86 protein-coding genes, 1 pseudogene and 2 CRISPR repeat arrays (2 of these 89 cut by a window edge) are annotated in these 115,343 nt (G+C 60.3%); of the genes and pseudogenes, 41 read left to right on the forward strand and 46 right to left on the reverse strand.

Annotated elements, in window-relative coordinates:
• Nucleotides 1-203 carry the end of a hypothetical protein gene (locus tag J3R75_RS01570; protein WP_307259515.1) on the forward strand. It extends 1,738 nt beyond the left edge of the window, so only the last 203 of its 1,941 coding nucleotides appear in the window; the start codon falls outside the window, past its left edge; its stop codon occupies nt 201-203.
• 586 nt (nt 204-789) lie between these two features.
• Here the strand turns inward: J3R75_RS01570 and J3R75_RS01575 are convergent.
• Genes J3R75_RS01575 through J3R75_RS01585 form a run of 3 tightly spaced genes read right to left on the reverse strand, consistent with a single transcriptional unit; the run spans nt 790 to nt 2,714 of the window.
• Nucleotides 790-1,473 carry a hypothetical protein gene (locus tag J3R75_RS01575; RefSeq protein ID WP_307259517.1) on the reverse strand — a complete coding sequence of 228 codons (684 nt, stop codon included), beginning with the start codon at nt 1,471-1,473 and terminating at the stop codon, nt 790-792.
• 21 nt (nt 1,474-1,494) lie between these two features.
• Nucleotides 1,495-2,124 (reverse strand): hypothetical protein, encoded by a 630-nt coding sequence (locus J3R75_RS01580; protein ID WP_307259518.1) that lies wholly within the window; start codon nt 2,122-2,124, stop codon nt 1,495-1,497.
• A 41-nt stretch (nt 2,125-2,165) separates the two neighbouring features.
• Complete coding sequence (locus J3R75_RS01585) at nt 2,166-2,714, reverse strand: RNA polymerase sigma factor (RefSeq protein WP_307259520.1); 549 nt, start codon at nt 2,712-2,714, stop codon at nt 2,166-2,168.
• Between the two features lie 124 nt (nt 2,715-2,838).
• Between J3R75_RS01585 and J3R75_RS01590 the strand changes: the two genes are divergently transcribed.
• The 8 genes and pseudogenes from J3R75_RS01590 (at nt 2,839) to J3R75_RS01620 (ending at nt 13,509) form a co-directional block, all read left to right on the forward strand.
• Nucleotides 2,839-4,668, forward strand: a complete 1,830-nt coding sequence (locus tag J3R75_RS01590) for a transglutaminase-like domain-containing protein (protein ID WP_307259522.1) — start codon at nt 2,839-2,841, stop codon at nt 4,666-4,668.
• 386 nt (nt 4,669-5,054) lie between these two features.
• A complete protein-coding gene (locus tag J3R75_RS01595) occupies nt 5,055-6,053 on the forward strand; it encodes an ROK family protein (RefSeq protein ID WP_307259524.1) in 999 nt (332 codons plus the stop codon).
• A 105-nt stretch (nt 6,054-6,158) separates the two neighbouring features.
• Nucleotides 6,159-8,249: a DUF6785 family protein gene (locus J3R75_RS01600; RefSeq protein ID WP_307259526.1), complete on the forward strand. Its 2,091-nt coding sequence runs from the start codon at nt 6,159-6,161 to the stop codon at nt 8,247-8,249.
• 617 nt (nt 8,250-8,866) lie between these two features.
• Complete coding sequence (locus J3R75_RS01605) at nt 8,867-9,580, forward strand: prepilin-type N-terminal cleavage/methylation domain-containing protein (RefSeq protein ID WP_307259528.1); 714 nt, start codon at nt 8,867-8,869, stop codon at nt 9,578-9,580.
• Between the two features lie 238 nt (nt 9,581-9,818).
• Nucleotides 9,819-10,277, forward strand: a pseudogene (locus tag J3R75_RS19795) (RpiB/LacA/LacB family sugar-phosphate isomerase); the annotation flags it as partial.
• Nucleotides 10,278-10,313: 36 nt separating this feature from the next.
• Nucleotides 10,314-11,561, forward strand: coding sequence for a serine hydroxymethyltransferase (gene glyA / locus J3R75_RS01610; protein ID WP_370882382.1), 1,248 nt, complete (start codon nt 10,314-10,316; stop codon nt 11,559-11,561).
• A 308-nt stretch (nt 11,562-11,869) separates the two neighbouring features.
• A complete protein-coding gene (locus J3R75_RS01615) occupies nt 11,870-12,925 on the forward strand; it encodes an alpha-L-fucosidase (RefSeq protein WP_307259532.1) in 1,056 nt (351 codons plus the stop codon).
• Between the two features lie 191 nt (nt 12,926-13,116).
• On the forward strand, nt 13,117-13,509 hold the full coding sequence (locus J3R75_RS01620) for a GxxExxY protein (RefSeq protein ID WP_307259533.1): 393 nt from the start codon (nt 13,117-13,119) through the stop codon (nt 13,507-13,509).
• An 882-nt stretch (nt 13,510-14,391) separates the two neighbouring features.
• Here J3R75_RS01620 and J3R75_RS01625 read toward each other — a convergent pair.
• Complete coding sequence (locus J3R75_RS01625; RefSeq protein ID WP_307259535.1) at nt 14,392-14,937, reverse strand: GNAT family N-acetyltransferase; 546 nt, start codon at nt 14,935-14,937, stop codon at nt 14,392-14,394.
• A 154-nt stretch (nt 14,938-15,091) separates the two neighbouring features.
• Between J3R75_RS01625 and J3R75_RS01630 the strand changes: the two genes are divergently transcribed.
• The gene (locus J3R75_RS01630; RefSeq protein WP_307259537.1) at nt 15,092-17,185 is read left to right on the forward strand and encodes an ADP-ribosylglycohydrolase family protein; all 2,094 of its coding nucleotides are present in this window, start codon (nt 15,092-15,094) and stop codon (nt 17,183-17,185) included.
• An 18-nt stretch (nt 17,186-17,203) separates the two neighbouring features.
• On the opposite strand, the gene J3R75_RS01635 is transcribed toward J3R75_RS01630, so the two are convergent.
• The 7 genes from J3R75_RS01635 to J3R75_RS01665 all read right to left on the reverse strand — a co-directional run bounded on the left by J3R75_RS01635 (nt 17,204) and on the right by J3R75_RS01665 (nt 23,846).
• Nucleotides 17,204-18,049 (reverse strand): GNAT family N-acetyltransferase, encoded by an 846-nt coding sequence (locus J3R75_RS01635; RefSeq protein ID WP_307259539.1) that lies wholly within the window; start codon nt 18,047-18,049, stop codon nt 17,204-17,206.
• An 86-nt stretch (nt 18,050-18,135) separates the two neighbouring features.
• Entirely contained in the window at nt 18,136-19,080 is a 945-nt protein-coding gene (gene miaA / locus J3R75_RS01640) for a tRNA (adenosine(37)-N6)-dimethylallyltransferase MiaA (RefSeq protein ID WP_307259541.1), read from the reverse strand.
• A 65-nt stretch (nt 19,081-19,145) separates the two neighbouring features.
• A complete protein-coding gene (lspA, locus tag J3R75_RS01645; protein ID WP_307259543.1) occupies nt 19,146-19,694 on the reverse strand; it encodes a signal peptidase II in 549 nt (182 codons plus the stop codon).
• Entirely contained in the window at nt 19,691-20,128 is a 438-nt protein-coding gene (locus J3R75_RS01650) for a TraR/DksA family transcriptional regulator (RefSeq protein ID WP_307259545.1), read from the reverse strand. The genes lspA and J3R75_RS01650 overlap by 4 nt, the downstream gene beginning before the upstream one ends.
• A gap of 41 nt (nt 20,129-20,169) precedes the next feature.
• Complete coding sequence (locus J3R75_RS01655) at nt 20,170-20,772, reverse strand: hypothetical protein (RefSeq protein ID WP_307259547.1); 603 nt, start codon at nt 20,770-20,772, stop codon at nt 20,170-20,172.
• Nucleotides 20,773-20,785: 13 nt separating this feature from the next.
• Nucleotides 20,786-22,258, reverse strand: coding sequence for a UxaA family hydrolase (locus J3R75_RS01660; protein ID WP_307259549.1), 1,473 nt, complete (start codon nt 22,256-22,258; stop codon nt 20,786-20,788).
• Between the two features lie 97 nt (nt 22,259-22,355).
• On the reverse strand, nt 22,356-23,846 hold the full coding sequence (locus J3R75_RS01665; protein ID WP_307259550.1) for a tagaturonate reductase: 1,491 nt from the start codon (nt 23,844-23,846) through the stop codon (nt 22,356-22,358).
• A gap of 726 nt (nt 23,847-24,572) precedes the next feature.
• Here J3R75_RS01665 and J3R75_RS01670 point away from each other — a divergent pair.
• Genes J3R75_RS01670 through J3R75_RS01680 form a run of 3 tightly spaced genes read left to right on the forward strand, consistent with a single transcriptional unit; the run spans nt 24,573 to nt 30,829 of the window.
• Nucleotides 24,573-25,880, forward strand: coding sequence for an MFS transporter (locus J3R75_RS01670; protein WP_307259552.1), 1,308 nt, complete (start codon nt 24,573-24,575; stop codon nt 25,878-25,880).
• Nucleotides 25,881-25,894: 14 nt separating this feature from the next.
• Nucleotides 25,895-27,103 carry an MFS transporter gene (locus J3R75_RS01675; RefSeq protein WP_307259554.1) on the forward strand — a complete coding sequence of 403 codons (1,209 nt, stop codon included), beginning with the start codon at nt 25,895-25,897 and terminating at the stop codon, nt 27,101-27,103.
• A gap of 57 nt (nt 27,104-27,160) precedes the next feature.
• Nucleotides 27,161-30,829, forward strand: coding sequence for a hypothetical protein (locus J3R75_RS01680; RefSeq protein ID WP_307259556.1), 3,669 nt, complete (start codon nt 27,161-27,163; stop codon nt 30,827-30,829).
• A gap of 910 nt (nt 30,830-31,739) precedes the next feature.
• Here J3R75_RS01680 and J3R75_RS01685 read toward each other — a convergent pair.
• Both J3R75_RS01685 and J3R75_RS01690 read right to left on the reverse strand, forming a co-directional pair.
• On the reverse strand, nt 31,740-33,098 hold the full coding sequence (locus tag J3R75_RS01685; RefSeq protein WP_307259069.1) for a transposase: 1,359 nt from the start codon (nt 33,096-33,098) through the stop codon (nt 31,740-31,742).
• Nucleotides 33,099-33,100: 2 nt separating this feature from the next.
• Nucleotides 33,101-33,448, reverse strand: a complete 348-nt coding sequence (locus tag J3R75_RS01690; protein WP_307259070.1) for an HTH domain-containing protein — start codon at nt 33,446-33,448, stop codon at nt 33,101-33,103.
• Nucleotides 33,449-34,858: 1,410 nt separating this feature from the next.
• Here J3R75_RS01690 and J3R75_RS01695 point away from each other — a divergent pair.
• The 4 genes from J3R75_RS01695 to istB (J3R75_RS01710) all read left to right on the forward strand — a co-directional run bounded on the left by J3R75_RS01695 (nt 34,859) and on the right by istB (J3R75_RS01710) (nt 37,995).
• On the forward strand, nt 34,859-35,344 hold the full coding sequence (locus J3R75_RS01695; RefSeq protein ID WP_307259558.1) for a hypothetical protein: 486 nt from the start codon (nt 34,859-34,861) through the stop codon (nt 35,342-35,344).
• Nucleotides 35,345-35,451: 107 nt separating this feature from the next.
• On the forward strand, nt 35,452-35,775 hold the full coding sequence (locus tag J3R75_RS01700) for a hypothetical protein (protein WP_307259560.1): 324 nt from the start codon (nt 35,452-35,454) through the stop codon (nt 35,773-35,775).
• Nucleotides 35,772-37,265 carry an IS21 family transposase gene (gene istA, locus J3R75_RS01705; protein WP_307259562.1) on the forward strand — a complete coding sequence of 498 codons (1,494 nt, stop codon included), beginning with the start codon at nt 35,772-35,774 and terminating at the stop codon, nt 37,263-37,265. Before J3R75_RS01700 ends, istA (J3R75_RS01705) begins: the two co-directional genes overlap by 4 nt.
• A complete protein-coding gene (istB, locus tag J3R75_RS01710) occupies nt 37,258-37,995 on the forward strand; it encodes an IS21-like element helper ATPase IstB (RefSeq protein WP_307259564.1) in 738 nt (245 codons plus the stop codon). The genes istA (J3R75_RS01705) and istB (J3R75_RS01710) overlap by 8 nt, the downstream gene beginning before the upstream one ends.
• A gap of 345 nt (nt 37,996-38,340) precedes the next feature.
• Nucleotides 38,341-41,234: direct repeats of the CRISPR family, unit length 28 nt; unit sequence GAAACACCCCCACATGCGTGGGGAAGAC.
• A 336-nt stretch (nt 41,235-41,570) separates the two neighbouring features.
• Here the strand turns inward: istB (J3R75_RS01710) and istB (J3R75_RS01715) are convergent.
• The 14 genes from istB (J3R75_RS01715) to J3R75_RS01780 all read right to left on the reverse strand — a co-directional run bounded on the left by istB (J3R75_RS01715) (nt 41,571) and on the right by J3R75_RS01780 (nt 57,122).
• Nucleotides 41,571-42,308, reverse strand: a complete 738-nt coding sequence (istB, locus tag J3R75_RS01715; RefSeq protein WP_307259564.1) for an IS21-like element helper ATPase IstB — start codon at nt 42,306-42,308, stop codon at nt 41,571-41,573.
• Nucleotides 42,301-43,794, reverse strand: a complete 1,494-nt coding sequence (istA, locus tag J3R75_RS01720) for an IS21 family transposase (protein WP_307259566.1) — start codon at nt 43,792-43,794, stop codon at nt 42,301-42,303. Before istA (J3R75_RS01720) ends, istB (J3R75_RS01715) begins: the two co-directional genes overlap by 8 nt.
• A complete protein-coding gene (locus J3R75_RS01725; protein WP_307259560.1) occupies nt 43,791-44,114 on the reverse strand; it encodes a hypothetical protein in 324 nt (107 codons plus the stop codon). Before J3R75_RS01725 ends, istA (J3R75_RS01720) begins: the two co-directional genes overlap by 4 nt.
• A gap of 107 nt (nt 44,115-44,221) precedes the next feature.
• A complete protein-coding gene (locus J3R75_RS01730; RefSeq protein ID WP_307259558.1) occupies nt 44,222-44,707 on the reverse strand; it encodes a hypothetical protein in 486 nt (161 codons plus the stop codon).
• Nucleotides 44,708-45,089: 382 nt separating this feature from the next.
• Nucleotides 45,090-47,313: direct repeats of the CRISPR family, unit length 28 nt; unit sequence GAAACACCCCCACATGCGTGGGGAAGAC.
• 41 nt (nt 47,314-47,354) lie between these two features.
• Entirely contained in the window at nt 47,355-47,675 is a 321-nt protein-coding gene (gene cas2e, locus J3R75_RS01735) for a type I-E CRISPR-associated endoribonuclease Cas2e (protein ID WP_307259567.1), read from the reverse strand.
• Nucleotides 47,672-48,529 (reverse strand): type I-E CRISPR-associated endonuclease Cas1e, encoded by an 858-nt coding sequence (cas1e, locus tag J3R75_RS01740; protein ID WP_370882383.1) that lies wholly within the window; start codon nt 48,527-48,529, stop codon nt 47,672-47,674. Before cas1e ends, cas2e begins: the two co-directional genes overlap by 4 nt.
• Nucleotides 48,516-49,229 carry a type I-E CRISPR-associated protein Cas5/CasD gene (gene cas5e, locus J3R75_RS01745; RefSeq protein WP_307259570.1) on the reverse strand — a complete coding sequence of 238 codons (714 nt, stop codon included), beginning with the start codon at nt 49,227-49,229 and terminating at the stop codon, nt 48,516-48,518. Before cas5e ends, cas1e begins: the two co-directional genes overlap by 14 nt.
• Before the next feature lie 14 nt (nt 49,230-49,243).
• Nucleotides 49,244-50,311, reverse strand: coding sequence for a type I-E CRISPR-associated protein Cas7/Cse4/CasC (cas7e, locus tag J3R75_RS01750; RefSeq protein WP_307259572.1), 1,068 nt, complete (start codon nt 50,309-50,311; stop codon nt 49,244-49,246).
• 38 nt (nt 50,312-50,349) lie between these two features.
• Nucleotides 50,350-50,940 (reverse strand): type I-E CRISPR-associated protein Cas6/Cse3/CasE, encoded by a 591-nt coding sequence (gene cas6e / locus J3R75_RS01755; protein ID WP_307259574.1) that lies wholly within the window; start codon nt 50,938-50,940, stop codon nt 50,350-50,352.
• Between the two features lie 4 nt (nt 50,941-50,944).
• Nucleotides 50,945-51,448, reverse strand: coding sequence for a type I-E CRISPR-associated protein Cse2/CasB (gene casB / locus J3R75_RS01760; RefSeq protein ID WP_307259576.1), 504 nt, complete (start codon nt 51,446-51,448; stop codon nt 50,945-50,947).
• 2 nt (nt 51,449-51,450) lie between these two features.
• On the reverse strand, nt 51,451-52,932 hold the full coding sequence (gene casA, locus J3R75_RS01765) for a type I-E CRISPR-associated protein Cse1/CasA (RefSeq protein WP_307259578.1): 1,482 nt from the start codon (nt 52,930-52,932) through the stop codon (nt 51,451-51,453).
• A complete protein-coding gene (gene cas3, locus J3R75_RS01770) occupies nt 52,929-55,514 on the reverse strand; it encodes a CRISPR-associated helicase Cas3' (RefSeq protein WP_307259580.1) in 2,586 nt (861 codons plus the stop codon). The genes casA and cas3 overlap by 4 nt, the downstream gene beginning before the upstream one ends.
• Before the next feature lie 75 nt (nt 55,515-55,589).
• Nucleotides 55,590-56,630 carry a helix-turn-helix transcriptional regulator gene (locus tag J3R75_RS01775; RefSeq protein ID WP_307259581.1) on the reverse strand — a complete coding sequence of 347 codons (1,041 nt, stop codon included), beginning with the start codon at nt 56,628-56,630 and terminating at the stop codon, nt 55,590-55,592.
• Between the two features lie 270 nt (nt 56,631-56,900).
• The gene (locus tag J3R75_RS01780; protein ID WP_307259584.1) at nt 56,901-57,122 is read right to left on the reverse strand and encodes a hypothetical protein; all 222 of its coding nucleotides are present in this window, start codon (nt 57,120-57,122) and stop codon (nt 56,901-56,903) included.
• A gap of 236 nt (nt 57,123-57,358) precedes the next feature.
• Between J3R75_RS01780 and J3R75_RS01785 the strand changes: the two genes are divergently transcribed.
• Nucleotides 57,359-57,484 carry a hypothetical protein gene (locus J3R75_RS01785; protein WP_307259586.1) on the forward strand — a complete coding sequence of 42 codons (126 nt, stop codon included), beginning with the start codon at nt 57,359-57,361 and terminating at the stop codon, nt 57,482-57,484.
• A 375-nt stretch (nt 57,485-57,859) separates the two neighbouring features.
• On the opposite strand, the gene J3R75_RS01790 is transcribed toward J3R75_RS01785, so the two are convergent.
• From J3R75_RS01790 to J3R75_RS01800, 3 genes are all read right to left on the reverse strand, one after another.
• Complete coding sequence (locus tag J3R75_RS01790; protein ID WP_307259588.1) at nt 57,860-59,614, reverse strand: alpha/beta hydrolase family protein; 1,755 nt, start codon at nt 59,612-59,614, stop codon at nt 57,860-57,862.
• A gap of 57 nt (nt 59,615-59,671) precedes the next feature.
• Complete coding sequence (locus J3R75_RS01795) at nt 59,672-60,973, reverse strand: cellulase-like family protein (protein ID WP_307259589.1); 1,302 nt, start codon at nt 60,971-60,973, stop codon at nt 59,672-59,674.
• 267 nt (nt 60,974-61,240) lie between these two features.
• Nucleotides 61,241-61,417 (reverse strand): hypothetical protein, encoded by a 177-nt coding sequence (locus tag J3R75_RS01800; RefSeq protein WP_307259591.1) that lies wholly within the window; start codon nt 61,415-61,417, stop codon nt 61,241-61,243.
• A gap of 439 nt (nt 61,418-61,856) precedes the next feature.
• Between J3R75_RS01800 and J3R75_RS01805 the strand changes: the two genes are divergently transcribed.
• The 7 genes from J3R75_RS01805 to J3R75_RS01835 all read left to right on the forward strand — a co-directional run bounded on the left by J3R75_RS01805 (nt 61,857) and on the right by J3R75_RS01835 (nt 67,711).
• The gene (locus tag J3R75_RS01805) at nt 61,857-62,912 is read left to right on the forward strand and encodes a D-alanine--D-alanine ligase family protein (RefSeq protein ID WP_307259593.1); all 1,056 of its coding nucleotides are present in this window, start codon (nt 61,857-61,859) and stop codon (nt 62,910-62,912) included.
• A 115-nt stretch (nt 62,913-63,027) separates the two neighbouring features.
• Nucleotides 63,028-64,161: a KamA family radical SAM protein gene (locus J3R75_RS01810; RefSeq protein ID WP_307259595.1), complete on the forward strand. Its 1,134-nt coding sequence runs from the start codon at nt 63,028-63,030 to the stop codon at nt 64,159-64,161.
• Nucleotides 64,162-64,372: 211 nt separating this feature from the next.
• Nucleotides 64,373-64,669 carry a hypothetical protein gene (locus J3R75_RS01815; protein WP_307259597.1) on the forward strand — a complete coding sequence of 99 codons (297 nt, stop codon included), beginning with the start codon at nt 64,373-64,375 and terminating at the stop codon, nt 64,667-64,669.
• 96 nt (nt 64,670-64,765) lie between these two features.
• Entirely contained in the window at nt 64,766-64,945 is a 180-nt protein-coding gene (locus tag J3R75_RS01820; RefSeq protein WP_307259598.1) for a hypothetical protein, read from the forward strand.
• 96 nt (nt 64,946-65,041) lie between these two features.
• Nucleotides 65,042-65,218 carry a hypothetical protein gene (locus J3R75_RS01825; protein ID WP_307259599.1) on the forward strand — a complete coding sequence of 59 codons (177 nt, stop codon included), beginning with the start codon at nt 65,042-65,044 and terminating at the stop codon, nt 65,216-65,218.
• Between the two features lie 558 nt (nt 65,219-65,776).
• Nucleotides 65,777-66,589 carry a sugar phosphate isomerase/epimerase family protein gene (locus J3R75_RS01830; RefSeq protein ID WP_307259600.1) on the forward strand — a complete coding sequence of 271 codons (813 nt, stop codon included), beginning with the start codon at nt 65,777-65,779 and terminating at the stop codon, nt 66,587-66,589.
• A 132-nt stretch (nt 66,590-66,721) separates the two neighbouring features.
• Nucleotides 66,722-67,711, forward strand: coding sequence for a DNA/RNA non-specific endonuclease (locus J3R75_RS01835; protein WP_307259601.1), 990 nt, complete (start codon nt 66,722-66,724; stop codon nt 67,709-67,711).
• A gap of 27 nt (nt 67,712-67,738) precedes the next feature.
• Here the strand turns inward: J3R75_RS01835 and J3R75_RS01840 are convergent, their stop codons facing one another.
• From J3R75_RS01840 to J3R75_RS01870, 7 genes are all read right to left on the reverse strand, one after another.
• On the reverse strand, nt 67,739-68,998 hold the full coding sequence (locus J3R75_RS01840; RefSeq protein ID WP_307259602.1) for an FAD-dependent oxidoreductase: 1,260 nt from the start codon (nt 68,996-68,998) through the stop codon (nt 67,739-67,741).
• A gap of 62 nt (nt 68,999-69,060) precedes the next feature.
• Nucleotides 69,061-70,962 (reverse strand): MlaA family lipoprotein, encoded by a 1,902-nt coding sequence (locus J3R75_RS01845; RefSeq protein ID WP_307259603.1) that lies wholly within the window; start codon nt 70,960-70,962, stop codon nt 69,061-69,063.
• Nucleotides 70,963-71,074: 112 nt separating this feature from the next.
• Nucleotides 71,075-71,773, reverse strand: coding sequence for a DNA/RNA nuclease SfsA (gene sfsA, locus J3R75_RS01850; RefSeq protein ID WP_307259604.1), 699 nt, complete (start codon nt 71,771-71,773; stop codon nt 71,075-71,077).
• On the reverse strand, nt 71,773-73,311 hold the full coding sequence (locus tag J3R75_RS01855; RefSeq protein ID WP_307259605.1) for an NfeD family protein: 1,539 nt from the start codon (nt 73,309-73,311) through the stop codon (nt 71,773-71,775). Before J3R75_RS01855 ends, sfsA begins: the two co-directional genes overlap by 1 nt.
• Nucleotides 73,312-73,316: 5 nt before the next feature.
• Nucleotides 73,317-74,606: a nickel-dependent lactate racemase gene (gene larA / locus J3R75_RS01860; RefSeq protein WP_307259606.1), complete on the reverse strand. Its 1,290-nt coding sequence runs from the start codon at nt 74,604-74,606 to the stop codon at nt 73,317-73,319.
• Between the two features lie 90 nt (nt 74,607-74,696).
• Entirely contained in the window at nt 74,697-75,932 is a 1,236-nt protein-coding gene (locus J3R75_RS01865; RefSeq protein ID WP_307259607.1) for a bifunctional folylpolyglutamate synthase/dihydrofolate synthase, read from the reverse strand.
• A gap of 159 nt (nt 75,933-76,091) precedes the next feature.
• Nucleotides 76,092-76,409, reverse strand: a complete 318-nt coding sequence (locus J3R75_RS01870; protein ID WP_307259608.1) for a phasin family protein — start codon at nt 76,407-76,409, stop codon at nt 76,092-76,094.
• 437 nt (nt 76,410-76,846) lie between these two features.
• Here J3R75_RS01870 and J3R75_RS01875 point away from each other — a divergent pair, with 437 nt between their 5' ends.
• Entirely contained in the window at nt 76,847-77,986 is a 1,140-nt protein-coding gene (locus J3R75_RS01875) for an ATP-binding protein (RefSeq protein ID WP_307259609.1), read from the forward strand.
• On the opposite strand, the gene J3R75_RS01880 is transcribed toward J3R75_RS01875, so the two are convergent.
• Nucleotides 77,949-78,212, reverse strand: coding sequence for a hypothetical protein (locus tag J3R75_RS01880; RefSeq protein ID WP_307259610.1), 264 nt, complete (start codon nt 78,210-78,212; stop codon nt 77,949-77,951). The genes J3R75_RS01875 and J3R75_RS01880 overlap by 38 nt on opposite strands.
• Nucleotides 78,213-79,154: 942 nt before the next feature.
• Between J3R75_RS01880 and J3R75_RS01885 the strand changes: the two genes are divergently transcribed.
• The 4 genes from J3R75_RS01885 (at nt 79,155) to J3R75_RS01900 (ending at nt 86,796) form a co-directional block, all read left to right on the forward strand.
• A complete protein-coding gene (locus J3R75_RS01885) occupies nt 79,155-80,186 on the forward strand; it encodes a Gfo/Idh/MocA family protein (RefSeq protein ID WP_307259611.1) in 1,032 nt (343 codons plus the stop codon).
• Nucleotides 80,187-80,270: 84 nt separating this feature from the next.
• Entirely contained in the window at nt 80,271-80,963 is a 693-nt protein-coding gene (locus tag J3R75_RS01890; protein ID WP_307259612.1) for a hypothetical protein, read from the forward strand.
• Nucleotides 80,964-81,005: 42 nt separating this feature from the next.
• On the forward strand, nt 81,006-83,021 hold the full coding sequence (locus tag J3R75_RS01895; protein WP_307259613.1) for a sugar-binding protein: 2,016 nt from the start codon (nt 81,006-81,008) through the stop codon (nt 83,019-83,021).
• A gap of 121 nt (nt 83,022-83,142) precedes the next feature.
• Nucleotides 83,143-86,796: a glycosyl hydrolase gene (locus J3R75_RS01900; RefSeq protein ID WP_307259614.1), complete on the forward strand. Its 3,654-nt coding sequence runs from the start codon at nt 83,143-83,145 to the stop codon at nt 86,794-86,796.
• A gap of 36 nt (nt 86,797-86,832) precedes the next feature.
• Here J3R75_RS01900 and J3R75_RS01905 read toward each other — a convergent pair whose 3' ends face one another.
• On the reverse strand, nt 86,833-87,477 hold the full coding sequence (locus tag J3R75_RS01905) for a flavodoxin family protein (RefSeq protein WP_307259615.1): 645 nt from the start codon (nt 87,475-87,477) through the stop codon (nt 86,833-86,835).
• A 1,178-nt stretch (nt 87,478-88,655) separates the two neighbouring features.
• Here J3R75_RS01905 and J3R75_RS01910 point away from each other — a divergent pair.
• The 3 genes from J3R75_RS01910 to J3R75_RS01920 all read left to right on the forward strand — a co-directional run bounded on the left by J3R75_RS01910 (nt 88,656) and on the right by J3R75_RS01920 (nt 93,556).
• On the forward strand, nt 88,656-89,756 hold the full coding sequence (locus J3R75_RS01910; RefSeq protein ID WP_307259616.1) for a GntR family transcriptional regulator: 1,101 nt from the start codon (nt 88,656-88,658) through the stop codon (nt 89,754-89,756).
• Between the two features lie 108 nt (nt 89,757-89,864).
• The gene (locus tag J3R75_RS01915; protein WP_307259617.1) at nt 89,865-90,587 is read left to right on the forward strand and encodes a DUF1559 family PulG-like putative transporter; all 723 of its coding nucleotides are present in this window, start codon (nt 89,865-89,867) and stop codon (nt 90,585-90,587) included.
• A gap of 65 nt (nt 90,588-90,652) precedes the next feature.
• On the forward strand, nt 90,653-93,556 hold the full coding sequence (locus J3R75_RS01920) for a glycoside hydrolase domain-containing protein (protein WP_307259618.1): 2,904 nt from the start codon (nt 90,653-90,655) through the stop codon (nt 93,554-93,556).
• A 201-nt stretch (nt 93,557-93,757) separates the two neighbouring features.
• On the opposite strand, the gene J3R75_RS01925 is transcribed toward J3R75_RS01920, so the two are convergent.
• Nucleotides 93,758-95,026 (reverse strand): FAD-dependent oxidoreductase, encoded by a 1,269-nt coding sequence (locus tag J3R75_RS01925; RefSeq protein WP_307259619.1) that lies wholly within the window; start codon nt 95,024-95,026, stop codon nt 93,758-93,760.
• Between the two features lie 446 nt (nt 95,027-95,472).
• The gene (locus J3R75_RS01930; RefSeq protein WP_307259621.1) at nt 95,473-97,572 is read right to left on the reverse strand and encodes a glycoside hydrolase family 36 protein; all 2,100 of its coding nucleotides are present in this window, start codon (nt 97,570-97,572) and stop codon (nt 95,473-95,475) included.
• 831 nt (nt 97,573-98,403) lie between these two features.
• Between J3R75_RS01930 and J3R75_RS01935 the strand changes: the two genes are divergently transcribed.
• The 6 genes from J3R75_RS01935 to thyX all read left to right on the forward strand — a co-directional run bounded on the left by J3R75_RS01935 (nt 98,404) and on the right by thyX (nt 106,164).
• The gene (locus tag J3R75_RS01935; RefSeq protein WP_307259622.1) at nt 98,404-99,324 is read left to right on the forward strand and encodes a ComEC/Rec2 family competence protein; all 921 of its coding nucleotides are present in this window, start codon (nt 98,404-98,406) and stop codon (nt 99,322-99,324) included.
• A gap of 239 nt (nt 99,325-99,563) precedes the next feature.
• Entirely contained in the window at nt 99,564-100,562 is a 999-nt protein-coding gene (locus J3R75_RS01940) for a uroporphyrinogen decarboxylase family protein (protein ID WP_307259623.1), read from the forward strand.
• 702 nt (nt 100,563-101,264) lie between these two features.
• Complete coding sequence (locus J3R75_RS01945; RefSeq protein WP_307259624.1) at nt 101,265-103,622, forward strand: glycosyl hydrolase; 2,358 nt, start codon at nt 101,265-101,267, stop codon at nt 103,620-103,622.
• A gap of 222 nt (nt 103,623-103,844) precedes the next feature.
• Nucleotides 103,845-105,092, forward strand: a complete 1,248-nt coding sequence (locus J3R75_RS01950) for a beta-ketoacyl-[acyl-carrier-protein] synthase family protein (protein ID WP_307259625.1) — start codon at nt 103,845-103,847, stop codon at nt 105,090-105,092.
• Between the two features lie 62 nt (nt 105,093-105,154).
• Complete coding sequence (locus J3R75_RS01955) at nt 105,155-105,400, forward strand: acyl carrier protein (RefSeq protein WP_307259626.1); 246 nt, start codon at nt 105,155-105,157, stop codon at nt 105,398-105,400.
• 77 nt (nt 105,401-105,477) lie between these two features.
• Entirely contained in the window at nt 105,478-106,164 is a 687-nt protein-coding gene (gene thyX, locus J3R75_RS01960) for an FAD-dependent thymidylate synthase (RefSeq protein ID WP_307259627.1), read from the forward strand.
• 105 nt (nt 106,165-106,269) lie between these two features.
• Here the strand turns inward: thyX and J3R75_RS01965 are convergent, their stop codons facing one another.
• From J3R75_RS01965 to J3R75_RS01980, 3 genes are all read right to left on the reverse strand, one after another.
• Nucleotides 106,270-106,908: a DUF1559 family PulG-like putative transporter gene (locus J3R75_RS01965; RefSeq protein WP_370882357.1), complete on the reverse strand. Its 639-nt coding sequence runs from the start codon at nt 106,906-106,908 to the stop codon at nt 106,270-106,272.
• A 16-nt stretch (nt 106,909-106,924) separates the two neighbouring features.
• Nucleotides 106,925-109,069 carry a DUF6259 domain-containing protein gene (locus J3R75_RS01975; RefSeq protein WP_307259628.1) on the reverse strand — a complete coding sequence of 715 codons (2,145 nt, stop codon included), beginning with the start codon at nt 109,067-109,069 and terminating at the stop codon, nt 106,925-106,927.
• Between the two features lie 275 nt (nt 109,070-109,344).
• Nucleotides 109,345-109,560 (reverse strand): hypothetical protein, encoded by a 216-nt coding sequence (locus J3R75_RS01980; RefSeq protein ID WP_307259629.1) that lies wholly within the window; start codon nt 109,558-109,560, stop codon nt 109,345-109,347.
• On the opposite strand from J3R75_RS01980, the gene J3R75_RS01985 reads away from it, so the two are divergent.
• Nucleotides 109,559-112,015, forward strand: coding sequence for a CehA/McbA family metallohydrolase (locus tag J3R75_RS01985; protein WP_307259630.1), 2,457 nt, complete (start codon nt 109,559-109,561; stop codon nt 112,013-112,015). The genes J3R75_RS01980 and J3R75_RS01985 overlap by 2 nt on opposite strands.
• Here J3R75_RS01985 and J3R75_RS01990 read toward each other — a convergent pair.
• Together J3R75_RS01990 and J3R75_RS01995 are read right to left on the reverse strand one after the other, a co-directional pair.
• Nucleotides 111,990-113,462 carry a hypothetical protein gene (locus tag J3R75_RS01990; RefSeq protein ID WP_307259631.1) on the reverse strand — a complete coding sequence of 491 codons (1,473 nt, stop codon included), beginning with the start codon at nt 113,460-113,462 and terminating at the stop codon, nt 111,990-111,992. The two genes, J3R75_RS01985 and J3R75_RS01990, sit on opposite strands and share 26 nt — an antisense overlap.
• A complete protein-coding gene (locus J3R75_RS01995; RefSeq protein WP_307259632.1) occupies nt 113,462-114,370 on the reverse strand; it encodes a helix-turn-helix domain-containing protein in 909 nt (302 codons plus the stop codon). Before J3R75_RS01995 ends, J3R75_RS01990 begins: the two co-directional genes overlap by 1 nt.
• A gap of 156 nt (nt 114,371-114,526) precedes the next feature.
• Here J3R75_RS01995 and J3R75_RS02000 point away from each other — a divergent pair, with 156 nt between their 5' ends.
• Nucleotides 114,527-115,343 carry the 5' portion of an endo-1,4-beta-xylanase gene (locus J3R75_RS02000; RefSeq protein ID WP_307259633.1) on the forward strand. It continues 458 nt past the right edge of the window, so only the first 817 of its 1,275 coding nucleotides appear in the window; the start codon lies at nt 114,527-114,529; its stop codon lies beyond the right edge, outside the window.

Genomic DNA, 115,343 nt, shown 5'->3' on the forward strand with positions numbered 1-115,343 from the left:
CTCTCCTTGACCAGCAAGCCAAACTGAAGTGGACCCCAAGTCAAGGACAAAAACGAACGAATTATCAGTGGGCTCATGGATTCACGCAGGCATTTGGCTGCGAAGCCGCAGGCCGCATCTCCGCAGGAGAGCGGCTGAGCAGCCCTAAATTGAAGTCCGCCCCGCAGGGGGCGGAAGTGTGCCATTCGTCCGGCGTCTGGTAGCCGAGGGCCTCGTGCAGGCGGCGTTGGTTGTAAAAGTCTCCTATGAAACCCGCTGCCGCAAAGGTCGGCGGAAATCATGGTCCAATTGCTGGGCGGCGGTTGGCCGTGGGTTTCCTGCAAATTGTCCCCGGTGTTTTCCTCACCGGGGTGGTTACTGACCGATTACTATTCGGCGCAATCTGCGGACAAAAACAAAGGGCGGGCACACCGGCCCGCCCCTACATCGAGGTCATCCGAAAACTATATTTGCCTGCCGTAAGCGTGCTTTCCGTCTTTCTTTAGCCATAAAATAGCCATGACTTCTGCGAAAACAGCGTGAAAAGCCCGGTCCGACCCCTCAGCTGCTGACGCTCAGCGCCTTGCGGCAAACGCGAAGCGATTGCCGCAAGGCGCTGAGCCGAAAAGGGATAGGTGGGGGAGCGCGAGGGGGAGGAAAGGGCCAATGGGCCGCAGACCTGCACCGCAGGTGCAGGGATAGTCTGATAGCCGCGCAGCGGCGGCCCGAGCGAAGCGAAGGGTATTTTCCTCCCCCTCGCAAAACCCAACTATGCTTTTCGGACAGGCTCTACATCGCGTGGTATAAAAGCTATTCACCCGGTGGCGGCGGCGGCGGCGGCGGCGCATCATCGCGACCCTGCGGCGGCGGCGGCGGGGCATCGTCACTGGGCGGGCCGGGCATACGGCCGCTGCCGCTGAGGAAATACTCCAGGCGCTGGGCCAGAATCTCGCTTTCCTTGGCTTCCATGGCGGTCAGGCGTTCCTGCAGGGCCTCCAGGCGCTTCTTGGAGTCCGCCAGCATGACATCAAAGCTCTCTTTGACAGCCGCTTCCAGCTCGACTTTCAGCTTGGCCTTCTCCTCGTCAGTGGCGGCTTCGCGGTACTGCTTACCCAGATCGCGGCATTTCTGCTCCAAGGCGCCGAGCTTGCTGTTGCGCATAGGCCCTTGCGGCAGCATCTTGCCAATTTCCTTATAGTAGGCCATACGGTCGCTTTTGCCCAGCGCTTCCAACCGCTCGTATTCCTTCGGGTCATCCTTCTTCAGCTTTTCCATCAGTTCGCGGATGTCCGCGCCGCGTCCCCAGCGTTCGCCGGGGCGGCGCCAATGCCGTCCTTCGCGCCCATCGCCAGGGCCGTCCTTCTCGACGTCCTGCATTGCCCCCGGCGCCTCTGGCGGCGGTGGCGGCTCTTGCGCTGCCAGCTCGGCCGTCGTCAGCCAGCATGCGGCGCTCATTGCGACTGCCAGCAGCCAGGTCCTGGTTATCGTGTACATAGTGACCTCCGTTTCTTTGCCTTACATATCACCTAACAACTCGAATTCCAATGCCATCAGCTTCTCCCGAAAGTCCTCCAGACGGCGCTCCGTCATCCCCGGATCAAGCTGGGACGATGACGTTGCCGGCGCCTCCAACGACTCCCTGACACCCGCAATCAGCTGCGCAATGCCTTCTTCGAGATCATCCATTTCCACGTCCGTCATGGCCACGCCAAGCAGCCACAGATCGTCGTCACTCGCCACCGGCAACGCTTCACCAGCAGCCGCAGCCACGACCGGCACCGCGAAGGTCTGTTCGCCGCCGGCGGCGATTGTCATGCCGCCTGGCGTCGGCGTTTCCGGCGGCAGGCGCAACCACATGCCCAGCAGCACCAACGCCGCAACGGCCAGGGGTGCCAGCACACCGCCGCCAACGCGCAACAGCCGCCGCCAACGCCGCTGACCCGCCATGCGCTCATGCACCGCCGCCAATACCCGCTGGTCAAGCGCCGTGCTCGGGTGCACCGCATCCGCTGCCTCACCCAGGGCTAAGGCCTGCATCCGCGCAAAGCGCTCGCAGGCCGCACACTGGCCAAGGTGCTCGCGCGCTGCCGCGCTCAGTTCGCCGGTATTGCCGATCACTTCTACTTCCACATCATCGCATTTCATCGTGCACCTCCTCGGCTGTTTGTCGCCGTTGCATCTAAATATCACAAATACTCCGCCAGCATCCCGCGCAGGTTCTTGATCGCGTAGTGCATTCGCCCCAACACGGTATTCAGGTTGGTCTGTTGCATCTCGGCTATTTCCTTGAAACTCACGCCGCGTTTCCGCAGCATCAGCACCTCGCGCTGTTCCGCCGACAGACGTTCCGTCGCCGCCGCCAGCGCTTCGTCAAAGGCCTCGCGATCCATCTCGGCATGCACCGGGGCGGCTTCCGAGGCCAATGTCTCCGGCAACTCGGTCATCGGCGCCCGGGAACGGCTGCGATAGTAGTCCATCACCAAATTGTGCGCAATGCGACACAGCCAGGCCAGCAATTTCTGCTGATCCGTGTAACGCGACCAGTTGCTTACCGCCTTCACCCACACCTGCTGAAATATGTCATCAACCTGCGATGACTCCGTCGGCATCAGCTTGTGAATGTACGAATACAGGGGCAGGCGATAGCGCTGGTACAACACCGCAAAGGCGTCCTCGTCGCCCGCACGGCTCTTCGTTACCAAGTCCATGTCATTTAGTTCGGCCAATTTGCCCATCAGTGCGCACCTCTGGCAATAAAACGACCAATCGCTGCTTATATTGCAAACAAACGCCCGGAATTGCCGTCAAACATCACAATGATTACCCCCAAGACCGCCACCACCAAACAACGGTGACAACATGATGCCATTGACCTGCACAAAACCGGCCACCCCCAGACATGTCCGACCGCGCCACCCGTGGCCGGCCACGCTGCTGCTGGCCCTGTTTGTCGCCACCGGCGCCGGCAGCGGCCACGCCAACGACACCCTTGCCATCAAACTCAGCTCGCCGCCAAAAAGCAACGAGTTGCGCGCCGCCCGCTGCCAGGTCATCAGCGCCGGCGCCTGGGCAGACGGCACTGTCGCCCACGGCGAACAACTCGCCAAACTCATGAAACGCAACAACGGCCGCCTCCCGACCAGAAATCTCGCGCCGCTCCACGGCCTCTGCGACAACATCATCCTCTTCCAGCTCCTGCAAAGCGCCATGGCCAATACCGCCGCGCCACTATCGGAGTCTTTCGTCACCTGGCTCTTCGGTGACGACCACCGCAGCACGGCCTTCCTCGAACAAGTCGACCCGCAACACGATAATCTGCCCAGAGTCATCGCCATTCTCGCCGAACTCCACCGGCTGGAAACACGCGACCCAGATGCCTTCTTCCCCCTCATGCTGGCCATCAGCGTAGTCTGGGACAGCCCACGGCCGCCTCTCCACGCCCAAATCGCCAGCCCGTCACTGCTCAGCCCCGAAGCAGTCATCGGCAATCTCTACACCTTCTTCCGCGATACCTACGCGTCGCCGCGCACAGCCATGCCACTGCGCAACCTCACCGTCAGCGCCCTCACCTACGTCGTCGATACGCCCGTGCCCATTTCCGAGCTCGCTTGGCTCCAGGAAAACGTCCGCCCACGGCGCTGGGACGACATCTTCGCGGCCATCCGCTACGACGACGCCCGCGCCCAGCTCGGTCAGTACTCGTGGAACAACGGCCCCTACAGCGTCGCCGCCATCCAGCAACGCGGCGGCATCTGTGTCGATCAGGCGTACTTCACCACCCTGGCCGCCCGCGCCCACGGCGTGCCCGCCATCTTCTTCGCCGGCAGCGGCAACAGCGGCGGCCACGCCTGGCTCGCGATCATGGAGCGCAATGGCAACTGGGAAATGGACATCGGCAGATTCCGCACCGGTGGCTTCACCACTGGCCATGCCACCGACCCGCAAACCGGCAGCAGCATCAGCGACCACATGCTCGCGTACACCTGCAGCCGCACTTTGCAAGCCAACCGCAGCAGCAAGGCCGATGAACTCACCCGCAGCGCCGTCGTCCTCGACAGCGCCCACTACCGCCAGGCCGCCATCGTCGCCGCCGAAATGGCGACCCAGACCCTGCCAACCCACCTCGCCGCCTGGAACCTCCGCGAACAATGGGCAGAACCCAACAGCAAGGAACGACTCGCCGTCCTCGACCAATGCGCCAGCGCCCTCAGGCAATACCCCGATGTCGTCGCCAGCGTCCGCATCCGCCAGGCCGCCATCCTCCGCGCCCAAAACCAACACCAACAAGCCGATCGACTCCTCAAAACCCTCCCCGCCAAAGTCGGCCGCCGCGACGACCTCGCCCGTGCCGTCGGCATCGACCAAGTCGATGCCGCACTGGCCCAAAACAAGCCCGAGGAAGCCCGCAAAATCCTCGAAAAACTCCTCACCCAACAGAAAAACCAGGGCGCAAAAACCTTCGGCCTCGTCGAAACCTACCTCAATCTCACCCGCGATACCGACCAAACCAACGAAGCCGTGCGCTTCCTCAAACGATACCTCCCCAGCCTGCAACGACACTCCGACCAAAACATCGACCGCGACCCACGTTTCACCAATATCTTCGATCAGTTCCTCTACCAGGCATATATCAACAACGGCGATGATAAACAGGCCGAACGTCTCCTCAAACGCGCCCAACGCAAATAATGCCGCCGGGACGGCGGCGCTCCCCGAAGTCCCCGACGTCGGCCAAGCAGCCCCCGAAGTCCCCGACGTCCGCCAAGCAGCCCCCGAAGTCCCCGACGTCCGCCAAGCAGCCCCCAGCATCCAATGCGTCAATCCCCACAAGTCCCCAGCGTCCCCATGGTCCAATCCATGGGACCATGCCTCATGAGTCGTGAGTCCTCGCCCCTGCGCTGCCGCCGCCAATCAGTCCCACCGGTCCCGGGCGTCCCCACAGTACCAGGTCCCCTCGCTCTTTTCACCTCCTGACGGTTGCGGGAAAGCCATCGGCTAGTACATTATCCGGCATTCGTTCCCATACACTAACAAAAGCCTCTCTTTTCCCTGAACCAACCAAGCAAGGAAGTACCATGAGCAGCGATAACACCAACGTCCTCGGCATTGATATCGGCGGAACCAAAATTGCCGTCTGCATCACTGACGCAAAAGGCAATATCCTGGCCAGCGACCGCATCGCCAGCGGTGCTGCCGCACCCTACGAAGAAGCCCTGCCACAGGTCGTCTACCTCGCCCAGGCGCTGATCAAAAAGGCCGGTCTCAAGCACGACGACATCAGCGGCTGCGGCATCTGCGCCCCCGGCCCCCTCGACATGGCCGGCGGCCGCATCATGAAGTCCCCCAATATGTCGTGGGACGCCGTGCCCATCCGCGACGACCTCGTCGCCGGCCTCAGCATGCCCGTCTTCATGGACAACGACGCCAACGCCGGTGTCCTCGCCGAGTGGTTTTTCGGCTGCGCCAAAGGCAAAACCGATGTCATCTACCTCACCATGAGCACCGGCGTCGGCGGCGGCATTGTCGCCGGCGGCAAACTCCTCGCCGGCACCACCGGCATTGCCGGCGAGCTCGGTCATATCGTCCTCGACCCCAACGGCCCCCTCTGCGGCTGCGGCCAACTCGGCTGCCTCGAAGCGTTCTGCGGCGGCCGCAGCGTCGCCCTGCAGTTGCAGGACAAACTCCGCTTCCGCCCCGACCACGCCATGTACCGCCTGCCCGATGTCCAGGGCAAGCTCGAAAACCTCAACTTCCAGGCGGTCCGCGAAGGCGCCAAACTCGGCATTCCGCTCGCCGTCGAAATGTGGAACGAAATCTGCCTGCGCCTCGCCCAGGGCATCGGCATCTGCATGGTCACCTTCAACCCGCAGATGATCGTCCTCGGCACCGCCGCCTTCTACGCCGGCGACTTCATGCTCCAGCCCGTCCTCGCCCAACTCCCGCGCTTCGCGTGGAAGGAATTCCGTGACAGCTGCGAGGTCTGCATCACCGGCCTCGGCCCCAAAGTCGGCGAGCTGGCTGGCGCCTCGGTCGCCCTCAACGGTCTCTACGAAGCCGGCAAAATCACTCTGTGAGCCGCTGCTCCGCCAACACCTGATCGCCCGGGGAGCGGATGACATCGTCCGCTCCCCGTATGTTTCCGCAACGTCCTCGCCTGCTCAACCGGGGGAATGCCACTCATGACCAAGCGCGCCATGCTGTTAGGCTTGCTCGCCGTGCTCTTCATCTGCGGCACCGGCTATATCAATGACCGGGTTCTCAACCTCGAAAGCATCAGCAACGGCCACCAGCTGCCCATTCTCGTCATCGGCATTCTCATGCTGGTCGTCCTCGCCATCAATCCCCTGCTGGGACGGCGACGCCTGCGCAGCGCCGAACTCGCCCTGATCGTCACCCTCAGCGCCTGCTCCTGCGGCATCCCCGGCCGCGCCCTCATGGAGCAGTTCGCCCAGATCGTCGTCATGCCCTACCACTGGGAACGCATCACCCCGGGCTGGCAAAGCAAAAATATGCTCGAGTACTTCCCCGCCGGCTCCCTCGTCGATCCCGAGCCGCAGGACGAAGTCGTCAACCGCTTCGTCACCGGCTCCGACAAGGCGGTCCGGCCCGCCGAGTCCTTCCACGAGTGGCTCGGCATCAAGCTCAGGCAAGTGCCCTGGCAACAATGGCGGCCACCGCTGTTCACCTGGCTGCCGCTCATCTTCCTGACCACCATCGCCATGGCCTGCATGGGCCTCGTCGTCCACCGGCAATGGGCCGACCACGAGCATCTCCAATACCCCATCGCCGATTTCACCAACGCCATCCTCGCCCAAGACGAGGGCAAGATCTACAACCAGCTCTTCCTCAACAAGCGCTTCTGGCTCGGCTTCGCCATCGTCTTGGCCATCCGCGTCAACAACGGCCTCTACCAGTGGTTCCCCGAAGAGATGATCCCCGTGAAAATGACCCACTCGCTCTGGCCCTTCGCCGCCAAATGGCCCGCACTACACCGCAACCCCTGGGCCTACGGCCTCATGCGCATCGAATTCTTCCCCCTAGTCACCGCCTTCGCTTTCTTCCTCAGCTCGGAAATATCCTTCACCCTCGGTGTCTCGCAAATCCTCTGGGCCTGCTTCTGCATACCCGTCGTCGGCCTCGGCATCAGCATGAACACCGACTACGAAATCGGCGGTTGGCAAGGCTGGCACCGCGCCGGCAGCTACACCGCCTTCACCATCATGCTGCTCTACTCCGGCCGGCACTACTACCTCGGCGTCCTCAAAGAAGCGCTCTTCCTCAGCAAACTCACGCTGCGACGGCATGCCGCTGCCGTCTCCAGCGCGGGCCGCAGCGCCCCCGGCGCTGCCACCGCCATGCGCATCCTCATGATCAGCTGCCTGGGACTTTTCCTCCTCACCGTCCGCCTCGGCCTGACCTGGCCCATCGCCATCGGCGTCATCGCGCTCATGCTCATGATCTTCCTCGTCGTCGCGCGCATCAGCGCCGAAACCGGCATGTTCTTCATCCAGCCCGGCTGGCAGCCCTTCGGCGCCCTCATGGCCCTCTTCGGCGGCTTCGCCATCGGGCCGACAGCAATCGTCATCTCCTCGCTCTTCTGCGCGGTGCTCTGTGTCGACCAATGCCAGGCGCTGCTGCCCTACTTCATCAACGGCCTCAAACTGGGCGATCGGACCCGCATCAGCCCCGTCGCCATGACCCGCGCCGTCCTGGGCACCTACCTCATCGGCATCATCGTCGCCGTCTTCACGGTCATCATTGTCTCCTACGACTTCGGCACCCCTGTCCAATACCACTGGTCCTACCAACGTCTGCCGACCCTGCCCTTCCGCGCCGCCGAACCGGTTCTCCTCCAGCTCAAGGCCACCGGCACCCTCGAGGCATCCGAAGCCCTGACCGGCTGGCAGCGCCTCCTCGCCATCCAGCCCAGTTCGACCTTCCTCTGGGCCGCCGGCATGGGCTTCATCGGCGTCCTCCTCTTCAGCATCCTCCGCCTGCGCCTGCGCTGGTGGCCCCTGCATCCATGCATGTTCCTCATCTGGGCGACCTACCCCATCACCGTCATGTCGCACGCCATCCTCTTCGGCTGGCTCATCAAAAAACTCTGCGTGCGCTTCGGCGGCAACCGCCTCGTCCTCCAACTCAAACCGCTGGCCGTCGGCGTCATCGCCGCTGACATCGTCGGTGCCCTCATCTTCATGATCGCCGGCGCCATATTCTTCTTCGTCACCGGCGATCAGCCCAAATCATACCGCTACTTCCCACGCTGACCCCATCCGCAAATAACAGCACCCAGCCCCGCCGGCAAGCGCCCTCTCGCCGGCTTTTTTGTAATCGATCAGTGACCACCCCGGCGGGGAATACACCGGGGACAATTTGCAGGAAACCCACGGCCAACCGCCGCCCAACCATCCGACCTTGATTTCCGCCGACCTTTGCGGCAGCGGGTTTCATAGGAGCGATTGATAATGGCCGGTCTCAGAGGACGACTGGGACCATGGGGACGACTTGGCGACGGCGCGCACTGGGGCGAGGACTCACGGACTCATGAGGCATGGTCCCATGGATTGGACCGTAGGGACTTTCTGGACCATGGGGAAGGACGCCCTGGACACCGGGGACCGGTTGTGGACTACTTGGACGCCGGGAACTGAATGGCGGTGTCCATAGCGTCCATGGTGTCCATAAAAACGCCCACAGGGTCCCGCCAGTCAAGAGGCGGCACTGGCAACCGGCTATTCTCAATGACTGACCGATCACGTTTTTTTTTTTGCCCGACAGCTGCTGCCCCTTGTTGCTATACTGACAAGGTGGTATAATGACTCGTGCCTATCGTTTGCGACCATGTGATATAACCCCACCACACGTCTGCGAAGGGATCTTAGTCATGAAACGTTGCTTCACCCTCATCGAACTGCTCGTTGTGATTGCGATCATCGCCATCCTGGCCGCCATGCTCCTCCCGGCACTCTCCAAAGCCCGCGAGAAATCCCGCGCCATCGCCTGTGTCAACAACCTAAAGCAAATCGGCGTGCAGTGCGCCCTCTACGCCAGCGACAATGACGACAACATTCCCGTCAAATTCACTTACGGCCAAAACGTCAACCACTGGGGCGTCTGCCTCATGTACGGCCTTACCGGCAAAACGACGCTGGACAAAACCTTCTTCTGCCCCAGCGCCATGCCACCAACCCTAAGCACCACCAATTCTTACGGCCAGCGCTATAACACCACCCTCTTCGGCAGCGCCTGGGAAAGCACCCAGGGTAACCCCAGTATAACCAGTTCCGTCACCGTCGGCGGCTCCGCTCAGACCGCGGCTTGCCTCAGCCAGATCAAGGCCACCCAGCCCAGCAGCTACCCGCATGTCTTCGACTCGATCTTCTTCACTAGCCTGGCCGCACCCAACGGTGGCGCATCCGCCTACTGCGTCTACTCCGGCAACCGCGGCATCGTCTTCCGCCATAACGGCGCCACCAACTCACTATTCCTTGACGGCCACGTCCTCAGTGCCACCATCGGCACTTTCAAAGCCGCAATGGGCCCCGGTGCCGATTTCACCAATATCCTGGTCAAACCCGATGCGTCAGGATACCTCTAAGCGACGCCCCATAAAGCCCCGCCGTTAGCGGCCGTGTCAGCAACCACCAACGCCCGCCAGGCCAACCCGCAAAGAGCCCGGCGAGCGTTGTTTTTTGCCCTTGAGGGGTTACATTTACTGCTTCATTTTTGCCACCGTTTTTGACTAGCACGGCGGCATTTTATCCCCGCAGCCCAGGCCACCCACTCGCGGCTTGGACTGGCTTGTGACGACATGGAGCGAAAGGGCGTGTGTGACCATGAGTGCATTTTCTGACTGGCAGGGCAAAGCGAACGACATCATCATCGGCGTAGCCTCGGATCACGGCGGCCTGCCCAAAAAACAACTCCTGCTTCCCGCCCTGCAGAAAAAAGGCATCAAGGTCGTCGACCTCGGCCCCTGCACCCTCGATCCCGAAGACGACTACACCGACTTCGCCGTCAAAACCGTCCAGGCCCTGCGCCAGCAATCCATCACCTGCGGCATCCTCATCTGCCGCAGCGGCGTCGGCATGTCCATTGCCGCCAACCGCTTCCACGGCATCCGCGCCGCACTCTGCGACACGCCCAAAAAGGCCCAGCTTAGCCGCAGCCACAACGCCTCCAATATCCTCGTCACCGGCGGCGACAATATGAGCGACACCGACTTCATGGCCACCGTCGACGCCTGGCTGGCAACGCCATTCTCCTACGAGGAACGCCACATCCGCCGCCTGCGTAAGGCCGAAACCCTCACTTACGATCCCAACGCCGCGCTGAGCGCCGTCGATCCCGAAATCGCCGCTATCATGGCCCGCGAGCAAGATCGCCAAAACCGCAGCCTCGAGCTCATCGCCTCCGAAAACTTCGCCAGCGCCGCCGTCCGCGCCGCCGCCGGCTCCGTCATGACCAACAAATACGCCGAGGGCTACCCCGGCAAACGCTACTACAATGGCTGCGTCCATGTCGATGAAGCCGAAAGCCTCGCCATTGCCCGCGCCTGCAAACTGTTCGGCGCCGAGGCCGCCAACGTCCAAGCCCACTCCGGCAGCCAGGCCAACATGGGCGCGTACTTCGCAGTCCTCAACCCCGGCGATACGGTCCTGGCCATGCGCCTCGACCACGGCGGCCACCTCACCCACGGCCACGGCGTCAATTTCAGCGGCAGGACCTACAATTTCGTCGGCTACGGCGTCTCTCCTGAAACCGAAATGCTCGACTACGACGAGATCGCCCGCCTCGCCTATGAAAACAAGCCCCGCCTCATTCTCGCTGGTGCCAGCGCCTACCCCCGCACCATCGACTTCGCGCGGCTCCGCGCCATCGCCGATGAAGTCGGCGCGCTGCTCATGGTCGACATGGCCCACATCGCCGGTCTCGTCGCCGCCGGCATCCACCCCAGCCCAGTGCCCTACTGCGATATCGTCACTTCGACCACCCACAAGACTCTCCGCGGCCCCCGCGGCGGCCTGATCCTCGCCAAAGCCGACTTGATGAAAAAGATCAACTCGCAGATCTTCCCCGGCATCCAGGGCGGCCCGCTGATGCACATCATCGCCGCCAAGGCCGTGTGCTTCCACGAAGCCCTGCAGCCGTCTTTCGCCGCCTATCAGCGCCAGCTGGTCAAAAACGCCGCCTGTCTCGCCAGCGAGCTCCAGAACCGCGGCTTCCGCATCGTCTCCGGCGGCACCGACAACCACCTCATGCTCGTCGATCTGCGCCCCAAAGGCGTCACCGGCAAAGCCAGCGCCACCGCTCTCGACAAGGCCGACATCACCGTCAACATGAATCTCATTCCCTTCGACCCCGAGAAGCCCTTCATCACCAGCGGCGTCCGCATCGGCACCCCCGCCGTCACCACCCGCGGCATGAAAGAACCCGAAATGCGCGATATCGCCCGCCTTATCGCAAAAGTCATCGACAATATCAACGACGAGGCCATCTACGGCGCCGTCCGCGAAGAAGTCGCACTTCTCACCGCCCGCTTCCCAATGCCCGAATTCGTCTCCGAATGGGATGACTGACAGCAACGCGCACGATCAACACAGGAATAATCTGCGCTAATCTGCGCTAATCTGCGGATAATAAAATCTTCATCCGACGTCCAGTCTTGCCGCTCACCGGCAAGACCAGTCGCCAAAAATCTGCGGATATAACAATCTGCGCTAATCTGCGGAATCTGCGGATAATAAAATCTTCATCCGGCGTCCAGTCTTACCGCCCACCGGCAAGACCGGTCGCCAAAAATCTGCGGTTTTAACAATCTGCGTTAATCTGCGGAATCTGCGGATAGAATAACTCCTGCATCAGCGGAAAGAAAAGGTAGTCAACGATGGGATCAGTGCCCCACCCGACCATGTTCCAAAATGACGACGGCGTCTACGATGCGACGCCGACCTACCTCTTCGACCACGCCGAACTCTACCGCAGCAACGCCCGCGAGGCCGGTTTGACCTGGTTCCGCGAAGCCCGCTACGGCCTCGGGGTCACCTACGGCCTGCATGCCCTCCTCGGCCGCGGCGAGAATGTCCAGCTCACCGACGACATCAGCGCCAGCGACTACCGCCGCCTCGCTGACCGCTTCACCGCCAGCCGTTTTGAGGCCAATGAAATCGTCGAATTCGCCATTGCCAGCGGCATGCGCTACGTGTCCTTCACCGCCCGCAGCAGCGACGGCTTCTGCCTCTTCAACTCGCAGCTCAGCGACTTCACCAGCGCCAAGGCCGCCGCCGGCCGCGACCTCGTCGGCGAAATGGCGTCCATCTGCGAATACCACGGCATCGGTCTCTGTCTCCAGTACTCCCACGGCCAGGCCTGGCATCACCCCAACGCACCCGGCTCCAAAGCCGACAAGGCCGCCATGGACCTCGATGCGTACCTGGAATATATGTCCGGCCAAATGCACGAGCTGCTCACCCAATACGGCCCTATCGCCGCCATCCGCCTCGACGGCATCGCCGCGCCACTGGCCGGCAACAGCCAGGACTACCGCTGCCAGGAGCTCTATGATCTCATCCACCACCTGCAGCCACAGACGCTCGTCTCCTACCAGCATGGACTCGTCGGCAGCGAAGACTTCTTCAGCGCCAATCACCAACTCCCTACCGAAAACGCCACCGACTGCGGCTTCTTCTTCACCCACAGCGACCGCCCCCAGGAACTGCACACCAGCCTCACCCCGGAATCATGGGGATTCCACGCCGAACAGGCCGGTAAACACCTCCGCGATAAACAAATCTGGGCCATGCTCGAACAAACCGCCCAACACCAGACAAATCTCCTCCTGAACACCGCCCTCATGCCCGACGGCTCCCTGGACCTGGAAGACATCGACGCACTGCTACCCGTCAGCCAACGCATCGAAGAACACGGCTTCCCACAAGCATAAGCTCTGTCTATCCGCAGATCCCGCAGATTTTTTCTATCCACAGATTTCGCAGATTAACACAGATTTTTTTTAGATATTGTTTTTGTTTGCAGTTAACAGCTTGCATTATTTGCAATCTAATGCAATATTATTGCAAACAATAACAAAGTGGAGTGTGCGCAATCTGTGTTGATGCTGGAAGTGATTTGCCCATGATGCTGCCGGGGGAAAACGTACCGCAAAGAGACGAACAGACCTATGCCATTATCGGCGCGGCTATGGCAGTCCATGCAGAATTGGGCAACGGTTTTCTGGAGGCTGTCTATCAAGAAGCATTGGAACTGGAATTTCAGTTACGCGGCATTCCGTATGAACGAGAGAAAACGTTACCTATACACTATCATGGTCAGCCGCTAAAGACTTTCTACAAAGTAGATTACGTCTGCTTTGGTGAGGTCATTGTTGAGCTGAAAGCGCTTGATGGCCTTACCTGCAAAGAAAACGCTCAGGTCATCAACTATCTCAAGGCATCCGGCATGCGCCGAGCACTGCTTTTGAACTTTGGCAGTAAGAGCCTTCAACACCAACGGCTCGTCTACAACTAGCGCTAACATGACTTCAATGCCAGAAAAGCTTTTTCCCTCCATGCTATCCCGAAATCTGCACTATCCTGTCTTGATTGCACGCAAGACAACCGCAAACTGCAATACTAGCCATACAGATCTAAAAAAAATCTGTGTTAATCTGCGTAATCTGTGGATAGAAAAAATCTGTGTTAATCTGCGTAATCTGTGGATAGAAAAATCTGCATTAATCTGCGTCATCTGCGGATAAAAACCTGTCTTGATTGCACGCAAGACAACCGCAAACTGCAAAACTAGCCATACAGATCTAAAAAAAATCTGTGTTAATCTGCGTAATCTGTGGATAGAAAAAATCTGTGTTAATCTGCGTAATCTGTGGATAGAAAAAATCTGCATTAATCTGTGTCATCTGCGGATAAAAACCTGTCTTGATTGCACGCATGACAACCGCAAACTGCAAAACTAGCCATACATATCTAAAAAAATAATCTGTGTTAATCTGCGTAATCTGTGGATAGAAAAAATCTGTGTTAACCTGCGTAATCTGTGGATGGAAAAAATCTGCATTAATCTGCGTCATCTGCGGATAAAAACCTGTCTTGATTGCACGCAAGACAACCGCAAACTGCAAAACTAGCCATACAGATCTAAAAAAAAATCTGTGTTAATCTGCGTAATCTGTGGATAGAAAAAATCTGTGTTAATCTGCGTAATCTGTGGATAGAAAAAATCTGCATTAATCTGCGTCATCTGCGGATAAAAACCTGTCTTGATTGCACGCAAGACAACCGCAAACTGCAAAACTAGCCATACATATCTAAAAAAATAATCTGTGTTAATCTGCGTAATCTGTGGATAGAAAAAATCTGTGTTAACCTGCGTCATCTGCGGATAAAAAAAGCTTTATCCCCCGTGCAGGTGCAAGTATTCGTCTCGGGTCATGGAATAGCACCAGTCGTCGTGCACGACGCCGTTCGCCAGCTGGCTACAGCGCCGCAGCACGCCCTCGAAGCTGAAGCCGCATTTTTCGATGACTCGCCGCGAGGCGACGTTGTCCTCGTAGTGGTAGCAGGCCAGCTGTGCAAACTGTAGGTCCACGAACGCGTAATGCAGCACCCGCAATGCCGCCTCGGTCATCAGACCGCGATGCCAGTAGTGTTTTGACAAGGAGTAGCCCAGCGCCCGCGCGTTGGCCACGGACCGTTTTTTGTCCTCTCCCAAGCCGATGGATCCGATCACCCGCTGATTTTCTCTGAGCACGATCGCCCACTGGTAGTCGCTGGGCATCAGCCCGTAGACGATCACGTTCAGGCTCTCTTCACGATTCGCATGCGGCAGCCACCCCGCATGCGGCCCGACATCCGGCAGGCGCGCGTACTCATAGAGGTCATCCACATCCCCGCGCGCCCAACGCCGCAATAGCAAACGTTCTGTACCCAATGTTTTCATCGACCGGATGAATGTCCTCGACGCCATGATATAGTTACCCCAAACGAGCTTCTGCAGCCTCAAATACCAGCCCGTTACTATACGGCGTCACCTGCAGATACCAACAGCCGCGCGCCGTCAATCAGCCACTTTTGCAGTGAGGAATAACCATCGCATGCAGCACATCCCCAATTACGAACAACAGGTCTATGCGGCAGTCCTCGGCAAAGTCATCGGCGTCTACCTGGGACGTCCTTTCGAAGGATGGTCAAAAGCGAAAATCGAGGCGACCTGGGGGCGTATCGACCGCTACGTCAACGAAGACCGACAGGTACCGCTGGTCGTCGCCGACGACGACATCTCCGGCACCTTCACCTTCATCCGCGCCCTGGAAGACTCCGGGCGCTACGAGCAGACGCCACCCGCTTTCTTTGGCGACACCTGGCTGAATTACCTGCTCGAAGGCCGCACCATCCTCTGGTGGGGCGGCATGGGCGTCTCCACCGAACATACCGCTTTCCTCCGCCTCAAACAGGGCATCCCCGCGCCATCGAGTGGCGCCATCAGCACCAACGGCCAGGTCGTCGCCGAACAGATCGGCGCGCAAATCTTCATTGACGCCTTCGGCATGGTCGCGCCCGGCCAGCCCGTACTGGCAGCCAAACTGGCCCGCCACGCCGCCGCCGTCTCGCACGACGGCGAGGCCCTCAACGCCGCCGTCGTCGTCGCCAGCATGATCGCCGCCGCCTTCGTGGAAAAAGACATGGCGAAGCTGCTCGACATCGGCGTCGCGCAGATCCCCGCCGCCTCGCTCATCGCCCAAGTCCACCGCGATGTCCGCCAGTGGTGCCGCGAAGACGGCCACTGGCGCCAGACTTTCGAACGGATTGGCGAGAAGTACGGCTATCACCGCTATGGCGGCAACTGCCACGTCGTCCCCAACCACGCCGTCATGATCATGGCTTGGGCATACGCCGGCAATGATTTCCACGAAGCGCAGGCCATCGTCAATACCGCCGGCTGGGACACCGACTGCAACGCCGGCAATGTCGGCGCCCTCATGGGACTCGTGGTCGGCCTTGAGCGCATCGGCGAAAAATATGACTTCATCAGCCCCATGGGCGGCCGCATCATCTTGCCCACGGCCGAGGGCACCCGCGCCGCCACCGACTGCCTCAGCGAAGCCACCGCCATCGCCCGCATCGGCCGGCAGGTCATGCACTGGCCGCAACTGCCCGCACCCAAAGGCGGCGCCTGGCTGCACTTTTCGCAGCCTCTCGCCCAGCAGGGCTTCCTCAGCGATGAACAGAGCCAAGACAGCCGCGGCGCACTCCTGCTCAGCAATCCCGACGGCGAGGCCCTCCACGCCCACTATAGCGTCAATCCCGGCCGCGTCGCCCGCATGGCCCTGCCCGTCTATCCCGGCGCAACCGACAGCGCCTACCAGACCGTCGGCGTCAGCAAACTCTACAGCGGCATGACTGTCCACGCCGACATGGACTGCTCAACAGCGAGCCACGCCCACATGCGGCTCTTCATCGCCATCGCCACCGCTGATCCACATACGCCACCGCGCGTCATCTACGGACCGTCACAGCCCTGCGACGGCACGCCCCGATCCCTCGCCATCACCATCCCCGACACCGCCCTCATGCCCGTCACCCAGCTCGGCATCGACATCCGCTGCCAGAGCCCTGCGACCGGCAGCGTCCGCTGCCTCGCCGTCCGCCTCGGTGGCACGGCGAGCCTATACACCGACACCCTGCCGGTCGTCAATCGCCTCAACGTCCCCGGCTGGATTGTCGATGCCGATGTCATCCGCGGCGCCTTTTCCGACGACCAGGAGCCCGTCCAGCACTTCGGTAAAAATACCGGCCGTGGCCTGGCCATCACTGGCAATCGCTTCTGGCGCGATCAGTCCATCCAGGCCCGGGTCAAAGTCCACTTGGCCGACGAAGGCGGCTTGGTGGCCCGCTACCAGGGCCTGAATCGCTACCTCGCCCTCGTCCGTCGCCAAGACCGCCTCGCCATCTGCAAACGTTTCTACGGCGACAGCATCCTGGCTGATATGCCCTGCGACTGGCCACTTGATCAGGTCCGCGAGCTCCGCCTCCACTGCGTCGACAACGCCATCACGGCCTACCTCGACGGCCAGCCCGTCCTGCACGCCATCGACAACGATCTCCGCGACGGCGCCACCGGCCTCCTCTTCAGCAATGGTCTGGTCGGCTTCCGCGACATCCGCATCGAAAGCACCGTGCGGGCATGAGTGACCCCTCCCGCGCCCTCAGGCGAATTCACCGCCAAAGGCGCCGAAGTAATTGGCGGCGGGCTGCGAACAAGGCTCCCCGAAGTCCATCACGTACATGGTCACCGTCGCCTTGAAACCACTGTCCACCAGAAAGGCCGTGAATTCCTTCTGAGTTTCATAGGCCATCACCTGCACTGGCCGGCCGGCATGCTCCTCGGCGGCCGAACGCCGCAAGAGCGCACAGGCATCCGCAAAAGACGCGGCATTGATGGCTACATGTCGGGCATTCGCACCCACCCGCCCCAGACTGAAGCCCGCCAGTCGCCCACCACGGCACAGCTTGAAGGCCAGCGCGGGCTGCGCCCGATACAGGAAGTCCACCACCCCCGACCGGCTGAAGCCGAAAGCAGCCGCGTCGCAGGCCGCCGCCGCCGGGATGTCCTCGGCCGTCATCGCCTCGGCGCCCTCGCGCGGCCAGTCGCGCACCACGTCCGGCGCGACAAAGTACTTGGCCATGGTGAATGCCTGCCGGTAGCCAATTTTCTCATAGACCTTGCTGCCGGCCTCCGTCGCGTACAGCCGCCAGGTCGCCACGTCCGGCCGCGCGGCCATCACCGCTTTGAGCAATGCCGTCGCCAGGCCGTGTCCGCGCATTTCCGGCAGCACAAAAACCATATTGACAAAGCCCATGCGGCCCCCGCCATACACTTGCGCCGCCGCCGAACCAATCGTCTCAGCGCCCTTCATGGCATAGAGCGTAATGGCCTCCGGCGCTTCCACCAGCTGCCGGCACTCTTCAAGGGTCTGATTCCAACCCGCCTGACGCGCGAAATCACACATCGGCTGCGGATCCCGCGAAGCCCTGATCTCAATTCCGTCCATGTTTGCGCCCTTTCTTCATGTCTACGCCAAAACAAATACCGCGCCACACCCCGCGCCAAGGCGTGGCGCAGAGCAACAGCGCTCTCTCACCGCAGCGCAGCGGCCAGACCGCGCAGCGCGGCCAGAATCTTGTCGGCAGCGCCGTCGGCATCGTTGATTGCCAGCAATTGCGCGCCGGGATGCTGATGCCGGAACCAGGTCAGCTGCCGCCGCGCGTACTGTATCGTCCGATTGGCCAGCAGCTCGGGCAGAACGCCCACACCGCCCGGAATCTTCCCGGCCAAGCAGTCGATGATCTCGCGATAGCCCAGCGCCTGCCGAGCCGTCGGCGTCTCCATCAGCCCCGCCGCAGCCAGGCGTGACGCCTCCTCCACCCACCCACGCTCCAGCATCAACACCGTGCGCCGGCGAATTCGCTCCTTGAGCATGGCAAAATCGGGTATCACACACAGTTGCCGGAAATTCGCCCCCGGGGCGTTGTGTTTTTTCTGCAACTCCCAGGGCAGACGTCCCGTCAATGCCAGTACTTCGCAGGCGCGAACCAGCCGCCGGGGATTGCGATAGACTTCTTCGTGAATCGCCGCTGGCGATGCCGCCGCGGCCTCAATCTGCGCGAGCAGCTCCTCGCGGCCGCCGGGCTGCTCACAGCGCGCGGTGAGCTCGGCAAAGAGCTCCGGCGAAGCCGGCAGCAGTTCAAAACCGTAGATGAGTGCCCGTGCGTACAGGCCAGTGCCACCGACCATCACCGCGCGGTTGCCCCGGCCATGAATCGCCGCCAGGGCGTCTTGCGCACGGGTCACAAAGCGATTGGCGTCGTAAGGTTCATTGATGTCCAGGCAGTCCACCAGATGATAGGCAAAACGCCGGCGGGACGCCGCATCGGGCTTGGCGGTGCCAATGTCCAGTCCCCGGTAGATCTGCATGGAATCGCAGGAGATGATCTCGGCCGACAGCTCAGCGGCCAGCCGCTCCGCTGCCTCGCTCTTCCAAGCACAAGTCGGGCCCAGTAGAACCACACATGGACATGCCATCTTCACACCGTTCACGGCGCCATTCTCCAGCCGAGTTCCGCAACTGCTCCTGCCAGCCGCGCGATTCACGCCTTGCCAGCACGGCCTTCGCCAGGCGCCGGCAGAAAAAAACTGGCCAGTAACACCAGCACCACCCCCACCGATATGGCGCTATCAGCAACGTTGAAGGCCGGCCAATGCCAGCCACCAAACTCAAAATCAAGAAAATCCACCACGGAGCCGCGAAACAACCGGTCAATCATATTACCGACAATGCCGCCGTGGATACCCCCAAGCACCAACGCCATAAAAGGCTGGTCGCCACTCAGACGCCGAAAAAAAACGACCATCAGCACCGCCGCCAGGACCGATAACAGCCCCAGTACCCACGTGTGCTCAGCCATGATCCCCCAAGCCGCCCCAGTATTGCGCACATGCACCAAATTGAAAAAGCCGGCTATCACCGGCTTCTGCCAACCTATCGGGTACTGGCTCACCACAATAATTTTGCTTAACTGATCAAGCACCACCAGCAACAACGACAGCAAACCCGGCAAGCGCCAAAAACTCGTAAAGTTCACTCGCGCCAAGCCACGTTTGTCTGTCGCTCCGGCCATGCCAACCGTCGTCTTCACAAGCGACTGCGGTCCAAGTAACGAGACCGCTCCGGATCAGAGGGCATGCCACCGTTGGCTTCGCGAGCTCCTTTGCAGTCAATGCACAACCGCGCATAGGGCTTGGCTTCCAGACGTGGCTTGCCAATGAGCTTCCCGCAGTCAAAGCACACGCCGTAAACGCCCTTCTCCAGATTTATCAGGGCTTCGTCAATCATCTGCAACTTCTCCGCGTCATCGGACATGATGGACAGGCCCGTCTCGCGAATAAAGTCGTCACTGCCTATGTCCGCAGCCTCTTCACCAGCCTGGCGACTCGTGGTCAGCGACGACGAGGCACTGCGGATACGCTGATAAATCTGCTGACGCTCTTGCTTGAGTCGGTTGCGAAACAACTCAATCTCTTCAAGCGTGTAGACCGGTTTCTCTGCAGTCTGTGTCTTCTTCTTCGCCATAAGCAGTATCTCCTGGCTGGACAGAGGCCTTAACTACTTCATCAGGGCAGATTCTGGAAAATAAGTGCAATTAAAGTAACCTGCACTTGTCTGCTTGCAAGAACATTCTTAAGCACGACGTGATTTATTTCGTCATCAGCCGACCACGGATGCTGACCGATCACCGGGGACGCTTGGAACCGCAGGGACTGGTTGGCAATGGCCACTCTCGATTGCTGTCGATTGCTCTCGATTGCTGTCGATTGCTGTCGATTGCTGTCGATTGCTCTCGATTGCTGTCGATTGCTGTCGATTGCTGTCGATTGCTCTCGATTGCTGTTGATTGCCAATATGTTGTAATCGGTCGGCCATGGATAACCTTTGTCCCAAAACGTTTCCGTCTGGCGAACCGCAAACCGCAATCCCGGTGGCATACAAGCGCTGAAAGCGCGAAACATACCAGCCCAGGGCAAGCCGCGCTGAAAGCGCGCGCCGCCCTGGGTACGACGGCGACTATGTTCGTGTTCCTCGGCCTCTTTGGCTCCAGTCGGCGAAGCTGACTGAAGCCAAAGAGGCAATGGAACGATGTGTCTTCCCTTTGCTGTACCTAAGCGTCCCCGGCGGTGTTTTTTTAGGCCGCCCCTGTCATCTTGCGCCATCACCATGACGACGATATGCTCACAGCGTCACGCCGTCCTTGAAGAGCGCAATTTCTTCGTAGCCTTCCTGCTCGTTGCGCGCGGGGGCGCCGGATGCCACCGCCAGCACCTGGGCGAAAAACTCGTCGTCAAGCGCGGCGCTGTCGGCGCCGGCTTCGACCAGCCGCCCGGCGTCAAAATCAATCCACCGCGGCTTGCGCTGAGCGAGAGCGCTGTTTGAGGCGATTTTGATGGTCGGCACCACGCCGCCAAAGGGCGTGCCGCGACCGGTAGTAAACAGCACCAGCTGGGCGCCAGCGGCAGTCAGCAGCGTCGTAGCCACCATGTCATTGCCCGGTCCCGTCAGCAGATTCAGGCCCTTTGCCTGCAGGGGCTCGCCAATATCCAGAACGCCACTGACCAATCCACAGCCGCCTTTCTGCGTGCAGCCCAGGGATTTGTCTTCCAGGGTAGATATGCCCCCGTCCTTGTTGCCCGGCGAGGGGTTTTCATAAATGACCTGACCATAGCGCGCAAAATAGCGTTTGAAGTCGTTGATCATGCCCACGCACTGGTCGAATATCTTCCGGCTGCGGCAGCGCCGCATCAGCAGGGTTTCGGCGCCGAACATCTCGGGCACTTCGCTGAGCAGCGTGCTGCCGCCTTGGCCCAGCAGGCGGTCGGAGAAACGCCCCACCAGCGCATTGGCGGTAATCCCGCTGAGCCCGTCCGAGCCGCCGCACTTCAAGCCCACAATCAGCTCGGAACTCGGCAGTTCTTCACGCTGATCCGTGGCCGCGACTGCCGCCAGCCGCACAAGTTCGGCGAAACCCGCCGCCACTTCGTCGCCATAGTCCTGCGCCAGCAGAAAGCGCACGCGGCGCTCGTCCACCGGCCCAAGCAGTTCCCGGAACGACGCCAACGTGTTGTTCTCGCAGCCAAGGCCGACCACCAGCACCGCGCCGGCGTTGCCGTGCCGCGCGAGAGCCGCCAGCACCGAACGCGTCATCTCGTGGTCGCGGCCCATCTGCGAACAGCCGTAGGGATGCGTCAAAGCCAAAAATCGGTCGATGCTGCCATGCACAAGCTCGCGGTTGCCCATCGCCGCCAGGCGCTCGGCCAGCTTGTTCACACAACCGACCGTCGGTATGATGAAAATATGATTGCGGATGCCCACCGCGCCATTCTCGCGCCGGAAGCCCATGAAATGCGCTGCGGGAACCGCGGCCTGGTCCGCCGCTGGCGGGCCGTCGTACTGATAGCTCAGCAGACTGTCCAGCCCCGTGCGTACGTTATGCGTATGCACCCGCTCACCGGTACGTATCGCGCGCGTCGCCATGCCAATGGGCATGCCATACTTGATGACCGCAGCCCCGGCGGCAATGTCCCGTAGGGCGATCTTGTGCCCGCGAGGGACGTCCTCCAGCAATGATACGGGCTCGCTCTCGCCACAACGCAAATCAGTCAGCGCGACGGCGACATTGTCCAGAGCATTGATCACGATATAGCGCATGGCTCAACCTTCTCTTTCACAACCATCAAGACGGCGCCCGTTACGGGCCGCAATTATGCACCGGCAACGCGTTCCGGCGTCAACCTCGGGTGCGCAGTCATGGCTTGCAGGCTCTCAGCGCCGCCCGACAACCGTCACGGTGTATGGCCGCCAGCGCCGCAGTCACAGCCGCGGCCAGGCCCGATACGCGGTTCAGATCGCCGCCCCAGAAGTCCTGCCGCCCCAGCACTGCGCGCACATAATGAGCGTCGTCACCACCGGCACGCAATTTCGCCGTTTCACCCGCAAAAAAGGCCAGGATTTCCGGCGAATCCGCAATCGGATAGTCCCGGTCGTCAACCCGGCCAACGCCCTCACCGCCGGCACCGACGCTTTCTACCTCGTAAAAGCGCAACAGCGCCGCCAGCGAAAAAATCAGGCGCGACGGCAGCGCCCCGCGCAACTTCCGATAGTCCAGAAGACTGGGCAGCACCCGCACTTTCCACTTGGACACCGAATTGAGCGCGATCGACAACAGACGGTGCCGCGCGTAGGGATTCTGAAAACGCTCCATAACCGACTGAGCAAAAAAACGCTTCTCGTCGTCTGGCAAATCCACGGTGTGGAACACTTCGTCGAAAATCACTCCGTGCACGAAGGGCCCGAAATCGGCGTCGTTCATCATCTCGTCGACCAGAGTCAGTCCGCTCAGGCTGGCCGCCAGCACCGAGCTGGTATGCGCGCCATTGAGAAAACGGACTTTGCGCGTGCGGTAGGGCGTCTGATCGTCCGTGATCACCACCTGCAGACCGCATTTGGCCAGCGGCAATTCCCGTGCCAGCGCCTGCGGGCCTTCCAGAACCAGAAAATGGAAAAGCTCGCCGCAGTCCAGGAGCGCATCGCGATAGCCCAGTTCCGCCTCCAGCTTTGCTGCGTCTTCACGGGGATAGCCCGCGACAATGCGGTCCACCAGCGTATTCACAAAGACGTTCGCCTCGCTCAGCCAGGTCGCAAAACCGGGTGGCAGTCCCCAGTCCTTGGCATAACGCAGCATGCAGTCCCGCAGGGTCGTCCCATTTTTGTCAATCAGCTCGCAGGGTATTATCACCAGCGCCCGGTCATGCACGCCGCCAAAAGTCTGATAACGCTCGTAAAGCAAACTCGTCAGTTTTGCCGGAAAGGTCCGTTGGCATTGCCCCGGCGTGTAAGCCTCAGCCTTGTATTCGATGCCCGCTTCAGTCGTGTTGGAAAACACAAAACGCAGGTCACGCCCGCGAAAACAATCCACCACGTCGTCCCAGCGCGTATAGGGATTAAGGCAGTCCTTCACGCAGTCGATGATCTCGCGCTTCTCCACCGGCTGGCCATTCTCCAGCCCGCGCAATATCAGCGTATAGCGCCCGCCCTGCTCATTCAACGCCTCGCCCATGCCCGTCGGCAAGGGCTGCACGATACGCACCATGCCATTGAATTTGCCCTGCTTGTTCATCTGCTGGATCATCCAGTCGATGAAAGCACGCAAAAAATTGCCCTCGCCAAATTGCACCGCGCGAACCGGCAACGTGCAGTCGCGATCACGCCCGAGTCTCGGCAATGTCGTCTGGTCCATGTGCTCATTCCTTTGCTGCTGTCCAAATTAGCGCCATATCCACTGGCAACACCGGCATAACCCCGAAAACACCTGCGCCAACACCGGGCTACACCATCAGCGCCAAAAACTATACGATACCACCACAGCGCGGTTTTGGGCACCGCGATGCCAGCAGAATCCCACACCACTACGCCGAAACCAGGAATCCCGCCGTCCCGGCGGCATTCATCCTGGGAGCCTTACCATAAATCGTAATCGGTCAGCCATTGATAATTGAGCCATAGAGCAACAGGCGGCCCAAGGCGCGCCCCTGTCACAACCGTGGTGCGGGCTTGTAGCCCGCGCCGTCGCCAGATGTCAGCAGGCGGAGCCTGGCGCGCGCCAGGCATCCCAGGCCGCGAAGCGGCAGAAGCGCTGAAAGCGCGAAGCATACCAGCCCAGGGCAAGCGACGCCAAAGGCGGAGCGTCGCCCTGGGTAAAGCGCCAGTATTGTTCGTGTTCCTCGGCCTCTTTGGCCCCAGTCGGCGAAGCTGACTGGGGCCAAAGAGGCAATGGAACTCACTTGCTTACCTGGGGTTGACGTCGGCGGCATGTCGTACATCCATTCTCAATCACTGACCGATTACCATAAATCTCCCCCGCTTCCCCGTCGTGGGTTGCCAGCCTGCCGCCCGGCATTACATTGACTTTTTCGCTTTGCGTCCGGCAGACAGGCAACGACGGCACAAGGAATTTGGTGCATACATGGTAGAAGACGGTGCAAGCTACTGGCGGCGGAATCTACTGATCGTCTGGATCTCGCAGTTCCTGTCGCTGATGGGCTTTTCCTTCTCCCTGCCCTTCAGCCCGTTTTTTATCCGCGACGCCCTCGGGGTTTCTGCCGATTCGCAGGTAAAAATGTACGCGGCGCTAGCCACGGCCAGTTCCGCACTGGCGCTGGCGGTGATGTCGCCACTTTGGGGCATTTTGGCCGACCGCTATGGTCGCAAGCCGATGTTGCTACGCGCCAATTTTGCCGGTGCGATCATTGTCGCTCTCATGGGCATGTCCCCGAACATCACAGCCTTCATCGCCCTGCGCATGCTGCAGGGCCTCTTCACCGGCACCATGAGCGCCGCCATGACCCTCATGGCCTGCTGCGCACCACGCAACCGCCAGGGACTGACCCTCGGCGCCCTCAGCGCCGCCGTCTATTCAGGCGACATGACCGGGCAGTTCATCGGCGGCCTGCTCGTTGAATGGTACGGCTTCCGCCAGGCATTCCTCTACTCCGGCATGGCCATCGGCATGTCCGGCCTCCTCGTCCTCCTCCTCGTACGCGAAGACTTCCAACGGCCAGCGCCAGTCATCAAAACCGCCGAAACCGCCCGCAACTGGCATTTCAAACTCGGCATCGTCCTGTCCTGCTTGCCATTGTACATCCTGCTCATGATGTCCGCCTTCGCCCGCAGCGTGGACGGCTCGCAGTTCGCCCTCTTCGTCGAATTCCTCAATGGCGGCGTCAACGAAGCCGGGGCCGCCCGCTGGACCGGCCGCGCCGCCGCCGCCGGCTGCATCGGCGCCATGCTGTCAGGACTGCTCATCGGCCGCCTGCTCGACTACTTCCGACCATCGCGGGTCGCGCGCACCGCCGCTCTCGGCGCCATGCTGGCCATGGCCCTCATCGCGATCGTGCCCGTACACATGCTGGGCATGGAACGCGTCGCGCTGGACATCGGCGCCTTCGGCCTGTACTTTCATGACCAGGCCGCGCCGGCCGTACTGGCACTCGTTCCGCTGCGCTTCATGATGATTTTCTTCTCGGCAGGCCTTGAGCCCGTCATGAATGTCTGGCTCTCTAAAATCACCCCAGCCAGCCAAAAGGGCATCGTCTTCGGCTTCGCGGTGACCTGGCGCTCCATCGGCTGGATCTTCGGCCCCCTCGCCGGTGGAACCATATCCATGCTCTGGGGCGTCGAAGCCATCTATGTCGTCGGCCCATTCTTCTTCCTGGCGCTGGTGCCGATGATCGGCTGGGTGCTGCGGAAAATACGCAGCCGACTGGAATCGTGAAAAGGCTCTCCGGAATGCAAGTCTGGCAGATCAATCTCATTATCCTCTGGGTCACCCAATTCTGCGCCTCGGCGGGCTTCGCCCTGAGCATGCCCTTCGCGCCCTACTACATCCAAACCCTCGGCGTCACCGACCTCGATGCCGTCAAACTCTGGGCGACGCTGGCCGCCGCCGGCGCGCCCCTGAGCATGGCCATCATGGCGCCCATCTGGGGCCTGCTCTCCGACCGCTTCGGCCGCAAGCCCATGCTCCTGCGCGCGACCTGCGGCGCCAGCATCATCATCGGCAGCATGGCCTTCTCCCCCAATGTCCTCATCTTCGTCCTGCTGCGCATCATCCAGGGCATGTTCTCCGGCGTGGCCTCCGCCGCCGTCACCCTCGTCGCCTGCAATACGCCGGAAAAACGCCAGGGCTTCGCCCTCGGCTGCCTCAGCTCGTCCCTATTCTCCGGAAACATGTTCGGACTCTTCATCGGCGGCTTCCTCGCCGAAATGATCGGCTACCAGAACACTTTCCTGCTCTCAGGCGCGCTCCTGATGGTATCGAGCATCCTCGTCCTCTTCGGCGTTCAAGAAAAATTCACCCCCGCCGCCAAGCCCGCCTCCCGCGTCAGCTGGCGGGAAAAATGGGCCGCGCTCGGCCCGGGCACGCCGCTGCTGCTGCTGGTCATCTGGATGAGCGTCGGCCGCCGCATGGACGGCGCGATCCTGCCCATTTTCGTCCAGGAGCTGCATGGCCAACTCGACGGCGCGGCCATCTGGTCGGGCCTCATCAGCGGCGCCGGCAGCGTCGGCGCGGTCCTTGTTGGTCTCTGCGGCAGTGTCATCATGGACCGCTACCGCCCCGTGGTCCTGGCCCGCTGGATCGCCACCGGCGCCGCCCTGGGCATGATCGGCGCCGGCCTGGTGCAGTCCCTCGAATTCTTGCTGCCACTGCGCTTCGCCTACATGTTCTTCGCCGCCGGCTTCGACCCCGTCCTCAACACCTGGCTGTCAAAAATCACCCCGACCAACCGCAAGGGCGCGATCTTCGGCCTGGCGCAGATGGCCAAGTCCTGCGGCATGACCATCGGCCCGGGCATCGGCGGCATCATCGCCCGCGTGATCGCTACCCGCGCCGTGTTCTGGGTGTCAGCAGTCATCTTCCTGCTCTTCATCCCCCTCATGCTCAGGTGCGATCGCGTCATGACGGCAAAAAGCCGCGACGCGGAAGCCGCCGAATAGGCCCAGTTCCACATCGTCCGGCAAGTTCCAACACTGGCTCCAGTACAGGAGGTCCTCATGAAATGCGCATGCCTGGCCCTGTTGCTCATCACCGGCGCGACCATCGCCGCCGACCTGCCCTTCGCGCCCTACCAAGCCGAACACCTGCCAACAGCCGAACTGACCCCGATCCACCGCGGCTTCCGACTGTCCTTCAATAACCAGGAGGGCAAAGACAACTATGCCATCGCCATCGCCAGCACCGGCGGTATGATCGTGCCCGCCCAGCACAAGCTCGTCATGAAACTCCGCGGCCACGCCAAAAACAAAAACACCAGCGTCGCCGTGCACATTCTTACCGCCCAGGACGGCAGCGACAAACTCGTCACCCACTACTCTAAATCCGTCTCCGGCGATGGTACCGACGACCGCACCCTCATCCTCGGCCTCGATAGCGATTTCCACCTCGCCGATGCCCAATGGGACCTCCGCCAAATCAAAATACACCTCAACGGCCGCGAAAACCCCAACGGCTTCTCTGCCCTGGACGTCCGCGATCTGCGCATCGCCGCGCCCGACGAACTCGGCGTCACCGGCGATTTCGTCGTCATTCCCACCCCCGAGCAAATCCCGCCACGCAACCGCCCAGCGCCAGCACCAGCCGCCCTGCCCTCGCCCGGCCTGCCAAAACCCGTGACGGTTTTCTTCGATCTGGACAACGAGGACGTCGACGCCTTCATCACCCTCAAGCAGTCCGGCGTACAACCACCAGAGCGCAATCATCACGACGGCTTCCGCGGCTATCTGCTCAAAGGCGCTGAAGGTCTCGTCGAACTCGTCGCGAAACCCGACCTAGCCGAGGTCGTCGTCTATTCTCGCGCCGCTGCCGCGCCCGACGTCGCCCACGTCCACCACGGCAAAAAACTGCTCGTCTATGGCCAGGTCGCCGACGCCGATGTCCTCGCCAAGCTGCCCTTGAGCTGGCAGCGCCGCGATGGCGACGACTACGTCGAACGCTTGCCGCTGCTAGCCACCCCCGCCGGCCAGGAGCTCCTTGCCGACGCCACGCTCTCCCCCAGCGCCTTCGCCCGTTATTTCGACCTCACGCCAGCCAGCGACGCCCGCCGCCTCATTGATTTCGCCGATCAGTCGCCCTGCGTGCTGCGCTCCGCAGACACCATGTACGTCGCCGCCGGCATCGGCACCGGCATCATCCCCGATGGCCAGTTCTACGACCGCTTTCTCCTCCAGGCCATTCTCTACTTGGCGCGCGGCAAGGACGCCCTCGCCCTGCTCGAAAATCGCTCACAGGCCCTCCGCGACCAGCAACAACGCTCCGCGCGCGCCCTGGTCAGCCGCGTGGCCACCGCCGCCGGCATCCCCGCCAACCAGCACGACGCCTACCGCGTCGGCATGTCCAAAGACAACTTCGGCCGCTTTGGCTACAGCGTTGGCGAGGGCCTCACTGTCGCCAATATCAGCAGCAACACCATGGTCAGCAATGGCCGCCAGAACTATCTGCTGACCGTCCCCGAACAGGAAGGCCAACGCGCCCTCGCCGTGACCGCCATCGACTGGGTCGGCAAGACCTACCGCATCACCTGCGGCAGTCTGTCCTACGATCTGCAATTCTCACTGCTCACGCCATACATCCGCTACGGCTTCGCTTCAAACCAACAGGCGTTGATGCTGCCCGAAAACCTCGCCACACACGCCGTGGTCATCACCGCCAAGGGCGCCCGCCACTGCCATATCGCCCAGCAGGACGTCCTCTACGACCGCCAACGCGACGGCGACCTCGCCCAGCCCTGGCTGCTCCTCTTCCGCAATGGCGACTGCCGGCCCCTCCATGTGGTCTTCAGCCACCAGCCGCAAGCCATCACGGCCACTGTCCGCGATGGCGCCATCGAAGACATCCGCTTCCACGGCACCCCCGACCAGCCCCTCGGCGATATCCTCTGCGGCTGGCCATGGGGCGCCAAAGACGTCAATGCCGCACCATGGGTCGACACACTGCCCACGGACACCCTCACGCGCCTTGATCTCTTCACCCCCATCGCCGTCAACTACCCCACTGGCTGCGATGAAATCTTCCGCATCGACCCGCAAAGCCAACGCGTGCACATCGTGCAAATGACCCGCTTCCACCCCATCGCCACGGCCTGGAATTCCGCCCCCCGCGACCTCGCGGTCATGCCGCCACTCATGGCCTTCGCCGCGGAGGAAAATCTGCTCGTGCACCCGGAATCGCCCCTGCAAGACCTGGACCTGCCCAGCAAATACGGCCCCGGCAAAGCCGTCATGGATAGCGCCGTCCTGCGCTACGCCATCGACCTGCCCGTTGCGCGCGACATCATCCTCCCCGATATCGACACCGCCGATCCCTGGCGCGAACAGTTCAACGCACTCTTCGCCGGCGGCGTGCGCTGGTCCTGGGGCGGCGGCGCCCCGGCGAACAATGTCTCACCCGCCCTCCCCGGCGGCGGCCGCGGCGGCGACAACATCAGCCCCTTCACCTGGCAGTTCGGTCTCACCACCTCCCTGCAGGGCTACCACCTGCTCACCCAGGAAAACCGCGCCAAGCTGCGCCAGCGCGTGCAGCGCCGTTTCATTGAACCCCTGGACCTCTTTCAGTACAAAAACCACGCGCGCCATCGCCGCGAGCCTTTCTCCGGCTTGGAATACCCGGTGACCTTCCGCAGCACCTACGCCCTCGGCGTCAACTACGCCGACGGCTTCGGCACCAGCTACCAGTACGGCGATGTCAACGAAGCCTGCTCCATCATCACCTGGCTCGGCGAACAACTCGCCGACCGCTGCGGTCTCCGCCCGCTGGTCGAAACCAACTGGGCGTACTTCAAGTACGTCATGCGCCACCAGATGGTCATCGACGACTGGGCATACCACGCCGGTTCATGCCGCGAAGACGGCGCCGGCGCCTGGATCGACATGCTCAATGGCGAATACGCCGGCATGCTCAGCTACGCGCGACTCGCCGCCATCGCCGGCGACCAACCCGCACACGAACACGCGCTCTACCGCGCCGCCAAAAAAGCCGTGCCGACCATCGCCCGCCTGCGCTTCCACCGCTACCTCGGCGAGCCCGTGCCCTTCGGCGACCCCAAGCGCAGCCTTGCCGTCGTCACCGGCTTCAATGAATTCGCCGGCGCCCAATCCTACCGCCTGCCCCTCCGCCTCAATAGCAATATCATCTGGGCCATGGACCTCTTCGATTTCTCCCAGGGCGCGCCCGGCTCACTCTACCGCCTCTACGACCGCTACGCCAAACCCGAACTGCTCGCCTACATGCGCGCCTACACCATCCCGGCCTTCACCAGCCCCGACGGTTTCCAGGCCGGCTTCCGCTACCTCCAGCCCCTCGCCTGGTTCCAAGCCGACAACGACCAGCTCAACCAGTGGACCGACGAGCTCTTCTCCCGCCTCAGCGATCAGTCCGCCAAAGACTGGCCGGGCATTACCGTGCCCTACCCCGTCGGGCTGGTCATGGCGCGCAAATACCACGCGCCCGTACTCGAACAATGCCAGTGTCTACAGCTCACAGAAGCCACCTACGATGTCCAGCTACGCCAACTTAAGCTCAGCATCCAGGCCGACGCCCAGTCCCGCGCCATCATCCCCACGCCCAAAACCCTCAGCGTCAATGGCCGCAGCCACACCGTGCCCGTCACCGACACCATGCCGCTGCCACTCCAACCAGGCCCAAACACCATCCAGGCGCAGTACTGATATGGGGCCAGGACCTCACACGACATCCTAACAGCCACACACAAACGTGCCCGATTACATCGCCGGCCCCTCCCCCGGCCGTCCTGCGCGGTCCTCTCCCGGCCGTCCTGCGCGCTCCTCTCCCGGCCGTGGAGTGGGCGTCTCGCCCACTCCGACAAGACGGCTCATTAAACCGTCCCGATCATCCACGCCGACCGCACCCGCCCCGTCTCCCGGCCGTGGAGTGGGCGTCGCGCCCACTCCGGCGAGACGGCTCATTAAACCGTCCCGATCATCCACGCCGACCGCACCCGCCCCGTCTCCCGGCAGTGGAGTGGGCGTCTCGCCCACTCCGACAAGACGGCTCATTAAACCGTCCCGATCATCCACGCCGACCGCACCCGGCCCGTCTCCCGGCCGTGGAGTGGGCGTCTCGCCCGACAGTGGTGCGGGCGTCCCGCCCGCACCGTCGCATGGGATCAGGACCTCACACGACCTCCAAACAGCCACACGTAAACGTGCCCGATTACATCGCCGGCCCCTCTCCCAGCCGTCCTGCGCGCTCCTCTCCCGGCCGTCCTGCGCGCCCCTCCCCCGGCAGTCCTGCGCGCTCCTCTCCCGGCCGTCCTGCGCGCCCGTCTCCCGGCCGTGGTGCGGGCGTCCCGCCCGCACCGTCGCATGGGATCAGGACCTCACCCGACCTCCAAACAGCCACACGTAAACGTGCCCGATTACATCGCCGGCCCCTCTCCCAGCCGTCCTGCGCGCTCCTCTCCCGGCCGTCCTGCGCGCTCCTCTCCCGGCCGTCCTGCGCGCTCCTCTCCCGGCCGTCCTGCGCGCCCCTCCCCCGGCCGTCCTGCGCGCTCCTCTCCCGACAGTGGTGCGGGCGTCCCGCCCGCACCCTGGACTTTGGACAATCTTGCACGGACTCCTACGCAACGTCCGGTGCTGATTTTTTTCCCTCCGCCAGCTCGCTTTGCATTAAACGCACCAGATCGCGCAGGGATGGACGGGTGACCGGGTCGTTTCGCCACCGTTCTCGCGTTGGGAATGCCTCGTTTCGCTTGTCATCGTAGAGTCGTATGCTTGCCAGAAGCAAAGCGGCATAGCAAGCCGAGATGAAAGCGGGCACTTTAGCTACTGAATCTTTGTTCCACACCTGGGCTTTGCCAATGCCAAGTATTGCTTTCTGGTCTCGAAAGCTGACTTCGATCTCCCAGCGAAGCAAGTAAGCCCTTATAGCCTGTTCGATCGTGATCTTGTTTATGGCACCGGTTACGACCAGGAAGGCAGGCTGCCGATAGAGAGTGCGCCCATTCTTGGTCAGACGATAGGGAAAAGGCTTAATGACTATGAGATTACAGGGCTGATCGTGGGTCGCACCCGGCCACCTGACGTTTTGGACGCACTTGTAATGCACGGCAAGTTTACGTCCGTGCTTGAATACCTCCATGGTCCGCGTTTCGTAGTTGTCGCTGGCAAGAATATCCTTGGGTGAAGGCAGACGTTGGCCGTACTTGCGATTGCCTTTGCGTTGTTCGGGGCAAAGAGGCTCGACAAAGACCGTGTCCTTCCTCGCTCGCGCGACGATCACGGTGTTGTGAGGAGGATCAGTCAGGAAACAGCTGTTGGCAAAACTGCCGTCGGCGCTTTGGATAAGGACACGGTCGTAACCGCCAGGTATTGCGTCGATTGCCCCACGAAGGGAAAAAAGCTGCTGGCGACCGCGCACACTCATGTTGTGCTTTTTCTTCTCTTCCTTCAGTATCTGTTCCTCCTCCGGACTTGTCACTTTTCCAGCCTTGACCGGTGGTGCGTGTCTGAACGCCACGGGTACGGCTCGACTGGAGTTGGGATCAGAGCCGTGGCACATGATGGTCGTTTCCAGATAGCGCTGGCCAATGACCAGATTGACATGAAACGGGGGGCTGATAGGGTCCCGGGCGTAAGCAGTACCGGGGATTTTTTTGCCGGTCTTGCGCACGAGCGTATCGTCGATGGCGGAAATGATGGGGTCGTAGACTGGGCAGAGACTGACGGCCTCCTGGATAATGGGCCCGAATATGCCTTCACAGTCCCATTTACTCCGGGAGAAAAGTTTATAGAACGCGCTCCAGTGGAACACCATATCTAGAAAGTTAATGGCGCTGGTTATGGTTTTTGGATGACTGGCGCCCAAAAGGCCGATGCCTATCGTGACAAATCGCTTTCGTGACCGAACATCCTTGATGCCCACGCTCAGAGTCGCCAAAAAAGCACGCAACCACACAAGCAGCGATTTGTTTTCCATGGCTAATCGTCCTCCTCTTGGTCCAGCAGTGCAAATTCGTTGCGTCCTGTACGCCGGAACGTGTGTCCGTCGAGAACCTTCTTGGTCATCGCCGACACGATGGACTCGCGACGCAGCTTCACGCCATGGCGCTTCTGCACGCGGTCAAGGATCTCATTGATGTGAAGAGGCTCCCCCGCTTCTCGGAGTATATCGCTAACTAGTAACATGTTAGATCTTTTTCCGGCTGCCTTTCGGTTCGCTTCCAGGCGACCGTCCAAACCTTTGGCCGAGCGCAATGCCTTTAGTCCGGATTCAAGCATTGTTTCCAAGACATTACAGAGATCATTGCTGCTGATTTCTTTTGCCATACCCGTAGCCCTTCTTTGTTGTGACCAGACACGCCAGCATTCAAGCTACGGGTAGCATAATACGGAGTAGGTAGAATGCAAATTAATTTTTAGATTTATTTTTAAACAAAAAAAATTGTCCAAAGTCCAGGGTGCGGGCGTCCCGCCCGCACCGTCGCATGGGATCAGGACCTCACACGACCTCCAAACAGCCACACGTAAACGTGCCCGATTACATCGCCGGCCCCTCTCCCAGCCGTCCTGCGCGCTCCTCTCCCAGCCGTCCTGCGCGCTCCTCTCCCGGCCGTCCTGCGCGCCCCTCCCCCGGCCGTCCTGCGCGCCCGTCTCCCGGCCGTGGTGCGGGCGTCCCGCCCGCACCGTCGCATGGGATCAGGACCTCACCCGACCTCCAAACAGCCACACGTAAACGTGCCCGATTACATCGCCGGCCCCTCTCCCAGCCGTCCTGCGCGCTCCTCTCCCGACAGTGGTGCGGGCGTCCCGCCCGCACCGTCGCATGGGATCAGGACCTCACACGACCTCCAAACAGCCACACGTAAACGTGCCCGATTACATCGCCGGCCCCTCTCCCAGCCGTCCTGCGCGCTCCTCTCCCAGCCGTCCTGCGCGCTCCTCTCCCGGCCGTCCTGCGCGCCCCTCTCCCAGCCGTCCTGCGCGCTCCTCTCCCGGCCGTGGTGCGGGCGTCCCGCCCGCACCGTCGCATGGGATCAGGACCTCACACGACCTCCAAACAGCCACACGTAAACGTGCCCGCTAATGTCGCGCGCCCATCTCCCGTCTTGTCGCGCGCCCGTCTCCCGTCCTGTCGCGCGCCCGTCTCCCGACCGTCTCCCGACGTGGAGTGGGCGTCTCGCCCACTCCGGCAAGACGGTTCATTTCCCCGTCCTCGCCGTCCCCGCCGACCGTACTCGGCCCGTCTCCCGTCCTGTCGCGCGCCCGTCTCCCGACCGTCTCCCGACGTGGAGTGGGCGTCTCGCCCACTCCGGCAAGACGGTTCATTTCCCCGTCCTCGCCGTCCCCGCCGACCGTACCCGGTGTCACCTGCCACATAAAGTGGCCGTAGCGCTGCCACTGGCAATGGCCGCGGCTTGACAAGCCGTTGGCCACTTTACCTGGCAGGGGGGATTTTCTCTTCGCGTACGCCGTTGTTTTCTTCCCGGCTGGTTTGGTTTTTCTTGCGACTTCCGAGAGCGCAACGTCTTCTTCTCTGGGTCTTCTTCCCAACCCTATTCAAGGCGATTTTTCTTTTGGCCGTGGGCTGGGAACAAAAAAGGTGTTTTTGACGCGGTACATTTTGGTAACTTACCCCCAAAACAACCGCAGCCAAAAACACCAAATATGTGCAATACTATACCCCTTCGTTGCGCCAATCCCCGCTGTCCGCAGATTGTTTTTTATCGGCCGGCCACTTTGTCCAAGTGTTACTGCGATCACGCCGACTGCCAGCGTCTGCGTGCGGCGGAACGTCAGCGACGTCACTACCGCGAGGTAGCCACGACGCCGTCCCGGCGTCCCGAGCACGAGGCGATGTTGGCCCGCAAGAAGGCGGAGCGCCTGCGTCGCAAGTATTGCGGCGCGGTGGTCGAAGCGTTGCCAAGCTCGCCTGCCACACGGCTGCGCGCCAAAGCCCCCGTTCGCGCATCCAGGCATGACGCGCGGGAAAGCTCCCTGAGCGTCATCATGCTTCTGGTCTTCATTCTGCAGACGCTGATTGGCTTGCTGGCCATGTTGTTTCAGACCAAGGACACGGCGTCCATGCTGGTCATGCTGGCCAGGGCGCAGGCGGTCGGCCGCGATCTGACGGGCCCCCGCCTTGAGAATCTTCCTCTGCGCCAGCTTTTCCTCACCGGCTTTTTGAGCATGAAATCCTCACAAAATCCTCCTTCTCCAGGCTAGCGACGCTATCCTCACAGACCAGTCGCCATCCGACTTGCCCGGAGCATTGTAGATGGCGTTCCGGCATGTCGCCGGGGCCTTGCAACACATGTCGAACGGAGGCAATCATGGTCATCAAGACTCACCTGCGGCCGCCCCGCGTCCTGGCGAAGGGATACGGCTGGGCGGATCATCGTCTGCTGCGTGACGGGCATCTGCGCCTGTGCACGGCGCATGCTCTGGCGCTGTACCTTTTCCTCGTTTTGGCCGCAGACGGCGACGGCCTGTCCTTCTATGGGGACCGGCTCACCTGTCATCTCCTCGGGATGAGCCACGCCGAGCTCGAAGAAGCCCGGAACAATCTGTTGGGCAACGGCCTGATCGCCTGGGGCGCTCCCCTGTACCAGGTTCTGGACGTGCCGGGGCAACCGGGGAAGGGAGACTGGGCATGATCAGTCGTGAACTCTTCTGGGAGATCGTGCGTCTGCACAAGGTCGAGAAACTGAACAGCACGCAGATCGGCGCCAGGCTGGCCATGGCACCGCGCAGCGTCCGCCGCTTCATGCGGCTGAGCGACTACCCCGTCAAGGCGGCGGAGCGGGAAAGACCGTGTCTGCTTGAGCAGCACGCGACGCGAATCCGCAGCCTTCTGGACTCCTTTGCCTACACCGTCTCGCAGCTTCACGCCCGCCTGGCCGAGGATGGCATCTCCTGCAGCTACCGCAGCCTGGCCCGCTACGTGAAGACGATCCACCCGAAGCAGCCCCCCGCCGTGATGAAGCTATGCTTCGAGCCAGGCGAGGCGGCGGAGGTGGACTTCGGTTCCTGCGGCATGATTTACTGCGGCCAGACGCAGCGGCGTCTTTCCGTGTGCGCGGTGGTCCTGTGCCACTCTCGGATGCTCTACGCGGAGTTCATCCCCTGTGAACGCCTGGAGCACTTTCTCGCCTGCCAGCAGAACGCCCTGCATTACTTCGGCGGCTCGCCACGGCGCATGATCGTGGACAACTGCCGCTGCGCGGTGTTGCGTCACCCGGGCGCCGGCGAGGTCAGCTACAACCCCGCCTTCCTGGACTTCTGCGGGCATTACGGGATGAAACCCACCGCGTGCAGCCCGCGCCACCCGCAGAGCAAAGGCATCGTCGAAAGGGCCGTCGGCTACATCAAGCACCACTTCGTCGACGGGCGGACCTTCGTCAGCCTCGACCAGGCCAACGCGGCCCTGCGCGTCTGGCTGGACGAGGTCGCCAACGTTCGTTCACACGGCACGACCGAGCAGCGCCCCTGCGACATGCTCGCCGAAGAACGGCTGCGGCTTCTGCCGCTGGCGGCCGAACCCTACGAATGCGTGCGCATTGACTCGCGCACCGTCGACCGCTTCGGGCGCATCCACTTCGATCAGAACGACTACAGCGTGCCGCATCGCCTCGTCGGCAGCATCCTCACCGTGAAGGCCTATCCGCACAAGGTGGCCATCTACAACGGCGACATGCTGGTGGCCACCCACCCGCGGTCCTACGACCGGCGCCAGGAAATCATCATGAGCGAACACCACGAGGACGTGATGAAACGGACAAAGGCCGCGCGCCTGCAAAACCTCCGCAGCGACTTTCTGCGCCTGGCGCCGGCGGCGGCCGACTTCCTGCGACAGCTGGAGGAAACCACCCTGGATGCCACCGCGCACCTGACCCGCATCACCGCCCTAGGCGAAATCTATGGGCGGGAAGCCCTCAAAAAGGCGTTGGACACGGCGTTGCACTTCCAGGTGTGCAAGGCCGAATACATCGAGCACATCCTCAGCACCGCCTCACGCCAACAGCCCGAGCAGCGAGGCGTTCTGCACGTGCCCAACGCCAATGGACAGCTGGACCTGCGCGTGCCGACGCCTGATCTGAGCCGCTTCAAAACCATCAAAACAACGGAACGAAACAACCATGGATAAAATCCTCGACGACAACCTGGCCTATCTTGGCCTGACGCAAATACAAAAGCAATACGACGCGCTTGAAAAGGCCGCCGCCACCAAGAGACTGGCGCCGGCGGCCTTCTTCGCGGAGCTCGTCGCCTGCGAAGTGGCCACGCGCAGGGAACGCGCGGCGCAGAGAAGAGTCAGGGCCGCCCACTTCCCGGTCATCAAAACCCTTGATACCTTCAAATGGTCCATCCCCACGTTGATCAATCGAGAGCTCATCCAGTATCTCTTCACCCTGAAGTTCATCGATGAACGCCGCAACGTCGGTCTCCTGGGCAAAAGCGGCGTCGGCAAGACCCACTTGCTCACCGCGCTGGGCTATAATGCCTGCCTGAAGGGTTACAATGTCCGTTTCGAGTCGGCCATCGCCATCATCAACAATCTGAAAAACGCCCAGACCAACGGCTCCTTCCTGCGCATCCTCAGAAACTACACCGCGCCCGAACTGCTCTGCATCGACGAAATAGGCTTCCTACCCATCGACCAGGAGGGCGGCAATCTCCTCTTTCAGGTGATCTCGCAACGCTACGAAACCGGCAGCACCGCCATCACCAGCAACCTCGACTACGACCAATGGACATCGGTCTTCAACAACGACGCCGCAATGGTCAGCGCCTTGCTCGATAGGCTGCTTCACCACTGTGACAGCATCCTCATCGATGGACCAAGCGTCAGAACGGGACTGGATGAAAAGCGCTAACCCATCAACACCAATACCAACAACGAAAGCATAGACATGACGTTGCCAGCCTGAGCCTTCACCGCCAATGCCATGCCGTCCCTGCCGGTTGAACGGACCTGAACATGATCAGCGGCCCGCCCCCGGACATATGCGCATGACAGCCCCGGTGAAGTCAACCCAGGCTGGCTCTTTCAACTCAAAAATGGACATACACCTCCAGTCCGCTCCTACGGTTGCAGGACCAGGCAACCGCCTGCCTGCGACCCGGCTACGGCCAGCTTATCTGGCAAAATCACGGCCATTTTATCTGGCAGGTAACATGGGGAAGACTGCGCTACGGTTATTGTTTCCCGGCCGGGCAGAGAAACACCCCCACATGCGTGGGGAAGACCCAGGGCTTCCATCAGGGTTTCCCGGGCTTGGAGAAACACCCCCACATGCGTGGGGAAGACTACTCGCCTCTTCCGTTGTACGATACTCCTTTAGAAACACCCCCACATGCGTGGGGAAGACTGGTATCATCACCGCGCCCGGACCGGACCGGGTGAAACACCCCCACATGCGTGGGGAAGACTGTGTTCTTCTACGTGCGCCTATGACCTAGTTGGAAACACCCCCACATGCGTGGGGAAGACCACCGGCACGCCGCAGAAAACCACGGTCTAACAGAAACACCCCCACATGCGTGGGGAAGACCAGTTCCCCGCGAGAGGCGGCCGGTGGGGATCGGAAACACCCCCACATGCGTGGGGAAGACCCGCACCAGCCCGCCATGATTAAATTGACGGTAGAAACACCCCCACATGCGTGGGGAAGACTAGTACACGCCGTTGTAAATGGCAATTCCGCTGGAAACACCCCCACATGCGTGGGGAAGACTCCAGGCGGTAGCGTGGGATCACGGACACGGCAGAAACACCCCCACATGCGTGGGGAAGACTACGGTTCCCCTCATATCGTAGCCGCCACCATTGAAACACCCCCACATGCGTGGGGAAGACTGCGCCACGGTGACTGTCTCTCGGCCGGGAAGAGAAACACCCCCACATGCGTGGGGAAGACGCAAGCATTGAGCTTCCAGTACGCGCTTGAATAGAAACACCCCCACATGCGTGGGGAAGACTCACTACGCGCCTCCTTGGCCTGTCTCACTCTGGAAACACCCCCACATGCGTGGGGAAGACCTTGCTAATGTCCTCGATGATCCATCCCATACGAAACACCCCCACATGCGTGGGGAAGACCCTCAGCGCGTTGCTGTCGGGGCTGGATGCCGGAAACACCCCCACATGCGTGGGGAAGACAAAAAGCGCTTGCAAATAGCATACACGGCTATAGAAACACCCCCACATGCGTGGGGAAGACCCATATATACACGTGCTCCTAGGCGGTCCGTTAGAAACACCCCCACATGCGTGGGGAAGACTGCCTGCGCCGGGTGGGATGCCTGGGCGGTTGTAGAAACACCCCCACATGCGTGGGGAAGACTGCCGAGTCCACGCGATCCGGGATGCCGTCGGCGAAACACCCCCACATGCGTGGGGAAGACGCAGAGTTGAGCGTGATTGAGGCGCTGGTGAGGGAAACACCCCCACATGCGTGGGGAAGACCGTGAGTTGCTGCGTGAGGGTGATCTTCATAGGGAAACACCCCCACATGCGTGGGGAAGACTTGCTTGGTCGCCAATCCACCATGTCAGCAGAGGAAACACCCCCACATGCGTGGGGAAGACGCAGAGTTGAGCGTGATTGAGGCGCTGGTGAGGGAAACACCCCCACATGCGTGGGGAAGACTTTGGCGCAAGACCTATCGAGCGACCATCCCGAGAAACACCCCCACATGCGTGGGGAAGACCCCGTGGCGACCGTGATCAGCGTGGCGGGGGTGGAAACACCCCCACATGCGTGGGGAAGACATGCGTCTGGCCTGCCGTGACTGTGACGTAGTAGAAACACCCCCACATGCGTGGGGAAGACGGGATCAATGCGAGGGACGGCGTTGCTCCAAGGGAAACACCCCCACATGCGTGGGGAAGACACGTTATTCTAATAGTGTGAGGATACCGCCTGAGAAACACCCCCACATGCGTGGGGAAGACCATATGACATATTTGCAAGCGTCTTTTTTGTAAGAAACACCCCCACATGCGTGGGGAAGACATAGCTGTCGGCGGCGAGCTCAGACGCGTCATAGAAACACCCCCACATGCGTGGGGAAGACCCTCTTCCGCGCTCACGCCCGACAGCATCAACAGAAACACCCCCACATGCGTGGGGAAGACCTCATCAATAATGCGCTCCAGCGTCTGGACGTAGAAACACCCCCACATGCGTGGGGAAGACCAAAGCCTGCCATCGCGTTGCATCGAGCTGTTGGAAACACCCCCACATGCGTGGGGAAGACACCATGTCAGCAGAGTTTAGCGTGATTGAGGCGGAAACACCCCCACATGCGTGGGGAAGACCACACACAATTGACGCGCCTATACAACTAGGTAGAAACACCCCCACATGCGTGGGGAAGACCTTGCCGCCGGTGAGCGCCGCAAAATAGTCATGGAAACACCCCCACATGCGTGGGGAAGACTTAACAGCCCACGCTTGCAGGCTGAAACCGATGGAAACACCCCCACATGCGTGGGGAAGACGTGCCAATATCACGGGCAGCATCGATTGCAGCAGAAACACCCCCACATGCGTGGGGAAGACTCGGGCATGGTGTGGCAAGCCGCTACGCCGCCGGAAACACCCCCACATGCGTGGGGAAGACTCACTGATGGCGGGCGACCAGGGCCGGTCCTTGGAAACACCCCCACATGCGTGGGGAAGACGAGGTCAATTTGCTTGGCGACTACACGCTGACGGAAACACCCCCACATGCGTGGGGAAGACTCCTGCCGTACAAGTCTAGGTTATCAAGGAGCAGAAACACCCCCACATGCGTGGGGAAGACACTCGCGCAGGAGCTGACAAGCGACGACCCGGAGAAACACCCCCACATGCGTGGGGAAGACAAACCAGCCGTCTGGCGGCGCGTCTTTCGACCAGAAACACCCCCACATGCGTGGGGAAGACACATTGAAGGGAACGCTCAATGGCAACGCTTTGGAAACACCCCCACATGCGTGGGGAAGACTCACCGCAAGCGACCACCAGCGCGCAATGGTGGGAAACACCCCCACATGCGTGGGGAAGACGACGCCATGGCAATGGCTATGCTGCCCTCGGCGGAAACACCCCCACATGCGTGGGGAAGACTTACCGCAACAAATAGGAAACACGTTAAGCTAGGTGTTACCTGCCAGATAAAATGGCCGTGATTTTGCCAGATAAGCTGGCCGTAGCCGGGTCGCAGGCAGGCGGTTGCCTGGTCCTGCAACCGTAGGAGCGGACTGGAGGTGTATGTCCATTTTTGAGTTGAAAGAGCCAGCCTGGGTTGACTTCACCGGGGCTGTCATGCGCATATGTCCGGGGGCGGGCCGCTGATCATGTTCAGGTCCGTTCAACCGGCAGGGACGGCATGGCATTGGCGGTGAAGGCTCAGGCTGGCAACGTCATGTCTATGCTTTCGTTGTTGGTATTGGTGTTGATGGGTTAGCGCTTTTCATCCAGTCCCGTTCTGACGCTTGGTCCATCGATGAGGATGCTGTCACAGTGGTGAAGCAGCCTATCGAGCAAGGCGCTGACCATTGCGGCGTCGTTGTTGAAGACCGATGTCCATTGGTCGTAGTCGAGGTTGCTGGTGATGGCGGTGCTGCCGGTTTCGTAGCGTTGCGAGATCACCTGAAAGAGGAGATTGCCGCCCTCCTGGTCGATGGGTAGGAAGCCTATTTCGTCGATGCAGAGCAGTTCGGGCGCGGTGTAGTTTCTGAGGATGCGCAGGAAGGAGCCGTTGGTCTGGGCGTTTTTCAGATTGTTGATGATGGCGATGGCCGACTCGAAACGGACATTGTAACCCTTCAGGCAGGCATTATAGCCCAGCGCAGTGAGCAAGTGGGTCTTGCCGACGCCGCTTTTGCCCAGGAGACCGACGTTGCGGCGTTCATCGATGAACTTCAGGGTGAAGAGATACTGGATGAGCTCTCGATTGATCAACGTGGGGATGGACCATTTGAAGGTATCAAGGGTTTTGATGACCGGGAAGTGGGCGGCCCTGACTCTTCTCTGCGCCGCGCGTTCCCTGCGCGTGGCCACTTCGCAGGCGACGAGCTCCGCGAAGAAGGCCGCCGGCGCCAGTCTCTTGGTGGCGGCGGCCTTTTCAAGCGCGTCGTATTGCTTTTGTATTTGCGTCAGGCCAAGATAGGCCAGGTTGTCGTCGAGGATTTTATCCATGGTTGTTTCGTTCCGTTGTTTTGATGGTTTTGAAGCGGCTCAGATCAGGCGTCGGCACGCGCAGGTCCAGCTGTCCATTGGCGTTGGGCACGTGCAGAACGCCTCGCTGCTCGGGCTGTTGGCGTGAGGCGGTGCTGAGGATGTGCTCGATGTATTCGGCCTTGCACACCTGGAAGTGCAACGCCGTGTCCAACGCCTTTTTGAGGGCTTCCCGCCCATAGATTTCGCCTAGGGCGGTGATGCGGGTCAGGTGCGCGGTGGCATCCAGGGTGGTTTCCTCCAGCTGTCGCAGGAAGTCGGCCGCCGCCGGCGCCAGGCGCAGAAAGTCGCTGCGGAGGTTTTGCAGGCGCGCGGCCTTTGTCCGTTTCATCACGTCCTCGTGGTGTTCGCTCATGATGATTTCCTGGCGCCGGTCGTAGGACCGCGGGTGGGTGGCCACCAGCATGTCGCCGTTGTAGATGGCCACCTTGTGCGGATAGGCCTTCACGGTGAGGATGCTGCCGACGAGGCGATGCGGCACGCTGTAGTCGTTCTGATCGAAGTGGATGCGCCCGAAGCGGTCGACGGTGCGCGAGTCAATGCGCACGCATTCGTAGGGTTCGGCCGCCAGCGGCAGAAGCCGCAGCCGTTCTTCGGCGAGCATGTCGCAGGGGCGCTGCTCGGTCGTGCCGTGTGAACGAACGTTGGCGACCTCGTCCAGCCAGACGCGCAGGGCCGCGTTGGCCTGGTCGAGGCTGACGAAGGTCCGCCCGTCGACGAAGTGGTGCTTGATGTAGCCGACGGCCCTTTCGACGATGCCTTTGCTCTGCGGGTGGCGCGGGCTGCACGCGGTGGGTTTCATCCCGTAATGCCCGCAGAAGTCCAGGAAGGCGGGGTTGTAGCTGACGTCGCCGGCGCCCGGGTGACGCAGCACCGCGCAGCGGCAGTTGTCCACGATCATGCGTCGTGGCGAGCCGCCGAAGTAATGCAGGGCGTTCTGCTGGCAGGCGAGAAAGTGCTCCAGGCGTTCACAGGGGATGAACTCCGCGTAGAGCATCCGAGAGTGGCACAGGACCACCGCGCACACGGAAAGACGCCGCTGCGTCTGGCCGCAGTAAATCATGCCGCAGGAACCGAAGTCCACCTCCGCCGCCTCGCCTGGCTCGAAGCATAGCTTCATCACGGCGGGGGGCTGCTTCGGGTGGATCGTCTTCACGTAGCGGGCCAGGCTGCGGTAGCTGCAGGAGATGCCATCCTCGGCCAGGCGGGCGTGAAGCTGCGAGACGGTGTAGGCAAAGGAGTCCAGAAGGCTGCGGATTCGCGTCGCGTGCTGCTCAAGCAGACACGGTCTTTCCCGCTCCGCCGCCTTGACGGGGTAGTCGCTCAGCCGCATGAAGCGGCGGACGCTGCGCGGTGCCATGGCCAGCCTGGCGCCGATCTGCGTGCTGTTCAGTTTCTCGACCTTGTGCAGACGCACGATCTCCCAGAAGAGTTCACGACTGATCATGCCCAGTCTCCCTTCCCCGGTTGCCCCGGCACGTCCAGAACCTGGTACAGGGGAGCGCCCCAGGCGATCAGGCCGTTGCCCAACAGATTGTTCCGGGCTTCTTCGAGCTCGGCGTGGCTCATCCCGAGGAGATGACAGGTGAGCCGGTCCCCATAGAAGGACAGGCCGTCGCCGTCTGCGGCCAAAACGAGGAAAAGGTACAGCGCCAGAGCATGCGCCGTGCACAGGCGCAGATGCCCGTCACGCAGCAGACGATGATCCGCCCAGCCGTATCCCTTCGCCAGGACGCGGGGCGGCCGCAGGTGAGTCTTGATGACCATGATTGCCTCCGTTCGACATGTGTTGCAAGGCCCCGGCGACATGCCGGAACGCCATCTACAATGCTCCGGGCAAGTCGGATGGCGACTGGTCTGTGAGGATAGCGTCGCTAGCCTGGAGAAGGAGGATTTTGTGAGGATTTCATGCTCAAAAAGCCGGTGAGGAAAAGCTGGCGCAGAGGAAGATTCTCAAGGCGGGGGCCCGTCAGATCGCGGCCGACCGCCTGCGCCCTGGCCAGCATGACCAGCATGGACGCCGTGTCCTTGGTCTGAAACAACATGGCCAGCAAGCCAATCAGCGTCTGCAGAATGAAGACCAGAAGCATGATGACGCTCAGGGAGCTTTCCCGCGCGTCATGCCTGGATGCGCGAACGGGGGCTTTGGCGCGCAGCCGTGTGGCAGGCGAGCTTGGCAACGCTTCGACCACCGCGCCGCAATACTTGCGACGCAGGCGCTCCGCCTTCTTGCGGGCCAACATCGCCTCGTGCTCGGGACGCCGGGACGGCGTCGTGGCTACCTCGCGGTAGTGACGTCGCTGACGTTCCGCCGCACGCAGACGCTGGCAGTCGGCGTGATCGCAGTAACACTTGGACAAAGTGGCCGGCCGATAAAAAACAATCTGCGGACAGCGGGGATTGGCGCAACGAAGGGGTATAGTATTGCACATATTTGGTGTTTTTGGCTGCGGTTGTTTTGGGGGTAAGTTACCAAAATGTACCGCGTCAAAAACACCTTTTTTGTTCCCAGCCCACGGCCAAAAGAAAAATCGCCTTGAATAGGGTTGGGAAGAAGACCCAGAGAAGAAGACGTTGCGCTCTCGGAAGTCGCAAGAAAAACCAAACCAGCCGGGAAGAAAACAACGGCGTACGCGAAGAGAAAATCCCCCCTGCCAGGTAAAGTGGCCAACGGCTTGTCAAGCCGCGGCCATTGCCAGTGGCAGCGCTACGGCCACTTTATGTGGCAGGTGACAAAGCTAGGAAACACCCCCACATGCGTGGGGAAGACGTTTGGCGGCTGACCCTTTACTGGGCATGCCTAGAAACACCCCCACATGCGTGGGGAAGACAAAGCTATGCGGTATATACCAGGCGGGATAATGGAAACACCCCCACATGCGTGGGGAAGACTACATACCTCCGCGCGATCATCCCAAACACGAAGAAACACCCCCACATGCGTGGGGAAGACTCCATCAGCCTAGCGCCTGGGCAGTACACCGTGGAAACACCCCCACATGCGTGGGGAAGACGTATATGTGGCCGGGGAATGGACATTTCAGTGGGAAACACCCCCACATGCGTGGGGAAGACATATAACGCGCAGCAGGGCACGTTTGGCTGCAAGAAACACCCCCACATGCGTGGGGAAGACACCTGGCTCGCGGTCCAGCCATGATTTGAGTTGGAAACACCCCCACATGCGTGGGGAAGACGCTTTAAGAGTTAGACTCGCCTAATTTGCTGTAGAAACACCCCCACATGCGTGGGGAAGACTTTACCTGGCGTGGAGGCTGATACTGGTGGCGAGAAACACCCCCACATGCGTGGGGAAGACGATGCGTGCCCAGACGGTGCCGAACTGGTCATAGAAACACCCCCACATGCGTGGGGAAGACCTATTTGCGTGAGCCACATCGATAATCGTGGCGGAAACACCCCCACATGCGTGGGGAAGACAAATACGCTTGCAAATATGTCATATGCATTATAGAAACACCCCCACATGCGTGGGGAAGACAGGCCGGCGGCGCCATCCAGGACGACGATACGGGAAACACCCCCACATGCGTGGGGAAGACACACACACAATTGACGCGCCTATAGCACTAAGGGAAACACCCCCACATGCGTGGGGAAGACAATCACCATGGCGCATATAACCATTCTTCCATAGAAACACCCCCACATGCGTGGGGAAGACCGAAAGACCGTCCGCCGAAAGACTACTTTGATAGAAACACCCCCACATGCGTGGGGAAGACTAATTCCCGACGTCGCCGCCTCGCGCAAGCTGAGAAACACCCCCACATGCGTGGGGAAGACCGACGCGTGCAATCAGATCGTTGTTCCAGATGGGAAACACCCCCACATGCGTGGGGAAGACGCCGGAGCGTAATACTTGATCTTCATTGCCTTAGAAACACCCCCACATGCGTGGGGAAGACCCACCTGCAAATACAGACCGCGACACAGCCCGAGAAACACCCCCACATGCGTGGGGAAGACGTCGTGGTAGAGGTGGTACATGGTGGCTCCTAGGAAACACCCCCACATGCGTGGGGAAGACCGGCAGTGGTTACGACAAGACTGTTTTGGAAGGGAAACACCCCCACATGCGTGGGGAAGACTTTCCGGCAACAATCTAAGCAACGCATCACTGGGAAACACCCCCACATGCGTGGGGAAGACTTGGTTTTTCGAGCAATATGAAACCAACTTTGAGAAACACCCCCACATGCGTGGGGAAGACTAAGTTTGTGTAATTATTGAAGAGGTAGCTTAAGAAACACCCCCACATGCGTGGGGAAGACACCCACTTGTTAAACCCAACGCCTAGCGAGTCGGAAACACCCCCACATGCGTGGGGAAGACTTATGATTATGTCTTTCCACGGCCTTTAGATGAGAAACACCCCCACATGCGTGGGGAAGACTTCGTGCGCCGTCGCCCACGCCTGCTGTGTAGGGAAACACCCCCACATGCGTGGGGAAGACCGCTCATGTCGGCCGCGGTAGATGCGGGTGATGGAAACACCCCCACATGCGTGGGGAAGACCCTATTGTATAAGCGCGGAAAATTGTGCGGTTGGAAACACCCCCACATGCGTGGGGAAGACTCTTAAGCAATTTTTCTACACGGCGCAACTTTGGAAACACCCCCACATGCGTGGGGAAGACGGAGTTAAAGTTGCCAGAGAGCAACGTGTTGTAGAAACACCCCCACATGCGTGGGGAAGACCATAGCGCAAGATCACATTGCGCTTGCGTGAGAGAAACACCCCCACATGCGTGGGGAAGACTGAAAAATCATCGTCAGCGTTGCGTATGCCTCGGAAACACCCCCACATGCGTGGGGAAGACCGACGCCGGGGGCACGCTCAGGCGCTCGCCACAGAAACACCCCCACATGCGTGGGGAAGACTCGGCGGGCGAAACAAACAGGGCAAGTCGTCCAGAAACACCCCCACATGCGTGGGGAAGACCGCCGTTGTATCAATAGGTTACAGAAATGGCACGCAATAAGTTAGGTTATCAAAGAGCCTGGCGAGGACTTCTGTGCATTTTGGATTGTTTTTTCGACGACAAGTTGTAGCCCGGAAATATCAGAGATTTTTCGTGAAGTTTGTCCTTTCGTGTAGATTTTGAAAAAAGGTGGCAACGAGATTGATTGGAAGATAATGATACCGGATTCAGCTGTGCAATGTTCCAGGAGCAAATCGACCACTGACATGGACAAGGAGTCTTTAACACCAGAGACGAATACATTAGGATGTGGCTCAACAAACCACAATTTAATTTTTCCCCTGACGGCATCGGGCAAATAATTTGCGAAGAGAACGATCATGATTTCAGCTCCAGCAGTGAGATAATATCGGCGGGGCACTTGTCGAGAAGCTTCATATCAATGACCCTGTTTTTGAATTCATCAAGTGCAGTATAGCGGTTATATTCGTCAGCCATTTTGACTGTCAGTGAGAAGGCCATATCAAAGACCAGCTCCTCTTTATAAAGGTCAGCGATATCGTACACGAGAGGCAAGGGTGATCCCGAATGGACAAAACCAATTCGGGGCGAAAGTCCAAGTGCGTGCACAATTGAGGACACCAATGCGTATAAGGCGGCATTACCCGCAGTGATTATCTTGTTCGTGAGATCAGACAAAGCGAATTCGCCTGGCTTATAGGACCGTCCTCCCCAAGCGACGAAATACTTGGTTGCCAAATTCGCATAACATTTTTGCACACGTTTTCCTTCCAAGGCCATAAGTTCGCTGAGGCTTTTTGATGAAACATCAACATCGGTGAAACGCCGCAGAAACATCTTGCGTGCGACAGAGAGTGACAACTCAGGATCCGAAGCCATGGCGACTTGTTTCTTGAGGTTGTAAGAATTTGCCGTCGGCGATTGACCGACGGCGTAGAAATTGAGGGAGTCCTCACCGACCCAGCAAACAGTTGTATTGATAGTCGCCAGGACCTTGATGGCTTCATGAGTGACAGAAGTTCCAGGCCCAAGGAGAATGGTGGAAATTAGGGCGGCCGGGAGTCGGAACACTTCTCTGTCCGCCGAAATCCACTTAACGCTTGAGTCGTCTATTTCCAGACGCCCGTGTTCCAAGTAGATGAAGGGGTACCGGTCACGAATCTTTGGCAAATCGGCCAAAGTGGCCTTGATGATGATGCGATCAGCCACCGAGATTACCCTCCTCTTTTGACGAGGTAACGGTAACCGTTCTGTCCCGATACAACTTATGAATTCCGAATCGCAGCGGCACGTCATAAATAGCGAAAGCGCCCGGCGTTTCCATCGGCACCTCAACAAGATGGCGCCACGCCTTAAGCTTTTTCTGGTCACCAATGGTCATCGCATTTTTCCAGGCAAGGTCATGTGACTCATATGAACCGCGAAAAATGATATCGGTGGGAACACAGCATTTGCGTCCAAGATAGAGATCGAAGACGGGTGCCTGCAAGGCGGCTGCAAATTTATCTGCCAAGTCGTCTGGCAGACCAACAATGACGGCGAAAAAGCTATTCTGCAGAAAAAATCTGTAGGTGCGTTTCGCTCCACCACCCACGGCTTTTGTACCATCCAGCTTGCGTGGAATCAGTTGTGACTGCCATTTGTCTTTTTCGTCGTAGCCGTTACCGACCATGTGGTAATCTCGCAACTGAGGTTCACTCTCCCCATCCTCTGGGACAAAAGCCACCACTAGCAGAGGAGAGTCACCAAGTCTTGCAAGCAATGCCTCTTGGGGGCCAGAGTCGCCTGAAGCCGCCAGCAAGAGCCCAATAACACCAGATTTGGTCGGGAATTCGAAAGTCGCCCTGAGATCGAATTTTGAGTCAAAGCCCCATGCCTGCAGGGGTGCTTCCAACCACAAGGTCAGGTATTTCATACCACAGCCCTCATTTAGATTTGGGTGATTGCCTGCTGAAGACTGGAAATAATGTCATCTATGGAAGCCTGAGAACCGGCACCTATTGTAAGAGTAGCCAGTTTACCGTACATGGAGCCGAACATTTTTTCCTTGGCCACAAGCTGATCCTGAAGAGCGGCCTGACTAGCCGACATAAGGTCGGGACACTCTTTTGAGGTCCGGACTGCAGTTGTAAAAGGCATTTGCAACCGTTGGCCTTTGCGCAAGACGATGCTGGCGTAATCCCACGGGCAAGCCGCTGCCATAGTCGCCTGGCGGGCTGCTGGCACAGCGATGAAGAGCGCCTTGACGAAAACAGCGACTGCGCTTGCAACATCTTCTCCCTGTAAGTTTTCAGCAAGCTGTCCAAGATCGCATGATACATAGCGATAGTATGTTGCTGAGTTAAATTCAACAGTGCCCATATGAGCAGAACCAGTTTGATCGTCTTGGCGGCAATCATCCACTGCAGTAAAAAAATCGACTTCTGTAGTCACTTTATGGGTTGAGATTGCATGAGCGAATGCCGCGGCAGCTTCGATATTCATCTCGGGCGCTGATGCGACCATGCGGCCAAACAAGGCTATGTCAAGACCATCATGGATAGGATTAATGGCATTTTTGCACAATTTTTGCAGGTCTTTGGCAGCAAAGGAGTCAGCCACAAAGCCCTTTGCGGCAAAAGCTGCTGCCAAGGCAGCGGTTTCACTATCCGAGATAAAAAAGAGCGTATCGCTGACACCCGAGTCAACTTTTTTCGTAAATGCGGCAGCGGTCGCCTCGCCACAAAGCCGGGCCTGTTCCTCCAGTGCCCCAAGACGCGCACAATGCTCCTGAACTTTTGCTGCGACGTAACGCGTCCGATTAGCTATCGTGACGCCGAGGTCATGCATGGCAAGCCGAACGGCGCGTTTCCAGCACTGACTACTTACTCGGGCGCGTTGAACACCACCAACCATGGCTGTCTTGGGTGAGCCAACGTCATCACGATTGAGGCAGGATACCGGGAATGACTGCAGGATGTGAAATTCGATGCGAGTGTTGATGTACTTGTTCGACATGACTGTTGTTCCTTTTTCGTTACCGTGGTTGCGTTGCATCACACTATTGGCGAAAGCTGGAGAAGACCAAAACCAAAAGCTTTTCCATGTCCAAGTCCCTTTTCGACAGCAGATCGAAAGGGTGCCCGCTCGGTGACGGTTAATGATCCGCGGAAGAGGACTCGATTAAAGCAGTATTCTTTGCCCCCCTTTTCAAAGGTGAGGGTATTTTGGATGAATGCCTGCAGGGTTTGTTCATCCGCAGAAAACCCCCATTCGAGTGAATTTTCAACCAGCCATTTCATGACAGGAAAAAGGCCCTTTACCGGTTGACGCTTTCCGGTAGCCGGGTTTCGTTTCACTGGATTGAGGACAGCCTCAAAGTAATAACGGTCCGACGCCCAGAAGGAGTCCCCAATGCACAACGTTGTCATGGCAAGGGACACTGGCGCATGGGGTTGGGCCTGTGACTGAATGAGCAAGAAACGGTATCCCTGATCGGTCCCCTTGTCAGCATACAAGATTCGTTGTCTATTCGTATCATGAATAACGGGGAACAGCGAATAGACCAATTTGTGAACGGCATACGCATCTCTGATCTGGAAATGGGTGCAGTCCCTCGCATTGAGCATAAGTTTCGTGAGGTACATTGACTCAATCCTTTGTTGCTGATTCGCTGACCTTGAAAAAATCCTTTGTCCATTTGATGCGGGTGTATTCCCCCCAATAGATCGTATCGTGCAAAAGCTGCTCATAACAGATTAGGGCGCCTTGCGCCTGGATATAGCGAAGGACATGCCTGATGACGTCAAGCAACTCAAAGGAGTCATCGCAAGCAAGAAGCCGTCTCAAACGGGATAGCTCGGTACTCAGGTCAGCTTCTGTGCCACCTGAACACAGGCTTCGCAAGGCACTGCCGACAGACATGTGGCCGTCATGATCGGGCATTGTTCTGGCGATGGCTGCGCCGATGAGACAAAAGACCCGCCTTTCCGTATGGGATTCAAGCTTGCAGAAATGGAGAATGTACTCCCATGCCCGGCTTTCCATTGACGGAGTGTCGGCGTGTCGAAAAGCGGCACGACAGGCCGTGTCCTTTTTGACCTTATCAATCATTGTTGAAACAAATCTATGCGCAGCGGATTGTGAGTTGTCCATCCTTATTTCCCTTTTTTCGTTTGTGCTGAGAACTTTGGCGACGCCTTCACCCACGCAGTCATTTGCCGGGCGCTGTCTTTGGCACAGGATTGGTTGTACACCCGCAGAACTGTTTTTCGCCAGACATTCATTTCCTCCTCAATTTTGGGTTGCTTGTCTGCACTGCAAGAAAAAGCCAAGTCAAGAATAAGTTGGGCGCGAGGCTCCATGGCCTCCCAAAATTTACTTGCGGCAACTAAAGCGTTTGCGACCTTTTGTTCAGTGTTCAGGATGTCATAGTAATTCACCACGGACGAGTAAGTTATTTTGGCTAGGCGCTCAAGTTCGGTTATCATCTGCTGAAAAAAATCGAACCCGCCTTGTGTCGACACAGATATGGGTATATGAAACTCGGATTCCACATAGTCGTCCATTCCGGAGATGTATTGTTCTCCGGCATTGGAGCTTAGTTGCATGCCGCCGGTCCAGAACCGCATGACTATCCCCTGGGAGTACGCAAGCTTCTCCAGTCCCATGGAAAGAAAATGGGGCGATTTATTGATTGCGTCCAGCTTGAGGAAAGCCAAAAGGGCCGTCAGCTCGCGCCATGGTTTTTTATCTGTTTTTGCCCATACGGTCTTGATATCTTTGCCATCTTGGCGCATGGTGATTGCCGGATCAACCAAGCCAGTTTTATACGTATCGTAAGTAATACCCTCAGTCATGACCATGCCATCCTCTTTGAGAAAAACAAATTTATCCATGGGCAGTAACTGACCTTGATAGGATGATTTGTAGCCTTGAGCCCTCTTCGAGAGCTCTCCATCTGGCATGTCTTCCCAGAAGGGCCGTCCCAACCCGGCGAAAGGCAGTTGTTTCAGGTCGTCATCTGTAAGGAGATTATTTTTCACGGTATCCAACAGTGTTTCGCCAAGAAGATAAGTATGGAGATAGCCACAGAATCCGGTTAGAGTTCCGTATGTCCCAGAAGGTTTTTTCGCGTGGCCAGGCGACAATGCAATATCGTTGTCAAATTTCTTGCCGCTACAGGCAAAAAAGCTCTGCCGGAGGAGTGCCATGACTTTTCCTGGTGGATCGATTGGGGTTGGCATATTCCAGGAATTGAGAACAACCTTATTCCCTGTTGCCACGTTAAGCTGCGCCACTGAAAATGGCGATGTCTTTCCTTGGTCGAGTTGGCGAAACTGCATGAAGGGTTGCTCACCATGCAAAAAGAAACGGTCGTGCCAGCTGTCCAGGTATGAACAGACTATATCAGACAAATCCTGTAACGAGAGCTGCAGCCATGCTTTACGATTGGGAAGAGAAACAGCCGCATGCGTAATTGCCAATAGAAGTCGCAAGATGGCTATTTTTTCAACTGGATTTCCACTTAGGCGCCGGAGCTCAAGCCGTGTAAAGATTTGTCGCAGACTTTGCAGATCATTCCCGCTCTGGACGTGAATCCAGCCATTGTCAATGAGATTAAAAGTGTGCTCTGTCATGGTTCGTCCCTAACTGTTTGGAGGCCGAGTTTCTTGCCGTATTTGAGTCTTACGCCTTTATGTCCGGAGTAGTTTGACGCCTTGTCAAGCAGAAAGCCTGAATGATCTAGATATGCTGCCCTGATGGGCCGGAAATTGCGATCACCAAGGTACATCAGGCTACCCAGCGCCTCATCCAAGGTGAATGAGTCATAGCTCGGCGCACAGTACTCACTTGTTTTGATCATTTGTGCGTAAAGTTTTTTCAGCACCGCCTTCTTTTCTTCAATGGTTGCCTGAGGTAGGGGAAGGATGACCGGTGCATCAGAAAAAGGCATCCAGATTTTATCGGACAGATCATCACCGTGATTATTTTTTGCGATAAGTAACAGCCGGATTTGTGGCTGATCATTAAGGCGGGTTCGAGCCGCATCGTCGTCCATGACATTCATCGTTGACGAGGCACTAACCAATGCCTGCTGGCGCATGGAGCGGACGCGATTGTCCAGTTCCGCCTTAAGTTTGCTGATGGATCCTTGTTCCAGACGTTCTGCATATGTTCCTTCGATAATTGGTCTGATGTCTTCAGGTATCTGAATGGTCTCTTTTTGCCACCAGATTTCCTGACTACGCACCATGACGTATCTTTCGTATGGCAAATCGTCATATCGCGAGACATACAAGTCGACCGCAGGATCAAAGAAAGCAGTGTGGAGAACTATTGTTTTGCACTGGGCGTCTTTTGGACGTTGCAACAAAGAGCCATGACGCCACAGACGACCAATGCGCTGTAAAAGCATGTCACTCGGCGCCAGGCGTGTAATCAGAAAATCGGCATCAATATCGATGGATTGTTCTAAAATTTGCGTGCCGAGGAGGATTCTTCCACGAAGTGACCGTTCCTGAGAACCATCCTTTCCGTACATGGAAACCCAACGCGACTCATTGGCAGCGCGAGCTTCATGGGGATACCTGGAATGTATTAAGCCAATCTCAATGGTCGTTCCGACGGCGGCTCCAGATAACGTTTGATATAGTCTTTGGGCATTTTGGACCGTGTTCTCAATCCACAACACCTGTTGCCCGCCAGCTGCCGCGCATAACGCCTCGTTTATACAAGCAAGCTCATCAGTCGAATTTATTATTTTCACTGATTTTCGACAGAGGGGGTTAATAGGAATAGAAAGTCTCTGACCAATGCTATCCTGCACACTGACCAAGGGATAGGCCTGGGGGATGGTAGTGCTTCCGCTGTTAGGACTGCCAATGAGCTTTTTTTGGGCAGCGGCTGATAACGTTGCGCTGAGGATAATGACTGTGCAGCCCCAGTCTTTCAAGTGCCGCACGAGCTCATTAATCAAGGTTCCGGTATAGGTGTCATAGCTGTGGATTTCATCAATGATGACGACTTTCCCCGCTAATCCAAACGCACGCAAATCCCTATGTCTGACGTTAATGACGGACATAAGGGCCTGATCCACGGTTCCTACCGCGAAGGGAGCGAGCAACGCTCGTTTTGGCGCATAAAACCATGAATCAGGCTTAGCAGTAGCGACTCCATCTTCATTGTCGCAGTATGTGCTCCAGTTCAGCCAAGCCTCGCCATGGATTAGCAGGGATTCCTTGCGGGTCGAGTCAGAGATGATCTTGGAGAGAAAATCATCCATGCGGACATGAATTTTTTCCGAGGTGAGTTGAGTTGGCAGCGCAAAATAAATGCCGGTCGCGGAATGATCTTCAAGAAGCTTATATGCTACGAATAGTGCGGCCTCCGTTTTGCCGCAGCCCATCTCTGCTTCGATGACGTAGCAGGCTCCGGGGTGAATCTCCCGCAACAGTCTGTCCTGCAATGCGTTTGGTGAGAAAGGAAAAACATCTTCAAAGCGAAGACCTTGTCGAACTTCACAGGGCCTGAACCCTGCCTCAGCCACCGTCCTAGCCGCCCATTCTGGAGTCGGCTGCACTCCGTATGGTATTTCCATAGACGAACCGAGCCAATCGGCGAGAATCACAGCACCTAGGACGGCCGAAATTGTTTGCTCATCAAGTTGATCAGGATCGAAGGCTGGCAAGGCCAATTCGTTTTCTAGATTCGTAATCATCTGATCCCGAAGCGTATCCCACTCTGCCCCGCCAAGCCATTGTGAATCTTCGCTGTGGAAGGTTGTTGAAAGAAAACCAAAACCGTGGTGTGCGGCAGCGACTTGAGAAAAGCGATCGCCAAATCGTCGGCGCAAAACAAGTTGGGTGCTTAACCCGTGGTTTTCCTTCTCAAAGGGATAGGATACTCCGAAATTCTTCTTGATCCCCAACGCAGCATAAATTTTTTCTTGGAATACCGGCGTTAATTTGCCAATGTCATGCAAAGCGGCAAGCCATTCGGCAATAGGTGGTAAGAAGTCAACGAGTGAGGTATGCGCAAAACTCTTCTTGAGCTCACGCAGAACATAGCACACTGCTTGCAAGTGAGCTTCGACAGTACAGCCCATATGCTGGCTACCATCAGGCCTCCTTATGGTTTTAGCAAGGCAGTCGGCAAGTGGCTGCACAGCAATAGGGGGCTGCTGGGACTTTTGAGCATAAGATTGGAAATTGAAAGCCATGTTCAGACTCTATTCAAAACTTTATGCGGGTAATTTGGCGTCAATGATGACAATGTGGCGGCGTACCTGGGCCATCTAGTGTCCCAGGTTTGCGTCTTTTTGTGGTTGTGGGTGATTTTGGAGTATTTTTTGGCCGATGGTGGTGATAGCGGAGAAGAGTTCGGGTGGTTCGAGTGCGGTTGCGTCGCCTTTGGCCCAGAGGACGTATTCGACGGCTTCGTAGAGGGGGATATTGGCGAGGGCGAGGACGGCGGCGCCGTCGGGTTGTCGGGTGATGAGCTGTGGGGTGGTTGCGAAGCGTTCATGGACTTGTCGGGCGAAGGCGGGTGCGTAGCGAATTATGACGTTTGGGATGGTATCGAAGGTAAAGAGCGGGGTTTTATTGAGGTTGCGGGCGGCTGGTGAGTGGTCGTCGAAATGGCGTGGTGTTTCGCGGGCGCTTTGGATGCGGTGGATAGCGAGGACACGGACCTTGTGGCGACCGGCAGGACGTTGTTGAGGTGTTTGATCTTGAACGATGCCCTTGAGGTACCAGGCGCCATTGGCCCAGGCGATGAGGTGTGGTTCGAAGATTTTGTGGCTTGACTTGCCACTGGCGTCGCAGTAGTCGATTTCGAGTTCCTTGCGTCTTTCCCAGGCTTTGAGGACGGTGTAGAAGTGTGCTGGGTTGACGGGGATGGCATTTTTGTAGAAGACCTGCAGGTTACTGAGGAGTGCTTCGGGGTCCAGGCCGCTTTCGTGATGTGCCAGGATGGTATGGAGGGCCTGGAGGCATTCCTCGCGGACTGGCTCGGGCATGAGGGTTGAGACGAACTGCTGACTGATGAGGGTGCTGCGCAGGTGTGGCGGTTCAACGAGGAAGCAGTCGTTACTCCAGGCCGGATCGAGGAGATAGAAGCCTTTTTGCGAAGCATCGTAGCGGATGGGGGCGCCGAAGGTATCGCGGAGACAGAGGAGATCGCGTTGGAAGGTCTTGCGGCTGAGGCTGGGCGGGGCCCCGGCCGGATCCTGTTGTTGGACATTATGCAGAAAGCGCCGGTGGTTGGGGTACTGCTTGAGCCGCAGCATAGCGATGATGCACTTAAGGCGCTCGTGTTGGTTCTTGGTTACTGGCATGTTTCCCTCTCGCAAAGGCCCTCGAAGGCACGGCAGCGCTGATGCCGGGGGCATGGGCGCTACGCGGTGGCAGGAATGACGTCATTGTCGCCGAGCTGGAGCGCGGGGCGTCCATGATGCGAGAAGGGAGGGCAGCCGGCTGGACAATTGACAGCCCATGGCGGCGCGGCGTGTCCCAATCGGGGCAAACGGCGCCGTTGTTGTTCCCTCGTTCCCACCTCGTCGCGGCGCAGGAGCTGACAGCGCGTGGCATGACAATATTGAGCCACTTTACTGAAGCGCAAGCGGCAGCGAGACAGATTCAGCGCTGCCAGGTAGTCGGTCAGTAACCACCCCGGTGGGGAAAACACCGGGGACAATTTGCAGGAAACCCACGGCCAGTCGCCGTCCAGCCATTACCCATAGGTGGCTAACCAGGCAGCGGATTTCATAGGAGCAATGCTCTTCACATAGCATGCGGCAATCGCCGGCGATGAGTTGATTGGTAACCATGCACAAGATCATTCGCCGAGGTTTTGAGCACCGAAGGTGCGCCCTAAGATAGCCCAGGGCGCGTCGCCCTGGGTAAGGTGCCCCATCCCAAAAGAGCTCTGAAGGGGCGGCCTAAAAGACCTGCGACGAAGGGTCACAGCGCAAAATTGCCGCAGCAATCAATGAGTTCCATTGCCTCTTTGGCTCCAGTCAGCTTCGCCGACTGAAGCCAAAGAGGCTGAGGAACACGGACCAATATGGCGCGCTACCCAGGGCGGCGCGCGCCTTCGGCGCCGCTTGCCCTGGGCTGGTATGTTTCGCGCTTTCAGCGCTTCTGCCGCTTCGCGGCCTGGCATGCCGTGGCGCGCGACGGCGCGGGCTGAAAACCCACTCCACGGCCGGGAGACGGGCGCGCGACGGTCGGCCTGGATGACGAGTGCGGTTTAATGAGCCGTCTCGACGGAGTGGGCGAGACGCCCACTCCACGGCCGGGAGACGGGCACGCGACGGGACGGGGGCTGGCCTCAGGCGATGGTGCGGGCGGGACGCCCGCACCACGGCCGGGAGACGGGCACGGGGCGCAGGGCGCCAAACTCAGTAGCGCCACGGCATGCCGTGGCGCGCGACGGAGTGGGCGAGACGCCCAGGCCGGGAGACGGGCGCGCGACGCATCGGGAGACGGGCGCGCGCCGCATCGGGAGACGGGCGCGCGCCGCATCGGGAGACGGGCGCGCGACGTCCTGGGCTGCGTGCTCGGGCTATTTCTGCGGGGCGATTTCTTCCAGCAGGCGATTGCCCATGCTAGCCAGCATCATCAGCGCGTCGCGTTGCTCGACGGCCTGCGCGGCGCGCCCCGGCGGCGGCTCGAAGAAGTCGTCGCCGACCTCGTGGTTGATTTTCCACTCGTTGATGTCCAGGGTGCCGGCGAAGCCCATGATGTCTGCGGCGATATTGAACGGCGTTTCATCCCGTTTATAGGAAATGAGCATTTCGCCGGGGACACTGCGCTGCTTGCTTTTGACGCTGAGCACGTATTTATCGCCCAATGCCGGCATGGCGGTAACCGTGCAGTACTGTCGCGCCAGATCTGGCGCCATGCCGACGCCGGCCAGGGACCCGCGTATCATCTCGTACTGCAAGAGCAGCTGCGGCTCAATGAAGGTCGACAGGCGCCGCTGCGGATCGGCATTCAGGCTGCCCACAAAGAGCGTATCCTTCGCGCCTGTCAGCCACGGGTAGCTGCCCACGCCGATGGCCAATGGGCCGATCTTGGGAAACTCGCCCTCCAACCGGAAGCGGCCGCTGCTGCCCAGGGCATAGCTGAAGCGAAACTGCTGCTTTGTGCTCTGCCCCGGTGTCGCCATGGTCAGCGTCCCTTTCAGGACATGTGCCCGGCCGGCTGCCGGCGGCACGCCAAGAAAACTGCTCATGCCGCCAAAAACGCGTCCTAGCAGCCGCATGGAGAGATTTTCCACGCCCTTGGCGGCCGCCGGTTGCACCCAGCTCGCCGGCCGGTCCTGCACAAAGAACTGCTGCAGTGCCAGGAGCATCTCCGGCAGCTGCGACACCACCGTGTAGTGGTCGACGCCCGGGAACCAGCGGATGTCACAGCCCACGGCCGCCGCCAGCTCCTGCGAACAAGCCGGGGGAATGACATTGTCTGCTGCCGCATTGATCATGGCGAACTTCCCCGCCGCCGCCAGCTTCGCCATGGCCGGCGCGTGCGTCAGGGGGTCGTAGCGCCGCAATTCAGCCAATAGCTGCTCACGGTTCTCAGGAGTGCTCTGCTCGAGAAAACGATAGAGGTCCCTGGTTTCACGCACGTTGGTGTCGATAATTGCCGGCAGATTACCGCCGCCGAGGATGAGCATCGCGCGCTGGATGCGCGGATCGTGCCCGCAGGCATTCGCCGTCATGATCGCCCCGAGGCTCACGCCCGCCGCGCCAATCTTCTGGGGATCGACCTCGGGAAAACTCTGCAGCAGATCGACCGCCCGCAGCGCATCCGCCGGGCACTGTGCCAGCGCCTTGAAAAATCGCTCCGGCGACGCCATCATGGCCGAGCGGCCCTGCCCGCCATTGCGCCCGGCATAATAAGGCAGGTGGAAGAACAATGCCGTGATGCCGTTCTGCGCCAGCAACTTGCAGACCATCCGCTCAAACTGGAAGCTCCCCGGGCCAATGATGTGGAAAATCACCACGCCGGGGTATTCACGCGTCGCCGGCACGCCCAGCGGCCGGAACAGCTCGCCCGTGACCGTGTTGTTCGCCGCCACCTCCGTCACCACCGACGAGGGAAAACGGAAGTCGTAAGCCAGGCAGCCATCCTGCTCGCCCTTGGCCACCAGCGCACAACTGAAGGCCTCGCCGCTGCGGCCGTCCCGAAGCGCCACCTCAGTGGTCACCACTGGCGGTGGCGGCTTTGCTGGCGGGGCCTCCTGGGCGCCCAGCGGCAGCAAAAGAACGAACAACCCCAGTGCGGCAAAACGACGAAACAACGCGGCGCAATGCATCTTATCGCTCCTTGACTCTATAATGAACTGTTGCAGCGGCGAGGCGGGAGTGCTTGGTCATGGCGCCAGGAACAGCTCGTTGAGGTGCCGCAGGCGCTCGGGGCATTCTGTCCAGCTGGGGTCTTCGGGGCCGGATGTCGTGCGCGGCATGCAGCCCCAGAAACCCAGTTTCTTCAAGGTCAGCACGGCGTACTCGATGATTTCCCAGTAGGCGTCCGATTTCTCTTCCCAGCGCATGCTGTTGGCGGCGCAGTAAGATGCGGCCTCGCCCATGACCAGCGGCACATCGCCAATGACTGACTGCCGCAACTCGGTAAAACGCCGCGCCCAGTCGTCCACGCGGGCCTTATAGACCGCCACATCGGCGTCCAGCTGCTTGCTGAGCATTGCTTCAAGCTCCGGCAGGGCGGCGTCATTCAGGTTGCTGTAGAGCCACACGCGCCGCGTCCAGTTCAAGCCGGCCTGAGCCATGCCTGCGCGACTCCCCTCAATGTCGTCAAGGGTATTTAAGGGCGTTTTCAGGAAACGGCTGATTTTCGCAAAAGACTCACTGTACTCGGGATTGTCCAGCTTTGCCGAAAACATATCCTGCTCGAACTGCGCGTAGCTACGCGGCCAAATGTAGTAGCTGTGGGCATTCCACACCTGCATATTCCTGGGGAAGAACTCCGGCTGGACATTCGGCGTGCAGGTGTCGAGCGCAAAAAGCAGCTTGGGGTACTTCTCCCGCAGGAATGTCAGCGCGTCCTCGTGGAAACCGCGCTGCTGCGCGAGCAACGCCTTGTCCTGGCAGCCGTAGCCCAGCGGCGGCAAGCCATCGGCCTCATTGAAGATTTCGGCAAAGGCCAGCTGTGAGTCCAAGCCGCGTGCCGTCAATTCGTCAATGATAAAGCCCAGCAGCTTGGCAAAGGCCATGTAGCGCTCTTCGTAGGGCAGCCCCAGCAGCAGTTCATTGCGCGACTCCGTCGCCACCCAGTAGGTGTGCAGATAATACCAGCTGGACAGAATGACGACGACGCCATGCCGGCGCGCCGCCTCAAAAAGCGCCAGGATCGCCTCCATCACGTCAAAGCGGGCCCCGCCCGTCAACACCGACATCTGCCGGATCAACTGGCTGTGTCCCGCAAAGGGGTCCAGCAGCCGCACGTCACCCAAACGCCGCCCGGACAAGTCATGGCAAAAGCCCGCACCGCTGTCCAGGCGAACACAGTTGAAGCCCCGCTCCTTCAATTCGAGCATCCGGCGATCCAGGTCACTATAGACATTGCCCGGCTTGCCGCACATGAAACCCCAAATCCAAAAAGAGATGGTCAGCTTCTCTGGTAAAGACCCGACTCGTTCACTGGACAAAATCGTCATCGCGCCGTCCTCCTTGTGCCACGTAAATGCCTTGTTGCGGGAAAAACACCTCACACAGTAACCCACACACCGCGTTCTGCAACGAATAACACCATACGATCAACGGCAAAACACCCCGCACCAACACGCCTTACATCCGACCGATCCGACCGATCAGACCGATCAGACCGATCAGACCGATCAGACCGATCAGACCGATCAAATCGACGATCCGTCCGATCAGACCGATCAGACCGATCAAGTCGATGATCCGTCAGATCCGTCCGATCAGTCCGATCCGTCCGCGATAACAAAAAAGAAGATTAGACCGCGCCGTCCGCGCAGCAATCCGCAAAAGACGTGTTGCGATTTCGGAAAGGCCATCGCGGCGACCACCAAAACCACTTTGAGCACAAAAAAAAAATCATTTGCCAACAAGGCAAAAAAATCATGCATAAAATGCATTGATGAATGCTCTTGAAGATTGCATTTATGTACCACTAAAAACGCATTTTTCACTTGCATTTATTTGCGTCACAGCGACTGCTTGCGGACGCGTCCTGCCTATCGTCAGGCGTTGTCCAAAACTCCTGCTAAAAAAAGTGCCAGAGGGCAAAAAAAAACAAATTTTCTGCTGGAATTTGCATGATGTCCCGATATTGTAATCGGCGTTTCGAGAAACGCTTTTCTCGCCGCCGCGTGATGGGTTCTCCGGCATGAAAAAAGGGACTCGCAAGGCCCGGCAAATTAGTGCAAGTGTCTTATGAGTCACAGGTGACAGAGCAGGTTACGGCGAAAGATTCATTTCAGATTATATCGTTCTGTTTTCACTTTCTTATCATTCTGAGGTCAAATTGACCTCATTTCAAGCCACCGACCAATCACCATGGGAGAATTCAGCAGGATGGACACAGACGACCCTTTGCCGGCAGCCACGGCGTTTACCGTTGGCCTCGCGTACAATCTCAAAAAAGGTATTGCGGCAGCGACGGAAGACGCCGAAGCGGAATACGACAATATCGAGACGATTGAAGCTCTCGAGAGCGTATTTGGGAAGGCTGGACTCAAGACAGTCCGCCTTGAGCAGGATGCCCACTTCATGACCAAGGTCATGGACGCGCGTCCTGATTTCGTTTTCAACATCGCTGAAGGCATTGGTGGCCGGAGCCGTGAAGGCCAAGTGCCGGCCATGCTGGACATCCTGGGCATCCCCTATTCTGGTTCAGACACCACCACTCTCTGCGTGGCGCTGGACAAGGCGTTGACCAAACGCATTCTCCGGGGTTATCGCGTGCCCACGCCGGCCTATCTGGAGCTGCTGCCGCGCCCCGTCACCAGCCATCCGCGGCACCGCCTGCGTTTTCCCGTCATCACCAAGCCCAGCTGCGAAGGTTCCAGCAAGGGCATTTCCGACCTGGCCATTGCCGACAACGATATGGAGCTGCAAGGGCTTCTGGAGCGGAACTTCCGCCTCTATGGCCAGACCATGTTGGTCGAAGAGTACATCGCCGGTCGCGAATTCACCGTGGGCCTCCTGGGCAATGGCGAAGACCTCCGCGTCTTCGAGCCCATGGAGATTTGCTATCTCGACCAGATTAACCGCGAGAACAGCATTTACAGCTTCAACGTCAAGAAGAACTACCAGCAGTATGTCCGCTACGAATGCCCGGCCAAACTGGACAAGAAAGCCAACAGCACTCTAAAGAGATACGCTGCCACGGCTTTCAACGCCCTGCATTGCCGCGACTTCGCGCGCGCGGACTTCCGGCTTGGTGCAGACGGCACCTTCCACTTCATTGAGATCAATCCCCTGCCCGGCCTGGCGCCAGGCTACAGCGATTATCCCATGCTCGCAGCCGCCAACGGCGTCGACTACGAGCAGCTGGTCCTGGCTGTTCTTAATGCTGCCCTGCAACGACATGGCCTGCCCACAGCGCGTTTCCTCCAAGCGACTGCTTAATTCAGCGCTGTTTGGCCGCCATTTGCCCGGCCCGCGCCCGCGGGCCCATAGCCTCCGCCTTAACCACCGGTCCCTCCCCACGCACATCCACAACTTTAACCATTATCGGGAAATCATGACCACAACCAACACACGCCATTACAGCCAAGTCAAGACTTGGAAAAATGTCCGTCCCGAACAATGGGACGACTGGCGCTGGCAGATGCAGAATCGCATCAAGGACGCCGCGTCACTGAGGCGCATTTTGTCACTTCCGGAAGATGCCGAGGAAGAAGTCAAGATGTGCCTGTGCAAATTCCGCATGGCGGTCACGCCCTACTACGCCATGCTCATCGACCCGACGAATCCGCACGACCCGGTTAAAATGCAGGCCGTGCCCTCCGCGCAGGAACTGCAGGTCGGCAAGCACGACCTGGAAGACCCGCTGTCCGAAGACGAGTTTTCCCCCTGCCCGGGCATCGTCCACCGCTATCCTGACCGGGTGCTCATGCTGGTGACGCATCATTGCGCCATGTACTGCCGGCATTGTACCCGCCGCCGTCTGGTCGGCTGCAACGACGGCCTGCTGAGCAAAGCGCGGACCGACGAGTGCCTCGCCTACATCCGCAGTCACCCCGAAATCCACGACGTGCTCATCTCCGGCGGCGACCCGTTGACGCTCAGCGACGACCGCCTCGAAGACATCATCCGCCGCCTGCGGGACATTCCGCACGTGGACGTCATCCGCATCGGCACGCGCACGCCCGTGGTCATGCCCATGCGCATCACCGACGAGCTGTTGACCATGCTCAAGAAGTACCATCCCATCTGGATCAACACGCACTTCAATCACCCGCAGGAAATCACGCCGGAGTCATCCGCGGCCTGCGAACGCATCGCCAACGCCGGCATTCCCCTGGGCAACCAGAGCGTACTGCTGCGCGGTATCAACAACGACGCCGAAACCCTCAAGACGCTATTCACACGACTCATCCGCATCCGTGTCCGGCCCTACTACCTCTATCAGTGCGACCTCTCAACCGGCATCGGCCACTTCCGCACCTCGGTGAACGAGGGCATTGACATCATCGCCAAAATCCGCGGCTTCATCTCCGGTTTCGCCGTCCCCACTTTCGTCATCGACGCCCCTGGCGGCGGCGGCAAGATTCCCATCGGCCCCGAGTACATCCAGGAGCTCAACAGCAAGGAAATCGTCATGAAGAATTTCCTCGGCAATACCTACCGCTATCCCAACGAAATCGACGGCTGACGCCGAACCCAAACAGCCGTTCAGCAACACCGGCCCCGCAGCACTCACCCGCTGTCGGGGCCGGTCTGTTGTCACCCACGACGCGCCGCCGTCCCGGCGGCGGCGCCCAGAGTAGCAGCGGCTTCCAGCCGCTGTGCGCACGGCTCGTGCGGCGGGGGAGACGGATCGGGTACGGTCGGCGTGGATGACGAGGACGGTTTAATGAGCCGTCTTGTCGGAGTGGGCGAGACGCCCACTCCACGGCCGCGAGACGTCATCGGTCAGTAACCACCCCGGTGGGGAAAACACCGGGGACAATTTGCCGGAAACCCACGGCCAACCGCCGCCCAACCATCCGGCCTTGATTTCCGCCGACCTTTGCGGCAGCGTGTTTCATAGGAGTAACCACCCCGGTGGGGAAAACACCGGGGACAATTTGCCGGAAACCCACGGCCAACCGCCGCCCAACCATCCGGCCTTGATTTCCGCCGACCTTTGCGGCAGCGGAGTCATAGCGGGCCCAGAGTAGCAGCGGCTTCCAGCCGCTGTGCGCACGGCTCGTGCGGCGGGGGAGACGGATCGGGTACGGTCGGCGTGGATGACGAGGACGGTTTAATGAGCCGTCTTGTCGGAGTGGGCGAGACGCCCACTCCACGGCCGCGAGACGTCATCGGTCAGTAACCACCCCGGTGGGGAAAACACCGGGGACAATTTGCCGGAAACCCACGGCCAACCGCCGCCCAACCATCCGGCCTTGATTTCCGCCGACCTTTGCGGCAGCGGAGTCATAGCGGGCCCAGAGTAGCAGCGGCTTCCAGCCGCTGTGCGCACGGCTCGTGCGGCGGGGGAGACGGATCGGGTACGGTCGGCGTGGATGACGAGGACGGTTTAATGAGCCGTCTTGTCGGAGTGGGCGAGACGCCCACTCCACGGCCGCGAGACGTCATCGGTCAGTAACCACCCCGGTGGGGAAAACACCGGGGACAATTTGCCGGAAACCCACGGCCAACCGCCGCCCAACCATCCGGCCTTGATTTCCGCCGACCTTTGCGGCAGCGGGTTTCATAGGAGTCGTTGATATCTGTTGTCTCTGCGGCCTTTTTGACCGTCCCGCCGCATACCGTCATCCCGGTGATATTTGAGCGCTGAAAGCGCGATCTATGATAGCCCAGGGCAAGCGACGCCGAAGGCGGAGCGTCGCCCTGGGTAGAGCGCCAATATTGTTCGTGTTCCTCGGCCTCTTTGGCCCCGGTCGGCGAAGCTGACCGGGGCCAAAGAGGCAATGGAACTAGGTCATGTCTTCCCCTGCCTGTACCTAAGCGCCCGGCACGGTGTTTTTTAGGTCGCCCCTATAGGGCTCCTATCGGATCGGTCTCTTACCCAGGGCGACGCGCCCTGCGGGCGCTTGCCCTGGGCTTTCTTAGGCCGCGCCTTCGGCGCTGAAGACAAAAGGCCGCAGGGACAACAAATATAGCAATGGCTGACCGATTACCGGGCGGGCAGTTTTCGGCATCGTGTGCTGGTTGCATCGGCATTCCTGGCCGTTATATTCGAGTACACGCGGCGCCGCTTCGGGGGCGTCGTCCGCCGCCATCCGCGCTTACATCGCCCACGACAAACGCACTGCAGGAGAACCATGGCAATCATACTCGGCTGCAATACCTTATATCCGCACGACACCAAGTTGACCAACGAACGACACTTCGGACTGCCGGAACTCAAAACGGCCATCGACACCATCAAAAACGCCGGGTTCTCCGCCTGCGAATTTTCCCACTATTCGCAGCTGAATGACGACGACCGTCGCGCCGCCGGCGACTACGCCCGGGCGCAGGGTGTGCGTCCCTGGTCGGCGCATGCGTGGAAGTCCATCCCGGCCGAGACTGACAAGCTCGACGCAGGCGTTGCCGATCTCACTGCCTGCCTGGAGAACGCCGCTCAGCTCGGCGTGTCCCTCGTCGTTGTCCACGCCGCGCAAGGACCCGACCCGCTGTCGGCCGCGCGCTGGGCGGTTTTCCGCGAAGCCCTGATCCGCCTGGCGCCCATTGCCGGGCGGCATAATATGCGCATCGGCGTGGAGAACTGCTATCCCCGCGAGGACCTGCTGGGCATGGCCGAGGTCATCCACAGCCTTGACCTGCCGGAAATCGGTTTCGTCGTCGACACCGGCCACGCCATTCTCCGCGGCATGACGCCCGCCGAAGCCATTCACATCATGGGGGCCAAGCTCTTCAGCACCCACATCCAGGACAATCATGGTCAGCACGACGACCACCTCCCACCCGGCCGCGGCTCAAGCATCAACTGGCAGGAAACCTGGCAGGCGCTGAACGACGTCGGCTACCAGGGCGTCCGCATGGTTGAAATCACCGACTGCCCGGCCAACCGCCCGGCCAATGCCAAGCAGGACACCCAGGACGCCTTCGATTTCCTGCAGACCCTGCTCTGAAGCGTCGCTTGTGCCGCACGTTCCGCCTTCGCGGCGCTGCCTTGAACGTCAGCCGCCGCTAAGGCGTGGCCGCGGCCGTCACCTGGTACCAAATAACCATCACCCCCCCAGCTCTCCCCGGAACCGACTTTCATGGCCGCACGACGACGCAAGACAGCCGCATCATCCCGCAAAACGAAAACCAGCAGCCGGCGCGTGCCGACCATGCTGTTATTGTTGGCCCTGGCCATCGCCGCCGCCGGCATTTTCTATGCCCTGCAGACGCCCGAGCGCAAAGACGACATCAGCCGCGTGGTGCGCAAACAGCTCGCGCGCCCCAAACGTTTCAACGTGGCTGAGCTCACCCGCGAACTTTGGCTGCTTTTCCATCGCGACGCCGTCAAATACGACCAGGGCGACCTCGCCGACACCGAAGACAGTCTCCGCCACCTCTTCGGCGGCATCCCCGTCGACACCGCCAGCGACCGAGACCTCAGCGTCCTGCACAACCTCGGCTACAGCGTCGGCTATGACGACGCCCGCAAGAACCCCGCCTGGGTCGCCTACCGGCTTTTCGCCGTGGCCAGTGACACGACCGTCGGCGAGCGCCCCGGCCAATTCAATGTGGACTTCCGCAGCACCGCGCAAGTACGCTCGGAAGATTACACGGGCAGCGGCTTCGACCGCGGCCACCTGGCGCCCAATTACGGCATCGCGCGCTGCTACGGACCCGCCGCACAGGTCCATACCTTCCTCATGACCAACATCGCCCCGCAACGACACGCCCTCAACGCCGGCGTCTGGAAAGAAATCGAAATGCGCGAAGCCAATGACTACGCGCAAAATCTTGAGGAAATATGGATATACTGCGGCACCATCTTCTCCCCGACCCGCCTCCGCGAGCTGCCATCCGGCGTGCCCATTCCCGACTCATTCTACAAAATCGTCATCGACGAACAGCACGGCGCCCTGCGTGTCCTGGCATTCATCTTCAGCCAGAACAGCAACAACAAAACGGCGGCCGCTGACGGCCTCTGCAGCGTGGACGCCATTGAGGCCGCCACCGGCCTGGACTTCTTCCCCGAGCTGCCGGAAGACATCCAGACACAGCTCGAGAGTGTCGTCCCCACAAGCCTGTGGTAGCCCGCCGTGGCGGAAGGAGTTTAACGCTCATTCCGGCCGCAACCGCGGCTGCAGTTCGGCGACAGGCACGGCCCGAGTTGACACGCCGTGTTGCGCCGCCCAGGCGGCGGCCGCGCCGGCGGCCGCGCCGGTGGCCATGGCGATGCACATCACGCGCAGCGACGCGTGGGCTTCATGGCTGGCGCTGATGCAGCGGCCGGCCAGCAAGAGACCCTCGACATCCTTGGGCACCAGACAGCCATAGGGAATCTCGTAGGGCTTGCCCCGCTCGGCTTCGCCCTGCATATAATCACCAAGGCCCGCCGCCTGGCCACTTCCGGCTGGATTATGAATGTCGATGGGAAACGACGCGGCAAAAACCACCGCGTCGGCAAAATTGGCGCCACGCAGGCAATCCTCTTTTTCCAATCGCGCAAGGCCACAGAAACGCCGCGTTTCACGCACACCGACAACGGCGGGCATCATTGCCATTGTGGCATTTTCATAGCCGGGCAGACTGCGGCGCAGAAAAGCCACGATTTGGCAAGCCTGACGCCGCCCCTCGACTTCCGCCCTGGTCAAGTCCACCGGGTCCAGCCCGTTAACACCATTGATCTGTGTGGCGTTGACGCCATTCTCGTCGGCTTGTCTGGTCGCATAGAGTCGAACGACGCCGACAGGCGCCGGCAACTCGCCTTTACGCTGGGCGTCGGTGACCCACTCTTCCCAGGTGCGGCCATTGACCACACGCCGCCGCGCCTCTTCTTCAGAGCCACAGACAAAACGGCGTTGCGGATCAATGCCCCGAATGGTGAACATGATGCTGGCCGGCTGCACCAGCCCATCGCCAGCGCGTCCCATCTCAAAGGGCACGCCTGCCATGTAGGCCAGATCGCCATCACCGGTAGCATCAATGAACAACGCGGCCGTGAAGCGCCGTGGTCCCGTCTTCGTCATAATGTCCACACCGCGCAGACGCTGGCCGTCCATCACTGGAGCCAACACTGGCGCATGCAAAAGGACCTGCACACCAAGACCGGCAAGCAAGTCGTACAGCAGCAGGTCCAACTGGCAGAAATCGATGGTCCGGCCACCAACGGCGGCCATCACGGCGTCCACCACTCGGCTCCGCACGCCGCCCATGAACGGCCCGACCATCGCCTGCACTGCCATGCCACCAAGACGACCACTGCCCTCCAAAAGCAGCGTCCGCGCACCAGCGCTGGCCGCGCCGTAGGCCGCACCGATACCGGCCGGGCCACCGCCACAGACGAGAACATCATACTGTCTGGAAAAAGAGTCGCTCATTGCTTCCTCATTCTGGTGCCATCGCGCCGCTTATTTACTCGCCCGGGCCAACGCCGCGGCCCTCACTGCCGCGCGCGGTCCAGCACGTCCCGCATCGCCTGCTGGTAGTCCGGCCGCGACATGTTGCCCAGATGCCCGCCCTCCGGGTGGAGCACCGCGCGGTCGCCGAAAAACTCACCGTACCAGGCCGCATCGTCGTCATGCAACAGGAAGTCATTGCGATTCTGGAAGACCGCCACCTTGCCTAAATCGCGCAAGCGCGCGTCCAGTGAACGCAGTGAGAGCCCAGCAGCAATTTCCTCCAGGCTCCGCGTCGGCGCGGCTGGCTTCCGCCGGGCTAGATAGGGCAGCAGATAATAGCGGACGTAATCTTCGTAACTCGTGCTCAGCGCCTCGACTTCCAGCGCGCTGTTGCGCTTGTCGGGGTCATTGCGCAGCACGCCCGCGTTCGCGGCCTGCTGGCTCGCTATCAGCGTCTCCACCAAGGCCAGACGCATATTCATGCCAATCAGAAAGCGGGACTCATCCAGAGTCAACGGGGGCATCCGGAACGGCGGACGTTGTTGCCGGCCATTAAAGGCCAGGAAGGCCGCCACGCGATGAAACAGCTCCCGCGACCGCTCCTCGCGCTCTGTCGCCGGCCATGACGACGGTATCGCAAAAAATTCATCCACGCGCTGCAAGGCATAGAGCGGGTCCACGGGCGGGTTGATCGCCAGATACTGCGCAAAGGCCACGGTCCCCACATCGCCACGTGCCTCGCGTTCAGCCAGGTAGAGTGCATTCAGACCGCCCAGGGAAAAGCCCAGCAGCGCCTGTGTCGACGAACTGTCAGGATAACGGCGGCGGTAGTCCGCCAGCACCGTCTGCAGGGCATCGTTGAGCAACGCCGCGTCCGCGCGGAAGTTGCCGGGGAGGTATCCCGCCGGCGCCGCACCGAGAAAGAAATCCGGCGTGAAGCTCGAACTGACGGCGATCACCGACCAGCCATCGGCCACGAACTGCTCCGCCAAGGCCGCGACACCCGCCGACAGACGATGGCCGCCAATGCCGGGCAGGATCACCAGCACGCCACGATCCTGCGGGCAATGCCAGCTGGTGTAAGGCAGCTTCTCCACCGCGCCGGCGATCTGCACCCGCCGCGTGTAGCCCTGTAACGCGTAGTCCTTGCGTGTTGGCCGCAACATGACGTAGCCCAGGGACTGGTCCGGGTCGTTGCCGACAAAGTCCGCCGGCGGCTGGTAATCCGCGATCTGCGTCTCCCGATACACCGTATAGCCCGCGCGCACCACGGCGTAACTGTCCTCTTGGGCATCAAAGAACTGCCGCAGCGTCGCCGAGTGCATGCTGAACATATTCACGGTCCGCGTGGCGTTGATCGCTGTTGCCGTGCCGCCCGAAAAGATCCACTTCACCAGATCAAAGGGGTAATCCAGCACCAGCCCGACGGTATCGCGCCCCGTTGACGGCCCAAGGAACGGCAGGTTGAGGAAGAAGCCCGGGCCCAGGCCGTAATAGCCGAAGGTCTGCCCGAAATCCTCGTCGTAGCGCGGCATGTCCCACTTCGTGGCCTGGTCACGAAAGCCCAGCACGCCGACGGTGGTGTTGACGCCGAAGCGCTTGGTCTCACTCCATGCCTGCGACCACTTGCCCTGCAGGCAGGTGTTCACCAACCGCAAGGGATACAGCGTGTTGTGACCGGCATTGCGCAAGCCGCGTTGCAGAGGATCCGGCACCAGAAAATCCACGCTCGTGCCAATGGGATAAATCACTTGCTGCGACAACACTTTATTGAACACATGCACGCCGCGATTAAAGCCCTCCAGCGGGTCCGGCAGGGGCTCGGCGTACATCAGCGTGCCCGGCGGATAAGCCGGCTCAACGCATTCATCCGCAAACGCCACCGACATCAGCAACGCACACACTCCGGCAAAGGCTCTGACAACACGTCCACCAGGTAGCATGCCTCGTCTCTCCTCTTTCTTTGTACCAACCAGAATCATCTGAAAAATAGTGCATGACAAACTCACGCCACAATGCCTGGGGCAGCACACCAGTCTCCACCCATCGCGGCACCTACAGCCGCAGTGGCAGTTCCCGCACCAGGCTGATCGCCGCGGGCGAGAGCTCCGCCTGTAAAACCAAGGCCTCGACACCGCCGGCGACGGCCTCGCGCAACGCCGCGCCGTAGGCCGGATCAATCTCGTCGGCCGGCCGGAAGTACGCCCCGTCGTCCCGTTGCACCACGAAGAGCATCAGCGCGCGATAACCGGCAGCACGCATCGCCTGCAGTTCGCGAATATGCTTCAGGCCCCGCACTGTCACCGCGTCCGGAAAACAACAGGCGCCATCCTCGGCGAGCATACTGACATTTTTGACTTCGACATAACAGCGCCGCTCGCCGTCTTCGAGCAGGATGTCCACCCGGCTGTTTTGCCCGTATGGCACTTCCCGCCGCAGGCCCGCGTAGCCATTGAGCAGCGGAAAGCGCCCCGACTGCACGGCCTCCACCGCCAACTCGTTGGCCCGGTGGGTATTCACGCCAATCCACGCCGCACCGCTATGCGACAACTCCCAGGTGTAGGCCAGCTTCCGCGCCGGATTCGCCGCCCGACTCAAGGCCACTCGGCATTCAGGCGTAAAGCAACTCCGCATCGACCCGGTATTCGTACAGTGGGCCGACACCAGCTCGCCACTGTCCAGCCGCGCGTCCATGATAAAACGCAGCCGCCGCCGCAAAAAATGGCCCGTAAATAGGGGCTCCGCAAAAAACATTAGCCGTCCTCGTTTTTCTCCCCGCCACCAACGCTTTTATCAGCGCCGTCGCTGTCGCTCTTCTCCACCACGACGGCCGTGCCTTGGCAGGCGATGACGCGCACGCGGCTACCTTTGGCGATGAAATCGCCGTTGCTGATCACGTCCACCCGCCGGCCGCCAATCACGGCGGTGCCGGCCGGTCGCAGCAACGTGTAGGCCACGCCGACCTGCCCCAGCAGTGCCTGTTGCGCCTCGACATCGACGCTGACAAAGCCCTTGCTGGCCGCCATGTCGCTGTCTAGGACGAAAGCCCGATACAGCTTTGTCCGCGGCAAGTACTTATGCAGCATGAAAATCCCACCGGCGATGATCACCATGCTGATCAGCAGCTGCCGAAACACGCTGGGCAGAAAGCTATCCCACGTCACCGGATCGAGCCCCGACAATGGCGGCGCGTCAGGTATGTGCGGGATGATCGCCATGCCGCCACCGAGGATCAGCAGGGCAATGCCCGCTATGCCCGTCACCCCAAAACCCGGTATAAGGAAAATCTCGACGGACAGCAGGATCAGCCCCAACAGAATAAGCGCGAGCTCTTCCATGCCAGCCAGGCCCGCCACGTAGTGCCCAAAGAAATACACCGCCAGCAGCGTGATGCCTGAAAAGCCAAAGACGCCGAAGCCCGGCGTGTGGTATTCAATCACAAAGGCCAGCACGGCCAGACTGAACAGCAGCGGCCCGATCGCCGTGATCCAGCGCGCCAGCCGCTCAGACCGCGTCTGGCTGAAGCGCTGCACATAGGCGTCGGGCATGCCGATCATCGCCAGCACGCCCGCGAGATCATCGGTCATGCCTTTGGCCAAAATTGGCCGGCCGTCGTCCTCAGACACCCTCGTCGCATCACGCGCCGTCAGGTTGAGTATCTGCCCTTTGGGACAGATGACCTCGCCGTCAATGATCACGTCCGGATGATTAATGTCCACCATGGCCACGGCGATGTCCTCGCGGTGCCCATTCTCCTGGCAGAGACCGATCACCATCGCCCGCACTGCCGACAGCATCTTCTCGTTGATATCGGCTGGCAGCTCCTGCACGCCGCCCACAGGCGACATCGCAATGGGCATGGCGCTACCGATGGTGGCCGCGCCGCTCATGAAAATGCCCTTGGTCGCCAGGCTAATCATCGCCCCGGCGCTCAAGGCGTCGGGATTGACATAGGCGTACACCGGACAGCCCTGGCGCTGCAGGCTGCGGATCCAGTCGATGATCTCCCGCGTTTCGGTCAACGCGCCGCCCGGCGTGTTCAGCTCCATGATCACCGCACTGGGCTTGATGCTCGCTGCATCCCGGAACGCCCGGCGAAAGACATAGAGCATGCTCTTGTCAATGGGTCCATCCACCGGCAACACAAAGACCCGCGGTGGCAGCACTGCGCCGGGCTCCACCATGGCGCCAGCGCCGGCCGGCGGCGTCGCGGCAGTCTCCGCGCGACTCACGGAGGCGCCAAGCAGCAACAGCGTGGCCAACAACACATATCGTCTGTTCAGTTTTATCATCTGTTTTATCCCCCTGTTTTATAGGTGGCTATCACCGACACGCCATCGGGAATCACGGCCACGCGCGCGCCGGCGCCCTTAATGGCGAAGGCCTTGGCGAGAGCCTCCGCCGGCGTCCGCGCTACCTCTAGGTGCAATCCACGGATAATGGCCGGATCGCACTGGTCACTCAGCAATATCACCTGATGCTGGCTGAGGATGCGCGCCAGCACTTGGCTTTCCCACTGGTCTGGCAAGGTCTCGGCCTGCGGCACTTTCGCCAGGCGCGCCAACAGCTCTGCCGGGTTGGCGGCATCCGCCAAGAAACGGTAGAACTGCTCGCCGCCGTGGCCGTCGTTGCAGGCCGCCGCCAGGATGATCACCGTGCCCGGCGCGCTGCCGAATTCGCCGGCAGTCATGCCTTTCACGGCCTGGTAGATATTCTGGTCCAACGGATAGCCGCCATTGCTGGTGATGACAATGTCCGCCGCCGGCACTTCAATCTGGCAGAGCCCCCGCAGATACTCGCAGCCGGCGTCATGCGCCGCCACGCTGTCGCCCGCAAAGGCCTTGATGACCTCCTTGGCGCCGTTGATCACCACATTCACAATGAAGGCCAAACGCGCCTGCCGCGCCGCCCACAGCATGTCGCGATGCAAGGGATTGCCGTCGAGATTGCCCGTGCGCGCCAGCGGCGACTGGATGAATTCCGAACAGTGATTGGCCAGCACCGTCGCAGTGCCCGCTATGCCCGGCAGCACGCTCTTGCGACCGCCAGAAAAACCCGCAAAAAAATGCGGCTCAATAAAGCCCTCGGCCAACAGCAGATCGCAATCCACCGCCAGCTTGTTGATCCACAACTCGCCGCCGGAAGGCAGTATGCCCAAAAAACACAGGCTCGCCGCATCCCGGGAATCGTGCATCACGATCTTCTCGTGGTCGTAGATGTCATCGCCGAGCTTCTGGCGCAATTCGTCCGCCGATGTTGCCCGGTGCAACCCCGTGGCCACCAGCAGCGTGATGTCAATGGCGGGATTGCCCTCGCGCAACTGCCGCAGCATGGGCGGCAAGATCGCCCGGCTCGGCACCGGCCGCGTATGGTCGCTGACGATGATCACCGCGCGGCGCTTGCCACGCGCCAGCGTCGCCAGCGGCGCGGAGCCGATGGGATGCGCCAGTGCCTCTTCGACCAGCGCCAGGCCGTCGGCCGCCGGCTGGCAATGATGCACCGACGACTCGTAGATGCCAACCAGATTTTCATCGGGAATCGTAAATGTCACCGCGCTTTTGGCGTACGGTACGGATACTTGCGCCATGGTCGTGTCCTCGTGTAATTATAGGTCGGTCCGCACTCGCGCCGAGCCGCTGCAATGCCGGTGATATCGTTGCGCCAGTCGCGGCGCTGCTCAGGGATTGAAAAGCTGTTCGCCAATCAACGCCGTGAAGAATGAGCCGGTGAATAGCAAGGGCCGATCCTTTGGCAGCTCGGCTGCGCTCTGCAGGTCGCGAATCACCGCACGCACGGTCAGACCGGCCTGGGCCGCCTCGCCGATCAGTTCGTCAAGACCCGAGCCCTTGCCCGTATGGGGATTGGTAAGTATATACTCTGCCGGCAAGGAGCGCAAAGCCTGAACCATCCCTTTGCTGTCTTTGCCCTTCACCACGCCGAGCACCACCGTCCAGTGCACGCCCGGATACAAGGCCAGCAGCGCTGCGCAGAGTTTCTCCATGGAATCAGCGTTGTGCGCCGCATCCAGCAGCACCAGCGGCTCGTCGCTGATCTTCTCACAACGCGCACGCAGCTCCGGCAGCCGAAACGCCGTCGGCGAGGACACCACGCCAAGGCAGTCCAGGGCCGTCAACGCCAACGCAAAATTGTCCAGCAAAAATGGCGCGCACGGCGTCGGCAGCAAGGCGCGTTCGTCAGAACTGAGTGCACGGGGGCTGATCACCTCGCAGCCCAGTGCGACCGCCCGCGCCCTGATCACCGCCGCCGCTGCAGCGTAGGGCTGCTTGCCCATCACCACCGGCACGCCGGCCTTGATGATACCGGCCTTTTCGCCGGCAATCGCCTCAATGGTATTGCCCAAGAGCGCCATGTGGTCGTAGCTGACCGGCGTAATCACTGTGCAGCAAGGCGTGGACACGACATTGGTGGCGTCGAGCCGGCCGCCAATGCCCGTTTCCAGCACTGCGTATTCCACGCCCTCGTCCACGAACAGCGCCATGGCCATCACCGTGAACAGCTCAAACAGGCTCGGTTCCAAACCCGCCGCCGCGACCTTGCCCTCGAACTCGCGTCCGAAAGCCGTCAGCCGCTCATAACTGAGCAGAGCGCCATCAATCTCAAAACGCTCGCGGACCGTCACTAGATGCGGACTCGTAAACAGGCCCACCCGCCGACCCGCCGAAATCAGCAGATTGGCGATAAAATGGCAGGTCGAGCCCTTGCCCTTCGTACCAGCAACATGCACCACCCGCAAGCGCAACTCCGGATGGCCCGCCAACGCCAACAGCGGCTCCATCCGCGCCAACGAGTAGTTCGCCGGATCGTGCTGCTTGGCAGCGTCTTTCTCCGCATCAAAATAAGGCCGGAAAAGCGCGAAAAACGCATTCTCACATTGTTTGTCGTAACCACGCATACGCCCGTGCTCCGTGCTCCTCTTGCGACCAGCTGCAACCGGCCGGAATATCAAAGGACGCGCCAGAAGCGCGTCCTTTGATACAAAATCAACGTGTCAAACAAGCCGCATAGCCCCGCTGCGACAACGCCGCCAGCGTCGCCGCGCGTGCCCACGCCGTCATTTGTCGGGGGTTTCGAGTTTCGCCAGGCGCGCTTCCAGATCGTCGATCTTCGCCTGCAGTTGCTTGATGGTCGCATTGCAGGGCAACAGCGAATGGCCACGGGTCTTGATGACTTCCTCAATGCGTTCCGTCAGCTCCTCGTTGGTCTTCTTGCCCTGCTCAAGAATGTTGTCCAGGACTTTGCGGCCTTCGTCCGGGCTCAACTTGGCCTGCTTGACCAACTCGCCAAACACGTCTTCGGCCTTGTTCTTGGTCATGGCCGCAGCACCCAAACTGAAAAGCAAACTCTTCTCAAACAAGTCCAACATCGCCATCCTCACTTTCTTGGAATCACCACTCTAGGGAAAAAAATTAGCGCGGCTAGGCACAGCGGCATGCACTGCCGGCAGCACCACAATAATAACCCGTTGACGACAATTAACAAGGCCCACATGGCGATAAAGCGCAACGGCGTAGTGCCCCGCACAGGGATTCCAGCCACGTCCCTGCGACGCCGAGGACCGGCGGTACCCCCTTAGCGGCGCGCGGCGCTGGGGGAGCCTCCTTTATCGGACGGATCGGACGGATCGGACGGATCAGTCTGATTGATCCGCCCGATCCGTCCGCGAAAAAGTCCAAGGCCGTAGAGCCAGTGTTTATCAATCCCTGAACGATTACAAAACCCCAGGATATAGTTTTATTGGTTTGTATTCCGAAATTACTCAAGTATTATAGGATTTCACACGATCAACCTGTTAAGGATACTATCGCGATGAACTACATCAAAAGAGCATTGAGTGATGAGATATCTGGCCGCCTTTTCACTGGCAAAGCCATCATCTTGTACGGCCCACGCCAGTGTGGTAAAACCACCATGATTAAGCACCTGGTCGCCAGCTATAGCGACCAGGTGCTTTGGCTGAATGGCGATGATCCAGATACTCGTCAGACCTTGAGTGGCATTACAACTGCCAGCTGGAAACGCCTGCTGGGCAAGCGGTCGATTCTGGTGCTCGACGAAGCTCAACGCATTGAAAACGTCGGCTTAGCCCTGAAATTAGTGGTAGACGAATTGCCAGACGTACAGGTCATCGCTAGTGGTTCGTCGTCTTTTGAGTTGATGAACCGTACGGCCGAGACACTCACTGGCCGCAAGTTTGAATACCAGTTGTTCCCGTTTTCTTTCGCAGAACTCTGTGAGGAGCATGGGCTGTTTGCGGAAAAACGAGAAAGGGAGCGGCGCATGCTCTACGGGAGCTATCCCGATGTCGTGACGCATCCCGGCGACGAACAACAACGCTTAAGCGAACTTGCCGGGAGTTATTTATTCAAAGACATTTTCGCCCTGGAAGGACTCCGCCGCACGAGCATTCTTGACAAGCTCATTCGTGCACTCGCTATGCAAATCGGCTCGGAGGTCAACTACCAGGAGCTAGCGGGCTTGACCGGGACAGACTGCAAAACCATTGAACGTTACATCGACCTGCTGGTGAAATGCTACATCCTCTTTCCCCTTGGCGCCTATAGCACGAATCTCCGTAACGAGATCAAAAAGAGCCGAAAAATCTATTTCTGTGATCTCGGCATCCGCAATGCCGTTATCAACAACTTCACGTCGTTAGACTCACGAACCGATGCGGGTGGAATGTGGGAAAATTATCTCATCATTGAACGCTTCAAGAAAATCCGGAATCTGCCATTCCCTCCCCGCACGTTCTTTTGGCGAACCCTTGCTCCACAAAGCCACGAGATCGACTATCTCGAAGAAGCGCAGGGGCAACTGTATGCTTGGGAAATTAAGTTGCGCCAAAATAGCAAAGCGCGTATTCCACAAGCTTTCCTCAAAGCCTACCCAAACGCCGTAACCAACATTCTCACTCCAGACTATTTTGACCATTTTCTCCTTGATTGAACACCCCAGGCGACTGCTCAACTGCTGTCGCGCAAATTGGACGGCCAAGCAGCACATCTTCAATAAAAAAATCTGCGAAAATCAGCGGAATCAGCGGATAGCAAACGCCTTTGCCGCCGTCCCAGCGGCGCTCCCAGGACTCCCAGACGTAATCGGTCAGTGCCCCCCCCGGTGCGGAAAACACCGGGGACAATTTGCTGGAAACCCACGGCCAGTCGCCGCTCAACCATTCGATCTTGATTTCCGCCGACCTTTACGGCAGCAGGTTTCATAGGAGTGATTGATTACCAAAACTGTGGTGCCTCTACGAGGCACTGTCTGTTGGCAGGCGGCGTCCCCAGGCTAAAGCCTGGGGTTAAGCATGGTTATGCGCCTACGGCGCAAAAACATGGATATTTAATGATGGTGGTTTTCGGCCCGATTCGGACAAAGCAAGTCGTCTGATCGGCCAAGTTCGGCCCGGAGGGCCGTACCATGCATAACCCCTGGTGAGGCGCCCGGAGGGCGCCGCAACCAGGGGTGAGGCGACAACTTAAAATTGCGCCTGGAGGGCGCCACATTGGTTAGGCACGTCCCGTCTTACCGCGTCGGAGGGGGCATGTCGTGCATCCAATAGCAATGGCTGACCGATTGCGGCAACAGGTTTCATAGGAGCCATTGAGAATGGACGCACGGCATGCCGCCGACGTCAACCCCAGGTAAGCAAGTGAGTTCCATTGCCTCTTTGTCCCCAGTCAGCTTCGCCGACTGGGGACAAAGAGGCCGAGGAACACGAACAATACTGGCGCTTTACCCAGGGCGACGCTCCGCCTTTGGCGTCGCTTGCCCTGGGCTGGTATGCTTCGCGCTTTCAGCGCTTCTGCCGCTTCGCGGCCTGGGATGCCTGGCGCGCGCCAGGCTCCGCCTGCTGACAGCTGGCGACGGCGCGGGCTAAAAGCCCGCACCACGGTTGTGACAGGGGCGCGCCTTGGGCCGCCTGTTGCTCTATGGCTCAATTATCAATGGCTGACCGATTACTCCCAGACTCCCCCTTCCCCATACGTGTGCTTTCGCTGCCGGGTCGGCTGTGTATATTAGGCCGATCAGAACCGCCGCCCACGCCCGGCAGACACGCCGGTCATCGGTAGCGGAATCCTTTCCACGTTTTATTTGTTCAGGAGGTACAGCAATGCGACAAGGCAAATACGGTTGTGCGGTATGGGGTTGCGGCTGGGTCGCCAGCGGCCACATCAACGCCTATCTGCGCCATCCGGCCTGCGAGGTCGTCGCCCTCGGCAGCCGTTCCAGCAGCAGCATTGAGGCCAAACAGAAGGAATTCGGCATTGCGACTGCCGCCTATACCGACTTCGCCGCGCTGCTGGCTGACGAACGAGTGGACATCGTTTCCATCTGCACGCCCAACAACCAGCACGCGCAGGAGTGTATCATGGCGGCCAAGGCCGGCAAGCACGTCTTCATCGAAAAGCCCATCGCCATCCGCGAAGAGGACCTCCCGGCCATGATCGCGGCGGTCGAGGGCGCTGGCGTGAAATCCATGGTGGGCTTCATTTTGCGCTTCAAACCGCTGGTCGCCATGCAGCGCCGACTCGTTCAAGAGGGCGAACTCGGGCGGGTCTTCATGGCCAATGTCGATTACTGGTTCGGCCGCGAACGCCCCGGCTGGATGAAACACCGCGACGACTGCGGCGGCGCCTTCATCCTCGCCGGCTGCCATTCCGTGGACATGGCCCGCTACATCGTCGGCGCCGATATCTGCGAGGTACGCGGCGATGCCGCCATGGTCGGCGATTACTACGAGTATCCGCCGGTAGAAACCGCGCAGGTCCGCTTCAGCAATGGCGCCCTCGGCGTCTTCACCTGCTCGCTGGTCGGCTGCAATCCCTACACCGCGAACATCCACGTCCTGGGCGAAAAAGGCACCATCATGAACGACCGTTTCTACCTGCGCCGCTTCGCCGGTCAGGCGGACTATTTCACCATCGACACCGGCAGCAAAAACTCCGGCAATGTCTATGACCATCCCTTCCCTGCCATGGTCGGCCACTTCATCGACTGCATCCGCGAAGACCGCGAATCGCCACACAATCTGCGCGACGCCGTCAACGCCCACCTCGCCTGCCTGGCCATCCGCAAAAGTGCCGACGCCAAAGGCCAGAAGATTCTCATCGACAACGACACGTGCACGCTGGCACTCGCATAAGCCCACCCAAATCTGTCGCCGCCCCGGCCAAAGCAGTCCGGCCAACCCCCGTCATTCCCCAAGCCCCGCAACAGGAGCCACGCCATGTCCAACCAACCCGCCGCACGCCTACGCCACGCGCGCCCTGCCCGGCGCGCCGCGCTTGCCGCCCTGGTCCTCGTCTTCCTCGCCTTCCTCGCCATCGCGACAACGTCGCGCGCGGGCGACGCGCCTCTGCGTGGCGTCATTCCCCTGGCCAGCGCCGACGGCGCCTGCAACTGGCTGCTCACCAACGCCGAACCGTGGCGCCAGAGCATCTCACTGATCGACTACTCGCCGGTCATCGGCAAGGTCCTACAGGTCACGGCCACGCCGACGGTCTTCCAATACTCCGAACTGCGCCCAAACAAGCCGGTCTTGATCGCCAACAACGCCGCCGAATTCAACGGCGTGTTACAGCTGGACATCTTCTCGGACCCGGCAGACGCCATGCTCGCGGTCTGCGTGCGCATCCAAGACCGCACGGGCGAGTTCTTCCAGTACCACCAGCCCGAAACCACGCGGCTCCGCACGGGCCAGTGGTCCACCGTGGCCGTGCCCGTCGGCACGCCATACAAGCACCGCAGCAACTGGGGCGGCAACAAGGACGGCGTCATCGACTACCCCGTGTCGTTCTACGCAGTGACCATCGACTACACTCGCGGCTTCATCGGCCAAACACGCATGCTCTTCGACCTATTCACCTGGACGCCAGCCGCAGACGCCGCCACCGTCACCCCGCCAACACCCGCGCAATAAATCCAACATATAGCCGCCACCCACCCCGAAAGGACTACTCCCATGTCACGCCATCTCGCCTTCCTTGTCGTCAGCATCGTCGCCGTCATCGCCACCCTCACCGCCAACGCCCAAACCGACCCATACGAAAAATTCGGTCTGCCGAATTTCATCATCGGCGCGCAGACCCACTTCATCCAGGGCAAGGGCAGCATTCCCAACAACCTCGATCTCCTCCAGGAAGCCGGCATCATGGCCCTGCGCGACGAATGCACCTGGGGCATTGTCGAGGGCGAGAAAGACAAGCTGGTGGTGCCCTCAATCTACGACCAGTACATCAACGGCGCCCGTGACCGCGGCATCCTGCCGCTCATCATCCTCAATTACGCCAACCGCTTCTACGACGGCGGCAGCTACCCCCGCAGCGACGAAGCCGTCGAAGGCTACGCCCGTTACTGCGAAACCATGGTCAGCCACGGCAAGGGCCGCGTCCAACTCTACCAGATCTGGAATGAATGGGACGGCGGCTGCGGTATGAACCGCGATAAATTCGGCCGCGGCGATGTGGACAGCTACATGAAAGTCATCCGCACCGTCTATCCCCGTATCAAGAAAATCGACCCCAATGCCGCCGTCATCAGCAACTCCGTCTGCACCGGCGACGAGTTCTTCGAAGAGACTCTCAAGCAGGGCCTGGCCAATTACTGCGACATTCTCTGCCTGCACACCTACGTCTACGGCCGCGCGGACAGCAAGCCCGAGCAGGCGTGGCTCGAACGCATGCACAACATCCGCGAAATGATCAAAAGCTACAACAACGGCCAGGAAAAGCCCCTGGTCATCACTGAAATGGGCTGGCCGACGCATATCGGCGCCCGCGGCAGCAGCTACGAGACCAGCGCCCAAAACCTCGCCAGGGTGTACCTGCTGGCCAAGACCATCCCCTACATCAAAGGCATCTGGTGGTACGACTTCCAGGACGACGGCTGGGCCTACAACTACAACGAAAACAACTTCGGGCTGGTCCGCCCGGACCTCACTCCCAAGCCGTCCTTCAATGTCCTCCGCGATATCAGCACCCTCATCAAAGACGGCCAGTTCGTCGAACAGGTCGATGCCGGCCGCGAAGACCTGTGGATCCTCCGTTTCAAGCTCGGGCAGGACGATGTCCTGGCCGCCTGGACGACCAGCAGCGAGGAGGAAGTCCAGCTGGTCCTGCGCAGCGACGCCGCCAAGCCCACGTCCCTCGCCGTCCGCCGCGCCGGCGAAATTGCCCGTCGTGGCACCTGGGGCCACCGCCCCTGGGCCACCGCCGAGCGCCGAGTCGATCGCAGCGCCAAGCCCGACCCGCAGCTCTACAGCTGCACCCTCAGCCAGATGCCCACCATTATCAGCGGCGATCTCAGTCAAGTCCGCATCGACAGCTGCACGCCACGCCCCTACCCGGAAAACGCCCGCCCACTGCGCAGCATCCTGCGCATCCCCCACCGCAGCGCCATCGCCGCCCCGATGGGCCAGCCGGCCATGCCAGTGCACTTCGCCCAAATCAACAACTACGACCGCCTGGGCGACACGCCCTACGGCGGCCCCGATGACCTCGATACCAGCTTCACCGTCAACTACGACCGCGATCAGCTCCAACTGACCATCACCGTCAAGGACGATGTCCTCCTCAACTCCGACAACGCCGAAAACGCCTGGGGACAAGACGGCATCCAGCTCGGCCTGCAAATCCTTGACGACAATCAGCAGAACATCCCCCGGCGCACCGAACTCGACGTCGCCCTCACGCCACGCGGCCCGGAGGTCTTCCTCCGCGAAAGCCAGACCGGCCGGACGCCCGGCGTCATCAGCGAGGTCCGCTGCACCATCGCCGAAAGCGCCACCACCCGCGTGTACACGCTGATCATACCAGCGCAGGTCCTCGGCACCAAAGCCTTCGAACCCGGCGCGACCCTCGCCGCCAGCATCCTCGTCAACGACAACGACGGCAATGGCCGCAAGGGCTTCATGACCTGGGGCAAGGGCATCGGCCGCAGCAAAGACCCCAGTGGCTACAACCTGATCATCATGCAGTAACATCTGCACCCGGATAGCCGGCCGGGCGCAAACCGCTGTGCGCCCCAGCCGGGCTCCCGACCACACTCACCGCGTCATTGCCGCCAACCATCGTCCACCCGCAGGAGAAAGGCCCGCCGTTATGTCCTTCCGCTTCACTGTGTTGGCTGCCGCCCTGTTGACCGCTGTCCTTCCCTGTCTGGCGTTGGATGAACTCCGCGCCGGCTTCCGCTCGCCCCCCTCGGGCGGCCGCGCCCAGACCTGGTGGCACTGGTCCAGCCGCATGGTGACCAAAGAGGGCATCAGCGCCGACCTGGAGTCCATGCGTGACATCGGCTACGAAGCCGCCCATATCTTCTCCGCATCCATGAGCCCCAACCCGCCCGGCGAGTACCCGCAAGTCCTCAGCGACGAATGGCGCGAACTCCTCCGCCACACTGGCGCCGAAGCGCGCCGCCTCGGCATCGACCTCGGCATGCACAACTGCCCCGGCTGGTCGAGCTCCGGCGGACCCTGGATCACCCCCGATGTGGCCATGCAATTCGTCGTCGCCTCCGAAACCAGCGTCAGTGGCCCCGACGAACAACGCGTCGTCCTCCCCCAGCCCGAAACCCGCCACGACTTCTATCGCGATATCGCCGTGCTGGCTTTCCCCGACCTCAATCACCACGCGCCACCGACCATCACCTGCGATTTCACCACCGATCACCCGGAAGTCCTCCTTGACAACGACCGCGCCAGCGCCGTCGCCCTCCCCGTCAAGGAGAAGGACACCAGCGCCGTCATCACCCTCAGTTATGACGAGCCCATGACGGTCCGCGCCCTGGAACTGACCTTCAGCGAAACCCACCTCTACATCAGCGGTCAACTTGAGGTCTCTCAGGACGGCACCAGCTTCCAGCCCGCCTGCCGTTTCAACTACGGGCTCCACAACGACCAGCGCGGCCCCAAGTACAGCAGCATCAGCCCGGCCGTCAGCGCCCGCGTCTTCCGCCTGAGCTTCCAGCACCTCGTGCCGCCGGTGTTCATCCGGCCAGTCGATGTCCGCCTCAATGGCATTCGGCTGTTGACGGCGCCCATGATCGCCAATGTCGATGCCGTCAATTCCGCCGGCAGCAGCTTCGCCTACCGCCCAGCGCCACCAGCGCCACAGGACAGCGGCATCAGCCCCGAGGCGATCATTGATTTGACGGCAAAACTCCAGCCCGACGGCAGCATCACCTGGGCGCCGCCGCCCGGCCGCTGGACCATTCTGCGCATTGGCCACACCCCCACCGGCAAAATGAATGCCCCGGCCTTTCTCCGTGGTCTCGAATGCGATAAACTCAACCGCCGCGGCCTCGAAGCCCACTGGCCGCACATGGTCGATGTCTTCCAGCAAGACCTGCAGGGCGCCCTCAAATACGTCACCATCGACAGCTATGAAGTCGGCGGCCAAAACTGGACTAGCGGCTTCGACCAGCAATTCGCCCGCCGCCGTGGCTACGACCTCCTGCGCTACCTCCCGGCCGTCCTCGGCTACCAGGTCGGCGCGGCCGAGGACAGCGCCCGCTTCCTCTTCGATTTCCAACGCAGCGTCGCCGAACTTTTCGCCGAAGAGTACTTCGATGTCTTCAGCGAACTCTGCCACCAGCACGGCCTGGTCGCCATCACCGAAAGCTACGGCGGGCCCTTCAACTACCTCCGTTGCGCCCGCCATGCCGACATCCCCACCGGCGAATTCTGGATCGAAAGAGAGCTGCCGGCCATCTTCCCCGGCTCCGCCGCCAACGTCCACGGCCGCGCGCGCGTTGGCGCCGAGGCCTTCACCACCGAGGCCCTCCCCGGCCGCTGGCAACAAGACCCGCGCCAGCTCAAGGAATACGGCGACCGCGCGTGGTGCAACGGCATCTCACAGCTGATCATGCACAGCTTCGTCCACCAGCCGTGGCTCAATGTGCGCCCCGGCATGACCCTCGGCCGCCACGGCGCCCATCTCTCGCGCAGCAACACTTGGTGGCCATACGGTCACGCGTGGGTCGATTACATCAACCGCAGCCAGTTCCTCCTTCAGCAGGGCCACGCCGTCCGCGATGTCCTCGTCCTCGCCGGCGAAAGCCGCCCCAATCACTACCCGGCCATCACCGAGCTCACCAATGCCGGCTACGCCTTCGATTACTGCTGCGTCGATGATCTCTACGACTCCCTCAAGGTCAGCAACGGCCGCGTGGTCGCGCCATCCGGCGCCAGCTACGCCCTGCTCTTCCTCGGCCCCGACCGCTATCTGAGCTGCAAAACCCTCCGCACCCTGCGCGATCTACTCCACGCCGGCGCCACTATCGCCGGCATCGCGCCCGCCGCCTCGCCATCGCTAACCGACACGCCCGACGAACATAGCACCCTGCGCCAGGAACTCTGGGGCGATCTCGCCGCCGGCCAACGCCGGCAAGTCGGCGCCGGCAGCATCATTTGCAGCGACAAGCCCCTCGCCGCCCTGCAGGCATGCGCCGTCCCCCCAGCCATCGTCGTCCCCCGCAGTGGCGCCAGCGCTGTCGTCCCCCGCGGCCTCAGCACCGTCCATCGCCGCCGCGGCCAGCTCGACATCTTCTTCATCGTCAACCAGAGCAGCGACGCCTTCCTCACCAAGGACATGGCTTTTCGCGTCCCCGCCGACCGCGTGCCGTCGCTGTGGTATCCCGACAGCGGCCTGGACGAGCCCGCCGCACTCTGGCAACGCCTGGAGTCTCACACAGCCGTGCGCCTTGCGCTCCCGCCCCACGGTTCGCTCTTCGTGGTCTTCGCCCCCGCCAGCACCGACGGCAACACCACCGCCCACTTCCGCGACCTCGTCAGCCAAGCCGCCGCCGGTGCCACCGCGGAGGACGCCAGCATCGTCATCACCCGCGCCATGTACCGCGCCCGCGGCGACCAGGACGGCATGGACGTCAGCGACACCATCCGCAAGCTCATCACCCCCAACGGGCTCTTCTTCACCGCCAACAACCAGACCTTCGGGCGCGATCCGGCGTCGAACCGCTTCAAGGAGCTCGTGCTTGACGCCATGGTCTACGGCCGGTTAATTCAGCGCGTCTATGCCGAGCACGCCGAGATCGCCTTCGACCGGTCTTTGTCAGCGGCTTCGCCAACGCAGTATGTACGCGTGGTCGACGGCGTGCCGCGCGTCTGCTTCACGGCTCCCGGCACCGCCGCCGTCATCGACCAGCTTGGCCAGCGCCGTGAGCTCAGCGTCGACGCCATCCCAGCGCCCATTGATCTGAGCAACGACTGGCAGCTGAGCTTCCCACCGGATCTCGGCGCCCCGCCAGCCGTCGCCCTGCCCCGCCTCATATCCCTCAGCGTTCACGACCTCGACGGCGTCAAGTATTTCGCCGGCACCGTCACCTACGCCCGCAGTTTCGACCTGCCCGCCGGCGCCCGGCAGGACTCTCGGCGCTGGCTGCTCGACCTCGGCAAGGTCCGCAATCTCGCCGAAGTCGAACTCAATGGCCGCGTCGTCGAGCTGCTCTGGAAACAGCCCTTCGCCTGCGATGTCACCAAGGACCTCCGGGAGGGCCCGAACCGCCTGGTCATCCGCGTCACCACGCTGTGGGTCAACCGCCTCATCGGCGACGCCCGCAATGACGAGCCCGTCCCCACTGTCAATGGCTGGCCACAGTGGGTGCTCGACGATCAGCCCAACTCCGGCAAGGGACACTTCTCCTACTCGACCTGGAAAGGCTGGCAGAAAGACGACCAACTCGTCCCCGCCGGCCTCATCGGCCCAGCCGCCCTCCGCTGCCACGAACTGCGGCCCTGAACGCGACCAGGCGCCCACGCCGCGCCATGCTCAGCCCTACGCCATGGCCTTGCCCATGGCGTAGGCGTCCTGGCAGTCCTTGGGGAACTGCTGGCGGTGCACGTCCTCTTTGTGCGCGGGATCAAAACGCGGCGCGTCGTACTTGCTGTAGTCCTGAAATTGCTTGGTGTCGCAGACATATAGCGTCTTCGCCTCCGACCCATACAGCATTTTCACGAAAAAGCGCGACATCCCAAAACGCTCTTCGTAGCCAAAAGCGCCCATCTGCTCTCGGGGCACATTCATGGTGTAGACGAAAGAAATCGGATATTTCTTGTTCACCAGCGACGTGCGCTCGGCATCGTAACGAATGACTGGGAAAAAGAAGCGCTCCATGAACGCCCGCATCAGGCTGCTTTCGCCGCCCAGATACACCGGCGTGCCCAGAATCAGCCCGTCGGCATCCGCCAGCTGGTCAAAAACCGCCCGCAGATCGTCCCTTACGGCGCAGCGGCCATAACTCGGGCCACCCTTGACCTTACAGGCAAAACAGCTGACGCAGCCACTGAAACGCAGGTCGGCAAGATGAATCAGCGCCGTCGTGGCTCCAGCCTCGGCCGCCCCCTTGAGCGCATGCTCCAATACCGTCGCCGTGTTGCCACTACGCCGGGGACTGCCGTTGATCGCGTATATCTTCTTCATGTCTTCCCTTTCGTGTTAACTGCCTCGCTATGCTCAATCACGCAACGCCCAGCCCCGCCCGCACTCGCGGCCGGCTCCGCGCGCACCTTCAATATGCTCCCGAACGCACGACTGACAAGGCCCGCCGACACACACTCCATCCGTATGTAATCGGTCAACCATTGATACCAGCCGGTCCTGGGGGACGCCTTGGACCGCTGGGACTACTTGACGGCGGCGCAGGGACGAGGACTCACGATTCATGAGGCATGGTCCCATGGATTGGACTGTGGGGACGCTAGGGACCATGGGGAATGACACATTGGACTCAGGGGACTGATGGCCGACGCCTGGGACTCCTAGGAACCACGTTTTGCGGCAGGTTTTCGCAGCCGGATCCGACCGATCAGACAGATCAGACCGATCAATCAACCGGATCCGACCGATCAGACAGATCAGACCGATCAATCAACCGGATCCGTCCGATCCGTCCGATCCGTCCGATCCGTCCGATCCGTCCGATCCGTCCGATCCGTCCGATCCGTCCGATCCGTCCGATCCGTCCGCGATAAAAGACGATCGATCAGACAGATTGGCCACGTTCGGCCCGGAGGGCCGCACCATGCATAACCCCTGGTGAGGCGCCCGGAGGGCGCCGCAACCAGGGGTATGACAGCAATTTAGAATTGCGCCCGGAGGGCGCCACATTGGCCAGGCACGTCGTGGCCAACCGCGCTAGACGGCGACATGTCGGGCATCCAATATCACCCCCAAGTTAGCAAGCGTGTTCCATTGCCCCTTTGGCCCCAGTCAGCTTCGCCGACTGGGGCCAAAGGGGCCGAGCAACACGAACAGAGTCGCCGTTGTACCCAGGGCGGCGCACGCCTACAGCGTGCTTGCCCTGGGCTGGCATGTTTCGCGCTTTCAGCGCTGCTGTCGCTTCGCGGCCAGGGAAACACACACGTTTGGCTCCGCCTGAATCTCTACGGCTCAATTATCAATGGGTGACCGAATTCTCCGTATTTGCCAGCGCCCCGACCCTCACTCGCAGCGCACCGCCAACGCCGGCAAGCCACAAACAATCTTTTTTTATCTTTTTTTGCCGAAAGTCTTGACTTGGCACCAAAGATATTGTAACATTTAGCATAACAGTTTAGGAAGAGTATGATAACGGTATGTTATTAATGAGGATATGAGCTATGAACATCACGTCTAAGCGAAAGAATCTGGCTCAAAGCATCCGCAATCAACTCTACAACAAAATCATGGCCGGTCAGTACCGCAGCGGCACCGCATTGGCTTCCAACAAGGAATTGGCCGAGGAATTCGGCGTGTCGGTTCTTACCGCCGACCGCGCGGTACGCCAGTTGGTTGTCGAAGGCCTGGTCTATCGCGAGCAAGGCCGCGGCACCTTCGTCAGCGAACTGCCAAGCAAGACCGGCACCAGGACCTACCGCATCGGCATCGGCGATGTTAATCACTTCCCCCTGACGCCCGCTCTAAAAGACGCCCTTGACGCCATTCCAAAGACCCTCTCCATGACGCTCAGAGAGCAGCATTGCGAGCCGTCACTGCTGGAATACCAGGAAATCGAAAACCGCGACCGCTTCGCCAAAATAGCCGCCACCCTCGATGCGTTCATTCTTTCCCGTGCCTACCTCGACGCGAAAACCATGGCGAATCTGGCAACCGTACCCCAGCTGCCCGTGCTAGTCATCGAAACGGAAACCGTTCTGGATTTGCCATACCACCAAGTCGTAATGGACTGCCGCCGCGGCCTGCAACAAGCAGCCGCAAAAATCACCGCCCTGGCCCCGCCGGACATCATCGCCGTCTATGAACAACACAAACACGGCGTCCTGCGCCTGAGTACGTTCCGGGAAGAACTGGCCGCGGCCGGCTACCCCATGGAGCGCTGTCATGACATCGCCGTCGATGAATGGGGCGTGCGCTCCGGCGTCGCCAGCTACCGCCTCGGCATGAAGCTCAGCAAGGACCTCAAGGTCAAATTCGTCTTCTCGACCTCGGACGTCGTCAGTCTCTCCATGCTTGAAGCGTTCTTCGACGCCGGGCTGAACCCGGGCAAGGACTTCCAGCTGCTCAGCGTGGACAACATCGAGGGTGCCGGCTACTCGCCCTTCGCAACGCCACTGCTCACTACTGTCAACAGCCTGACGCTGCCGGTCGCCCAACGCGCGGCAGAACTCATGCTGCAAATCCTGCAAAAGCCCGCCGATGAACACATCATTGTCAGGCTGCCGTCCGCACTGGTCATCCGCGATACCGCTTTTGCGCCATAAAGCGACAGCGAAGCACACGCGCATTGTCCATGCCGTCGTTGAATAAAGAGTCCTTCCGTACCGTGAATCCACAACATGAAAAATGAAATCAGCCCGGGAGTCACAAGCATGAGCACGACAACAAACTACGGCGAACGGTCACACAACGGTGAGAGCAACATGCGTCATGAGCTGCAACCAAGCAGCCCCCGCCGGGCTTTCACGCTGATTGAGCTCCTGGTTGTGATTGCCATCATCGCGATCCTGGCGGCGATGCTGCTTCCGGCACTGGCCAAGGCCCGCGAAAAAGCCCGTGCGGCCTCCTGCATCTCCAATTTGAAACAGTACGGGCTGGCTGTTACCACCTACGCAGACGACTCCGATGGCTTCGCACCCAATCAGCTAAGCGGTACCCTCACTTGGACGACGTCGTTCTACGAAGTCGGCTTGGGCATTCCCAAACAAAGCAGCTCATCCATCCCGCCACCGAAGATCGCCTACTGCCCAAGCATGGAAACCAGCGGCTTCACGCTCTATTACCACACCAGCTACGGCCTCAACACCTACTTCACCAGCGGCGCCACCCCGCACAAGCTCACCATGGCGCAAAAACCCAGCGAGAACATGGTCTTCATGGACTGGGCTTCCGTGGGCTCTTCCCCACGCGTCGCCTCGGGCTACAGCGTGAACACCATAACCAGGCAGCAGACCGTCTGCAGGCATAACGGCCAGGCCAATGCCTGTTTCGCCGACGGGCATACCGAGTCCATCAAACAGCAGCAGCTCAATGTGATAGTGGTCGCCGAAACCACCAGCCCGTGGTACCATCAGTTCTGGAACCCCAAAAAATAACCAAGGCATCTCAACGCCGGTGCCGACAAACACTGAATGAGTTGAGAACACGCAGGGTATCACACATGACAGCCTCACGTAAATACCTCCTACACCTTCCCATACTGTGCCTCAGCCTAACGGCGTTCGCCAACGAAACCATATACGACTTCAGCTATGGCGATGTCGGCTTCAACGAAACTCTGCCGCCCGAAAAACGTGGCGTCACAGTCATTCGCCCGGAAGAAGGCGCCCAAGGCCTGCTCATTCACTACGATAAATACGCGGTTGGCAACGCAACCTGGCCATACGTCGATATCAAAGCCTCAGCCATGCGCGGCAGCGACTGGAGCGGCTATATCACCCTCGTCATCAAAAGCGAAAACCCCGGCCCGGCCATCACGGACTTCAAAGTGACTCTCCGTGACAAGACGGGTAAAAGACACACGGAAAGTGTCGCCCTGCCGGCAAACGCCACCAGTGATGTTGGTATTGACCTGACAAAACTGGCCGACAAAATCCAGCTCGCTCAGATCAGCCGCATTGATTTCGCCCTGGCCAAGCCCACGACAGCAACCCGCGTCAAACTCATATCGCTCGCCCTCACCAAGGACGCCATGCCATCGGCCACCGCCGGCGCCGGCGCCGGCGCAGCTACGGCAACAGACCCCAACCGTATTGTCACAAGGCTTTACGATCTGCGCGGCGATATCATGCGCGGCGCAACAATCACGCAGGGCCTGCGCATCAGCGCAAACGACTTTGCTGACATCAAAGTGAGCAATGACGCCTGGCTAGACGGCGCCCCGCGCTATCCGTCGTTGACTCTCCGCGCCGACCAAGGCGGCGCCCTCGGCCAAGGCGATCTGGGCTACATGACCCATATCGCTTACAACCTCGAACAGGTCGCCGGCTATGGAAACTACCTGGGCATGATGATCGCTGCCGGGGGCAAGCGTATGTGGCACGGCATCGGCACTCTCGGCGAGGGCTTCCCAAGCAATGACTCACAACAGCTGTGGGAATCGGCGCTCGACCTGGGCAACGCCGAGTCCCTGGTCATCACTTCCGTCGGCTCCTTCAACGCCCACACCTTCAGAATCAACCAACTCCAATTTGAATTCCGACCGGAAGCCCTGCTTGATCAAGTGAATGCCACCCTGGCCCTCGTCTCCCGCCAGGCCCTCGACCAGGCGGAAAGAGCCCAGCTCGACGCCATGGCCCAAGCCCTAACCACCGCCTACGCCAAGGTAAAAGGCGGCACCTTCAGATATGGCGACGCCATGGACTTCAATCGCCGCGCCAGCGACACGAAACAAAACGCGCTGACCCTCCTGCGCCGCCACAACGCCCGCATTCTGCCAGCAATGACCGCCAAACAATTCGGCGTCGGCATCGCCGACAGCATGACGTCCGTATTCCTGGAAGGCCCGGGATCGGAAATAGTCCCGGCGACGGCGCACACGCTGGATATGGCCGGCAATGAATACGAGAGCTTCCAAGTGGTCGTCGCCGCAACCGACAGCGCCCTGCTAAACGTCCGCGTCGAAGTCGAAACGCCTCTTGACGCGCGGGGCAATGCCATCGCGGCAGACGTCGCGGTGGTCGGCCACGCGCTGAACAAGCGCCACAATTACCCGCAGGAACACATCGGCCACTATCCCAATTTCATCATCCCCTACCAGCAGAGCTGCGATGTCGCCGAGCACGAAACCGTCGCTTTCTGGGCGCGCCTCAAGACCCCGCGCGACGCACCTCCCGGCACCTACCGCGCCACGCTGCGCGTCAGCGCCGACTCCGTCGCGCCCTACAGTTTTCCCCTGCTGGTCAATGTCTTCAACTTCTCCCTGCCTGACGGCACGGTCCTGCCAACGGCATTCCACGTCCTGGAGCCCCGCATGACTGGCTTCTACAAGGCGAATGACGAGCCGGAAAAGTCGCAGGCGCTCGCCCGCAATCTCATCGACGTCTGCGCCGACTACAAAATCCCCTTCAATCACCTCTACTGGGAACAGACCACCGCCGATTCACGCCGCAACTATTTCGACAAACTCAAGTACCTCCACGACAAGGGCCTGCTCACCAGCTTCGCCTGGTGCACCCTGCAGCTGACCAGCACTCCCGGACACAGCCGCTTCAATACCAGTTACTGGATGGACCCCGACGACCCAGAGGTCGATCGTTTCATCACCAGTGTCAAAGAACACCTGGATAAGTGGCTGCCGCTCTGCCGGGAATTCGGCTTCGCCGACAAGGGCTACATCTACGCCTTCGATGAAGGAAGTCTCAACGCGGTGACCGCGCGCATTCTGGCGGAAATCAAGCAGAGCTACCCAGACATTCCGGTCATGACCTGCGGACGCTTAGGCAGCCCCGATGCGCCAGCAGTCAAGGACGTGGACATCTGGGTGCCCATCACCCCACGCTTTATCGCCCGCCCAGAGCTGGTCGCGGCAAACCGGGCGGCGGGCCGACAGGTGTGGTGGTACGTCTGCAATTTCCCGCGCCCGCCACACCCCACCTTGATGCTTGACGTCCCCGCCATCATGCCCCGGCTCCTCATGGGCATGATGACCCAAAAATACCGTCCGGACGGCTTCCTCTACTGGGGCGTCATCGCTTGGCGGGGCAAGCAGCACGATATCATCAGCTACGGGCCACGCACCAACTGGGACTCCGAAACTGTCGCCGGCGACAGCGAAGAAGGCAATCTCTTCGGTCCCGGCCTGAACTACACCCTGCTGCCAACTATCCGCGTCGAAAATTACCGCGACGGCTGCGAAGATCACTGGTACTACGAACTCCTCGCGCGCGCAATCGCCAACCACGCGAACGACGTGGACGAGACGCTCCTCGCTGAAGCCAAAGCCGCCCTGGCAGTCCCCGACATCATCGTCAAGGGGTCCAGCGAGTACACCAGGGACCCGCAGATCATCCGCAATCAGCGCCACAAGGTCGCGTCACTGCTGGAAAAACTGCGCCAGAAATAGGCGCGGCGATCACCAGCGCATGATCACCGGCGACAACACCAGGCCGGCCAACAACAATTACCCCCATACGCCTGCACCACCAGCATAAAAAACGCCCGGTCGCGGCTGCGAATTCTGCCTGCTACCGGGCCACGCTATCTTGCCAGCCGCGTGGGGACGCCCAATCGGCACCCGACGCCGTAGGCGGCAAACGACCGCCTCTCAGATATGGCCGTTGTTGTCGGCCACGCTTGAGTCGGTGCCGGGCTGGGGAATCAGCGCGTCATCGAAGTGAATCATGACCTTCGACGCGGCCATCTGCTGCTGCAGGGTCGGCACGCAGATGTCGCTGATGGCCTGTTTGCCATCCAAGGCCATCGCGGCCGCCAGGCCGGCGGCCTGGCCGGTGAGGATGGCCGGCGGAATGACCCGCAAAAGATCCCAGCCATAGCCATCGCCCGACGCTGAGCGGCCCGCCGTGATGATGTTGTCGTAGTTCTTGCGGATCAGCACGCGATACGGCACTTCGTAGAGGAAGTCGCGCTGCTCAAAATCGCAAATGGCACCGACCGAGTCGTCAAAATGCCGATACTGGTCCGCGACCGTCAGGGTGTAGTCGCCGTCAATGCGCCGCGTCGTGCGGAACTGCGCCATGGTCGGCAACATCGCCACGTCGCGACTGATGCGTGACTGATCCTTGAGCTTCGAGAACAACAGTAGCTGATTCTTGATCAGATAGTCGTTGACGCTTTCCACTGTCGTGCCCGTGAAAAAGGGCATGCCCTCGGGATGATTGCCGCCATAGAGATTGGCGCCGCCACCACTGCAGCCGCCAAAGGCCTTCTGGATATTCTGCGCTTCAACCGCCGCCTTGCAGCTCTCCAGCGTCACCGTCTTGCCGACGTAGGTGAAGTAATTGTGGCCCTGCACGGTGGGCACCCCGGCGCGATACAGCACATCAGCATCGCCCGTGGTATCGACGACCATGCCGGCACCATAGAATTCCCGGCCGGACTTGCTTTCCATGATGAGGCCGCGGCAGTGCGTGCCGTCCATCACCACATTGGCGACGATGCAGTCGAAGAGCATGGTGATGCCCTCGCGCGCCAGCAGGTCCGTCATTGCCAGCGCAAAAATGTACGGCGAATAACGCGTGACGTAGCGCACGTTGGTCTTGCCCTGCCCAGGCTCGCCCTCGCGCCATTCCTTGGGAATGCTGTCATAGCCGTATTTGATCGACAGCTCCAGGAGCTCGTCGGCCATGCCGTAGATGATCTTGGTGCCGCGGCCATTGCACATCGGCACAAAATAGTTGATCAGACCGATGGTCGCCAAACCGCCCAGCAGCACCGTCTTCTCTACCAACAACACGCTCTTGCCTGACCGCCGCGCCGCCAGAGCCGCAGCCACACCAGCAACACCACCACCAGCGACAATGACGTCGTAACTGCCACGAACCGGTATCGTTTCTGTAAATGCCAACGTTTCCATGCTCAACTCGTGCCTTTCCTATCTGGCCGTTCTCTCGGCGCGCCAATCAATGCCTATTCCGAACCAACTCACAAACGCGCGTTACTATATCACCCGACGGGCCGTCCAACTCAATACTGTATGTTGACGATTCCAAGTGAATTTGCATTCCCTCATTCATTGATACTCGTTGTCCTTGCGGCCTTTTTGACCGCCCTGCCGCACAAACCGTCATCCCGTTGCCATTTTAGCGCTGAAAGCGCGACCTAAGATAGCCCAGGGTAAGCGACGCCGAAGGCGGAGCGCAGCCCTGGGTAAAACGCCATAGATGTCTGTGTTCCTCAGCCCCTTCGGTCCCAGTCGGCGAAGCTGACTGGGACCGAAGGGGCAATGGAACTCACATTCCTTTAATGCAGTCCCCCCATCAAGGCAGGAAAGTAACGGTTGCATACAAAGCGTTGGGCCATTCAGCCGCAACGGCCCATGAACAGCCGGGCGCTTTTTTCCGGCAGGGCGACGTGGATCGCCTCGCCGTCGGCCGTGAAACGCCAGTCGCAAGGCAGCGTCGTCGGATAGACGCAACGCAGTTCCCGCAAGGCACCGCCGGGCAAGGGAATGTCCATCTCGGTGGGGCCGCCATTGAAGTGCCACACGGCCAGCACGACCCGGTCGGCGCTGCGCAGCATGAAGGCGCTCCAGGCATCGCCATTGCTGACCAGGCCCAGCGGCCAGTACGGATCGGCGGCCGGAATGATCGACCGCAGAGTCGTCTTGTACAGCGTAATGGCCTCGCGCATCAGCGCCAACTTGTCCTCCGCTAGAGCCCATATCTGTCCGCTCACGTAGGGCCGCCAGCACAAAGCCGACACCATGTTCATCACCACTTCTTCGTCGCTGGCCGTCGCCAGCGGATAGGCCCAAACGCCCGCCTGCTCCATGCAGAAGGTCGTCGCGCTATTGATCGATATCAGCGCGTTGCGCAGATAGTTGGTGTTGTCCGTCGTCGAACAAATGCTCAGACGCGACAGCAGGCTGTAGCTGTTGCGCATACCGCCGGAACTGCAGTTTTCAATCACCAGGTCGGGATAACGCGCAAGCACCTCGTCCAGCCAGGACATGTACGCGCGCTGATGCTGCAGCAGGCCGTCGCCAAAACTGTCCGCCGCGATTTCGGTGCCGACGCCGATGTCGAAATTGTAATCCATTTTGATGAAGCGCACGCCCATGTCACCGACCAGCCGGTCCACCACGGCGTTGGCATGCCGCCGGACGATGTCCGAACGGAAATCCAGCTGCAGCGACGACCGTTCAATGACCCGCCGGCCATGGCGGCAGAAGAAGCATTCGTCGGGCCATTGCTTGACCAGTGGGCAGTTCATGCCCATGCGTTCCAGCTCAAGCCACAAACCGGGTTTGAGGCCCTTGGCGACCATATGGTCCAGCACCTGCTGGAGCCCGCCCGGGAAACGCTTCGCCGATGGCAGCCATTCGCCCACCGAGTCCCACCAGGCGCCGTCGGCATACCAGCCGGCGTCCATGACGTAGTACTCCACCCCGAGAGCCGCTGCCCGATCAATCAGCGGCATGACTTTCTCAGTGGTCGGATCGGCATTCAGGCAGTTCATGTAGTCGTTGAATATCACCGGCAGCTGACGATTGTCGGGATTGTCCCGGCGAATGCGCCGACGATAGCGATTGAGCGCGCGGAAGGCCTCGTCCGGCCCGCCAGAAACGACTGCGACGGCCGCCGGCACGGAACGAAACTCTTCGCCTGGCGCGAGCTGCTTGAACCACTGGTTCTCGGCCTCGCTTGGACCGGACGCCCGCAGATAGAGCTGGCCGCCATGCTCGCCGATCTCCCACGACCACGACCCGTGGTGCTCTATCTGCCAGGCATAACACTCGCCGGTCTCGCTGTTCTCAAAACAACCCAGCGGCGACTTCTCCTTGGACGAGAAGCTGCCGGTGTTGCTGGCCAGTATCCGCTGCATGGAAAAACGCACCGGGCTCATCTGCGTCATGCCGAGATCCGACATGCTGTAAGACCGCCACTGCAGCTCTTCCATCCAGCTGTTGTAGGCAATGTGCACGCGCCCACAGGCGCCCCAGGGCGTCGTGCTGGCCTTGCAGAGGCCGTGCAGGGCAAAACTCGACACAAACTCAATCGGTATGTCCTGGCTGCCGCGATTGCGCAGCACGGTCTCGCTGCGCAACACCGGCACGCCGTCAAAAAACTGCAGCTGCGTGCTGATCTCAAGATCGCCGGCACCCTGCACCAGCGTGAGCAGCCGACCGTGTTCGTTCCGCGTATCCTCATGACGTTCATACTGCGGCGCACCGACCGGCCCGCCCGGATTGGTCCCCAGCTGCTTGCCACCACGGTGCGCCCCGCGGTTCTCGCCCGAACGATGAACCTCCACCAGCCGGCAGTTCTTCCTGAAGCCCTCGCTTAGCGACGCGTCGCCGGTGAATGGCGCCGCCGAACAGTGCCGCAGGTACAGCGTGCCCGTCGCCTCGTCCTTATCTATCACCACATGGAGGCCATTTTCCGTAAAATCCAACAACATGACACTACTCCTTCGCAATACGCGCGATGACTCCCAAACAACACCTCGCCCAGCCGCACAAACGCCTGTTGACGACCTTCTCACGGCGGCAAATCATCAACATATCTCCCACACGACCTCCCGCATAATCGCCAAAACACAAAACCCGGCGACGACGTAAACTGATTGGTGCTGCGCTGGGGCGAGGACTCACGGACTCATGAGGCATGGTCCCATGAATTGGACCGTGGGGACTTCCGGGACCGCGGGGAATGACGCAGTGGACGCAAGGGACTGATTGAGGACCTCTTGGACTTCAGGGACTGATTGCCAATATCTGGGACTCCTGAAAACGACGTTTTGCGGCAGGTTGTCGCAGACCAATCCGACCGATCCGACCGATCCGACCGATCAGACCGATCAGACCGATCCGACCGATCAATCAACCGGATATGTCCGATCCGTCCGATCCGTCCGATCCGTCCGCGATAAAAGACAGTCGATCAGACAGATCGGCCAAGTTCGGCCCGAAGGGCCGGACCATGCGTAACCCCGGGTGAGGCGCCCGGAGGGCGACGCAACCCGGGGTATGACAACAACATAGAGTTGCGCCCGGAGGGCGCCACATTGGCTAGGCACGTCCCTTCCCACCGCGCCGGAGAGAGGCATGCCTAGTATCCAGTAGCAATCACAGACCAATAACGTGACGACGTAATCGGTCAGCCCTTGACATTGGCTACCTGACTGGCATACAGTACCCACCGCTGACCGATTACGAACTCAGCAACGACGTGGCGGATATAATTGCGGACAGACCCAACCTGATCGGATAGCTTAAAAGGAAAGTACACCATGGGTGTTATGCGTTTTACGACCCTGGCGATGGAGAACATCGGCGGCGGTGCCGGCACTGCGATCGTCATCCAATGTCCCAATGGCAAGACCTACATGGTCGACACGGGTCTTGGCGGCTGGGACAAGGATACCTGGGCGCAGCAGTACAATTGCGGTCGCGACGCCATCGCGCCCTTCCTGGCCGCGCGCGGAATCACCAAGCTGGACGGGCTCATTGTCAGCCATGCGCACGCCGACCACTTCGGCGGCTTCGTCTGGATGTGGAATCACTTCCCCATTGACGAACTCATGGACCCGGGATACACGCTGCCGGCGCGCCTCAATGCCAACTACACTCAAGAACTGCAGTTCTACGACGAATTACGCGCCGCCTATTGCGCCGCCCCCGGACACGCCTACCGCAAAATCCTCGCGGGCGACACCCTCGCCTGGGACGACGAGCTCAAGGTCGACATTCTCTCGCCGCCAGCAGCATACTACGACGAAATCCCGGACGAGGCCGCCCCCGGCCGGATTGCGCAGGACAAGCCCTGGCATCACCTCCTCAACGCCAACGCCACGGCCCTGCGCATCACCCATGGCAAAATCAGCGTCTTTATTGTCGGTGACATCCAGAAGGACTATCTCCTCCACTATCTCTGGCCACGCCTGACGCCCGAGCAGAAAAAATGCAGCATCTGCGTGCTTCCTGCCCACGGCATCCACAGCTCTGCCGAGGAAGTCGCCGCCACCCGCCCGCAAGTCGCCATCGCCTCCCTCTGGATGCCCTGGGCCGCTAAAATACCGGCCAACAAACTCTACGGCGAAGCCGGCGCCTGCGTCTATGCCACCGGCGCCCACGGGAATATCGAAATCGTCTCCAACGGCGACAACTACCAAGTCGTCTGCAGTAAAACTTTTCTGCCGGAAGACAACTAAACGCCCGGGACTCTGATGACAAAAAAACGCCGGGCGCCGCCCGCATTGGCGTAGGCCTCATGTGTGAACTCAGTGTACCTGCCCAGCGGCGACACTTGTTGTATGCGCATTCAGGTCGCCGCGACAACACGCGGCATGACGTGATTTCCGCTGGCGTATTGACAAGCGCCGGGAGAACCCTGACAGTATCGACTGGGCAATCACACCTTCGTCACCATAAGCAGAAAAGGACCACGACCATGCGCCAACCCGATTTTGACCAGTTGCTGAAAGTCCTGGCCCGTGAAGTGCCCGACCGACCGACCCTCTTCGAATTTTTTCTGAACGGGCCGTTGTACGAGCATTACTGCGGTTACAAACTCACTGCCGGCAATGCCGCCCAGTCCCTGGCCGACGCTTTCGCCGCCGCCGGTTACGACTATTGCACCCTCACCGGCTATGGCATCGATTTTCCCCGTGGCGAGTTTCACCGCGAAAAATCCATTTCGTTGAATGAAGGAGCGATGATCGGCAGCTGGGAGGACTTCGACCGCTATCCCTGGCCGGACGTCGCCGTCGCGAACTACTCGCCGCTGGCGACGACCAAGCTCCGCGACGGCATGAAGATCATCGCCCACGGCCCCTGCGGCGTGCTGGAAAATCTCATTCGCCTGGTCGGCTACGACCGGCTGTGTCTGCTGCTGGCGGATGACCCCAGTTTAGTCAAGGCCGTGACGGATCGAATCGGAGCCATTCTGCTCCTGCATTATGAACGCTGCCTGGAATTTCCGCAGGTCGGCGCCTGCATCTCGAATGACGACTGGGGTTTTCAGCAGCAGCCCATGTTGAGTCCAAACGACATGCGCGCGTACATCATCCCCTGGCACGTCAAAATTGTCAACACGATCCATGCGGCCGGGCTCCCAGCCATCCTCCATTCCTGTGGCAACGCATTCACCTGCGGCCTGATTGACGACGTCATCGATATCTGTCATTTCGACGCGCGCCATTCCTTCGAGGACAAAATCCTGCCGGTGGAAGAAGCCTATGAACGCTACCACCAACGCATCGCCACCCTCGGCGGCATCGACCTGGATTTTCTCTGCCGAAGCTCGCCCGCGAAAATCCGCCAGCGCTCGCTGGCCATGCTCGAACGAGCAGCAGCGCGCGGCGGCTACGCCCTGGGCTCGGGCAATAGCATCCCGGAGTACGTCCCCATGGAAAACTACTTCGCCATGGTCGGAGCCGTGACCGGCTGACGCCACGCCGCAACCCAACCCAGCGGCAAGTGTCCTCTGCCCCCCAAAGGCATCTCCTGTCTTCTCTGAGTCTCGGAGCAACACCCTTTTTGCGCCCTCCCAGCGGATTCTCTTTCGTCTTCCTTGGCAATGGCCCACCGCCCCCACGCGACGCGCTGAACCGCTGTCAAGTCTTCTTACCAATGCAGCGTTATCCGGCGGTAATCAGTCAGTGATTGATAACCAAAACTGTGGTGCCTCTACGAGGCACTGTCTGTTGACAGGCTGCGTCCCCAGGCTAAAGCCTGGGGTTAAGCATGGTTATGCGCCTACGGCGCAAATACATGGATATTGAATGATGGTTGTTTTTGGCCCAGATCGGACAAGGCAAGTCGTCAGATCGGCCAAGTTCGGCCCGGAGGGCCGCACCATGCATAGCCCCGGGTGAGGCGCCCGGAGGGCGCCGCAACCCGGGGTGTGACAGCAACTTGGAATTGCGCCCGGAGGGCGCCACATTGGCGAGGCACGCGCGTCTCACGCGCCAGCCAGAGGCATGCCGTGCATCCGTTACCAATCACTGACCGATTACATCCGGCGCGGTAACAGCTGGCATATTGGCGCGGCAATGGCAAATTCATGTATCGCCAAGCGGCCTTGGCCGCAATACTCCTATCTCAGCCACATTACTCCGCTCTGCCACCCGCCATGTGAGGACTCCTTGCCATGCTCAGCGTATCCCAGCTTACCACACCACCGCCGGAATGCTCGCCAGCCTATTTCTGGCAGATCAACGGCCAGGTGGACATACCCATGCTCATTGACGAACTGCGGGCCATGCACGCCAATGGCCTCAACGCGGTCTGTCTGCATCCCTTTCCTGACGAATTTCGCCCGAAGATGATGCCCGCACGAGTGAGCATCCCCTACTTGTCTCCCGAGTGGTTGGCGATGACGCGTGCCCTCTGCGAAGAATGCCGGCGCCTGGGCATGAACTACTGGCTGTACGACGAAGGCGGCTGGCCGTCAGGCGGCGCCGGCGGGCAAGTGTGGCAAAACGCCAAAGACAAAGAAGCCGTGCAGCAGCGCGTGTACAAGCTGGAAAATGGCCAGGCCGTCCTCAAAATCCTCGGTGCCAACCCGCAGGTCGCCGCGCCCTACCCCGACGTGCTCAACCCGGCCGTCACCCGCGAATTTCTGCGCATCACCCACGAGCAATACGCAAAGTACCTCGGCGAATTTTTCGGCCGCGAAATCACCTTTGTCTTCACCGACGAGCCCGGCACCGCCCATTGTTCGCCGGGGACGCTGGGCAGCACCGCCGACTTCATCGCGCAATTCCGCAAACTCAAGGGCTACGACGTCACGCCTTTTTTGCCCGCGTTGCTCGCCGTGGAGAAAGGCGACGAGCCCAGCGAGGTCACGACTGCGCGCATGGACTACCACGACGTGCTCTCGACCCTCTTTGCCCGGCGCTTTCTGGCGCCCATCCGCCGCTGGTGCCGGCGCCACGGGCTCCTCTCAGGCGGCCACTTTTCCGGCGAGGACACCCCCGCCGGCAACCGCTTTGGCACCTACGGCAACATCATGCAGTCCCTGCGCATGCTCGACGTCCCCGGCGTGGACGCCATCTGGCGGCAGCTCTTTCCCGGCCAGCGGGTCCATCCCTTCCCCAAATACGCATCCAGCGCGGCGCATCAAAATGGCAATCGCTTCGCCCTCGCCGAAATTTTCGCCGTGTACGGCAATGCGCTGTCGCCGGCGGAGATGCGCTGGCTGGTGGACTACATGCTCGTGCGCGGCATCAACCTGATAGTCCCGAGCAAGATCTCCACCTGCCATCGCGAGCATTTCATGTCGGGCATCCGTCCGCATTTTGGTCGGGTCAACCCCCTGTGGCCCTACATGAAAGAATACCATCAGTACATTGAACGCAGCTGCCATCTCTTGTCCCTCGGCAAACCACATTGCCCCAGCGCCGTCTATTTCGACATCCGCTCCATCTGGGCCGGCGGCACAGCCATGGCCGAGGCCATCCGCCGACACGAAGACGTCGCCAAAGCCATGAGCGAAAAACAGTGCGACTTCGACTACCTCGACGACGACGCCCTCGCCAAGGCCCGCGTCAAAAACGGCTCGCTGCTGGTCGGCAAGATGCGCTACCGCTGCCTAGTCATCCCCACGGCAGGCCATATGAGCGATGCGGCGAAAAACACGCTTCAGGCATTCACCCAGGCCGGCGGGACCGTCCTCGACGCCGCCAGCGCCGACAAGGCCGAACGCAGCGCGATCATCAGTCCCGACAATCCCGCCATCCGCGTCTGCAAGCGCGTCGTTGGCAGCAACGCCATCTATTTTGTGGTCAATGAAAGCGCGGAAGCCCAGTCGTTCGCCATCACGCTGCCCGAGAAAAAGGCCGTGAGCCACTACAGCCCCGAAGACAACCGCGTCACCGCGCTGACCAGCGACCAGGGCCGCTTCTCCTGGCACTTGCCTGCGTATTCGGCGACCTTCTTCATCACCGGCGCCATCGCCGGCGTCGGCAAGCCCCGCCACCCAACACCAGCGGAAGTAGCCCCGTCTGTCTTACAGCGCCTGGACGGCGCCTGGACCATCCAGGCCCGCCGGCGCATCTATCCTGGCACCGACGACTTTGTCTGCGAAGACCTGCACGAAGCGCCACGCCCATGCGCGCTCGGCGATTGGCGGCCTGTCCTCGGCAACGACTTCAGCGGCGAGGCGACCTATCGCTGCACCTTCACCCTCGCTCAGGCACAGCGCATTATCCTCGATCTCGGCGATGTCGGCTATGCGTGCAAGGTCGCCGTCAACGGCAAGGCCCTGCCGCCAAAATTCCTGCCGCCATACTGTTTTGATATCAGCGCCGTCGTGCGAGCGGGCCGCAACGACTTGGATGTCACCGTCGCCAATACTCTCGCCAACGCGCTCGCACCAGACGCCGTGCTCAAACAATGGGCTGAAAAATGGCCCCTCCAATACGAAGACAAACAACGGCCATTCGAAAACGAACACCACGAAAGCGGTCTCTTCGGTCCAGTGACTCTCCTGGAGGATTACGACTAAGGCATGATCCGACTGATCCGTCCGATCCGACCGCGGAAAAGACAACCGCTCACCGGTGCCGCCTCCCCCCGGCGCGGACACTTTTCCCAGCAGAAGTTTTCGCATATTGCGGCCATCGCCTTATATTACGTGTTCCTCATTGTACCTTGATCCATTCTGTGGACTGCGTGTCCCTGCCTGTATTTACACCCTGAATTGGCGACCTTAGCCAGCAACAAACGTATGAACAAGCCAGACAAAGAACGCGTTGTCATCACGGGCGTCGGCCTGACTGCTCCCAACGGCAACAGCTTAGGCGAATTCCGCCAGAACCTCCTTAACGGCGTATCCGGCGTCAAGGCCTTTGAAACGCGCTATTTTGGGCCAACGATTGCCGGCATCTGCAGTTTTGACCCACTCAAATATCAAAAACGCAAAGAGTTGCGCATTGGCACTCGCGCGGGCTCCATCTCGATCTACTGCGTCCACGAGGCGCTAGCGGACGCTGGCATCCGCATTGGTCAGGACGTCACCAGCGACCGCGCCGGTGTGTTCATCGGCCTCACCGAGCACGGCAATGTCGAGACTGAAAACGAGATCTACGAGATCAGCAAATACGGGTACCAGACCAAGTACTGGTCGCACTACCACAATCCCCGCACGGTGGCGAACAATCCTGCCGGGGAAGTGACCGTGAACGTCGGCATCACCGGCCCACACTACACCATCGGCGCAGCCTGCGCGGCCGGCAACCTCGGCTGCGTCAACGGCGTGCAGCAGATACTGCTCGGCGAAGTGGACGTCGCCCTCGCCGGCGGCGTGTCCGAAAGCCCCGGCACCTTCGGCATCTTCGCGGCCTTCAACAGCCAGAATGCCCTCGCTCACCATGACGACCCAACCAAGGCCAGCCGGCCTTTTGACAAAACCCGCAACGGCATCGTCGTCTCCGAAGGCGGCGCCATTTACGTGCTGGAGCGCCTCGACCGCGCCAAAGCCCGCGGCGCCAAAATCTACGGCGAAGTCACGGGCTACAGCTACAACTCCGACGCGACCGACATGGTCCTGCCCAACCCCGTACGCCAGGCCGCCTGCATGCGCCAGGCCATTGAACGCGCCGGCCTGACACCCGCCGACATCCACATCGTCAACACCCACGCCACTGGTACGCCCGCCGGCGACATCAAGGAATGCGAAGCGCTCCGCGATGTCTTCGGCGAAAACTGCCCGGATACCTATTTCAACAACACCAAGAGCTTCATCGGCCACTGCATGGGCGCCGCCGCCGCGCTGGAACTGGCCGGCAATCTGGCCAGCTTCCAAGACCACATTGTGCACCCGACCATCAATGTCGACGAGCTCGACCCGCTCTGCATGCTGAACAACCTCGTACTCAACACGCCCGCAACCGCCGGCCGCGTGGACAGCATCCTCAACAACTCCTTCGGCATGCTCGGCATCAACTGCGTGCTCGTCCTCAGCAAATTTGCATAAACAGGCATCATCCTGTATCAATAGCAACAAAAAAACAGTCAACACACGGAGAAAACAGCGACATGACACGTGAAGAAATTTCCCAGGCCATCATTGACATCTTGAACGACATTGTCCCTGATGAAGACTGGTCCGCGCTGACGCCGGAGGAGAATCTGCGGGGCAAACTGGAGTCCATGGACTTCCTGGATGTCATCATGGAGTTGCGCAAGCAGTACGGCGTCGAAGTCCCCGAGAAGGACTACGGCCATTTTGCGACCCTGAAGGGCTGCGCCGACTACCTGGAGCCGTCGCTGGCAAGCAAGTAAAACGTGTGACGCGGCCCGTGGCCGGCCCATACCGCCGCGGGCACTCCGTCATCTCGGCCCGGAAAGGAAAACCACTCATGGCTAACGACAATGTCAATGTGCCTCCGCCGAACCACGTGATGGTCCTCGACGGCCAAGGCTGGATTGGATTGGTTGACCAGATGGGCACCGAAACCAGCATCGTCAACGCCGCGCGCGTGTCCTTTGGCAAAATCCGCCAGGAGATGGACCAGCGCGACGCGGTACTGGTCAAGTACCTCATCGCCAATCACCACAGCAGCCCGCTGGAGCACGTCGTCTTCACTTTCCTGGTGCACTGCCCGCTCTTCGTGCGCTCGCAATGGCACCGGCATCGCACGTGGTCCTACAACGAGATTTCTCGCCGCTACACCGAGGAAGACATCAGTTTCTTCCTGCCGGCGGAATTGCGTGAGCAGGCCGAAAGCGACCGCCAGGCGTCTCGCAAAGCCGAACACGTCGATCAAAACCGCTGCCGCGGCCTAATCCAGAAGCACCACGAGTCATCCCTGGCCCTCTACGAGGAACTCTTGGCTGCCGGCGTCTGCCGCGAGCAGGCCCGAGGCGTCCTCCCTCAGAATATGATGACGACCTTCTGGGCCACCGTCGATCTCAATAACCTGCTCAAATTCCTCGAATTGCGCGATAGCGCGCACGCCCAGCAGGAAATCCGCGAGTACGCCATCGCCATCAAAACGCTCTTGGCGCCCAGCTTCCCACACATCGCAGAAGTCATGCACTGGTAAAATGCGCCGCGCCGGCGCAGCGGCGATCGCCGCCGGCGCAGGACAGCCACGAATAACATGATGAGCCGGCAGGCACTCTGCCGGCTCTTTTTGTTGCCTGCGGGTTCAGAAATTTGTTCGCGGCTCAATGCAATCGCAGCGGTACCACACTTCGGGGTCTTCCCACTTTTCCCAGCTGACGTGGCCATCGCAGAAGCCATAGACGCTGGCCTTCTGATGGCGGTTGACGACATAGTCTCTAGGTGTGTAGTCTATATTAAAAAAGCCGTCGTTGGTGGTTTTACGGGTCGACCCCTCTTCCAAGAGCAAGGGCGTTTCGCTGCTATTGCCAATCATGGTAATTGACGCTCCCTGGGTATCGGAGTTAACGCCGTAGCTGCAGAGTGAGCCGGTGTGGTCATTCGGGCACATGTACACGCGCGCATTGCCGACATAGCTGTATAGCGTCCCGCGTTTAACGTCGAAATTGCCGCTCACGGGCACGGGAAAGCCATCGTAATAGACCCAGCCGCCCTCGGCGCGCGCCCCCCAGCCGCCATCCGTGTAGAACGGAAAGAATCCCTTGTTGTCACTCATGTACATCATGAATGCCGTGTTCAGCTGCTTGACGTTGTTGACACACTCGGCCTGACGGGCTTTTTCCCGCGCCTTGCCCAATGCCGGCATCAGCATCGCCGCCAGAATGGCAATGATGCCGATGACCACCAGCAGTTCAATCAGCGTGAAGTGAAGCCATTTCACCATAGAGTTATCCATTCCGCTATTGCGTTGTTTTTGTCCTGACCACCTTCAGTGCCAGCGCCGTCAAGGCCGGCAGTTCAAACGCGCCGTTTTCGCGAAGCGCCGCCGGCGCTGACGAATGCAACCGCCAGCCCTGCGGGCAGTGCATCACCACACGCTGTGCCTGGCGAGTGTAATTCACCAGCAGCTCCAGGCGGGCGCCGGCGCGGTTGCGCCAAGCCGACAGCATCACCGCCGGCACTTGTTCACAGCGGCCACCTAAAAAGTATACGCTGAATTCCCCGCATTCACAATGAAGACAGGGCTTTTCCATGCGACCATGCAGGAGAAAATCGGGATAGTGCCGCCGCACCTGATTGAGATTTTTGAGCAGCGTCACGGCCGGCTCCTGTTCCGGCAAGGGCTCGTCCCAAGGCGATGCCGCGCCCCAATGCAGCAGACCGCCCGGTCCGAGATTCATGGACAGCAGATAGCCCGCCGTAAAGCCCCAGGCCGTGCGGTAGAGCAAATTGTCAGGGCAGCGCTGAAAATCGAATTGCCGATCCACACCGCATTGGTTGCCCATGAAGGTCGCCACGTATTCGTGAAAAACAAAGGAGTAGGCCGGCACGGGCATGCCGACGTTGTAGCCGTAGGTGAAGCGCGAGTCATTGAGAGCCAGCCCCGCCAGGTATGGCTCGGCGGCTTCGGCTTCCGTGCCCAATAGCATCGGCGAGGACATGCCACAAAGCGTGTCGCAACATTCTGCCTGCAAGGATTGCATCGCCTGGGTCGACCACGCACCAGGCGTCGGCGGGTGCTGGTGATGCGCCGCAAAGCAGTAACGGGCATCGCCGCCCTGATTCTGGTCGAAGAATTGACAGAAATCCACACCGGCGTCGGCGACCTTGCGGATTTCGTCCTTAACGACCCGTCGTGGCCAGTTTTCGGCGACACACAGGTCATAGCCGAAACGAATGCTCGAACAGCAGGCGGCCTCAAGTTCGCCTTTGGGGCCGCGCACCATGTGAGACAGCAGCGCCTCATCGCAGTCTTGCTGGCGGTCGTAGCGGCCGATTTTGCTGTACTGCGTCCACGCCACGCCGGAAGCATAGACGCCCATAAGATCGCCCTCGTCATGCACCGTCTGCGAAAACTCGGCGAAGGCCTCGGCGCAGCCAAGAGGCGGCCAGATGTAGGGCGGCGCCCAGGGCGACGTACCCTCCCAGCGCATCAGCAGGACCATCACGCGGCTGTCCAGAAGAGCACGATAACGCCGCAGCGGCGGCAGTATCCGCGCCAGCGGGAAGAACTCGTTGGGCTCCTCGGTGATCCGGTGGTCGCCACGGACCATCGTGCACATGACAATCGGCGATGTCGCCAGCCAGGACGGGTAGTTCCGTGGCAGCACCGGCAGCGTCCGGTCCCGTTTCAGCCAGCCGCGGTACAGCGCGGCGGCATCCATCCAGTCGCCGCCGAAGGGCCGCAGTACCACGTCCCAATCCGGCGCGTAGTCTTCCCCGGCGGCGCAACCGGTAAACGCCTGCACCTGCAATTGCAGCGCCGTCGGCTCGGCGCCGCAGCCGTATTCGAGCTGCTTGGGGCCGTGCTGACGGTCTTCCGCCGCCACGTAGAGTCCCAGTCCATCGCGCATGTAGGCCATAAATTGCATGGGTGCCAAACCGGGATACTGCCCGCCGCCCTGGTTATTGGGCCAACCATAAGTCCGCATGGGCTTCTGCAAGGCTGCGCCCTTCACCAAGGTGCCGCTGGTGCGCGGCCAAAACAGCTCGCCGTCACCAGGAAGTTCCACGATCGGCGCCGCCAGCCAGCACAGCCGCGCCGTTGTTGGCACTCCCGTCACCCGCGGCCGAAAACGAAAGACGCCGCCATCGGCGCCACGCACATCGACCCGCACCCGCAGCGACGGATAGTCCGCACAGCCACCGGCTTCAATCCGTACCCCCGACGGCCGCGTTTGTACCCGCCAATCCTCGAAACGCCGGCTGTCCAATACTGTCATAACGCCATCTTCGGCGAGCATGCCCAGGCTGAAGAGCGCCGATGCGGCCCGCAGCATCTCGCGCCCGCGCCAAGTCATTCCCAGTAAAACGCCGCTAGTCGCGGATAGCCTCAACTCGGCGCCTGCGGCTTCTTTTTTCAGCGTCTTCACGCGTCCGTCCATAGGATCATCCTTTCGCGATTTGACCATCTGTGTGCCAGGCCACGCCGGCATGGGTTCCATTGCCCCTTTGGCCCCAGTCAGCTTCGCCGACTGGGGCCAAAGGGGCCGAGGAACACGAGCGCAGAGGGCACGTAACCCAGGGCGGCGCACGCTTTCAGCGTGCTTGCCCTGGGCTGGTATGTGTCGCGCTTTCAGCGCTTCTGCCGCTTCGCGGCCAAAGTGGCAGACGCTCTTGGTGCAGCTTGCCGTGACTGCGAATATCAATGAGTAACCGATTACGAACAACGCCAGAAATATAGGCCGGCGTGCTGGCAAATGCCCCACCGCTGATGATATTTCCCAAGCTTCCGTCCCACCCGTTCATACCCGCCCGACACGCCTTGCTCCAAGCAGTCCACCTTGTCCACCTTGTCCACCTTGTCCACCTTGTCCACCTTGTCCACCTTGTCCACCTTGTCCACCTTGTCCACCTTGTCCACTATGTCCACCATGTCCATCCCCCCCATCTCATCTCCTCTTGTCCGCCTCGCGCTGATTGGCGACCCGCAATACGCGGATCGCGATCCGTGGAACGGCCGCCAGTATCGGGAAGCGCTCACTCTGCACCAGCAGCTCATCCAGCGACTGAACGACGAAGAGCGCCTTGATTTCATCGTCAGTCTTGGCGATCTCGGCGACGGCATGCACAAATACGAAGTGCCGCTGCTGCTGGAAAGCTACGCGCAGAGCCGCTTCCCCGTCCGCTACGTCATGGGCAATCACGACCGCGTGCAGAACTCCGAAGAGGAAGTCATGGCACTCTTCGGCCTTGACAGTCTCTACTACGACTTCGCGGTCAATGGCCTGCGCATCGTGGTCATCAACAGCCTCGACGAAAGCCGTTTTTCTCCGCCTGACTCGCAACGCCGGCGCAACGCCGCGGCCTTCCGCGAAGCCAATCCCGGCCTGATCTTGCGCGAATGGGACGGCATGCTCTCCCAAGACGGCAAGGCGTGGCTGCGCACCAAGCTGGCCACCGCCGTTGCCGCGCAGGAAGACGTCATCGTGCTCAGCCATGTGCCCGTCTGGCACCTGGCCAGCGGCCCCAATGTCGCCATGTGGGACCGGCAGGACGTTCTCGATATCCTCGACGGCTGCCCGCGCCTGCGCGCTTTCTTCGCCGGGCACTACCACCCCGGCGGCTGCGCTGCACGCAAAGGCGTCCTGCACAAAACAGTCCGCGCCATCTGCAACGCCACCGTGCCCACTGCCTGCATCGCCAACATCTACAGCGACCGTATTGTCCTGGAAGCGATTGGCGAAGAGCAGCCCTTTGTTCACCATTTCCGCATGGCGCCGGTCCGCGTCACCGGCCGCGCTGTTCCTGGCGCCTACGTCATGGCCAACACCGGCGAAATCACTCGCGCAAACGCCTCGGGCCACTTCCAACTGCTGCTGCCGGCGCCAGGGGTGTACTGCCTGAAGGCCGTCGCCGATGGCATGGCCGACGCCTTCGCGCCCATGCTCAGCGTCCCCAGCGAACACGCCGTCACCATGGACATGCAGCCCGAAGCCGGACGGCGCGTGATCCATGGCCGCTGCGACGGCTACCGGCATCTGCATATCCGCGACGACGGCCAGCCCGTTCGCAGCTTCGATCTGGCCGGCAATCCCATCGGCGGCATGCAACCACAACAGCCCATATGGCATCAAAAATCAGAAAATTTCTGGTGCAAGGACGAGTACGCCTTTTCTGCGCGGGGCGACGTGGTCATCAACGAGGTGCCATGGCGGCCGGAGCTGCGCGCGCGCGGCTGGTACAAGGGCGATTTTCACGCCCACATCATCCACGGCGAGAATACCTACCGGGGCAACCTGCAATTTTCGGCGTTCATCGCCCGTGCCGAGCACTACGACTGGATCGGCCTCAGCGGCAATTTCGCCAATGACGACTACCCGGCGGACGTCCTCGGCCTCGCCGAATATCTCTCCGATGACGAATTTCTGTTGCGCCTCAACCTGGAGTATCCCAAGAACTACTTCGGCCATGTCGGCAACTTCGGCGTCGAGCCAATCTTCCAGCCCTTTGACCCGGAAATACTGAGCAATCTTGAGCAGGCAAAAGCGGCCATTGTCGACCGCGGTGGCGTCACCGTGCCGGTGCATCCGCTGTATCACGACGTCATTCGCGAAGACCCCGTCAGCGGCCGGCCATTTTCGTGGATGACCAACAAGGAAGTGTTCCTGTGGCTGCTCTGCGCGCCCGACATGGTGCCCTGCCTGGACCTCTTCTACCACGACTCCGACACGCCCCGCGCCGAGGCCTTCTGGTTCATGCTCCTCAATCGCGGCTACCGCATCGGCTGCTGCGCCACCAGCGACGCGGCGTTCGATGTCGGCCGCAGCCCCGGCAGCCGCCGCGGCGCCACCTACGTCAAGCTCGCACAGCTCAGCGAACAAGCCGTCGTCCAAGCCATCAAACAAGGCCGAACCATGGTCAGCTGGCACGGCGCGGCACTGGCTTTCCACATCGACGACGCCACCTGCGGCGACACCGTTGAGCAGGCCGGGCGCCATCGCGTCGTCATCGACGCCTTCTACCAGCCGGGCGCCGCCGTACACATCCGCCTCGTTCGCAACGGCCGCGTCGTCAGCGAACGCCATGAATGCCTGCCCGGCCAGGGACCGCTCCATATCGAGGAGGACATTGACGAGCATGACAACGCCTGGTACTTGGTGATCATGACGGACGACGGCTGCCCCCGCATCAAAGCCGCCGCGTCGCCCATCTATTTCCGGCGCCCGGATTTCCAGCCGCCGCCCGTCCTACCCTACCCCAAGCCCTTCCCGGACACACTGCGCCAACGCCTCAAACTGCTCACCCTCGATGAGCTCTGCTCCGAAGCCGTCTTCGACGAACTCCGCGACAAACTCGCCGCGCTTAGCGCATCCAACCCTCAATCCTGAAATGCTTCGCCATGATCAGGCGTTCTTCGCCACCGGCGTCGGGACGGAACCACAGCTCAAAACGCGCGGCATAGTATTTGTCCCAGTCGCCCTCGTAGATGGTGAACTCCGCCGGAGCGAAAAAAAGCTCGCCAGGCTGGTCGGACCACCCCATTCGGCAGGCGCTGGCCTGGTCCAGACGCCGTGCGGAAAGGCGGGTGCCGCGACTGGCCTCGTAGGCACGCAGGTAGGTCAAGCCGGCCTCGCCGGGGTTGCACAACCAGGTTGCATGGTAAATCCCGCCTTGACTGCCTCGATACAACTGCAGGTCGGGTTCGTCGCCGGCAACCACGGCGTCCGCCGGCAACGCCTGCCGCCAGTTGTCCGGTCCCAGTGTCGCCAGCCGGGCCATTTCGTCGTCCAGCAGGGCGAGCGTCCGAGCGGTCATAGCGTAGCCCGGCACATTGCTTTCGTCGTAAATTTCCACCCGGACGGCGCCAGTCATAAACGACGTCCATTTGCGCATGACACCGTGTTTGTCGGCCCCGCGTTCCATCATTTTCCTGCCTCTTGGCCAGTAGGACTCGCCGTTCAAGCTGAGCCCAAGGCGATACTGAAAATGGCTGGGCGTCCCGGTGCCCGCCATGGCGCTGTGAAAGCGCGAGTAATAGCGATTCAGCGTCGTCATGGGCCGGCCCTTGGCCCGAAAACAACGCCAGGCAAAACGCCCCTGGGGCTCATCGATCACCAGCCATTCGGGATGCGCCGCCAAGTAGCTCCCCAGCAACTGCCGGCCAGTATCCGTGCTTGTGAGTGCTGCCAATGCCGGCACGGCCAGAGGCTGCGCTTCGTCCAGACGCCAGCCGTCCTGCGGTGCCCGCAGCACCTGCAGCTGAAATGACTCCGGCGCCTCAAAATATATGTCGTCAGCAAAAGGCCCCATGCCACTTTCCACAATGGGGTCCGCACAAACTATTCCGGCGGGAATCACCAGGTCGTCCGCAAAATGATCCTCCGAGGGCCCCAAAAAATTGTACAAGACCACTCGGGCAAGAATGAACAGGCACAAAAAAGCCGTCAGCAGCAGCGCCAGCAGCCGACCGAGCGCCAGCCAGAAGCGGCGACGGCACAGCTGCCAAAACATGGCAACCAGCAGCGCAGTGGACGACAAGACCAAGAACACAAACAGCAACCCCATAAACCAGAAATACAGCCATTCGTGCAGCCCGCCGGCGTCTGGCCCCACCTTGAAAACCACGCCGTGTAAGGCGATCTCCACGAGTGCGCCAAGGCACAGTGCCAACACGACCGGCACCAGCAGCGGCAGCCAGCGATGGCGCAAATACCCGCGCAAGCCCCTGATGCAAGCGCACCAGCTACGCATAAGCGCACAGGCTTCGCGGCCGCAGAAAGTCCCCGTCACGTCGGCGCCATCAGACGCATTCTGTCCCGGGCCCTTATCGTGCATCACATGCCTCCTGATGACAACTCATTGTCAATTTCCGGGCGTTCATCACCGACCTTGCTTGTGCCCATGCCCAGCTCGTCACCGCGACTTTTGCGATATGCCAGTGGCGACATGCCCGTCAGCTGCTTGAAGACCTTGCTGAAATAAAAGGCGTCATGCCAACCCACGGCGGCGCCGACGGCGGCAACGCTATCCGCACTATGCAACAGCCGGATGGCCGCCGCTCGCACCCGCAGGCGTTGGACATAAGCTAACGGCGTACTATGCAGCTGCGCCTGAAAAATGCGAAAAAAATGCGCCCGCGAATACGGCGTCAGCGCAATCAACTTATCGACATCAATCGGCTCCGCAAAATAGTCGTTGAGATACTGAACGACAGTCAGCAGGCGCCGCCATTGCGGCACGCTATCCTGTCGCCGAGTAGCACAACGCAACAGGGCGTCCAACAGCGCGTAACCACAGAGTTTGCGCTGGACTGCCTGCGCGGTGGCGTCGCCCACCATGGCATTCTCACTCTGCTCGAGACGCCCCATGGCCTCGCGCAGCGCCTCCTGGGCATCTTCGGGCAGGACATTGGGCACTTCGTAGAGATTAAGCAAATTGAATCCCCCACGGTATTCGAAGGAGTAGCTGACCATAAGGTAATCCAAGCCATCTGAACTATAGGTCGCGGACTGGCGCACTTCATTGGCCATAATGTAGGCAACGCTATTCTCTGCCCGCGGCACCCGCCCAAGACGCGAATCACGGTACAGAGTTTCGCCGTGGCCACGGATATTCCAAATCAGCACCGGAAATGGCTGCATAATCCACCCACGCGTTGGCGCACAAGGCAGCTGCTGGCGTACCAACACCCGAAAAACAACATCAATTTCTTGATCCCGAGACATATCATTGCTTGACGCCATGATGATACCATTAGACAAAAATGAACTATTTTTCACCATAGGATGTATCTGCGTGTGGTTATATAATAATGGCTGGTTGCTCATCGTATATCTGGACGATGAAACAAAAACACCACAGCGTTACAATTCCACGAATCCAACCCAGGAGGTATCACCTTGATCTCGGAAAGCTGTCACCAACAATGGTCGGACATCCAAGGCAGCTGCGCGTCAGCCATTCGCAACCACCGCCAGGGAGACGCCATTCTGCGTATCATCGACGCCGCCGGCAACCCCGTACCACAAGCGCGGGTGCGCATTGTCCAGCAACAACATGACTTCGATTTCGGCTGCAACTGCCTGTGGCTGGGACAGCTCGGCTGCAACAACACCCGCTACGAAAATAAGCTGGCCGAACTCTTTAATCTGGTTACCACGACGTTCTGCCTCAGTGACATCCAGCCCGAACCCGGCCGCTGGCGTTTTGCCGAAGGCAGCGACGAGATTTTCCGGCGGCCGCCGCCAGACCGCGTCGTCGCCTTTGGTAAAAAGCACGGCTTGCGGCTCAAAGGCCAACCACTGCTGGCCGGCTCGTGGTTCCCCAAATGGGCCGGCCAGCTATCCCACGACCAAATCCGTGCTCTTTACGAAGACTATTTCCGTCGGGTCGCTGAACGCTACAGCCATTCATTCGATCTTTTCGATCTGGTTAACGAGTCGCTCTGCCACACGAATTTCCCCCTGTATACCGACAAACTGGACTACGTCGAATGGGCCTTCAAATGCGCCCGGCCGCTGTTTCCGGGCCATGTTCGCCTGGAACTCAATGAAGCCACGCCCCACGTCTTCAATACAGACCCCAAAAGCGGCAATAACCGCTTCTTCAATCTCGTCCAACGACTGCTGGACAAGGGCACACCGATTGACGCCATCGGCATGCAATTCCACCTCTGGTCGCCCGTCATCGACCAGCATCTCCAGGGCATCGGCCCAT

Source organism: Oligosphaera ethanolica (genome assembly GCF_030814695.1).
Classification (GTDB): Bacteria; Verrucomicrobiota; Lentisphaeria; order Oligosphaerales; family Oligosphaeraceae; genus Oligosphaera; species Oligosphaera ethanolica.

Bases quoted from the DNA above. Each gene is read 5' to 3' on its own strand.
- J3R75_RS01800 (WP_307259591.1), bottom strand. From the start codon at position 61,417: ATGCATTTTATGCATGATTTTTTTGCCTTGTTGGCAAATGATTTTTTT.
- J3R75_RS01625 (WP_307259535.1), bottom strand. From the start codon at position 14,937: ATGAAAACATTGGGTACAGAACGTTTGCTATTGCGGCGTTGGGCGCGC.
- J3R75_RS01690 (WP_307259070.1), bottom strand. From the start codon at position 33,448: ATGGCAAAAGAAATCAGCAGCAATGATCTCTGTAATGTCTTGGAAACA.
- J3R75_RS01620 (WP_307259533.1), top strand. From the start codon at position 13,117: ATGATGCTGCCGGGGGAAAACGTACCGCAAAGAGACGAACAGACCTAT.
- J3R75_RS01790 (WP_307259588.1), bottom strand. From the start codon at position 59,614: ATGCATTGCGCCGCGTTGTTTCGTCGTTTTGCCGCACTGGGGTTGTTC.
- J3R75_RS01590 (WP_307259522.1), top strand. From the start codon at position 2,839: ATGATGCCATTGACCTGCACAAAACCGGCCACCCCCAGACATGTCCGA.
- J3R75_RS01600 (WP_307259526.1), top strand. From the start codon at position 6,159: ATGACCAAGCGCGCCATGCTGTTAGGCTTGCTCGCCGTGCTCTTCATC.
- sfsA (WP_307259604.1), bottom strand. From the start codon at position 71,773: ATGTTTTTTGCGGAGCCCCTATTTACGGGCCATTTTTTGCGGCGGCGG.
- J3R75_RS01585 (WP_307259520.1), bottom strand. From the start codon at position 2,714: ATGGGCAAATTGGCCGAACTAAATGACATGGACTTGGTAACGAAGAGC.
- J3R75_RS01950 (WP_307259625.1), top strand. From the start codon at position 103,845: ATGAACAAGCCAGACAAAGAACGCGTTGTCATCACGGGCGTCGGCCTG.
- J3R75_RS01910 (WP_307259616.1), top strand. From the start codon at position 88,656: ATGAACATCACGTCTAAGCGAAAGAATCTGGCTCAAAGCATCCGCAAT.
- J3R75_RS01920 (WP_307259618.1), top strand. From the start codon at position 90,653: ATGACAGCCTCACGTAAATACCTCCTACACCTTCCCATACTGTGCCTC.
- cas6e (WP_307259574.1), bottom strand. From the start codon at position 50,940: ATGTACCTCACGAAACTTATGCTCAATGCGAGGGACTGCACCCATTTC.
- J3R75_RS01885 (WP_307259611.1), top strand. From the start codon at position 79,155: ATGCGACAAGGCAAATACGGTTGTGCGGTATGGGGTTGCGGCTGGGTC.
- J3R75_RS01875 (WP_307259609.1), top strand. From the start codon at position 76,847: ATGAACTACATCAAAAGAGCATTGAGTGATGAGATATCTGGCCGCCTT.
- J3R75_RS01945 (WP_307259624.1), top strand. From the start codon at position 101,265: ATGCTCAGCGTATCCCAGCTTACCACACCACCGCCGGAATGCTCGCCA.
- J3R75_RS01810 (WP_307259595.1), top strand. From the start codon at position 63,028: ATGACCACAACCAACACACGCCATTACAGCCAAGTCAAGACTTGGAAA.
- J3R75_RS01965 (WP_370882357.1), bottom strand. From the start codon at position 106,908: ATGGTGAAATGGCTTCACTTCACGCTGATTGAACTGCTGGTGGTCATC.
- cas7e (WP_307259572.1), bottom strand. From the start codon at position 50,311: ATGTCGAACAAGTACATCAACACTCGCATCGAATTTCACATCCTGCAG.
- J3R75_RS01935 (WP_307259622.1), top strand. From the start codon at position 98,404: ATGGGTGTTATGCGTTTTACGACCCTGGCGATGGAGAACATCGGCGGC.
- J3R75_RS01595 (WP_307259524.1), top strand. From the start codon at position 5,055: ATGAGCAGCGATAACACCAACGTCCTCGGCATTGATATCGGCGGAACC.
- J3R75_RS01915 (WP_307259617.1), top strand. From the start codon at position 89,865: ATGAGCACGACAACAAACTACGGCGAACGGTCACACAACGGTGAGAGC.
- J3R75_RS01975 (WP_307259628.1), bottom strand. From the start codon at position 109,069: ATGGACGGACGCGTGAAGACGCTGAAAAAAGAAGCCGCAGGCGCCGAG.
- J3R75_RS01855 (WP_307259605.1), bottom strand. From the start codon at position 73,311: ATGATAAAACTGAACAGACGATATGTGTTGTTGGCCACGCTGTTGCTG.
- J3R75_RS01900 (WP_307259614.1), top strand. From the start codon at position 83,143: ATGTCCTTCCGCTTCACTGTGTTGGCTGCCGCCCTGTTGACCGCTGTC.
- J3R75_RS01955 (WP_307259626.1), top strand. From the start codon at position 105,155: ATGACACGTGAAGAAATTTCCCAGGCCATCATTGACATCTTGAACGAC.
- J3R75_RS01930 (WP_307259621.1), bottom strand. From the start codon at position 97,572: ATGTTGTTGGATTTTACGGAAAATGGCCTCCATGTGGTGATAGATAAG.
- J3R75_RS01670 (WP_307259552.1), top strand. From the start codon at position 24,573: ATGGTAGAAGACGGTGCAAGCTACTGGCGGCGGAATCTACTGATCGTC.
- J3R75_RS01895 (WP_307259613.1), top strand. From the start codon at position 81,006: ATGTCACGCCATCTCGCCTTCCTTGTCGTCAGCATCGTCGCCGTCATC.
- cas2e (WP_307259567.1), bottom strand. From the start codon at position 47,675: ATGATCGTTCTCTTCGCAAATTATTTGCCCGATGCCGTCAGGGGAAAA.
- J3R75_RS01985 (WP_307259630.1), top strand. From the start codon at position 109,559: ATGTCCATCCCCCCCATCTCATCTCCTCTTGTCCGCCTCGCGCTGATT.
- J3R75_RS01865 (WP_307259607.1), bottom strand. From the start codon at position 75,932: ATGCGTGGTTACGACAAACAATGTGAGAATGCGTTTTTCGCGCTTTTC.
- J3R75_RS01635 (WP_307259539.1), bottom strand. From the start codon at position 18,049: ATGGACGGAATTGAGATCAGGGCTTCGCGGGATCCGCAGCCGATGTGT.
- casB (WP_307259576.1), bottom strand. From the start codon at position 51,448: ATGGACAACTCACAATCCGCTGCGCATAGATTTGTTTCAACAATGATT.
- J3R75_RS01675 (WP_307259554.1), top strand. From the start codon at position 25,895: ATGCAAGTCTGGCAGATCAATCTCATTATCCTCTGGGTCACCCAATTC.
- istB (WP_307259564.1), bottom strand. From the start codon at position 42,308: ATGGATAAAATCCTCGACGACAACCTGGCCTATCTTGGCCTGACGCAA.
- larA (WP_307259606.1), bottom strand. From the start codon at position 74,606: ATGGCGCAAGTATCCGTACCGTACGCCAAAAGCGCGGTGACATTTACG.
- istA (WP_307259566.1), bottom strand. From the start codon at position 43,794: ATGATCAGTCGTGAACTCTTCTGGGAGATCGTGCGTCTGCACAAGGTC.
- J3R75_RS01840 (WP_307259602.1), bottom strand. From the start codon at position 68,998: ATGAGCGACTCTTTTTCCAGACAGTATGATGTTCTCGTCTGTGGCGGT.
- istA (WP_307259562.1), top strand. From the start codon at position 35,772: ATGATCAGTCGTGAACTCTTCTGGGAGATCGTGCGTCTGCACAAGGTC.
- J3R75_RS01870 (WP_307259608.1), bottom strand. From the start codon at position 76,409: ATGGCGATGTTGGACTTGTTTGAGAAGAGTTTGCTTTTCAGTTTGGGT.
- miaA (WP_307259541.1), bottom strand. From the start codon at position 19,080: ATGGCATGTCCATGTGTGGTTCTACTGGGCCCGACTTGTGCTTGGAAG.
- istB (WP_307259564.1), top strand. From the start codon at position 37,258: ATGGATAAAATCCTCGACGACAACCTGGCCTATCTTGGCCTGACGCAA.
- J3R75_RS01805 (WP_307259593.1), top strand. From the start codon at position 61,857: ATGGACACAGACGACCCTTTGCCGGCAGCCACGGCGTTTACCGTTGGC.
- J3R75_RS01830 (WP_307259600.1), top strand. From the start codon at position 65,777: ATGGCAATCATACTCGGCTGCAATACCTTATATCCGCACGACACCAAG.
- J3R75_RS01655 (WP_307259547.1), bottom strand. From the start codon at position 20,772: ATGGTGATGGCGCAAGATGACAGGGGCGGCCTAAAAAAACACCGCCGG.
- J3R75_RS01925 (WP_307259619.1), bottom strand. From the start codon at position 95,026: ATGGAAACGTTGGCATTTACAGAAACGATACCGGTTCGTGGCAGTTAC.
- cas5e (WP_307259570.1), bottom strand. From the start codon at position 49,229: ATGAAATACCTGACCTTGTGGTTGGAAGCACCCCTGCAGGCATGGGGC.
- cas3 (WP_307259580.1), bottom strand. From the start codon at position 55,514: ATGGCTTTCAATTTCCAATCTTATGCTCAAAAGTCCCAGCAGCCCCCT.
- J3R75_RS01650 (WP_307259545.1), bottom strand. From the start codon at position 20,128: ATGGCGAAGAAGAAGACACAGACTGCAGAGAAACCGGTCTACACGCTT.
- J3R75_RS01785 (WP_307259586.1), top strand. From the start codon at position 57,359: ATGGCGCGCTACCCAGGGCGGCGCGCGCCTTCGGCGCCGCTTGCCCTG.
- J3R75_RS01630 (WP_307259537.1), top strand. From the start codon at position 15,092: ATGCAGCACATCCCCAATTACGAACAACAGGTCTATGCGGCAGTCCTC.
- J3R75_RS01680 (WP_307259556.1), top strand. From the start codon at position 27,161: ATGAAATGCGCATGCCTGGCCCTGTTGCTCATCACCGGCGCGACCATC.
- J3R75_RS01995 (WP_307259632.1), bottom strand. From the start codon at position 114,370: ATGGCGTCAAGCAATGATATGTCTCGGGATCAAGAAATTGATGTTGTT.
- J3R75_RS01980 (WP_307259629.1), bottom strand. From the start codon at position 109,560: ATGGTGGACATAGTGGACAAGGTGGACAAGGTGGACAAGGTGGACAAG.
- casA (WP_307259578.1), bottom strand. From the start codon at position 52,932: ATGACAGAGCACACTTTTAATCTCATTGACAATGGCTGGATTCACGTC.
- J3R75_RS01615 (WP_307259532.1), top strand. From the start codon at position 11,870: ATGGGATCAGTGCCCCACCCGACCATGTTCCAAAATGACGACGGCGTC.
- J3R75_RS01725 (WP_307259560.1), bottom strand. From the start codon at position 44,114: ATGGTCATCAAGACTCACCTGCGGCCGCCCCGCGTCCTGGCGAAGGGA.
- J3R75_RS01780 (WP_307259584.1), bottom strand. From the start codon at position 57,122: ATGGTTACCAATCAACTCATCGCCGGCGATTGCCGCATGCTATGTGAA.
- J3R75_RS01660 (WP_307259549.1), bottom strand. From the start codon at position 22,258: ATGCGCTATATCGTGATCAATGCTCTGGACAATGTCGCCGTCGCGCTG.
- J3R75_RS01665 (WP_307259550.1), bottom strand. From the start codon at position 23,846: ATGGACCAGACGACATTGCCGAGACTCGGGCGTGATCGCGACTGCACG.
- J3R75_RS01835 (WP_307259601.1), top strand. From the start codon at position 66,722: ATGGCCGCACGACGACGCAAGACAGCCGCATCATCCCGCAAAACGAAA.
- J3R75_RS01890 (WP_307259612.1), top strand. From the start codon at position 80,271: ATGTCCAACCAACCCGCCGCACGCCTACGCCACGCGCGCCCTGCCCGG.
- J3R75_RS01990 (WP_307259631.1), bottom strand. From the start codon at position 113,462: ATGCACGATAAGGGCCCGGGACAGAATGCGTCTGATGGCGCCGACGTG.
- J3R75_RS01775 (WP_307259581.1), bottom strand. From the start codon at position 56,630: ATGCCAGTAACCAAGAACCAACACGAGCGCCTTAAGTGCATCATCGCT.
- J3R75_RS01700 (WP_307259560.1), top strand. From the start codon at position 35,452: ATGGTCATCAAGACTCACCTGCGGCCGCCCCGCGTCCTGGCGAAGGGA.
- J3R75_RS01575 (WP_307259517.1), bottom strand. From the start codon at position 1,473: ATGTACACGATAACCAGGACCTGGCTGCTGGCAGTCGCAATGAGCGCC.
- J3R75_RS01905 (WP_307259615.1), bottom strand. From the start codon at position 87,477: ATGAAGAAGATATACGCGATCAACGGCAGTCCCCGGCGTAGTGGCAAC.
- J3R75_RS01795 (WP_307259589.1), bottom strand. From the start codon at position 60,973: ATGACGATTTTGTCCAGTGAACGAGTCGGGTCTTTACCAGAGAAGCTG.
- J3R75_RS01845 (WP_307259603.1), bottom strand. From the start codon at position 70,962: ATGCTACCTGGTGGACGTGTTGTCAGAGCCTTTGCCGGAGTGTGTGCG.
- J3R75_RS01685 (WP_307259069.1), bottom strand. From the start codon at position 33,098: ATGGAAAACAAATCGCTGCTTGTGTGGTTGCGTGCTTTTTTGGCGACT.
- J3R75_RS01605 (WP_307259528.1), top strand. From the start codon at position 8,867: ATGAAACGTTGCTTCACCCTCATCGAACTGCTCGTTGTGATTGCGATC.
- J3R75_RS01940 (WP_307259623.1), top strand. From the start codon at position 99,564: ATGCGCCAACCCGATTTTGACCAGTTGCTGAAAGTCCTGGCCCGTGAA.
- J3R75_RS01580 (WP_307259518.1), bottom strand. From the start codon at position 2,124: ATGAAATGCGATGATGTGGAAGTAGAAGTGATCGGCAATACCGGCGAA.
- thyX (WP_307259627.1), top strand. From the start codon at position 105,478: ATGGCTAACGACAATGTCAATGTGCCTCCGCCGAACCACGTGATGGTC.